Genomic DNA, 115,343 nt, shown 5'->3' with positions numbered 1-115,343 from the left:
CCTGCGGCGGGTCGGTGAAGCACGGCTGCGGCTGCTGCACACCGAGCAGTACGGCGCCGGGCGGAGCTATGGCCTGGCCGCCCGTACGCTGCACCGGGTGGTGAGCGAGGAGCCGACGGTGACGCTGTTCCTGGAGACCGCACCGCAGCGATCGGTGACCGATGTCTATGTCAGGAGCCGCAGCCGCGTCAGGGACTGCGGCTCCGACAGGGGCGACCGCGGCTCCGTCAGAGACAGCGGCGGTGACGCGGGCCCGACCGGCGGCACCGGCCGGAGCGGCGGCACCGGCCGGACCGGCGAGGTCAGGTACGCAGGCGAGGCCAGGTCCACCGATGAGGTCAGGTCCGGCGGCGCCGAACGCGCGGATCCACCGCCCAAGACTCCGCTGCCGCCGGCCGTCTACCTTGCTGAACTCGGCGCCCTGGCAGCGTCTTTGGGCTATTGAAAGGGGGCAGGCCAGGATGCCCGAAGCGGGCCGTCATGGCGCGGAGCCCGGCGGCGTCCAGCCGGCCGCCGAGCGCCTGGCGGATCACCGTGAGGTTGTATGCGTCCACCCCGGCCTCGGCCAGCTCGGCAGGCCGGACCCAGCGGTGGGCCTGGTCCGGGCTGGGCAGGACGACATCCAGCGTCAGCGGGCGGACGACGAAGTTCTCCTGATGGTTGTGGACGCGGCGGCCCTGGTAGTCGCTGAGGAAGCTGGTCGATCCGGTGTGCGCGACGATGGTGCCGAGCAGCCCGGTCTCTTCCTTCAACTCCCGCAGGGCACCGCTCTCGGCGGTCTCCCCGCGATCGAGCTTCCCGCACGGCACCCCCCAGGCGCCGGGCAGAAATCGCTCGCGGTAACTACGGCGCACGATCAGCACACGGGCGTGGTGCACCACCACCGCCGCGGCCAGATACGTGTCGGCTGCAATCTGGTTCATCGGACTTCTCGCAATCCGAAGAGACGGGCCTCAGGCCCGTGGCGGACGTCCACCGTACCGGCGATGAATCACCGACGGACCGGTTCCGGAGCACCTGACACCCGGGCTTTCCGGCGGAGCGTCGGGGTCCGCCTCCACGGCCGTCCGGCGAAGAAATCCACGCGTACGGAGCGTGCGCACCCGCTCATGATCAACGGGAAGCCGGCCGCCGGCAGCGGGTGTCCGCCCGCCCTTAGAGTGACCTGGTGGACAGCCCAAAGAAACCAAGCTCGCCGCCCGGAAACGAGACCGCCGCCGCCGGGCCCGTCCCGACCAATGTGGTGGGCCTGACCGCGCTGTTCACCGACCCGCTGTGGCGGATACCCGTCCGCCTGAGCCCCGTGGAAGCCGCCCTCCTGCGGACCGAACCGCTACGGCGCCTGCACTTCGTCGCACACGGCGGAGCCTCGACGGTCAGCACCTTGCAGTCGTACTCCAGACTTGAGCACACCCTCGGCGTACTCGCTCTGGTCGCACACTTCCGTCCGGAGGACGAACTACTGCGGGTCGTGGCGCTGTTGCATGACATAGGCCATCTGCCCCTGAGCCACACCTTCGAAGGCGTGGCCGGCCTCGATCATCACGCCATCGGTGTGCAGCTGGTGCAGGCCGACCCGATCCGTCCCGTGCTGGAAGAGCACGGGATCAGCCCCGAGGCCGTCGCCACCGCACTCGGCGGGTCGGCCCGCTCGCCACTCACCAACCGCTCGGGCCTCCTGAATCTCGACCATCTCGACTCCTACGTGCGCAGCGGGCGGGCCGCCGGGCGTCTCGATACCGATCCAGCCGCCCTCCTGGGCCGGCTCGGCCTCGAAGACACCGCGGTGTCGGCCGACCCCGAGACGGCCGCCTCGCTTGTCGACCTCATCTGCGCGGAAGCACGGCTGCACACCTCGTGGGACAACGTGGGTCCGGCCTCGGTGGTCCGCCGCCTGGCCCGCCAACTGCTCGACAGCACACCCCTCGCCCCGGCCCGGCTCGCCCGGATGACAGATCCGCAGCTGTGGACCGCGTTCGACTCCTGCGCCGTCACGCAAGCGGAGAGCACCATGGTCCGCTACGAGCTGCACCAATTGAAGGTCGAGGCCGGATCCGCTCCCCCGGACCGCTCCGGCTGGACCTTCTCGCTACGCAAGATCTACAGCTCCGCGCCGCTGGTGGAGGGGCAACGGATCGAGGTGGCCGCACCCGAGCTGGCGGCTGAGTTGAATGCGCTGCTGGCGTTGCCCACCACCTTCCGCGTCCGGTGGAGCTGACCGCCGGGTCCGGCACGGCAGCATCGGAATGGTCTTCTCGCTCATCAGCGGGAAGGCTAGTCAAAGTTGAGTAGCGTGTGTGGGGTGAGTTTACTGGTGGTAGGGACACCAGGTTCAGCACGCACTGTCGGTCATCGCGCCCTGCCCGCAGGCTGGTTGTCATGACGCGACGTACCACTTTGATCACCGGCGCCACTCAGGGCATGGGCCGCGGCCTGGCACTCGATCTCGCCGCCCGCGGGGGCACCGTTCTGCTGCACGGCCGCGACCCTGATCGTCTCGGGAAGGTGGCGGCCGAGGTACGCGCCGCCGCCCCCGGCACCACCGTCCGTACCTACCTCGCGGATCTGGCCGACCTCGACCAGGTGTACGCGATGGCCGACCGGATCCGGGCGGCGGAGCCCCGGCTCGACGGTGTGATCAACAACGCCGTCGCAGGCGGCGGCACCGAGCCGCTCCGGCGCGAGGTGAGCCGACAGGGCCATGAGCTGCGGTTCGCCGTGAATCACCTCGCCCCGTACGCCCTCACCCGTGCGCTGCTGCCGCTGCTGATCGCCTCGACGCCGGCCCGCGTGGTCAATGTCGCCTCGATCGGACAGGAGGCCATCGACTTCGACAACCTCATGCTGGAGCGGGACTACGAGGGGCTGCACGCCTACTGCCGGAGCAAGCTCGCGCTGATCATGGCGACCTTCCATCTGGCCGCCGAGCTGGCGGGGACCGGTGTCACGGTCAACACGCTGCACCCGGCCCATCTGATGGACACCGACGGAGTGCGCGCGTACGGCCTGACTCCGCTCATCGGCATCGAGGAGGGGGTGCGCCCGACCGTCCGGCTGCTGCTCGATCCGGATCTCGCCACCACCACGGGCCGCTACTTCGACCAGTTCACCGACACCCGGGCCCACGCCCAGGCCTACGACATCGCCGCCAGGGAGCGCCTGATGCAGCTGACGCACACCCTCATTGACGGTGAGACAGACGTGCGGCAGCCCGAAGCCCGCCGCTCCGGAGGAGGTTTCGGTGAGCAGCCGCCGTCTGGTCCGCCGGGTCGGCGGTGAAGGCATAACGGGACCGCCGCATCTCACCGCTCCAAATCGGCGGCCTTGATCGCGCGGCGGGCGAAGACGTCCTCACGGCGGTCCTCCATCTGCCGAAAGGCGTCTTTACGGTCCCTCTTGGAGAGCCGGTCAAGGTAGGTGTGGCCGATGAGGTGATCCGTTTCGTGCTGGAGACACCGGGCGAAGTAGCCCGTCCCCTCGATGACGAGTGGGTGGCCGTCCTTGTCGAATCCGCGGACGACAGCACGGTCGGTGCGGGGAACCGCCATGGCGGCGCCGGGCACGGACAGACAGCCCTCGACGTCGTCGAGGAGTCGACGGCTCCCCGGATCGGGCAGGTCCAGCACCGGGTTGATGAGGTGGCCGACATGCCGGATTCCGTCGTCGTCCGGGCAGTCGTACACGAACAGCCGCAGATCGACGCCGACTTGGTTGGCCGCCAGGCCCGCGCCGTCGGCCACATACATGGTGCGGAACATATCGTCGATCAACGCCGACAGCTCCGGGGTTCCGAACGCGGTCACCTCCCGGCACCGACGGCTCAGCACCTCCTCCCCCACCACCGTGACCCGGCGTACCGATCCCCGTTCCGCCTCCGCCGGCAGAGCCGGATACGAGTCGACGGGCCGGCCCTGCACCCGCACCCGCCGGTCGACGGGACGGGACCGCTCGTGACGAACAGGCATGGCTGTCTCCCCTTTTGCGTACGCCACAGATGCCGCGGAGGTCACCGCGGCTGATACCGGCAGCAAGGACTGCCGCTTGCCAACTGCTTTGCAAAGTAGCAGAGTTTGCAAAGTGACCGAAGATGACCTCAACACCCCGGACGAGCGGAGCGCCGGTACCGACGGCGCATTGCGCGAGCACGAAGTCCGCACCGCCCTGTTGGATCTGCTCGCCGAAGTCGGCACCGTCACGGCGACCGAAGCCGCCGCCCGGCTGGGCTACAGCTCCGGGCTCTGCTCGTTTCACCTGCGGCAGCTCGCACGGCACGGGTACCTCGAAGAGGCCCCTCACAGTGGGGGCCGCGCACGCCCCTGGCGTCTGCGGCAGCACCCCTCCGCTGCCGACGGGCCCATGGAGGAGCAGTTCGGCGATCTGGCCCGGGGGCTGGAGGACGAGAGCTGGCAGCGATGGCTGACCCAGCGGGAGGAGGCGCCGCCGGCATGGCGCCATGACGAAGCCTTCAGCGCCGTCGCCTACCTGACACCCGAAGAGATGAGCCGGGTCGCGGACGTGATCCGGCGGGCGCTCGCGCCCTACCAGGACCGCGAACAGCGCCCCCTGGCCCGGCCCGACGGCGCTCTCCCGGTGGCCCTCATCACGCGACTGTTCCCGCTGCTTCCCCACACGGGAGACGGCGCGGACCGGGACTGAGGAGTCGCCGGCCGTCCCGCTGGGGCGATCGGCACCGTTCGTACGGTGCCCCGAAGTGGAGCGTGGCGACCGGACAGAGCCAGCGGGAAGCCGGAGGCGACACGGCTTCCCGCCGACGAATGAGTGCGGCGGCCACCCCGACCAATGAACTGGCCGCCGCGCCTTCGACCTTACCCGTCGGTCACTTACGGGGTCATCACTTGCTCGGCGACCGGGGTGAGGTGTGCGTCACGCCGCACCAGCGCCGCATAGCGCCCGTCGGCGGCGAGCAGCTCGTCGTGGGTGCCGCGCTCGGCGATCCGGCCGGCGTCCAGGACGACGATCTGGTCGGCGTCGCGGACCGTGGACAGGCGGTGCGCGATGGTGAGGGTGGTGCGGCCCGCGGACAGCTCGTCGATGGCCTGCTGTACGGCGTGTTCGGTGCGGGTGTCCAGGGCGCTGGTCGCCTCGTCCAGGACGAGGACGGGCGGGTCGCGCAGGATGGTGCGGGCGATCGCGAGGCGCTGCTTCTCGCCCCCGGAGAAGCGGTAGCCGCGCTCGCCGACGAAGGTGTCGTAGCCGTCGGGGAGGGCCGTGATGTGGTCGTGTATCTGGGCGGCCCTGGCGGCGCGTTCGATCTCCTCGTCGGTGGCGTCCGGTTTGGCGAAGCGGAGGTTGTCGGCGACCGAGGCGTGGAAGAGGTAGGTCTCCTGGGAGACCACGCCGACCGAGCGCGCGAGGGTGTCGAAGTCGAGGTCGCGGACGTCCGCGCCGTCGAGGGTGACCCGGCCGCCGGTCACGTCGTAGAGCCGCGGCACGAGATAGCTCAGGGTGCTCTTGCCGCTGCCGGTCGGGCCGACGATGGCGAGGCTGCCGCCGGCCGGAACGGCCAGATCGATGCCGTCGAGGGTGGCGGCGGCCTCGGGGTCGTAGCGGAACGTCACGTTCTCGAAGCGGACTTCGCCCCGCGGGGCCGGGATCCGGACCGGTTCGGCGGGCTCGGTGATGGCGACCGGCAGATCGAGGTACTCGAAGATGCGCTGGAAGAGCGCGAGTGAGGTCTGTATTTGTACGCCGGTGGACAGCAGGGAGACGGTCGGACGCAACAGGCCCTGCTGGAGCGAGACGAAGGCGACCAGGGTGCCGAGGGAGAAGACCGGGCCGCCGAACTGGAGGACCAGACCGGCCGCCCAGTAGATCAGCGCGGGCATGGCGGCCATCACGATCCCGATGGTGGCCATCCGCCAGCGGCCGGCCATGTTGGCGCGGACCTCCAGGTCGACCAGGCGCTCGGATTCGCCGGCGAAGGTGCGGGTGAGGGAGTCGGCGCGGCCCATCGTGCGGCCGAGCAGGATGCCGCTGACCGAGAGGGACTCGGTGACCATCGCGGACATGGCGGCCATCTGCTTCTGCCGCTGGGTGGTGATCTTCTTGCGTTCGTTGCCGACCCGGCGGCTGATCCAGACGAACAGCGGAAGCAGCAGCAGCGAGACGACGGTGAGCCGCCAGTCGAGGGCGAGCATGGCGCAGACGGTGGCGAGGACGGAAGTCAGGTTGGAGACCAGGGAGGTGGCGGTGGAGGTGACCGTCGCCTGCATGCCGCCGATGTCGTTGGCGATCCGGGACTGGACCTCGCCGGTCCGGGTGCGGGTGAAGAAGGCCAGCGGCATCCGCTGGAGCTTGGCGTAGACCGCGGTGCGCAGATCGTGCATGACCCGCTGGCCGACGGTGGTGGACAGCAGTGTCTGCAGCACACCGAACACGCTGGTGGTGACCGCGGTGACGATCATGCCGAGGGCGAGCAGGGTGAGCAGTCCGGTGCGCCGGCCGGGGATCGCCACGTCCAGGATCTCGCGGAGGAGGAACGGGGAGGCGACCGAGACCAGCGAGGAGGCGCCGACGAGCAGCCCGACGAGGACGAGCCGGGCGCGGTAGGGGCGGAAGAGCGCGAGGATCCGCCGCAACGGGACCGGCTGCTCCGGGTCCTTGGGCGGTGGGGTCCACTGGGGTTCGTCGCTGCGCATGGGCTCCTTCGAGGGGGTGCGGAAGTCAGGTGGGTGCGGACAGCATCGTGGAGCTTAGCTCATTGTTACCTAAGCTCACAATGAACAAGGTCCGGCTTTCCGCTATCCTCGCGGTATGCCCTCCCCCGAGCCGACGGTCAGCACCACCAACCTCGCCGAGCAGCTGGTACGGCTGACCCGCCGGATGCACCGCGCCCAGAAGCACCATCTGGATCACCTGGACCTCTCCTTCACCCCCGCGCAGTCCCGGCTGCTGCGGATCGTCGGCCACTACGGCGACACCCCGCCACGGATGGCCGACGTCGCCGAGCGGCTGGAGGTCGTCCCGCGCGCGGTGACGACGCTGGTGGACGCGCTGGAGGACCGTGGCGCGGTGCGCCGGGTGCCCGATCCGGCCAACCGGCGGGTGATCCGGATCGAGTTGACCGACACCGGCAGATCCACACTGCGGGCGTTGCGCAGTGCCCGCCGGGCCGCCGCGGAGGAGATCCTGGCACCGCTCACCGGCGAGCAGCGCGAGGTGCTCGGCGGACTGCTGTCCACCCTGGTCGACGGACCGGGGACCGCACAGTGAGCCAGGGCCGGTCCGGTGGGCCGGTGGTGCACGCCGTCCCACCGGACCGGCCCTCACCCTGCTGCGCCACGATCTGGCACTCCAAGGGGTACCTGCGCGGCACGGAGGTGATGGCCGACCGCATCGTCGAGGCGGCCTGGGGGTGGACGGCCGGCGGACGGCTGCCGCTGGTGGTGGACGCCTCCTCGTGCACGCTGGGCCTCGCCCAGGAGGTCGTGCCGTATCTGACGCCGGGCCATCGCGCGCTGCACGAGGAGCTGACCGTCGTCGACTCGGTCGTCTGGGCCGCCGAGGAGCTGCTGCCCCGTCTGGAGACGGTGCGCGCGGTCGGCTCGGCGGTGCTCCATCCGACCTGCGCGATGCAGCACTTGGGCGACGAGCCACAGCTGCGCCGGGTCGCCGAGGCATGTGCGCGGGAGGTCGTGGTGCCGGACGACGTGGGCTGCTGTGCGTTCGCCGGGGACCGCGGGATGCTGCACCGGGAGCTGACCGAGTCGGCCACCGCGAAGGAGGCGGCCGAGGTGACCGCCCGGCACTTCGACGCGCATCTGTCGGCGAACCGGATGTGCGAGGTCGGGATGGACCATGCGACGGCGGGCCGGGGCTATCACTCGGTCCTTCAGGCGCTGGAGCTGGCCACCCGGCCCGCTTGAGCGTGGCCGGGCGGCGGGAGGCCCGCGTCCACCGGGACGTAGGAGGCCCGCATCCGCCGGGAGCGGCAGGTCCGCCCGGCGGATGCGGGAGTGCGGGTCAGCGCGTGAGGTGCAGCGCCACCGCGCCCTTGGCGGGGACCGTGAGCTGTGCCTTGCCGCCGTCGCCCACGGTGACCGTGTGGCCGTCGCAGGCGGACGGGGCGGCCGCCACGACATTGCAGTAGGTACCGGCGGGCAGCGAGGTCGCGAAGGTCTGCTTCAGCTCCCCGTCACCGTTGTTGAGGGCGACGAAGCCCTTGCCGCCCCGGCCGAAGGCGATCGCGCTGCCACCGTTGTCCCACCAGTGGGTCAGCTCCGCCGAGCCCACCGCGTTGCGGAAACCGACCATCCCGGTGACCGCCTGCTTGGCGTGCTGACGGGTCCAGCCGTCGCTGCCGCTGGGCGGTCCGGCGTCCTTGTCGGACCACTCGTAGCCGGAGTAGACGTTCGGCGACCCGTAGGGCGAGGCGAGCAGGAAGACGTTGGCGAGCGTGTAGGCCGCGCCGTCCTTGTAGGTGAGCGTCGAACCGTTGCGCTCGGTGTCCCAGTTGTCGACGAAGGTGCGGGCCCGGTCGCTGCCGAGCTTGCCATCCGCGATGGACCGGAGCTGCGCGAGGTTGCCGCCCTGGAAGGCGCTCTTGAGATGGGTGCCGTAACGGAACTCGTCGACGTCGCCGTTGCCGGTGTACTCCTCGGGCTGCACCGCCTCACCGGCGCCGTGGATGACCTCCTGCACCCAGTAGCCGGGGTCGCGCATCTTGCCCTTGATGGCGGCGAGGTCGGAGGCGGAGATGTGCTTGGCGGCGTCCACCCGGAAGCCGTCCACGCCCAGTGACCGCAGGTCGTCGAGGTACTTCGCGATGGTGGCACGGACCTGGTCGCGGCCGGTGTCCAGGTCGGCGAGGCCCACCAGTTCGCAGGTCTGGACGTCATTGCGGTCGCCGTAGTCGGAGATGCTCTTGCGGCAGCCGTGGAAGTCCTGGTCCCGGTAGGTGCCGGGGTAGTCGTACTTGGTGTACCGGGTGCCGCCGGTGCCCGTACCGGATCCGGCCGCCATGTGGTTGATGACGGCATCGGCGACGACCTTGACGCCCGCGCCGTGGCAGGCGCTGACCATCGAGGCGAACGCGGCCCGGTCGCCCAGCCGTCCGGCAATCTTGTAGCTGACGGGCTGATAGGAGGTCCACCACTGGTCGCCCTTGATGTGCTCGGAGGCGGGTGAGACCTCGACATAGCCGTAGCCGGCCGGGCCGAGCTCGTCGGTGCAGGCCTTGGCGACGTCCGCGTACTTCCACTCGAACAGCGTGGCGGTGACGGTCTTTTCGCCGGGCGGGGCGGCCTGGGAGGACCACGGTGCGAAGGTGGCGAGGCCGGCTGCGGCCAGCACGCCGGCCAGCGCCCCGCCCACCAGACGGGAACGTTGCTGCATCTTGCGGCTCCTTGGTCATGGGGCGCGGCAGCGCGCACCGCGCCCACGAGAGCAGCCACGCGCCGGCCGCCATGGGGGGGGGATGTCCGTACCGGAGCCTGCCGTTTGCCTTGTGGACACGTCAAGGCTTTCTGCAAGGCTTTTCAGCACCTTGCGAAAGGAGCTGGCGGAAGCGCGTCCGGCCTCGCCGTGATGGATCCGCTCTTGCGGCAAAGAGTCCAAGTGTGCCGTAACAAGAGTCCAATCGGCCCTCTTGTGCCTCAGGCCGACGGCCGACAGGGTCCTGACCGAGGTTCACGTATGCCCCGGCACCCCACCGCTCCTGGAGGACCGATGAACGAGGCACCATCGCAGAACCCTGACCCCAACGAGGCCGGTCCGAGCCGCCGTTCGGTCCTGTGGACCGCCGGTGCCGCGGGCGCCGGACTGGGGCTCGGCGGCCTCTCGGCCGGACCGGCCGCGGCGGCCGCACCCGGCGCGGCGGCCCCCGGCGCCGCCGCCGCTGCCCCCCGCGCCACCGGCAGGACGATGATCGGAGTGCCTTTCGAGCGGCGCGGCACCGTACGCGTCGGCATCATCGGCCTCGGCAACCGGGGCGGCAGCATGATCGACCTCTTTCTCGCGGTGCCGGGCGTCCGCGTCGTCGCCCTCTGCGACCCGGTGAAGGAGAAGACCGCCAAGGCCGCCAAGAAGGTCACCGACGCGGGGCAGCCGGCGCCTGCCGTCTACACCAAGGGCGACCATGACTTCGAGAACCTCTGCAAGCGGGGCGACATCGACTTCGTCTACGCGGCCACGCCCTGGGACTGGCACTTCGACATGGCGAAGACCGCGATGCTCAACGGCAAACACGTAGGCGTGGAATGCCCCCTGGCGCTGCGGCTGGACCAGCTGTGGGAGCTGGTCGATCTCTCCGAGCGCACCCGCAGACACTGTATGCAGCTGGAGAACTGCTGTTACGGCAAGAACGAGATGCGGGTGCTGCGGATGGCCCATGCGGGCCTGTTCGGTGATCTGCTGCACGGCGCCGGCGCGTACAACCACGATCTGCGCGGCCTGATGTTCGATCCCAAGTACTACGAGGGGCCCTGGCGCCGGCTGTGGCACACCCGGCTGCGCGGTGACCTCTACCCCAACCACGGGTTCGGCCCGGTCGCCAACTACATGGACATCAACCGCGGCGACCGCGCCGTACGGATCTCCAGCTTCGGCACCCCCGCGCTCGGCCTCGCCGCCTACCGCAAGGCGCACATGCCGGCGAACGACCCCAGCTGGAAGGAGTCGTACATCGAGAGCGACCGGACGATCAGCCTCGTCCAGACCGCCAAGGGGCGGGTGATCCGGCTGGAGCACGATGTCTCCACCCCGCACCCCTACAGCCGGATCAACAGCCTCGGCGGCACCAAGGGCGTCTTCGAGGACTATCCGGAGCGGATCTATATCGAGCCGGACCAGAGCAACGACGAGTGGGGCGACTTCAGCAAGTACGCGGAGTGGGACCACTGGCTGTGGAAGGAGCACGCCAACCCGCCCGGCGGGCACGGCGGCATGGACTACATGCTGGTCTTCCGGCTGATGCAGTGCATGCGGCTGGGCCTCGTACCGGACTTCGACGTCTATGACGCGGCGACCTGGACCGCGCCGGTGCCGCTGAGCGATCTGTCCATCAAGGCGAAGGGCGCGCCGCAGGAGATTCCCGACTTCACCCGCGGGCTGTGGAAGAAGGCGCGGACGGGGATGGATTCGAAGAAGCCGGAGGAGTAGGAGCGAGCACTCCGGGGCCCGGCGGGCGGTGGTGACGCGCCGGGCCCCGGAGCTCAGGTGTCGCGGGGCCTGCCCGGCGCCTCAGCCGGCGGGGCGGGGCCCGGCGCCTCAGATGTCGCGGGGTGGGGCGGAGGCGGCGCCCGGTTCGGCCACGGCCTGCTTCGGCGGGTCCGGCAGGTGCTGCGCCATGGACAGCATGTCGTCGTGTGCCGTAGTGACCGGTAAGCGCTGGTCAGCGGGTGGCCGAGCTTGGACTGACCAGATCCTCCGGCACGGGCAGGCACTCGGAGAGCAGGTCGACGACGTCGCGCCAGGCTCGCTGCGCGTGCCGTGGGTGGTAGCCGACGCCGGGCCGCACGGTGTGGTCGACCGGCGGGTGGTGGAAGGCGTGCAAGGCGCCGCCGTAGACCACGAGTCGCCAGTCGACGCCCGCGGCCTGCATCTCTTCGGTGAACGCGACCCGTTGCGCGGGCGGCATGATCGGGTCTTCCGACCCGACCCCGGCCCACACCGGGCAGCGAATGCGCGCCGCCTCGCCCGGTCGGCCCGTGGTCAGCGCGTTGACTGTCCCGATCGCGCGCAGGTTGACGCCGTCGCGCCCGAGTTCCAGCCCGACGGCGCCACCGGTGCCGTAGCCGACGGCGGCGATCCGGTCGGGATCGGTCCGCGGTTCGGCGCGCAACACGTCGAGCGCCGCATGACCGATGCCCCGCATCCGGTCGGGGTCGGCGAGCAGCGGCATGCAACGGGCCAGCATCTCCTCGGGGTCACCCAAATAGCGCCCGCCGTGAAGGTCGAAGGCCAGCACTACGTATCCCAGCTCGGCGAGAGCATCGGCCCGGCGGCGCTCGACGTCGCTGAGCCCCGTGCCCTCCGGCCCGAGCAGCACCGCGGGCCGGCGGTCGACACCGGCCGGGAGTGCGAGGTGCCCGATCATCGTCAGACCGTCGGCCGGGTACTCGACCGTGCGCGTGGTAATCGTCGTCATGAGACCGGACTTTAGTGATCGTCGAGCCCGGTCGGGCCGGGGTTCACCGCTGGCAGAACAGCGCCGATGTCCCTCTGAAATGCGGCGATGGCTCACAAGAACCGTCAAACCCCCGTCCTGGCCGAGGCTTTCGTCCGCTGCGCGGCCGCCGCTTCGTACGCCTGGTGCGTCCCGTGCGCCCGTTACGCCGCTCAGGCCGCCAGGTGCGCCTTGTCCCCCATGACGATGACGGGGTGCCGCGCCGGATCGAGGGCGCGCAGCAAGGCCCGCATCCCGGACTTCGGGACGCTGACACAGGCGGAGGTGCCGCTGCCATGGTCCAGATGCAGCCAGACCCCGCCGCCCTTGGACTGCCCCTCCGGCCGGGTCGGGTCCAGCGGGGAGGCGCCCTTGACGCGGTTGTAGTTGATCGCGACGACGTAGTCGAAGTCGTGGCGGGTGTTCTTGGACCAGTACGACGGCGGGGTGAACGCCGAGGAGTGGGTGTAGGGCAGCTTGGCGCCAGGGTCCGGGAGCACTCCGCCCGCATCGGTCAGCGGGAACACCCCCACGGGGCTGCGCTTGTCCCCCTCGTGATGATTCACAGTCCAGCCGCGCCGGCCGTTGTGCGCATCCCAACTCGCCTTGCGGTCCCAGCCGTTGGCGCCCTTGTCATAGAGGACGACGGTGGCGTCGGCGGAGTTCACGCCCGCGCCGTAGACCGCAACGACCTGCCGGGTGGCGGACGGGATCCGGGACCGCAGGGCCGTGCCGACCTCGGGGATGTTCTTGAGGTGTGTGGTGGACGACCCGCCGCGGGCCGGGCCACCGGGGCGCTCCCCCTTCGCCGCACCGTCGTCCTTGCCGCCGCCCCGGCCGCCACCCGTACCGCCGCAGCCCGCCAGAAGAACCAGTCCCGCCGCGGCCACCGCCGCCATCCGTATCGCACTGCCCGCTGTCCGCATGGCCCCCATGGTCGCACCCCGCGTCCGACGGCCGTTCAGCACTCGCCCGCCGCGCACCGGCGACCACCGTCCACACCGCCACCACCGCCACCGCCACCGCCACCGCCACCGCCACCGCCACACGATTGTCCGAATCACGTGGCCACAGCGGAAAAACCGTTTGAAATCCGCCCAGTCCGCAGGCCAATCTTCCAGGACCTCCACCGACGACGCGATATGCGCGGAGGGGCATTCGCCTGCCGGGACGGCCTGCTGCCGCCCCCTCACCACGACTCCGGCTGGGACACCATGCACCTTCGTGACCTTCCGCACCCCGACCCGGGCGTCCCGGACGTCCGTACGGGCGGCGCCTTCCTCCGGTGGCTCTGCCGCCGACAGCTCGGCGGCCAGCTCAAGGCCCTGGCCTGGGGGCTGGTGAACATCGGCGCCATCGCCGCCTCCCCCCTGCCGGTGGGCCTCGCCGTGCAGGCCGTGGTGGACCGCGACGGCGGGCGGCTCCTCCTGGCCGGCGGCCTGATCCTGGCCCTGGGCGCGCTGATCGCGGCCGGCGACACCATGCTGCACCGCGCGGCCGTCACCAACTGGATCACCGCCGTGGCCCGGATGCAGCAACTGCTCGCCCGCAAGACCACGGAGCTGGGCTCGGTCATGACCCGGCGGGTGGCGGCCGGCGAGATCGTCACCGTCAGCACCGGCGACCTGGAGAAGATCGGCTGGTTCGTCGAGGCCCTCTCCCGGTTCGCCGCGGCGGCCCTGGTCACCATCGGCGTCTCCGTCGCCCTGGCCTTCTACCAGCCGGAACTGGGCATCCTGGTAGCCGTCGCGGTCCCCGTACTCGCACTGGCCGTCCTGCCGCTGCTGCCGCCCGCCACCCGGCGCGCCGACGCCCAGCGCGAGAAGGCCGGCCAGGCCACCGAGCTGGCCTCCGACACCGTCGCCGGGCTGCGGGTGCTGCGTGGCATCGGCGGCGAGGAACTCTTCCTCGGCCGCTACCGCAGCGCCTCCCAAGAGGTACGCAAGGCCGCCGTCCGCAGCGCCCGGATGTGGGCCCTGATCTCGGCCCTCCAAGTACTGCTGCCGGGCCTGCTGCTCATCGCTGTGGTCTCGTACGGCGCCCGGCTCGCCCTCGACGGCACCATCGCGGTCGGCGATCTCGTCACCCTCTACAGCGCGGTCACCTTCCTGCTCTTCCCACTGCGCCGCTTCGAAGAGATCGCCCAGGCCTACTCCTTCGCCAAACCCTCCGCGAAGCGAACGGCCCGCGTCCTGGCCCAGCACCGGCCGGCCGGCGGACGGACCGAGGACCAGGCGACAACGCCCACCGGCGCGCTGCACGACCCGGTCAGCGGTCTGACCGCCCCGGCCGGCCGGCTGACCGCGGTGGTCTGCGGCGACCCCGACGCCGCGGGCCGGCTCGCCGAACGCCTCGGCGGACACCCGCCGCAGGCCGGCGAGGACGCCGGGGACGGAGCCGGTCTGTCCGTCGTCCTCGGCGGCGCCCCGCTCGACGATCTGCCACGGGACACCGCCCGCAGGGCCGTACTCGTCCAGGACAAGGACCCGATGCTGCTCTCCGGCACCCTCGGCGAGCTGCTCGACGTCCCGGCCTCCGGGCGGGTGGGCGCGACGGACGCGCTGGCCGCGGCCCAGTGCGGCGATGTGCTGACCGCGCTGGCACAGGCCTCGGTCGACGACTCCGGCGACCCGATGCACACCTACATCACCGAGCGCGGACGGTCGTTGTCCGGCGGGCAGCGACAGCGGCTGGCACTGGCCCGATCGCTGGTCACCGACCCGGAGGTGCTGGTCCTCGACGAGCCGACCAGTGCCGTCGACGCCCACACCGAGGCCCGGATCGCCGACGGTCTGCGGACGATCAGGAGCGGCCGGACAACGGTCGTCTTCACCTCCAGTCCGCTCCTCCTGGACCGGGCCGAACAGGTGGTGTTCCTCCAGGAGGGCAAGGCCGTCGCCACGGCCGGCCACCGCGAACTGCTGTGCAGCCACCCCGCCTACCGCGCGGTCGTCACCCGCGAGACGGACCCCGAGCCGGCACTGTCGACCGGCCAGATCGAGGAGACCGCATGATCGGCCTGGCGCCCCCGGACTACGATCCGAACGCCCCGCAGACCCTCACGACACTCCCCGTCGGCTCACCGGCCACCGTCCGCAGCTACGTCCGCGGCCTGATCCGCCGTCACCGCCGGGCGTTCACGGTGCTGATCGCCGTCAACACGGCCGCGGTGATCGCCTCCATGGCCGGCCCGTATCTGCTCGGCGGCATCGTCGAGGACCTCTCCGCGGGCGCCCGCGATCTCCCGCTGGGTCGCACGGTCGCGGTGTTCGCCGTCGCGCTGGCCGCCCAGACGGTGTTCGTCCGTATGGTCCGGCTGCGCGGGGCGATGCTCGGCGAGCGGATGCTGGCGGATCTGCGGGAGGACTTCCTCGTACGGTCGGTGGCGCTGCCGCCGGGCGTACTGGAGCGGGCCGGCACCGGCGACCTGCTGTCGCGGATCACCACGGACATCGACCGGCTCTCCAGCGCGATGCGCGAGGCCGTACCGCAGCTGGCCATCGGCGTGGTGTGGGTGGCGCTGCTGATCGGCGGGCTGGCCGTGACCGCGCCGCCGCTGGCCCTGGCCGTGCTGATCGCGCTGCCGCTGCTGATCGTCGGCTGCCGCTGGTACTACAAGCGGGCGCCGGGCGCCTACCGTTCGGAGGCCGCCGGGTACGCCGCGGTGTCCGCCGTGCTCACCGAGTCCGTGGACGCGGGTCGTACCGTCGAAGCCCACCGGCTGGGCGCCCGCCGGATCGCACTGTCGGAGCGCCGCATCCATCAATGGACCCAGTGGGAGCGCTACACCCTCTACCTGCGCTCCGTGCTCTTCCCCGTCATCGATATGGCGCATGTGCTGCTCCTGGCCTCGGTGTTGCTGCTCGGCGGCGCGTTCGTCCTGGAGGGCTGGATCAGTCCCGGGCAGCTGACGACGGGGGCGCTGCTGGCGCAGATGATGATCGATCCGGTCGGCATCATCCTGCGCTGGTACGACGAGCTCCAGGAGGCCCAGGTGTCCATCGCGCGACTCGTCGGCGTCCGGGAGGTCGCCCCGGAGGCCACCGACGCGGACCGGCACCCGGACGGCCGGGACGTCCACGCCGACCAGGTGAGCTTCGGCTACCGCGCCGACGTCGACGTGCTGCGCGAGGTCTCGCTGCGGATCCGCCCGGGGAGCCGGCTGGCGCTGGTCGGTCCGTCCGGCGCCGGCAAATCGACGCTGGGCCGACTGCTGGCCGGTATCTACGGGCCCCGCGTCGGCAGCGTCACCCTGGGCGGCGCCGAGCTCTCCAGGATGCCGGCCGAGCGGCTCCGCGAGCAGGTGGCGCTGGTCAACCAGGAACACCATGTCTTCGTCGGCTCGCTCCGCGACAACCTCTTGCTCGCGCGCACCGGAGCGGCCGATGCCGAGCTGTGGGCAGCACTCGGCGCGGTGGACGCCGACGACTGGGCGCGGGCCCTGGACCAGGGGCTGGACACCGAGGTCGGCTCGGGCGGCCACGCCCTGACTCCGGCCCAGGCCCAACAGATCGCGCTGGCCCGGCTGGTACTGGCCGATCCGCACACCCTCGTGCTGGACGAGGCGACCTCCCTGCTCGACCCACGGGCGGCCCGCCACCTGGAGCGCTCACTGGGCAGAGTGCTGGACGGCCGCACCGTGGTGGCCATCGCGCACCGGCTGCACACCGCACACGACGCCGACGTCATCGCGGTCGTCGAGGAGGGCCGGATCAGCGAACTGGGCAGCCACGACGAACTGGTGGCCGCCGACGGTGCGTACGCGGCACTCTGGCGGTCCTGGCACGGCTGATGTGGGCCGCCGTGCCGTTGATGCCGCCGTACGGCGACCGGGCGAACGGCACGGACGCGAGGCCGGCGCGGGCGCACGGAACGGCGGCGCAGACCTCATGAAGTCGGCGCCGCCGTTCCGATGTGCGGGAGGCCAGATCAGCCGGCGGAGCCGCCCTGCATCGCCTTGCGCAGGTCGCTCGTCTGCTGCGCCAGCGTCTTCAGGTCGATCTTCTTGAGGGAACGCGAGGTCGCCCCGTCCAGACCGGTCACGTCCCCGACCGAGGTGCTGTCGGCCCAGACACACAGGGGGATGTAGTCGCCGCCGCCGTCGGCGACCCCGCAGCGCAGAACGGCTCCCTTAGCGTCGGGGTCCTGGAGATCGAAGTCCTTCGGCGCGACGGCCATCTTGTTCGGGCCGAAGGCCGCCTTCACCCGCTGCGCGGGGTCGGACACCACACCCGCACCGGTGTGGACGCCCAGGGTGACCGAGGGCTGGTTCTGCGCAAGGTAGACCGAGTCGGTCTGGGTCAGGCCCTTCAGCTCCGGGTACAGCGCGGGCTTCCGCTTTTCCGGCGGGTACATCTGCGCGGTGGCCTTCGCGTCATAACGAAGTGCCGCCGGGCCCGACTTCACCACCTTGGGGGTGGCCAGCCCCTTGGAGTTGTTCTCCGCCTTCCCCTCGCCCTGGCCCTGGCTCTGCCCCTGTCCCTGGTTCTGTTCCCCGCCCTGGCTCTGTCCCTGTCCCTGCCGCGCCTCGGTGTCGTCCCCACCACCGAGCTGCGACCACGCCAGGTAGCCACCCCCGGCGAGCAGCACGACGGCGACCAGGACGACGGTCAGGATCAGTCCGGTGCGGCGCCGGGGAGGCGGCGGAGGCGGCGGCGTGAAGCCCGGGCCCCCACCCTGGCCCGGAAGTCCGGTCGGCGGCGTCGGGCCGTTCTGCGGCGCAACCGGTGCACCGGGGTAGGATGGCAGCGGGGCGCCATATCCGGATGGTGGTGTCTGCGGCGGCTGGTGGGTCACAGTTGTCGGTTCCCTCGTCATCGGTTGCAGGAGCCCGGACATCCTTCCGCATCGCTCGAAGTCGCCGACGTCAGGGGGCGGGTGCGGGACGACCGGACGGCCACCCACTCGACCGACGGCGGACGTCCGGCCGACGGCGGACGCTCGGCCGGCCGCCACATCAGGTGCTCGTGAGGGTCAGGCGCTCGTGGGGAGTAGGCACTCGTGAGGATCAGGTGCTCGTAAGGATCACGAGTCGCTGGGTCGCCCGGGTCATCGCGACATAGCGGTCGACCGATCCTTCGATGCCCTGGCCGAACTCCTCCGGGTCGATGAGGACGACCAGGTCGAACTCCAGGCCCTTCGACAGCTCCGGGGTCAGCGACCGGACGCGGGACGTCGCCCGGAAAGTGGGGTCGCCGATGACGCAGGCGATCCCGTCGCTCTGCGCGGCGAGCCAGGTGTCGAGGATCGAGTCCAGATCCGAGGTGGAGCCGTGGACGACGGGAATGCCGCTGCTGCGGATGGAGCTCGGCACGTTCGCATCCGGGAGCACGGCCCGGATGACCGGCTCCGCTTCCGTCATGACTTCTTCCGGCGTGCGGTAATTGATGCTCAGCGAGGCCAGGTTGACCCGGTCGAGACCGACCCGCGCCAGCCGTTCCTGCCACGACTCGGTGAACCCGTGCCTGGCCTGAGCACGGTCCCCGACGATGGTGAAGCTCCGGGACGGGCAGCGGAGCAGCAGCATCTGCCATTCCGCGTCGGTCAGTTCCTGCGCCTCGTCCACGACGATATGCGCGAACGGGCCCGCGAGCAGGTCCGGTTCGACGCCGGGCAGGGCGGACTCATCCACCAGGGTGTCCCGCAGGTCCTGCCCGCGCAGCATCGTCACCGCGCCCTCACCGTCGTCGTCGGCCGCCAGCACATTGTCGATGACGTCGGCCATACGCTCGCGTTCGGCGGCGACCGCGGCCTTGTGGCGGCGCTGTCGCCGCGCCGCCTCCGGGTCGCCGAGCCGCTGCCGTGCCGCGTCCAGGAGCGGCAGGTCGGACACCGTCCAGGCTTGGGGAGCGTCCTTGCGCTGCAACGTCCGTACCTCGTCGGGGCTGAGCCACGGAGCACACATCCGCAGATAGGCGGGCACCGACCACAGGTCTCCGACAAGATCGGCCGCTTCCAGCAGCGGCCACGCGCGGTGGAGGGTCGTCACCAGCTCTTCGTCGCGCAGCAGCGACCTGCGGAAGACGTCGGGCGAGACATCACCGTCGTACTTGTCCCGCAGAATCGTGAGCAGCTCCTCCCAGATCTGCTCACGCGCCTCGTTGTGCGGCGTACCTGGTTCCGGTGCGTCGAATGCCTCGGCCCAGTCGTCGGCGCTCAGCCAGAGGTCGGCCCAGTCGGTCGTGACCGTCATCCCCTCGGCGGGCGGCTCTTCGTAGAGCCTGACGGCCGCCTCGATCGCCTGCACCAGCTGCGCGGACGACTTCAGGCGCGCCACCTCCGGGTCGGCCTCGATCGCTGCGGTGGCTCCCTCGGCGACCAGGTCCCGCAGGATGCAGGTCTGTACGCCCTCCTCTCCGAGGCTGGGCAGGACGTCGGCGACATAGGCCAGGTAGGGCCGGTGCGGACCGACGAACAGCACACCGCCCCGACGATGACCGAGACGGGGATCGGAGTAGAGAAGGTAGGCGGAACGGTGCAGCGCGACGACGGTCTTCCCCGTACCCGGACCGCCGTCGACGACCAGAGCGCCACGGGATCCCGCACGGATGATGGCGTCCTGGTCGGCCTGGAGGGTGCCGAGCACATCGCGCATCCGCGCCGACCTGTTGCCGCCCAGGCTCGCGATGAAAGCGGACTGATCGTCGAGCGCGGCGTGCCCGGCGAACCCGTCCGAGGTGAACACCTCGTCCCAGTAATCGCTGATCCGGCCGCGGGTCCACCGATACCTGCGGCGGCTGGTCAGCCCCATCGGATTGGCGTGGGTGGCTCCGAAGAACGGCTCGGCCGCGGGAGAACGCCAGTCGAGCAGCAGCCGGCGCCCCGCGCTGTCCGTAAGGCCAAGCCGTCCGACGTACACCGGCTCGGGGCTGTCCGCGCTCACCATGTGCCCCAGGCACAGATCCAGTCCGAAGCGCCGCAGTGCACGCAGGCGCGCGGTCAGCCGGTGGATCTCCGCGTCCCGGTCCATCGCCTGCCGCCCCACGCCACCGGGCGCCCTGCGCTCGGCATCGAGACGTTCGGACAGTTCGGCGATCGACTGCTCCAGGCACTCCGCGAGAGCCTCGAAGTGCCGCTCATCGCCGCCGATCAGCGTCGGTTCGGCCTTGGGGGAACGGCGGTCAGGAAGGTCAAACACGCTGGTGGTCAGCGGGTGCACGGTGTGGGCTCCGATCTGAGGTGTGCGCGGGGTTGTGGCGCGGGGCGAGGCGTTTGGAACGAGGGGAGGAAACTGGTGGGCGTGACGGGCTACGCTCCGGCGGGCATGGGCCGGAGGGGCGTTTTTGGGTCAGGCCGTGGTGTTGTTGGCTCAGCCCGTGGTCGCTGTTGGCTCAGCCCGTGGCGTTGTTGATCCGGCCCGCTGTGGTTGTCGATTCAGGTCGCCAGGGTCGGCGGTTTGGGGTGTGCTTCCGGGTCCCGGCTGGGCAAACTCGCGCAGTTCACGCGGACATCGGCGGCTTCTCCTGGGTGACGGCGTCACGCAGCAGCTTCGCGGCCACCGCCGCCCCGTCGGTGCGGATCGTGCCGGCCACGGCCCTCGCTCGTACGCGGGTCTCGGGGGTCAGGGACGTCCTGAGCGCGGCCGACAGGGAGTTGACGGTCGGGGTCGAGCCGTCGTGTGCCGCGCCGATGCCCAGCTCGGCCACCCTGCGGGCCCAGTACGGCTGATCCGCCGCCTGCGGAACCACCACCTGAGGCGCGCCGGCCCGGGCGGCCGCCGTCGTGGTGCCCGCGCCGCCGTGGTGCACGACGGCGGCCACCCGGCCGAACAGCGCCTGCTGGTTGACCTCGCCGACGACGAAGCAGTCGTCCCGGTCGTCGATCAGGTCCAGGTCGGCCCAGCCACGCCTGACGAGAGCACGACGGCCCTGCGCGCGAACCGCCTCGATGACCACCCGGGCGATGTCCTTCGAGGCGTGCAGGGGCATGCTGCCGAAGCCCACGTACACCGGTGGTTCACCGGCGCCCAGGAACGCTTCCAGGCCGTCCGAGAGTGGGCGTGCGTCGGGCCGGATCCACGCGCCGGTCTGCACGACGCCGAGGTCCGCCGGCTCCTGCCACGGGTCCAGGACCGGGTCCGTCGCCAACCACGGCCGGTCGCCGACGACGTAGCCGCGGACATCGTCCACCGGGGGCAGACCGATCGCCGCCCGGTTGGTGTTGAGCGCCGCACCGAACAGCGCATTGATGCTCTCCGCGTCCAGGGCCCACAGCACCCGGTTGTCGGTCACCCCGGGCGGGAACGGCCGGCCCGGATACGCGATCGGCGGATGGTGCGGCGACGGCAGACCGAGCTGCTGGAAGGTCACGGAAAGGGAGCGGATACCCAGCTTCTCGGCCACCGACAGCGCCCCGGCCGCGGCCGGCAGCATGCCGGTCGCCACCAGCACATCACATCCCTCAGCCGCCCCCATGACAGCGTCGAGCTGGCCGGCGATCAACTCGGCCGCGTAACGGGGAAAGGATGATGGCGGCGGCGCCGCAGCCGTCAGCTCCCGCGCCGACGGCCCGACGGGCACCACCGGCACGCCGACCCCGTCCAGCAGGTCCCCGAACTCCTCGTCCGGCGGCGCACACACCCGCACCTCCGCACCGAGCGCCCGCAGCTGCACCGCGAGCCCCACCAGCGGTTCCACGTCCCCGCGCGACCCATACGTGCACAGCACCACGCGCATTTCGCATCCCCCATTTTCCTGCATTCCGGCTCAGGCCGGTGATTCTGCGGTACAACGGGGGCCTTGCCGCAAGCCCCCCAGTGCGCTATATCTTGAGAATGGAAAGGAGCGGGGATCTCCTTTCCTTTTCTTTTTCCTCCTCCGCGCGCTCCTTCTCGCTGTCCCTTGCCGCCCGCTGCCGATGTCGCCCGCTGCGGATCTCGCCCGCTGTGGATGGACTTTCGCACCTCGGGAGCAGCCGCCCCGACGCGCGCCCTATGGCCGACCCCCACCACACAGGAAGCAAGCAAGCACCGCGAAGCCCCCTTGAAGCCCGACTAACGAGACTTGTGGAGGGTCGGCGAGCGCGCGATCAGAACCAGTGCAGGCGGTGCGGGGAGCGCTCGGCGCGGAAGAGGGCGCCGGCGAGGGCGGGCGCGCCCGGGCGGTGGGCCCGGGGTGGGCCGGGATGCGTCCAGCGCGTACGAGCGTGCTCGGGGCGGTGCCACCGAGGTGGACCGAGCCCAGGTCGCGCACGTCCAGGGACAGGTCGGGCTTCCGGTCCGTCGGGACCCAGTCGGCCTTGCTGTCCCGGACGGTCAGCAGGTAGCGGCCGTGCTCGCCGAAGAACGGGTCGTCGACGTCGACGACGATCTCGCCGTCCATGAACCAGCCGCGCGCGGTCAGCGCACGCGGGACATCCAGCAGCCGCACCCGGAGCCAGTCCGTGTCGTCGCTCACCTGGACGGCGCGGAAGTCCGCCAGCTGCCGGCGCAGCGGATGATCGAGCACGAGGTGCTTGAACACGACCTGAGTGACCAGGTCGTGGCCGAGCACGAACCGGGCCAGGGCCGTGCAGACGGCGTCGTCGGTGGCGATGATCTCGGTCGCCGGGGCGCCGGCCGTTCCGCGCGCCCGGGGCGGGCGAAGGCGGTCTGGTGGCGCGGCACCGTCAGCGACGATCCCCGCGCCTGAGCGAAGGCGCCAGGCAAAGACTTGCGGTGGTCAACTGCCGCCCGCCGGCACCGTCCTGGAAGTGGTGACGATCAGGGCCGGTCCAGTTTCATCACGCCAGCTGTCATAAGCCGACACCACCGCCTCGGTGACCTGCCGCTGCCCTGCGTACATCGGAGAAGGCGTCAGCTCGGGGGCATCTGCCGCTGAGCAGATGGGCACGCAGCGGGCCGGGCGCGACCGGTCAGATATAGCCGAGCGCGCCCAGACCACCGAGGCCGCCGAGCACCATGAACAGCGGCATCAGCACCTTCAACTCCACCCAGCTGCCGGCCTTGAAGCGCATGCCCTTGGGCGGACCGAGGGGGTACCAGCGCTTACGGCCTATCGGGATGGGCCACAGAACGGGGCAGCCCGAGACGGTCAAGGCATCGCCGATGTCATGGACCAGCGCGCCGAGGACGACCGGCAGACCCAGCCAGAGGTACTGCTGCCCCGGCTCGGTGAACAGCCAGCTCGCACCATTGCCCGGCTGATCGAGAACGCCGGCCAGGATCCACGCCGAGGCCGCACCCAGCAGCCACACCAGCACGTCGCTGGAGACCCGTGCCGCCCGCCACAGCAACCCTTCGATGGCGAGCACCATATGGACGAAGAGGATGCCGAGTACCGCCCAGCGCCCGCCCTGCATCGCCAGCAGCGACATCCCGCCGCCGACCAGCACGGCCCACACCCAGGTGTGAGTGAGCGTGCGGTGGCCGCCATTGCGGTTCGAGTCACCGCGCATCTTTGTCGCCTTGTAGACCGCGTGCGAGATGGCGTCGACCACCTCGCACAGCATCCGCGACAGCGGCCCGAAAGCCCGGGATATGGTCGCGGACTTGTGGTCGAGGTCCGGGGCCAGCGCCGCTCCGGCACAGATCAGAGCCCCGCAGACGAGCACCGGCCAAGGCATCGGATGTCCGGCGGCATCCGCCGCCGCACCCACCCCCAGCCAGGCCGCGGCCCCGGACAGCGAGTGCGCCGGTCCCATCATGGTTACTCCCACCCCTTGTTCTCTTACGCATCCACCTGCGCGGCGCGTGGCTCCCGCACTGCTGAGCCGCGCCGCTGACGCCCGGTCGGCGACTCAGCGTAGCGCCAGATGATCTCCCCCCGAGGAGCGGGTAAGCCAACTCCTTCCCACCTGGCCGGGCCAGCCCACCGCTGCCGGCGGAGGCATGGGGTGTCTGGGGAGCTGCTTGCCGAAGAGAGAAACAGCTGATGTTGCGTCAATTGCGGGGTGCAGCAGGTAGCTGTGAGTCTGAGACGGATAGACGTCATGGGTCGAGGAGTCGGCATTCCTGAACGCGACGGCCTCTCGATTGCCCTACCCGTCACTGCTTGTGATCAACAGGTGGTGAGTAAGTGATGTGCCGCGCTCGGCCGGCGGTCAACGGTCGGCAGGCAGCGGTCACCCACGGAGATGAAGACATGACACACATCCACGCTCCCTTTGGCAGGTGGGCCCCCGCTCCTCTGAGCGAGCTAGCCGCGATGTTCTCCAGCTTGGATTGCCACTGGTGGGTGGCTGGGGGCTTCGCGATCGAACTCGCCGTGGGCCACCCGTTCCGGAGCCACGGCGACATCGACGTCCTGCTGTTACGACGTGACCAGCTCGCGGCCCAAGAAGCTCTGACAGGCTGGCAATGGTGGGCTGCGGATCCGCCAGGGAGCTTGCGCCCGTGGGCCTCGGGTGAGGCCCTTCCACGCGGGGTTCACGACATCTGGTGCCGACCGGGCCCTGATGATCCCTGGCGCGTCCAGCTCATGCTTGACGAGTCCCACGGTCAGGACTGGGTGTCACGCCGCGACCCCCAAGTACGCAGGCCGATCAGCACTCTGGGAACGGCTTCGGCTGCGGGTGTTCCCTTTCTGGCTCCGGACGTGCAGCTTTACTACAAAGCCAAGGCACCGCGGCCCAAGGATGAAAAGGACTTCGACACGGTTCTGCCGTTGCTCACGAAGCGGCAGCGTCGGTGGCTCGTTGGCGCCATCACCAAGACGTACGGGCCGCACCCTTGGATCAAGCGCTTGAAGGCATGAGTCCAGGCTGGTGCAATCGCCGCTCCGCCGGGAAAACCTCGCCAGAGGACACCCCGGATACGCGGGAGCAGCACAAAGACGCATGGTTGAGCCACATCGGCCCGCCATGTCACCGTCGAGCGGGTCCCTGGGGCCTCCCCCTCCCTCCCCCTCCCCACCCACCGCCCCCGCCCCAGCTCGCTCTCGCAATCAGGCGACGCTCGACAGCGCGACGCCATGCCCCCTGGCCCCTCTTCCCCGCCCCCAGGTCCGTGGCCCGTGGCCCGTGGCCCGATCGCCCCCCTGTCCACCAACCCCGCGCCCCCGCGACCTCCCGGTTCGACGGAGGGCATCCTCCTCACCCCGCAGCGGTCGCCCACCTCAGGTGATCTGCGCCACGCACCGAGCGCACTGCCGCGCCAGGAGACCTCGACCACGACAGTGCGTTCGCAGTCGTGTACGGGTTGTAAAGACCTTGCATGGAAGCCTCCCTCGATGCTGGGCGGATCAGAGCACCAAAGCGCCGCCACGGTCTCGCCTCCCTCGGCGCCCCAGGTCCGCTCACCCCAGCGAGGAATGACCGCCCCCGGGCCCGGCGGCCCACGTTTCCGCAGGTCAGAGCAGCTATCGCGATAGCTCCCAGGGCTATACCTGCGGCCTCCACGGGAAGGGCCGGGCCACAGGGCAACCCGTACGCAGCACTGTCGATCTTCGGATGGGCTGCCCTTTGGCCGCCGGTTCCCTGATCTGGGTCGAAGACAGGCAGTATGGGGGGCGTGACCCTCATCGATCATCTGCCGAACGACGCCGACCCCGATGCCCTCTTCGAAGCCTTTTCGGGCTGGGCCGAGCAGCAGGGCATCTCGCTCTACCCTGCCCAGGAGGAGGCGCTGATCGAGGTGGTCTCCGGAGCGAACCTCATTTTGTCCACCCCCACCGGCTCCGGTAAGAGTCTAGTGGCGGCCGGTGCGCACTTCACCGCTCTCGCCAATGATCAGGTCACCTTCTACACCGCCCCCATCAAGGCGCTGGTCTCGGAGAAGTTCTTCGATCTGTGCAAGCTGTTCGGCACCGAGAACGTCGGCATGCTCACCGGTGACGCATCGGTCAACGCCGACGCGCCGGTCATCTGCTGCACCGCCGAGGTGCTCGCCTCGATAGCGCTGCGGGACGGCAAGGACGCCGACATCGGCCAGGTCGTGATGGACGAGTTCCACTTCTATGCCGAGCCGGACCGCGGCTGGGCCTGGCAGATTCCGCTGCTCGAACTGCCGCAGGCGCAGTTCATTCTGATGTCGGCGACGCTCGGCGACATGTCGCGCTTTGAGGAGGACCTGACCCGGCGCACGGGGAAGCCGACGTCGGTGGTGCGGTCGGCCACGCGGCCGGTGCCGCTGTCGTACGAGTACCGCACGACGGCGCTGACGGAGACACTCACCGAACTGCTGGAGACCCGCCAGTCTCCCGTCTACATCGTGCACTTCACTCAGGCCGCCGCCGTGGAGCGGGCGCAGGCCCTGATGAGCATCAATATGTGTACGCGTGCCGAGAAGGACGAGATCGCTCAGCTCATCGGGAACTTCCGGTTCACCACGAAGTTCGGCCGGAACCTGTCGCGGTATGTCCGCCATGGCATCGGCGTGCATCACGCCGGCATGCTGCCGAAGTACCGGCGGCTCGTCGAGAAGCTGGCACAGGCGGGTTTGCTGAAGGTCATCTGCGGTACGGACACACTCGGCGTGGGCGTCAATGTGCCGATCCGTACGGTGTTGTTCACCGCGCTGACCAAGTACGACGGTACGCGGGTGCGGACGCTGCGGGCGCGAGAGTTCCATCAGATCGCCGGCCGCGCCGGGCGGGCGGGCTTCGACACCGCGGGATTTGTGGTCGGGCAGGCTCCCGAGCATGTCGTGGAGAACGAGAAGGCGCTGGCGAAGGCGGGCGACGACCCCAAGAAGCGCCGCAAGGTGGTGCGCAAGAAGGCGCCGGAGGGCTTCGTCAACTGGGGTGAGAACACCTTCGAGAAGCTGATCGCTTCCGACCCCGAGCCGCTGAACTCCCGTTTCCGGGTGACGCACACGATGCTGCTGTCGGTGATCGCCCGGCCGGGGAATGCCTTCGAGGCGATGCGCAAGCTCCTCGAAGACAACCATGAGTCGCGCAAGAACCAGCTCCGGCATATCCGGCGGGCCATCGCGATCTACCGCTCGCTGGTGGACGGCGGGATCGTGGAACGGCTGGCGGAGCCGGACGCGGAGGGCCGGATCGTCCGGCTGACCGTGGATCTTCAGCAGGACTTCGCTCTCAACCAGCCGCTGTCGACGTTCGCCCTGGCCGCGTTCGACCTGCTCGACCCCGAGTCGCCGTCGTACGCGCTGGACATGGTCTCGGTGGTGGAGTCCACGCTGGACGATCCGCGGCAGATCCTGGCCGCGCAGCAGAACAAGGCCCGGGGCGAGGCGGTCGCCCAGATGAAGGCCGACGGCGTCGAGTACGAAGAGCGCATGGAACGGCTCATGGACGTCGAGTACCCCAAGCCGCTGGAAGAGCTGCTCTTCCACGCCTACGGCCTCTACCGCAAGAGTCACCCGTGGGTCGGCGACCACCCGCTGTCGCCGAAGTCGGTCATCCGCGATATGTACGAACGCGCCATGACCTTCACGGAGTTCACGTCCTTCTACGAGCTGGCGCGCACCGAGGGGATCGTGCTGCGCTACCTGGCGAGTGCGTTCAAGGCGCTGGATCACACCGTGCCGGACGACCTGAAGTCCGAGGACTTCGAGGACATCATCGCCTGGCTGGGCGAGATGGTGCGGCAGGTCGACTCCAGTCTGCTGGACGAGTGGGAGCAGCTCGCCAATCCGGAGGTGGAGACGGCGGAGCAGGCCGCGGAGCGGGCGGATCAGGTCCGTCCGGTCACGGCCAACGCGCGGGCGTTCCGCGTGCTGGTGCGTAATGCGATGTTCCGGCGGGTGGAACTGGCGGCGCTGGACAAGGTCGAGGAGCTCGGCGAGATGGATGCCGAGTCCGGCTGGGACGTGGATGCCTGGGGCGACGCGATGGACGCCTACTGGGACGAATACGACGAGCTGGGCACCGGCCCGGATGCGCGCGGCCCGAAGCTGCTTCAGATTGAGGAGGATGCCGCGCACGGGCTGTGGAAGGTGCGGCAGACTTTCGCCGACCCGAACGGTGATCACGACTGGGGCATCTCCGCGGAGGTGGATCTGGCCGCGTCCGACGAGGAGGGGCGCGCGGTCGTGCGGGTCACGGACGTGGGTCAGTTGTAAGGCGGTGGCTTCGGCCGAAGCCACCGGAGGATGTGACGGAGGGCCGCCGGTCATGACCAATCCTGCCGAGAAGCTGGTCGATCTGCTGGATCTCGAGCAGATCGAGGTGAACATCTTCCGGGGCCGCAGTCCCCAGGAATCGCTACAGCGGGTCTTCGGCGGGCAGGTCGCGGGCCAGGCATTGGTGGCGGCCGGGCGGACCACGGAAGGGGACCGCCCGGTCCACTCGCTCCATGCGTACTTTCTGCGGCCCGGCCGGCCAGGTGTGCCGATCGTGTACCAGGTCGAGCGGGTCCGGGATGGGCGGTCCTTCACCACCCGGCGGGTCGTTGCCGTCCAGCAGGGACGCACGATCTTCAATCTGACCGCCTCCTTTCACAAGCCGGAGCCCGGCTTCGATCATCAGTTGCCGATGCGTCGGGCGGTGCCCGACCCGGAGGAGCTGCCGACGGTCGCGGAGGAGGTCCGCGAGCGCCTGCGCGATCTGCCCGAGGGTCTGGAGCGGATGGCGCGCCGGATGCCGTTCGAGATCCGGTATGTCGACCGGCTGCGCTGGACGCCGGACGAGATCGAGGGTGCGGAAGCGCGCAGCGCGGTGTGGATGCGCGCGGTCGGGCCGCTGGGCGACGATCCGCTCGTCCACACCTGCGCGCTGACCTACGCCAGCGATATGACGCTGCTGGACGCGGTCCGCATCCCCGTCGAACCACTCTGGGGGCCGCGCGGGTTCGATATGGCCTCGCTCGACCACGCGATGTGGTTTCACCGGCCGTTCCGTGCGGACGAGTGGTTCCTCTACGACCAGGAGTCGCCGATCGCCACCGGCGGCCGGGGCCTGGCCCGCGGGCGGATCTACGACCGGGAGGGCAGGCTGTTGGTTTCGGTCGTCCAAGAGGGGTTGTTCAGGAAGCTCGGCGGCTGACCGGGGCGGGCGGTGGAGGGCGCGGCGGCGGGTGTCCGCAGGCGGCCCGGGGCTTCCCTGCGGGCCGTTTCCAACTCTCGGGAGAGGTTGACGCGGTACCACATCACCTCGTCGAAGTCGTCCGCCGTCAGCACGCGCTCGTAGGATTCCCGGGCGGCCGGGGTCACCGTGATCACGGATGCCAGTACGGGCCTGAGCCGGCGCAGCAGGGCCCGCTCCCGCGGGTCCTCGGCCACCGAGGCGAGTTCCTCCGGGGGGAGCACGGCGGCGATCACCGCGGCCGCTTCCCAGGGGTCGTCGGTCTGGCCCATGAGCTGGGCGACCCGTCGGCTGCGCCACTGGCGGGCCCGCCAGTCCTGTCCGCTGTCGAGCATCACCCGCATCGCCGCGGGGGTGTTGCCCCGCATCAGGTCGGGTTCGCGGTCGGCGAAGTCGGAGACCTCGGCCGCGAGATAGAGCCAGACCACCGCGCCGAAGCGGTTCACATAGAACCTGACGGGGCCGAAGCAGCCGGCCCGGGTCAGGCGCAGGACCCGTCCGGGGCCGATGCCCATGAGCGCGGCTGCCTCGTTCGTGCTGACCGTACGGATCCGTTCGCGGAGCGCGTCCGGGAAGCCGGGCTCGGCCTGGAGGCGGGTGATCTCCTCCGCCGGGACCCGGCGGCGGCCGGGCGATCCGGCGGTGCCCGGCCGGCCGTCGGTCCCGGCCGGGACCGTCCGCACCTTTCCGAGCTGGGTGGCGAGCTCGAACTCGCCGTTCCTCAGCTCCAGTTCACGGGCTGCTCGTCCCATCGTGAGCGTCTGCTGCCCGTCGCACATCACTGTCATGTCGTTTCCCCCGCAACTCGGTCGATCACTGACAGTGACGACTGTAGCCGCAGGCGATGACAGTGGGTCAAGCCCCGCCTCAGACCTGTGGATAACTTTCCGGCTGGCGGACCGCGACGCCCAGATGCTCGCCGACACGATTGACCAGCAGCGTCATTTCGTAGGCGACCTGCCCCAAGTCCGCGTCGGCCCCGGCCAGCACGCACAGGCAACTGCCGTCGCCCGCCGCCGTCACGAACAACAGCCCGTCGTCGAACTCGACCATGGTCTGGCGCACCCGCCCGATGCCGAAGTGGAGCGCCGACCCCTTCGCGAGGCTGTGCAGTCCCGAGGCGACCGCCGCGAGATGCTCGGCGTCGTCGCGCTGGAGTCCTTCGCTCGACCCGGTCACCAGACCGTCGTTGGAGAGCACCAGCACATGCCGTACTTTCTCCACCCGCTTGGTCAGGTCGTCCAGCAGCCAGTCGAGTCCGCTGCTCAATGCCATTGCTGCTTCCTCCCCGTGTCTGTGCCCGCACGTGTGGCCGGACCGCGGCCCGTGGTCCGTTCGAAGGCCGTCGTGCCAGCCTGTCCCACCTCGGCCGTCTCGGCAAGCGGCCCCCCGGTCCGGCGTGCCACGGGACACCGGTTCGTGCCGCATGGCCGAGGATGTCGGCATGGCACACAAGATGACGAAGGACGAGTGGCAGAGGTTCCTTTCCGCGGGGACCCGGACCGGAAAGCTGGCGACCGTACGGGACGATGGCGGCCCGCACATCGCGCCGGTGTGGTTCCTCATGGACGGTGACGAGCTGGTGTTCAACACCGGGGAGGAGACGGTCAAGGGCCGCAACCTCGCCCGCGACGGCAGGATGGCACTGTGCGTCGACGACGACCGGCCACCGTTTTCCTTCGTGGTGGTGCACGGGACGGCGGAGATCAGCAGCGATCTGACGGAGGTCCGTCACTGGGCGGCCCGGATCGCGGCCCGCTACATGGGCGAGGAGCGGGCGGAGGAGTACGGCGCCCGCAATGGCGTGCCGGGCGAGCTGGTGGTGCGGGTCAGGATCGACAAGGTCATCGCCCTGGCGGCCGTGGCGGACTGAGGGCGCATGTGGCGCGGCGCGGACGGGCCGCGCCACGTGCCGCCGCGATCATCCCACCGAATCGAGCACCCTGCCGGAGTGCCGCCGCCCCGCGTGCTCGACGAGCCGCACCAGCACCTCCTTGCCGGAGTCGCGGTCCCTGGCGTCGCAGAGCACGACGGGGGTGCCACGGTCCAGGTCCAGCGCACGGGCCACCTCGTCGGCACCGTAGGACCGGGACTCCGCAAAGCAGTTGACGGCCACCAGGAACGGGATCGCGCGGCGCTCGAAGTAGTCGACCGCCGGGAAGCTGTCCTGGAGCCGCCGGGTGTCGGCCAGGACGACGGCGCCCAGTGCGCCCTCCGACAGGTCGTCCCACAGGAACCAGAAGCGGTCCTGCCCCGGGGTGCCGAAGAGGTAGAGCGACAGGCCCTGCCGGATGGTGATGCGGCCGAAGTCCATCGCCACGGTGGTGGTGCCCTTGAGGTCCACTCCCCCGGTGTCATCGACCGTCTCACCCGCCTCGCTGAGCCGTTCCTCCGTACGCAGCGGGTGGATCTCACTGACCGAGCCCACCAGTGTTGTCTTGCCCACGCCGAAGCCGCCCGCGACTAAGATCTTCAGGGTCAACTCGGCGTCGAGGCCCGGGGCTGCGCCCTCCGGGGCCCCTTGTGCGGCGTTCATCGGCCGTCTCCTCCAGGATGCAGGGTCCTGCGTGTCACGGGGTGTGCGGATCCACGGCTCGACGGGGGGAGCCCTCGGCGGCAGAGGGCCGCACGAAATCCATGGCGAGGACCGTACCGCCCGCTGACAGGGATTTTCTCGGAATTGCCAAAGCCGTCACGTCTTCCGATCAAGAAGCCCATCAACCTCCGAATTCGTGATAGTTGAGCCGAGGAGAGGCATCCGTCGCCGGAGACCGGTCCGTCCCCGGCGGCGTTCGCCCGGTGACCGGCCGAGCTGTGCGAGATCATGAGCTCATGAGGCGGAAGCAGGCACCGGAGCGGCGCGGATCACCGCCCGTGACGCGCCTCTCGCCTTGTGCCGTCGAGTCCCACGGCATTGCCGTCCTGGCCGCCCTCGCCGCCCGTCGCCCTCCCGGAGGAGCCCGATGACCGACCACCACGCCGACCGCCCGCAGGAGGTCCGTGCGTTCTTCGCATCCCGCGCCGCCACCTGGGACACGAAGTTCCCCGACGACGGCCCCGCCTATGCGGCCGGCGTCGCCGAACTGGGCCTCCAGGAAGGCGAACGGGTCCTGGACGCCGGCTGCGGCACCGGACGCGCGCTGCCCGCCCTCCGGTCGGCCGTGGGACCGCTCGGAACGGTGCTGGGCGCCGATCTCACGCCCGAGATGCTGGAGGCCGCCGTACGGGCCGGACGCGACCGTGACGCGGCGCTGCTGCTCGCGGACGTGAGCCGGTTGCCGCTGCCCGACGCCGCGCTGGACGCCGTCTTTGCCGCGGGGCTGCTGTCGCATCTGCCGGACTCGGCGGGCGGCCTGACCGAGCTCGCCAGGACCGTGCGCCCCGGTGGCCGGCTGGCCCTCTTCCACCCCATCGGGCGGGCCGCCCTCGCCGCGCGCAAGGGCCGCCCGATCACGCCCGATGATCTGCGGGCCGAGCCGAATCTGCGGCCCGTCCTCGCGAGCTGCGGCTGGGACCTCATCCGGTACGAGGATGAGGACTCCCGCTATCTGGCGCTGGCGGTCCGCCGGGGATGATGCCCGCGCGGACGGCACCGGTGCCTCAGGCCGCCGGGCCCTCCCCGTGCGGAACCGGGCAGGTGCCGGTGCGGCGGGAGGCGGGGAAAGTGCCGAGCTCGGACACCCGGAAGCCGTTCGGATAGCCCTTGATCTCGGGGTTCTGGCGGGCGTAGTGCGGGGCGCGGCGGGGCGGCAGCAGCCGTACGGCCTTGGCACGCAGCTTCAGGGCGGTGCGTACCGCCTTCTGGACCGCCGGCTTGGGCCGCTCGTACCGGAAGGCGTCCAGCAGCGAGTCGTCCAGGAGGGCCATGCTGGCACCGCGCACCACCGGGGCGAGCGGGCCGTACCACCCCGCCATCAGGTCCAAGGTCGCGTCCGAGACCCGTCGCGCACCCTCGTCCCAGCCGAAGTGCGCCTCCTCGTACGCGTCGAGGCACTGCTCGAAGTCCCGGTAGGTCTGCGGGAGTTCGGTGATGCCCATGTGGCGGCCGAGGGTGCGGTAGTAGGCGGCCACGGCATGCTGCTCGTGTGCGGTCAGCCGCCGCCAGCCGTACTCGTCCAGCCAGCGCTTGGGCACCACCACGAAGGTGCACAGCACATAGCGCATGTCCTCGTTGCTGATGTCATAGCTGCGGTGCATCTGGTTGATGCGCCGGATCGCCGTCCGGCCGTCCTCGCCGTCGAAGCCGTGCTCGACGACGGCGTCCAGGAGGAGGGCGGTGTCGTCATAGCGCTTTTGGGTACGGCCCGTCAGCTCCGCCGTCTCCGCGAGCAGTCGGCCGATGCTCGGCACGGCATAGGTGCGGTAGAGCGCCAGCTCCAGGGCCCGGGTGACGTCCCAGGGGAATTCATGGGTCGCGATGATGCGGTAGATCCGCAGGCAGTCGCGCTCCGGGTCGAGCCGCCGGATCTCCCTCAACCAGTCGTAGCGCCGCACCTGACAACCGTCCCTTCGTTCGCCGAAGCGCCAATTTTACGGGCGCGGGCGGCACTTGAACGGTGCGACGGGGGCCAGATCGCGCCCCACGGTGGCCGGAATCAGCCGCGCCGGGCGGTCTCCTGTGAGCGCTTGGGCACACCGGCCCGCCGCCGGGGGCTGCGGGTGCCGCGTCCCTGGGTCCGGGCGTCGGCACCGTAGCGGTCGGTGCAGGTGGCATCCACTACGGCCAGCGCCGCCCTGACCGGCATACCGGTGCGGCCGGCGAGCGCCAGCCGCTCCTGGACCTCGCGTGGTGTGCGGGGGCGATAGCCCGGTCCCGTACCGCAGCACCCGCCATGGAAGGTCAGCCCCGCGCGCAGCACGGCCTCCAGCGCACGCCACCCGGCCGCGTCACGCCGCTTGGGCACCGCCAGGTCCGCGCCCGCGTTGATCAGCTCACCACGGCACTGCGGGCAGCAGCCCGGTCCCCGCGAGGCCGGCGTCTTCTTCCACGCGGCCCGGCAGACCAGGCACACGAAGTGCATCCGGCGGCTGTAAAAACACATCCGCGCAGCGTACGGCTGGTGACAAGCCCGTACCAAGCGAATTAGGGTGCGCCGACGTACTCCGCAATGGACCCGATGGGGAGGCCCGCGTGCCCACGACCGAGAGCGCCGACAACGATCAGTTGTTCGTGCTGACGGCGGTGCTGCTGACGCCCGCGCAGTTCCCGAGCGTGCTCGGTGACGACTACCCCGAGGTGTGCGCGGGCCTCGGGCTCGAACCGTACGCGGAGGGCTACGGGCTGGTCCTCGGTCAGGACGGTGACGGCGGGCGCTGGACCGTGGTGACGGAGGATGTGTCACTCGTCGCCTGCGCCATCGCGGCCTGGGACTGCGGCATGGAGTATGACCTCTCGCCCGGCGAGAGCAGCATCGTCGGGGCGCTGCCCGGTTGGCCGCTCGCGCTCGCCGTGGCGGCACCCGGTGTGCCGCAGCCGCACGATCCCGAGCCGCAGGAGGGCGACCCGGCGCCGCTCACCCCTCCCGACGCGGAGGAGTGGGGGCCGGCGCAGCGGCGGCTCGGGGCGGACGAGATCGCCATGCAATGGGCGGCGTGGCGCGAGCAGGTGGAGGGCGACGTCAGCTTTGCGGAGCCGGGGGATGAGGCGCACGAGGGGGTGCGGCGGGTGCTGAAGGAGGCGCGCGGCTATGTGAACGAGCCACCGCCGCCCGGGCGGGTGCGGTCGTCGTTCGCGGTGGGGGAGGCGCGGACGCTGCGGGTGGATGGGCCTGGGTGGAGCATGGTCGCCCGTACCGATGACATCGCGTTCGTGCTGCTGGACGACGAACCGGGGGAGGTGCATCCGGTGGGGAGGGGGCCTGAACTGCCGGGGCTGTTGGCGTCGCTTGAGGAGTTGGCGGAGCGGCCTGTCTGAAAAGTCGGTGCCCTCCGCTTGGGGCGATGTTCGGCTGCGGGTGCGTTGTGGCTGGGCGCGCAGTTCCCCGCGCCCCTTCGGTGGCGCGGCCGATCCGTTATGTGCCTTCGGTGCGGCTGCGTTGTGGCTGGCGCCGTTGCGGGTTACGTGGTTGCCGCGGGGGCCGGAGGGGACGCACCGGGACCCGTCCTCGGCGCGGGCGACGCGGCTACGTGGGATCGATTGCCCCGGTGTTTGCTCCGGTCCTGCGGGCGGGCCCCGGTACATCCCCTCCGACCGTCCCCCGTTGCCGACTGCCGGACGGTGGCACCGTCCGTCACAGACCCCACAGCGGCCCGCGCCCAAGCTGCGGGACCAGATGCCTGCCAAGGGGCGCCGTGCACGGCCTCAGGGACCGGCTGCCTGCCAAGAGGTCCCGCTGACATAGCCGTAACCGGTCATCGGTACGGCGGGTCAGCCGCCTACGGACGGTGGTCGGAGGGGATGTCCGGTGCCCCGCCCGCAGGACCGGAGCGAACGCCGGGGTGACTTACCTCTGGGACCAGGGCCGCCCGCGCCGAGGACGGGGTACCGGGCGTCCCCTCCGACCCGCCACCCACCCGCCGTACGCGAACCGGCGGCCAGCCACCGGCAACCCGTCAGCGGCCGATTTGTTTGCGGCTGACGCGGCGTAGGCGGCGGCGTTGGGAGGAGTCGAGTGTCAGATACGCGACTGCCGGGATTCCGACCATGACCAGGAGGGCCGCCCAGAAGGGCAGCAGCCACAGCAGGATCACTCCCACCGCTACGCCGCCGACCGCGACCTTCGCTTGAGTGGACATCTTCACGCCCCTTCCGCGGCGCATGCCGCGCTCTGTGTACTCCATTGAACGCCGATTTCGCGTCGCAGGTTCCTTCCGGGGACACGTCATCCTGTACTCTCGGGCGCTCCAGGCGCGACTAGTCAAACTTGAGGAGCTCGGAACCCCGTGACATCCCTCCCCGCGGTCACTCCCGCTCAGCTCTCCGCACTCGCGCAGTGCGCAGCGGTTTTTCTGCCGTCGGATCCGCCGCGGGCCGGGCGGATCGCGTTCTGGCGGCCTGATGGTGAAGCCGTGGGGGACGCGTCGCTGGGCGTTGTGCTGCCGGAGGACGACGGCGGGGTTTCCTTGTGCGAGGTCCCGGCGCTGGTGCTGACGGTGGCCGAGGCGGTGCCGGTGCTCACCCGTGCGCGGGCCGGCGGGGACGCCCATCCGGCTGCCGCCTTCTGGGGAGCCGCGTCCGTATTGGCGCTCCAGCTCGCGGCCCGTGGGCGGATACTGCCGGGGGTCAGCCCGGCCGGGTACGACGCCTGGCGGCTGGGGCCGCTCGATCCGGCGGACCTGGCGCGGCTGCGTGATCTCGCCGCCGCGATGCCGCCGTACGCGCACGCGAGCCCGCTCCCGGACACCGACCCGTTGGAGCTGCCGGATCCCGAACGGCATGTGCGGGCCTTCCTCGACGCGGTGGCGGACGGGCTGCCGCGCTCCCCCGGCGCCGCGCTGGCCACCGGGGCGCCGGCCTTCGCGGTGACCGCGCCGCAGCACATCCCCGAACAGCGCGCCTGGGCGGCGGAGGTCGCCGCGGGGCATGACGCGGGCGTACGGGTCTCCCTGCGTGTGGAGGTGCGGGGCGGGGAGCAGGTCGGCGAGGTGGGTGTGTGCCCGGAAAGGCTGCGCGGCGGTGTGGCCGGGGAGGGGGAGGGGGACCGCATTCCCGACGGTGCGCCGTTCACGTTTGCCGCCGTGGTTCAGTTGCACAGTCTCAGCGATCCGGCGCTGGTCGCGGATGCCGCGGAGGTGTGGGCGGGGGCCTCGGCGGCCGGGCAGGCGTTCGGGGCGGGGGCGCGGATGGACACGCTGCTGACGTTGCGGCGGGCGGCGGCCGCCTGGGCGCCGCTCACGCCGTTGCTGTCCGCGGCGGTGCCCGATGCCCTGGAGCTCGCCGATGAGGAGATCGCGGAGCTGCTCGGGCCGGCCGCCGGCGCGCTGGCCGCCGCGGGGGTGGCGGTGCACTGGCCGAAGGAGCTGGCGCGCACGCTGACCGCCCGTGCCGTGGTGGGGCCGCCCGGCGGGGGCGGCGGTGACGGGGACGAGGGACGGGGCTCGGGGCTTCCTTCGTTGTTGTCGGCGGATGCTCTGTTGTCGTTCAGCTGGCGGTTCGCTGTGGGGGACCAGGAGGTCGACAAGGCGGAGCTGGACCGGCTTGCCGAGGCGGGGCGGCCGCTGGTGCGGCTGCACGGTCAGTGGGTGCTGATCGATCCGGCGGCGGTGCGGGCCGCCCGGGACCGGCAGGAGCGGAAGGTCACCCCGCTCGATGCGCTCGGCGCCGCGCTCACCGGCAGTGCCGAGGACGGCGACGGCGGCCGGGTGGCGGTGGCGGCTTCCGGATGGCTGGCCCAACTGCGTGACCGGATCGCCGAACCGGAGGGCGGCGCCGAGCCCGTCCGGCAGCCGGCGGCGCTCACCGCGACGCTGCGCGACTACCAGTTGCGCGGGCTCGGCTGGCTGCACCGGATGACGTCACTGGGGCTGGGCGCCTGTCTCGCCGACGATATGGGGCTGGGCAAGACGGTCACGCTCATCTCCCTGCATCTGCACCGGCAGACCGCTCCCGAGTCGGCCGGCCCCACCCTCGTCGTCTGTCCCACTTCCCTCATGGGCAACTGGCAGCGGGAGATCGAGAAGTTCGCACCGGGCACACCGGTACGCCGTTTCCATGCCGGGCGGCGCAGTCTGGCGGACCTGGCGGACGGTGAGTTCGTGCTGACCACGTACGGGACGATGCGGCTCGATGCCGTGAAGCTGGCGGAGGTGGGCTGGGGGCTGGTCGTCACCGATGAGGCCCAGCACATCAAGAACCCGTTCTCCGCGACCGCCAAGGCGCTGCGGACCGTGCCCGCCAAGGCCCGGGTGGCACTGACCGGTACCCCGGTGGAGAACAATCTGTCGGAGCTGTGGGCGATCCTGGACTGGACGACTCCGGGACTGCTGGGACCGCTGGGCCGGTTCCGAACGCACTATGCGCGGGCCATCGAGGGCGGTGCGGCGGCGTCCCCGGAGGCGGGGGCGGCGGCCGAGCGGCTGGCCCGGCTGGTGCGGCCGTTCCTGCTGCGCCGCCGTAAGTCCGACCCGGGGATCGCGCCGGAGCTGCCGCCCAAGACGGAGACCGACCGTGCGGTGACGCTGACCAAGGAGCAGGCCGGGCTGTACGAGGCCGTGGTGCGCGAGGGGCTCGACGAGATCGCCGGGACGGACGGGTTCGCCCGCCGCGGGCTGGTGGTCAAGCTGCTCACCTCGCTCAAGCAGATCTGCAACCACCCCGCGCAGTACTTGAAGGAGAGCGGGCCGGCGGCGGATGGCCGTACGGCGGAAGCGGTGCGAATCGCGGGGCGTTCGGGAAAGGTCGAGCTGCTGGACGAGTTGCTGGACAGCATCCTCGCCGAGGGCGCGAGCGTGCTGGTGTTCACCCAGTACGTGCAGATGGCGCGGCTGCTGGAGGGGCATCTGGCGGCGCGCGGGGTGCCCACGCAGTTGTTGCACGGCGGGTCGCCGGTGGCCCGCCGGGAGGAGATGGTGCGGCGCTTCCAGGAGGGGGCGGCGCCGGTGTTCCTGCTGTCGTTGAAGGCGGCGGGTACCGGTCTCAACCTCACCAGGGCGGCGCATGTCGTGCACTTCGACCGCTGGTGGAATCCGGCCGTCGAGGCGCAGGCCACCGACCGCGCCTACCGCATCGGGCAGACCCAGCCGGTGCAGGTCCACCGGATCATCACGGAGGGCACGATCGAGGACCGGATCGCCGACATGCTCGCCCGTAAGCAGCAGTTGGCCGATGCGGTGCTGGGGTCCGGCGAGGCCGCGCTGACCGAACTCACCGACGCCGAGCTGGCGGATCTGGTCGCCCTGCGGGGGAACGAGCGATGAACATGCCGGGAGATGAGGGACGGATGTATCTGGACGAGGGGGCTTCCGCTGGCGTTGAGCGGACGTTCGAGGCGTTGCCCGCGGCGCCTGGGCAGGCCTTTGCCCGGAGCTGGTGGGGGCAGGCGTGGCTCAAGGCGCTGGAGGACACCGCGCTGGACGGCGCGCAGGTGAAGCTGGGGCGGCGGCATGCGCGGGCCGGTGCGGTCGGTGCGGTGTCGGTGCGTCCCGGCCGGATCACCGCGGTGGTGCAGGACCGGGACCACACGCGGCACCGGTCCGACGTCCTGCTCCAGCAGTTGAGCGCGGCGGACTGGGACCGCTTCCTGGACCTGGTCGCGGACCGGGCCGGGCACATCGCGGCGCTGCTGGACCGGGACATGCCGCCGGTGCTCGTCGAGGACGCCGCCGCGGCCGGTATCGAACTCCTGCCGGGCATCGGCGACCTGGAGTCGGAGTGCAGCTGTGGGGCATGGGACCACTGCGCGCATTCGACCGCGCTGTGCTACCAGTTGGCGCGGCTGCTGGACCAGGACCCGTTCGTGCTGCTGCTGATGCGCGGCCGGGGTGAGCAGGAGCTGCTGGACGAGTTGCAGGCGCGCAGCGCGTCGCGGGCGGAGGGCCCGGCAGGCGCGGGCGCGGCGGAGCCTTCCGGTGCCGGGGTGCCGGCGGTCGAGGCGTACGCGGCGCGCGACATTCTGCCGCCGCTGCCCGCGCCCCCGGCGCCGGTCGCCACACCAGGCATCCCGCCGGTGCTCGGCGGCGGCACCCCGCCCGCGCCCGGGGTGGACGTGGCCGCGCTGGAGTTCCTGATCGGGGACGCGGCGGCGCGCGCCCAGCTGATGCTGGCGGATGCGCTGTCCCCGCGGCATCCGGACGGTCCGCCGCCGCCCGTCCTGACGCCCGCCCAGGATGCGGTGCGGCTGGCGGCTTCCCTGCCCGGGGCGCCCATATCGGCGCGGCTGGCGGCCGGTTCGGGGCGTGATGCGCGGGGTCTGGCGTCAGCCGTACGGGCCTGGGAGCTGGGCGGCGCGGCGGGGCTGGCGGTCCTGGAGGAGGACTGGACACCGGAGCCCGAGGCGCTGGCGCGGGCCACCAGCCGGCTGGCGGCCGCGTGGGAGGACGAGGAGACCCGGCCGCGGCTGCGGGTCACCCGTAACCGCTGGACGGTGGTGGGCGGGGCGGCCCAGTTGCGCTACGGGCGGGACGGCCGCTGGTGGCCGTACCGCCGGGAGGGCGGGCAGTGGGTGCCCGCGGGTCCGGCCACGGACGATCCGGCGGGCGCGCTGGCGGGGTTGTCGGCGGAGGGGTGAGGAGGCGGTGAGGAAGCCGCCCCACCCCAATCCCCCCATCCGCCTGCGCCGGGCCGCCGCGCGTGCTTCGCTGAACCGATCCCCCACCTCCCGGCACCTCGCCCGCAGCAGGAGGACCAGTGACCGGCACTTCGCCGCACGCGCCGCACCCCCCATCGTCCGCATCGCCCGCGCGGACCCCCGACGAGCCGGCCGGCGCACCGTCCCGGCCCGGCCGCCCGCCGTACTACGAGGACCGCTCGCCGGGAAGCGGGGCCCTGCCGCCCCGCGCCTGGTACGCGCGCTCGGATGCCGCCCGGATCTCGCTGCACGGCGCCTGGCGGTTCCGGCTCTCGGCACGTGCCGACGCCGAGGACGACTCGTTCGCCCGGCCGGACTTCGATGACGCGCAGTGGCAGGAGCTGCGGGTGCCCGGCCACTGGCCGCTTCAGGGGCGCTTCGCCGACGAGGGCTCGTACGGGGGCGGCGAGCGGCCGCAGCTCGGCGGGGCGCCCGTGTACACCAACACCGCCTACCCTTTCCCGGTCGATCCGCCGCGGGTGCCGGACGAGAACCCGACGGGCGATCACCGGCGCCGCTTCGATCTGCCCGAGGGGTGGGGGGACGGGCCGGCGGTGCTGCACTTCGGCGGGGTGGAGTCCTGCGCCCGGGTCTGGCTCAACGGGGCGGAGCTGGGGCACTTCAAGGGCAGCCGGCTGCCGCACGAGTTCGAGGTCGGGCAGTTGCTGCGGCCGCGCGGCAATGTGCTGGTGGTGCGGGTCCACCAGTGGTCGTCGGGCAGTTATCTGGAGGACCAGGACCAGTGGTGGCTCCCCGGCATCTTCCGGAACGTCTCGCTCCATCGCCGTCCCGAGGGCTCGGTCGCCGACCACTTCGTGCACGCCGGATTCGATCACGTCACGGGGCGCGGCACCCTGCGGGTGGAGTGCGAACCGGCCGGCCGGGTGACCGTTCCCGCGCTCGGTCTCGATCTGGCGACCGGGGAGAGCGCCACGGTGCCGGTGCGTCCCTGGACGGCCGAGGAACCGCACCTCTACGACGGGGAGCTGGTCACCCCGGGCGAGCGGATCCCGCTGCGGATCGGCTTCCGTACGGTCCGCGTCGAGGGCGGGCTGCTGACGGTCAACGGCCGCCGGATCCTGCTGCGCGGCGTCAACCGGCATGAGTTCCATCCGCGTTCGGGACGGACGCTCAGCCCGGAGACGATGCGCCGTGACCTGCTCCTGATGAAACAGCACAACATCAACGCGGTGCGCACCAGCCACTATCCGCCGCACCCCGCCTTCCTGGATCTGTGCGACGAGTTGGGTCTGTGGGTGGTCGACGAGTGCGATCTGGAGACGCACGGTTTCGCCCAGCAGGGCCGGCGGGACAATCCGGTCGATGACGCGCGCTGGGAGCCGGCGCTGCTCGACCGGGCCCGGCGGATGGTCGAGCGGGACAAGAACCACCCCAGCATCGTGCTGTGGTCGCTGGGTAATGAGTGCGGCACGGGGCGCGGGCTGTCCGCGATGGCCGCCTGGATGCGCGAGCGCGACCCGTCCCGCCCGCTGCACTACGAGGGCGACCCCAGCTGCGCCGACACCGATGTCTACTCCCGGATGTACGCCGACCACGCCGAGGTGGAGCGCATCGGGCGGCGCGCGGAGGCACCGCTGCCCGACCCGGAGCTGGACGCCCGGCGGCGGGCGCTCCCGTTCCTGTTGTGTGAGTACGCGCATGCCATGGGCAACGGGCCCGGCGGACTGAGCGAGTACCAGCGGCTGTTCGAGCGCCATGAGCGCTGCCAGGGCGGTTTCGTCTGGGAGTGGATCGACCACGGGCTGCGGCAGCACACGGCCGACGGTGAGGTCTTTTACGCCTACGGCGGTGACTTCGGCGAGGAGCTGCACGACGGGAACTTCGTCTGCGACGGGCTGGTCCTGCCCAATCGGGTGCCCTCCCCCGGCCTGCTGGAGTTCAAGAAGGTCATCGAGCCGGTGCGGATCGAGGCCGCGAGCGACGACGGCGCGGCGGGCGCGGTCCGGATCACCAATCGGTATGACTTCGCGGGCCTCGACTCTCTCTTGTTCCGCTATGTCCACGAGGTGGGCGGCGAGCTGCGCGGGCACGGCCGGCTGGCGGTGCCGCCGTTGGCGCCCGGTGCGTCGGCCGTGGTGGATCTGCCTCCGGCGCCGTGCGAACCGGGCGACGAGGGAGAGGCGATCTGGACGGTCCAGGCCGTATTGGAGCAGGACACCGCATGGGCGCCCTCGGGGCACGAGGTCGCCTGGGGCCAGCTCCCGGCCGCGCCGCGCCCCACCGCCACTCCCCCGGCGGCCACCGCCACCCCGCGCCGCGGCGAGGGCAATGTGATCGTCCTCGGACCGGGGACCTTCGACGCCACCACGGGAACCCTCGACTATCTGGGCGGCGTACGGCTCGGCGGGCCCCGGCTGGACGTGTGGCGGGCACCGACCGACAACGACGAGGCCGCGCCCTGGCAGCCGGAGCCACGGCCGGCCACCGAGTGGCGGCGGCTCGGGCTGCACCGGATGCGGCACCGCGTCGATGCCGTCGAGACCGGTTCGGACTCCTTGACGGTGCGCACCCGGGTCGCCCCGGCCGGCACGCCGCTGGCGCTCCGAACGGTCTACCACTGGACGGCACAACCCGGTCTGCTGCGGCTGGAGTTGAGCGTCGACCCGGAGGGCGACTGGCCGGTGCCGCTGCCGCGGCTGGGGGTGCGGATGCGGGTGTGCGGCAGCCTGGGGCTCGCCACGTGGTTCGGCGGCGGGCCCGGCGAGGGCTATCCGGACACCCGGGCCGCCGCCCGGGTCGGCCGCTGGTCGATGCCGGTGGACGCGCTCCAGACGCCGTATGTCCGACCGCAGGAGAACGGGGCGCGGCCCGGGGTGCGCTGGGCGGAGCTGACGCGTACGGACGGCTCGGGGCTGCGGATCGCGGGTGACCCGGACTTCTTCTTCGCCGCCCGCCGGTGGCCGGCCGAGGAGCTGACCGCCGCCCGCCACACCACGGATCTGCGGCCGGGCGAGGATCTGTGGGTCCATCTCGACCATGCGCAGCACGGCATCGGCAGCCAGTCCTGCGGGCCGGGGGTGCTGCCGCAGCACCGGCTGGAGGTGGCTCCGGCGCGCTTCTCGTTCGTGTTCTCGTCGCTGGGCTGAGCCGCGGGCCGGGGGCGCTTGCGCGAAGGCGCCGCCCGGGGCCGTGCGCACCGCCCGGCACTACGATCTTGAGTGAGGCGTGGGTACCCGCGTCTCCCGCAGCACGGAGAGGCTCCGCACCATGGTCAGCACATTTCCGCCGCTCGCCGACGCCCTCGCCGCGGGGCCGGTCGTCCTCGACGGCGGGCTGTCCAATCAGCTGGAGGCCGCCGGGCACGACCTCAGCGACGCCCTGTGGTCGGCGCGGCTGCTGGCCGAGGAGCCGGCGGCGGTCGTGCGGGCGCATCTGGCGTACTACGAGGCCGGGGCGCAGGTCGCGATCACCTCCAGCTATCAGGCGACGTTCGAGGGGTTCGCGCGGCGCGGCATCGGTGCGGAGCAGGCGGCGGAGCTGCTGGCCCGGAGCGTGGAACTGGCCCGTGAGGCGGCCGGACAGGCCACGGCCGCCGGGGTCACCGGGCCGCTGTATGTGGCCGCCTCGGCGGGCCCGTACGGCGCGATGCTGGCCGACGGCTCCGAATACCGCGGCCGCTACGGGCTGCCGGTGGCGGAGCTGGAGCGGTTCCACCGGCCGCGGCTGGAGGTGCTGGCGGCGGCCCGGCCCGATGTGCTGGCGCTGGAGACGGTGCCGGACGCCGAGGAGGCCCGGGCGCTGCTGCGGGCGGTGCGCGGGCTGGGTGTCCCGGCCTATCTGTCGTACAGCGTCGCCGGGGACCGGACCCGGGCCGGGCAGCCGCTGGCGGAGGCGTTCGCGGTGGCGGCGGAGGCCGATGAGGTGATCGCGGTGGGGGTGAACTGCTGCGCGCCGGACGATGCGGACCGGGCGGTGCGGCTGGCGGCGCAGGTCACCGGCAAGCCGGTGGTGGTCTATCCCAACAGCGGGGAGCGCTGGGACGCGGCGGCGCGGGCGTGGTGCGGCAGCCCGGAGTTCAGCGCTGACCGGGTCGCGGCCTGGGCCGCGGACGGTGCCCGGCTCATCGGGGGCTGCTGCCGGGTGGGACCGGGGGCGATCGCGGAGCTGGCGGCCGGGCTCGGCCGCTGACAGGCACCCCGGGAGCGGGATCGGCGGCGCGCGCGGCCCCGGACGCGGGCCGAAGGCGTTACACAGACGCAACCGACGGGGCAGGGACAGAGCCCCGGGCCGGTGGCAGGATGCAGCCACATCGCAGCATGCACAGCTTGGATGATCTGTATCCGCTCTGGAGGACCAGTGTCCGCTCGCTCCGCGTTGCCTGTCATAGCCGTTGCCACGGCCGTCGTCGTCCTGGCGGGGTGCAGCAGCACCAAGTCCGACGGGAAGAAGGGGTCCGGCGGCCTGGAACTGGTCTCCTCCGGGACCCTGAAGACCTGCACCCACCTGCCGTACGCACCGTTCCAGGTGAAGAAGGACGGCAAGGTCGTCGGGTTCGATGTGGACCTGGTGGATCTGGTCGCCAAGGATCTCGGCGTCAAGCAGGAGATCGTCAACACGCCCTTCGAAGGCATTGAGACCGGCCAGGACTTCACCATCCGCAAATGCGATCTGGCCGCCGCCGGCATGACGATCACGGCCGCGCGCGACAAGGTCATGGATTTCTCCGACCCCTATTTCAATGCCACCCAGGCCCTGCTGACGAAGAAGGGCAAGCCCGTCAAGAAGGTCGAGGACCTCAAGGGCAAGAAGCTCGGCTATCAGAAGGCCACCACCGGCGGGATCTACGCCAAGGACCACGGCAAGGGCGTCGAACTGGTGGAGTTCGAGGATCTGGGGCTGTTGCTGACCGCGGTGAAGTCCGGCCAGGTCGATGCCGGCATCAATGACAACGGCGTGCTCTTCGACTATGTGAAGCAGAACCCGGACACCAAGGTCACCGCGGAATTCAACACGGGTGAGCACTACGGCATCGGCGTCCGCACCGGCAATGACGCACTGCGCAAGAAGATCAACGCGGTGCTGAAGAAGGCGAAATCCGACGGGAGTTACGACCGGATCTACAAGAAGTGGTTCGGCACCACCCCGCAGAGCTGAGGCCGCCTGTCATGCCTGTTTCCAAAAGACAGCGCGCGCGGATCACCCGCGGCGTGCAGTACGGCGTGCTGGTCGCCGCCGTGGTGGTCTTCGCGCTGATCGCCGACTGGCACCAGCTGCGGATGGCGTTCTTCGATGTCGAGGTCGCCAAGGCGCTCTTCCCGGAGATCATCACCACGGCGCTGGTGAACACCGTCCTCTACACCCTGCTCGGATTCGGTTTCGGTCTGGCGCTGGGGCTGGTGCTGGCGCTGATGCGGCTCTCGTCGGTGCCGCCCTACCGCTGGATCGCGGTCACCTATATCGAGTTCTTCCGCGGTATCCCCTGTCTGCTGGTTTTCATCGCGCTCGGCTTCGGTGTGCCGCTGGCCTTCGAGGTCGCGCTCGATATGAACGTGACCGTGATGCTGTCGCTCGGGCTGGTGGGCGCGGCCTATATGGCGGAGACCATCCGGGCCGGTATTCAGGCCGTCCCCAAGGGGCAGACGGAGGCGGCGCGTTCGCTGGGAATGTCGCAGGGGCGGGCGATGGCCTCGATCGTGATTCCGCAGGCGTTCCGTATCGTGCTGCCGCCGCTGACCAATGAGCTGATCCTGCTGACGAAGGACTCGTCGCTGGTGTATCTGCTGGGTCTGTCCCTCACCCAGTTCGAGCTGGCCAACTTCGGCCGGGACGCGCTCAATGAGCACAAGAGCCTGACCCCGATCCTGATCGCCGGGCTGCTCTATCTCGTGATCACCCTCCCCCTCGGCCAGCTGGTCCGTCGGCTGGAGGCCCGTACGGCGAAGGCCAGGTGAGCGGCGTGACGACCGAGCAGGCGGCACCGGAGACGGTGGACGCGCAGGCCATCGACGTACAGGGTCTGCGCAAGGCCTTCGGGGAGCTGGAGGTGCTGCGCGGGATCGACTTCTCGGTGGCGCGCGGTGAGGTGGTGTGTGTCATCGGGCCCTCGGGCTCCGGGAAATCGACCCTGCTGCGCTGTGTGAATCTGCTGGAGGAGCCGAGCGCGGGCCGGGTGGTGGTGGCCGGCACCGAGGTCACCGACCCGGATGTGGACATCGACCGGGTCCGCCGGCGGATCGGGATGGTGTTCCAGTCCTTCAACCTCTTTCCGCATCTGACGGTGCTGGAGAATCTCACGATCTCCCAGCGGCGGGTGCTGCGCCGCGACCGCACGGAGGCGGAGCGGGTCGCCCGTGCCAACCTCGAACGGGTCGGGCTGAGCGACAAGGCGGCCGCCTATCCGGCGCAGCTCTCGGGCGGGCAGCAGCAGCGGGTGGCCATCGCCCGTGCGCTGTCGATGGACCCGGAGCTGATGCTCTTCGACGAGCCGACCTCGGCGCTGGACCCGGAGCTGGTCGGTGATGTGCTGGCGGTGATGCGGGGGCTGGCGCAGGAGGGGATGACGATGCTCGTCGTCACCCATGAGATGAGCTTCGCCCGGGAGGTCGCCGACCGGGTGGTGTTCATGGACGGCGGCGTGATCGTCGAGCAGGGCACCCCGGAGCAGGTGGTGGGGGCCCCGCAGCACGAGCGGACCAGGACGTTTCTGGCGCGGGTGCTGGATCCGGCGGCCGCCGAGGTCGGCGAGGTCGCGGACACGGGAGCGGCCGGCAAGCGGGTGGATCGCTGAGTACGGGCTGAGCCACCGGGCACCGGGCTGCCGCGGTGCGCGCGGCGACGGGGCGGGGGCGGAACGCCGGATTGTCCGGGTTCCGCCCCCGCCCCGTAGTGGTCCGCCTGCGCCCCGCGGTGGTCCGCCGGCCTCCGCGACGGGTCAGGACAGCGGCTTGGTGAGCTTCTTGGTGAGGGAGCGGTTCCCCGTCAGGGCGCAGCTGATGGTCTTGATGCCGAGCCGGTAGCCGCTGAGGTTGGGGTACTGGACGTAGGTGCCCTCGGCGGTCCCGGCGGGCTGCTGGGCCGCCTTGCGCTCCAGTTCGTTGCGGCACAGCGAGGCCGCCTTGTCCTGGATGCCCGATTCGGTGGTGAGCCCGGACCCCAGACGGTGCGTGGCGACGACCTCGGCGTCGTGCGGGCCGTTGCAGGAGGCTTCGTCGTTGTTGCCGCCGCCGTCCGCGGGACGGTCGTAGCAGTCGCCGACCTTCAGCAGATAGAAGGGGATCTTGCCGTTGGAGGGCGTCGGCAGGGTCTTCTCGAAGTCGCTGCCGGTGGCCGTCGCAGTGGGCGTGGGGGGCTCATAGGGCGTCGGGGACGCGCTCTCGGACGGGGTGGCGCTGGTGCTCGAACTGGACGGCTGGGCACGGTGGTTGCCGTTGTCGTCACTGTTGGCCACCACGAAGATGGTGATGACGGCGGCCAGCACGATCACACCACCGCCGATGATCGCGGCGATGGTCTTCCCGTTGCCGCCACCGCCGGGCGGGCCGGGCGGCTGCTGCCAGCCACCGGGGCCGCCCGGTCCGGGCGGGCCATAGCCGCCCGGGCCGTAGCCGCCGGGGGCCTGGTTGCCGCCCGGGGGCGTGCCGTAGCCACCCGGGCCGTATCCGCCCTGACCCTGACCGCTCGGCCCGTAGGGCCCGGCCGGCGGACCGAAGCCGCCCGGAGGGGCGTTGGGCGGCTGGTTCGGCTGATTCGGCGGGGGCGGAGGAAAGCTCATGGCGGAAATGATCGCTTCTTTCCTCGGTTTTACGGTACTCGGTGACCAACCTGGAATAATTCGCGTCTGAAATGTCCGGACCCTGGGCACCGTTGGCGACAGACAGCAAGCCAGCCTACGGCTCGGAGGTTTTCCGTGTTCACCGACCTTCCCCTGGACGCGCTGCACACCTACTGTCCGCCGCGTCCGGAGCCGGCCGGCTTCGACGCGTTCTGGCGGCGCACCCTCGTCGAGGCCCGCACACATGCCCTCGACGCGCGCTTCACCGAGGTCGATGCGGGGCTCGCGCTGCTGCGCACCCATGACGTGACGTTCGCAGGCTTCGGCGGGCATCCCATCCGCGGCTGGTTCCTGCTCCCGCGCGCGGCCGCCGGTCCGCTGCCGTGCGTCGTGCAGTACCTCGGATACGGGGGCGGGCGGCTGCTGCCGCACGACTGGCTGCTGTGGCCGTCCGCGGGCTACGCCACGCTGGTCATGGACACCCGCGGGCAGAGCGGCCCCAACCGGCCCGGTGACACCCCCGATCCGGTCGGCTCCGGCAATCCGGGGGTACCCGGCAAGCTGACCCAGGGGCTGCTCGATCCGCACGGCTACTACTACCGGCGGCTGTTCACCGACGCGGTACGGGCCGTGGAGGCGGCGCGCGGCCATGACGCGGTGGACGCCGACCGGGTGGTGGTCGCCGGCCACAGCCAGGGCGGCGCCGCGGCGCTGGCGGCGACCGGCCTGGTCCCCGGTCTGGCGGGGGCCTTGATCGATGCACCGTTCCTGACGCACATCCGCCGCGCGGTGGAGGTCACGGACATGGGCCCGTACGGCGAGCTCACCCGCTACTTCGCGGGGGCCCGCGACCGGATCGACACCGCGCTGCACACCCTGGACCACTTCGACGGCCTGAACTTCGCCGCCCGCGCCACCGCCCCGGCGCTCTTCGGCACCGCGCTGCGCGACGAGGTGACCCCGCCGTCCACCGGTTTCGCCGCCTTCCATCACTACGCGGGCGAGAAGGAACTGAAGGTGTGGCGGTTCAACGCCCATGAGAGCGGCGGCGGTGAGCAGCGTGCCGCCGAAATAGCCTTTCTGCGCGGCCTGCTCGGGTGAGCGGGCCGGGCCCGGACGCGATGCCGGGACCGGACGCGACGCCGGGACCGGAGGCGGCCCGTCAGACCGCCCCGAGCAGATGCTCCAACGCCAGCTGGTCCAGATGCTCGAAGGCCATCCCGCGGGCGGCCGCCGCCTCGATGTCGAAGGTCTCGTAGGCGGTGGCGTCGGCGAGCAGTCCGGCCAGGCCGTCCTCGGCGGTGGGGTGGTCCAGCTGGTCCAGGCGCGCGGCCCGCAGCGCGTCCTGGACGGCCGGGTCGGACCTGAAGGCCGCCGCGCGCTCCTTGAGGAGCAGATAGTTGCGCATACAGCCGGCCGCCGAGGTCCAGACGCCGTCCAGGTCCTCGGTGCGCGGCGGTTTGAAGTCGAAATGCCGCGGCCCGTCGTAGCCGGCCGTTTCCAGCAGGTCGACGAGCCAGAAGGCGGCGCGCAGATCGCCCGCGCCGAAGCGGAGGTCCTGGTCGTACTTGATCCCGCTCTGGCCGTTGAGGTCGATGTGGAAGAGCTTGTCCGCCCACAGCGCCTGGGCGATGCCGTGCGGGAAATTCAGCCCGGCCATCTGCTCGTGGCCGACCTCGGGGTTGACGCCGAAGCGCTCGGGGTGCTCCAGCCGCTCGATGAAGGCGAGGGCGTGGCCGACGGTGGGGAGGAGGATGTCGCCGCGCGGCTCGTTGGGCTTGGGTTCGAGGGCGAACTTCAGGTCGTAGCCCTGCTCGATGACGTACTGGCCGAGGAGGTCGAAGGCCTCCTTCAGCCGGTCCAGAGCGGTCCGTACGTCCTTGGCCGCGCCGGATTCCGCGCCTTCCCGTCCGCCCCACGCGACATAGGTGCGGGCACCGAGCTCGGCGGCGAGGTCGATGTTGCGGAGGGTCTTGCGCAGGGCGTAGCGGCGGATGTCGCGGTCGTTGGCGGTGAAGGCGCCGTCCTTGAAGACGGGGTGGGTGAAGAGGTTGGTGGTGGCCATCGGGACGATCAGGCCGGTGGCGTCCAGTGCCTGCCGGAAGCGCTTGACGGCCGCCTCGCGCTCGATGCCGCCGGCGCCGAACGGGATCAGGTCGTCGTCGTGGAAGGTGACGCCGTACGCGCCGAGGTCGGCGAGGCGGTGCACCGATTCCACCGGGTCCAGGGCGCGGCGGGTGGCGTCCCCGAAGGGGTCCCGGCCCTGCCAGCCGACGGTCCACAGGCCGAAGCTGAACTTGTCCGCGGGCGTGGGCTGACGGCTCATCGCGACTCCCTCGATCATTTCGTCAAGGCACTTTACAAATTCTGCCGCGGCCAAACTAATATGCGACAGCACACCGGGGAACCCCCTGGACCGAGACCATGGATGACGGGCCGCCGAGGGAGAGTGCACGATGGCCGCACAGGCAGCGGGACCGCTGGTCGTCGGGGTGGACAGCTCCACCCAGTCCACCAAGGCGCTGGTCGTGGACGCGGTGACCGGTGCGGTCCTCGCCCGCGGCCAGGCGTCCCACACGATCGGCGGCGGCGCCGGCAAGGAGAGCGACCCGCGGCAGTGGTGGCAGGCGCTGGGTGAGGCGCTGGACCAGTGCGGCGACGCGGTGCGGCAGGCCTCGGCGGTGTCCGTCGGCGGGCAGCAGCACGGGCTGGTCACGCTGGACGCGGCCGGCGAGCCGGTGCGGCCGGCCCTGCTGTGGAACGACGTCCGTCCGGCGCCGCAGAGCGAGCGGCTGATCGCGGAGCTGGGCGGCGCGAAGGCCTGGGCGGACCGGGTCGGGAGCGTGCCCCGCCCGGCGTTGACGGTGGCCAAGTGGGCCTGGCTGCGCGAGCACGAGCCGGATGCGGCCGCCGCCACCGCCGCGGTTCGGCTGCCGCACGACTACCTCACCGAGCGGCTGACGGGCGAGGCCGTCACCGATCGCGGCGACGCCTCCGGGACCGGCTGGTGGGCGTCGTCCACCGGGGCCTACGACACGGAGATCCTGGCGCATGTCGGACTGGACCCCGCGCTGCTCCCGCGGGTGGCGCTGCCGGGCGAGGCCGCCGGGACCGTACACGCCGGTCATCTGCCGCTGCCCAAGGGCGCGTTGGTGGCCGCCGGCACCGGCGACAACATGGCGGCCGCACTCGGCCTGGGCCTGCGCCCCGGCCTGCCGGTGCTGAGCCTGGGCACCTCGGGGACGGTCTACGCGGTCTCCACCCACCGGCCCGCCGATCCATCCGGCACCGTGGCGGGCTTCGCCGATGCCCGCGGTGACTGGCTGCCGCTGGCCTGCACCCTGAACTGCACGCTCGCCGTGGACCGGGTGGCGGCGCTGCTGGCCCGCGACCGGGAGGCCGTGGAGGCGGGCGGCGGGGTGGTGATGCTGCCGTACCTCGACGGTGAGCGCACCCCGAATCTGCCCAATGCCTCGGGCCTGGTGCACGGGCTGCGGCATGACACCACGGCCGGCCAGGTGCTTCAGGCCGCCTACGACGGCGCGGTGTTCACCCTGCTGGAGGCGCTGGACCGGGTGCTGGACGCGGACGCCGCGCCCGATGCGCCGCTGCTGCTGATCGGCGGCGGCGCCCGGGGCCGGGCCTGGCGGGAGACCGTACGCCGGCTGTCCGGGCGCCCGGTGGTGGTGCCCGAGGCGCAGGAGCTGGTGGCGCTCGGGGCGGCGGCACAGGCGGCCGGGCTGCTGCTGGAGGAGGATCCGGCGGCGGTGGCGCGCCGCTGGGGGACGGCGCGCGGCGCGGAGTACGAGGCGCGGCCGCGGGACGACGCCGCCTGGGAGCGGCTGACGGCGACGCTCGCCGACGGCGCGCCCCTGCTGCGGCCGTGACCGCTCCCCCGCAGCCGTCGACCGGCTCCCGTCCGCACCCTTTGGAGACCCCGTGACCCCGCCCGGCGGCGACACCCAGCACGGCATCCGGCGGCGCAATCTGGCCCGGGTGCTGCGGACGGTGGCCGCGCAGGGCCCGGTCTCCCGGCCGGCGGTCGCGGCTCGGATCGGGCTGACCCGGGCGGGGGTGGCGCCGCTCGTCGACGAGTTGCTGCGGGCCGGGCTGCTGGTCGAGACGGGACGGGCGGCGACCGGCGGCCGGGGCCGGCCGGGCAGTGAACTCGCGGTCAGCGACCGTGGCCCGGCCGGGATAGGGGCCGAGATAGGCGTCGACCACCTGGCGGTGTGCGCGGTCGATCTGCGCGGACGGGTCCGGGCCCGGGTGGCGGCCGATGCGGCGAACCGGCACCGCGCTCCCGGGCCGGTGCTGCGGCAGCTGTCCGGTCTGCTCGCCGAGGTGACCGCGGAGATAGCCGCCGAGGGACTGCGTCCGGCGGGACTGACGGTCGCGGTGCCCGGCCTGGTGGCCCGCGATGCGACCACGGTGGTGCACGCCCCCAACCTCGGCTGGCGGGCGGCCGATCTCGCACCGGGGCTGGCCGGGGTGACGGCCCCGGAGGGCGGCTCGTCCGCCGTCCCGCTCACCGTCGAGAACGAGGCCAACCTCGGTGCGCTGGCCGAGCTCCGGCTGGGCGGTGAGGCTGGGCGGCCCGCCCCGCCACCGGACTTCGTGCATGTGTCGGCGGAGGCCGGGATCGGTGCCGCGGTCGTCGTGGACGGTCAACTCCTGCGGGGTGCCCGGGGGTTCGCGGGCGAGCTGGGGCATATGCCGGTGTATCCGGACGGCCCGCCGTGCGACTGCGGCGGCCGTGGCTGTCTGGAGCAGTACGCGGGGGAACCGGCCGTGCTGCGGGCGGGCGGGCTCACCCCCGAGCAGGCGGCGGCACATCCGGGGCCGGGCGCCCGTATCGCTCTGCTGGCGCGCCGGGCCGCCGACGGGGACACCACCGTCGTCCGTGCCCTGCACGAGGCGGGGACGGCGCTGGGCATCGCGCTCGCCGGGGCGGTGAATCTGCTCGATCCGCAGGCGGTGGTCCTCGGGGGTGCGCTGGCCGGGCTGGCGCCCTGGGTACTGCCGTCCCTGGAGCGGGAGTTGACGCTGCGGACGGCCGTCACGGCGGAGAGCGGGCGGACCGGCGGGCCCGCGGTGACGGTGTCCCGGCTGGGCGCCGACGGACCGCTGCTCGGAGCGGCGCACGCGGCGCTCCAAGGCGTCCTGGACGACCCCCTCCACTGCTGCACCCCGGCACACTCTCCCCGGAATTGAGCCCGCTAAACCTTTCCAGGGAGCGGGAATTCCATGCCACCCCATCGAGCGATTGTGCTGATAAAAACAGCACCACTACGGTCGGTTCGGCGGGCTGCCGCGGAACTGCCGTGAAACGGGGTTTCGGGGCAGGCCGCATCGCACCGTTCGAGGAGACAGGTGGCACTGTGACCATTGCCGATGAATCGCTGCACGGCACCGCGGAAGAGGCCCGCAATTCCAGCCTGAGTACCACTGCGGCGCGGAATTTGGCGACCACCACCAAAACCGCACCACAGATGCAGGGCATCACTTCCCGATGGCTGCTGCGGCTGCTGCCCTGGGTGCAGGTTTCCGGTGGCACCTACCGCGTGAACCGCCGGCTGACCTACACCCTCGGCGACGGGCGCATCGATTTCGACACCAGTGGCAGCGATGTGGCCATCATCCCCGAGGAGCTGCGCGAGCTGCCGGCCCTGCGGGAGTTCACCGATACCGAGGTGCTGGCGGCGCTCGGCGACCGCTTCACCCAGCAGGAATACGCACCCGGTGAACTCATCGGCGAGGCCGGCGGGCCGGGTGACCGGCTGGTGTTGCTGGTGCACGGCCGGGTGGACCGGATCGGCACCGGCAAATACGGCGAGGACACGGTGCTCGAAGCGCTGGCCGGCGGGGATCACCTCGGCGACGCGCCACTCACCGACCCCGAGGGGACCTGGCAGTTCAGCTATCGGGCGGTGACCCGGGTGACCGTCATGACGCTGTCCCGGCAGGCCGCCCAGGAGATCATCGACCGCTCCCCCGGGCTGCGCGAGCATCTGGCCGCGGCCGGTCAGGGCACCGCGCAGCCGACGAACACGAGCGGGGAATCGGCCGTCTCCGTCGCCTCGGGGCATCAGGGCGAGCCGTCCCTGCCCGGCACCTTCGTCGACTACGACGTCACGCCCCGGGAGTACGAACTCAGCGTCGCGCAGACCGTGCTGCGCACCCACAGCCGGGTCGGCGACCTCTACAGCGATCCGATGAACCAGGTCGAGGAGCAGCTCAAGCTGACCATCCAGGCGCTGCGGGAGCGCCAGGAGCACGAGATGATCAACAACCCCGAGTTCGGGCTGCTGCACAACGCCGACCTCAAGCAGCGCATCCACACCCGCACCGGCCCGCCCACCCCCGACGACCTCGACGATCTGCTCGCGACGGTCTGGAAGGACCCGGGCTTCCTGCTCGCCCACCCCCTGACGATCGCCTCCATCGGGCGGGAGTGCAGCGCCCGCGGGCTCTATCCGACCGCGGTCGATTTCATGGGGCATTCGCTGCCCTCCTGGCGCGGGGTGCCGATTTTCCCGTGCAACAAGATTCCGGTGACGAAGGAGCGGACGAGTTCGGTGCTGCTGCTGCGCACCGGCGAGGAGCAGCAGGGCGTCGTCGGCTTGCATCAGACCGGAATTCCCGATGAATACGAGCCGGGCCTCTCGGTGCGTTATATGGGCCTGGACGACCGGGCGGTCATCAAATATCTGGTCAGCGCCTATTATTCGGCGGCCGTTCTGGTGCCCGATGCGCTGGGTGTTCTCGACGACGTACAGATCGGCCACTGAACGACCTCCGGCGGAAAAGCAGCCGCGCCCCGGCAGCGGCAGTTTCCGCCGTCCTGGCGCGCGGGCCTTTCCGCGCACCGCACCGATCTACGCACCGCACAGACAAGAACAGGTGAGCCTTCCTCATGACCACATCGGTGGACCCGACGTCCGGTCCGCAGGCGTCCGCGCCCGAGCAGACCCGCTCCAGCCTGGACACCGCGGCAGCGCGCAAGCTGGCGACCACGACCAAGACCGTGCCGCAGATGCAGGGGATCTCCTCGCGCTGGCTGCTGCGCATTCTCCCCTGGACGCAGGTCTCCGGCGGTGCGTACCGCGTCAACCGCCGCCTTACCCACACCCTCGGTGACGGGCGGGTGGAATTCGTCTCGACCGGGTCCGAAGTCCGGGTGATTCCGGCGGAGTTGCGCGAGCTGGCGCCGCTGCGCGGCTTCGCCGACTCCGCGGCGCTGGAGGCGCTGGCGGACCGCTTCGTCCAGCGGGAGTTCGCGCCCGGCGATGTGCTGGCCCGGGCGGGCGGGCCGACCGACCGGATCGTGCTGATCGCCCACGGCAAGCTCGACCGTATCGGCACCGGCAAGTACGGCGACGAGACCGTGCTGGGGGTGCTGGCCGACGGTGACGCGATCGGTGCGGCGGCGCTGCTGACCGCGGACGCGGAGTGGGAGCACTCCGTACGGGCGGTGACCCGGGTGACCGCACTGACCCTGTACCGCAGTGATCTGGAGGAGGTGCTGGGCCGGTCGGAGTCACTGCGCACGCATCTCGCGGACGTCGGTGCGGCGCTGGTGCCGGCGCAGAACAAGCACGGTGAGGCGGCCATCGAACTGGCCGCGGGCCATGTCGGCGAGCCGATGCTGCCGGGCACCTTCGCGGACTACGAGCTGGCCCCGCGGGAGTACGAACTCAGCGTGGCCCAGACGGTGTTGAAGGTGCATTCGCGGGTCGCCGATCTCTACAACGACCCGATGAACCAGCTGGACCAGCAGCTGCGGCTGACCGTGGAGGCGCTGCGGGAGCGCCAGGAGCACGAGATGGTCAACAGTCCCGAGTTCGGGCTGCTGCACAACGCCGACCTCAAGCAGCGCATTCACACCCGCAGCGGCCCGCCCACCCCCGACGATCTGGACGAGCTGATCTCCCGGCGTCGTAAGACGCAGTTCCTGCTGGCGCATCCGCGGACGATCGCGGCGATCGGGCGGGAGTGGAACGCCCGGGGCATTTACCCCACCACCGCGGAGGTCGAGGGCACCACGGTCCGCGCCTGGCGGGGCATTCCGCTGCTGCCCTGCAACAAGATCCCGGTCACCCCGGACCAGACCAGCTCGATTCTGGCGCTGCGGGTCGGCGAGGAGAACCAGGGCGTGGTCGGACTGCATCAGACCGGCATCCCGGACGAGTACCGGCCCGGCCTGTCGGTGCGCTTCATGGGCATCAATGACCAGGCGGTCATCAATTACCTGGTCAGTGCCTACTATTCGGCGGCGGTGCTGGTGCCGGACGCCCTGGGCATTCTGGAGGACGTCGAGATCGGCCACTGACCGGCGGGGTCCACGCACCCGGGTGCCGCGTCCGCGAACGGCCGCCGGCACCGTCGGCGTGGCACCCGGGTGACGTCCGATCAGGTATCCCGTACCCCTCCTGACCTGCGCCGTTCTGCCTTTGGTCGAGCCATTGGCAGAACGGCCATTCCCTTGGCAGGGCGTGCCCTGTTGCGCATCATGAACGCACCGCATGTGCGTGACATGTACGCGACCACCCCTCGGTCCTTGTCAGGAGTTCACATGGAGCCCGCCCCTCGCCGCCCGGCCCGCCGGCGCCTGCTGACCGGTGCGGCCGCGCTCGCCGCGTCCACCGCACTCACCCCCCTCACGGCGGGCACCACCGCCGCCGCCACCCACCGGCGGACGCCGTCCGGCGGCGCCTACCCCCCGGTCCACTGGGTTCCGGCCAGCCCGGGCAACTTCACCGCCGCGGACCGCCCGGCGCAGTATCCGGTCGAGCGGGTCGTGGTGCATGTGACCCAGGAGACCTACCGGGACACCCTCAAGCTGTTCCAGGACCCGAAGCACAAGGCGGCCGCGCACTATGTCGTACGGTCCGCCGACGGCTACCTCGCCCAGTGCGTACGCGAACGGGACGTCGCCTGGCACGCCGGGAACTGGGACTACAACACCCGCAGCATCGGCATCGAGCACGAGGGCTGGATCGACGACCCGACATGGTTCACCGACCCGCTCTACGAGCAGTCCGCCCTGCTCACCGCCGCCATCTGTGACCGCTACCGGATCCCCAAGGACCGGGAGCACATCATCGGCCATGTCGAGGTCCCCGGCACCGACCACACCGACCCCGGTGAGTTCTGGGACTGGGCGCGCTATCTCCAGCTGGTCAACGAGGTCTCCTGGCACACACCGGGTGACCCGCTCCGGCGACACGACGGCCGTTCCGCGGGTCTACGGATTCCTGACACCTCCGGGTCATAGTGAGCGTCTCCGGCGCCTGGGACAGTTGACGTGAGGTCAGGGGGGATCGTGAAGCAGCGATTCGGTCGGGTTCGCGCGATGCTGACGGTGCTGGTGGCGTGGGGTGTGCTGGCCGGCGGAGGAGTGGCGGGAGGGGCGCCGGCCGCGGCCGCGGGGACGGATCTCCGCCGCTCCGGTGCCGCGCCGCTGGCACCCGGTGTGGCCTACGGCGAGTTCCGGATGACGCTGCCGCGCGGCACCGTGCACGGGCATCTGCTGACCGTCGATCTGGCCGATCCGCGGGTCACGGTGGATCTGCTGTACCCGGGGGCGGTCGGCGCACGGTCCCCGGTCTCCCAACTGGCCGCGGACCGCCGGGCGGTGGGGGCCGTCAACGGTGACTTCTTCAACATCACCGAGACCCAGCACCCGGGCGTGCAGCCGACCGGCGCGTCGGTCGGCCCGGCGGTGGCCTCGGGGCGGCAGCTGAAGGGCGCGGTGCCGGACGGGCAGCGGTTCGGTCCGGCGATGCCGCCCGGTGCGACCACCGAGGACGTGATCGGCGTCGGCTATGACCGCCGCGCCCGCCTGGACCGGCTCGCGCTGCGCGGTGCGGTGCTGACCGGCCAGGGGGCGCTGCCGCTGCGCGGACTGAACCAGTACGCGCTGCCGGTCGGCGGGATCGGCGCGTACACCCCGCAGTGGGGTCCGGCGTCCCGGGTGCGTGCCACCTGCGGTACGGACACCGACCGGGCCGCGCCGTGCAGTACGGAGACCGCGGAGGTGACGGTCCGGCACGGCCGGGTGACCGCCATCGGGGAGGTGCCGGGCGCCGGCGGGGTGGCCGAGGGCACTGTGGTGCTGGTGGGCCGGGAGGACGGGGCGCGGCAGCTGCGCGGGCTGCGCCTCGGTGAGCCGGTGCACGTCAGCTCGTACCTCGTCGGTCAGGGGCACGGCCGGCTGCGCTGTGCGGTGGGCGGCTTCCCGATCGTGCGGGACGGCGCGCCGCTGGCCGGTCTGGACACCGCCGCCGTGGCGGTGCGGACGTCCGCGGGGATCGGGGCCGGCGGGCGGGTGCTGTATCTCATGGCGCTGGACGGGGCACCGGGCCAGACCGGCCTGACGGTGCGCGAACTGGCGGAGCTGATGGCGCAGTTGGGCGCGCGGGACGCGATGGACCTGGACGGCGGCGGATCCTCGACCCTGGTCACCGGCGACGCATACGGGGCCACGGTCCGCAACCATCCGTCGGGGGGCGCGGAGCGGCCGGTGCCCAATGCGCTCGGGGTGTTCTCCGCCGGGTGAGCGGACGGGGGCGGCGTCGCGACCCCGGCGCCGCGTCCCCGGCGGGCCGGCCTCGTTACGGACGCAGGCTGCTCACCACGTCGGCGGCGCCGGACAGCCCCTGGTGGATGTCCGGGGCGAGGCTGCTGCTCGCCAGATAGAAGCCGAGCAGCGCGCACACCAGGGCGTGCGAGAACTTGAGCTTGCCGCTGCGCAGGAAGATCACCGTCAGGACCACCAGCAGCAGGACGACCGAGATGGAAATCGCCACGGGACGCACACCTCCTCAACCGCCGCCCGAACGGACGGCAAGGGGTGGCCAGTTTGGCGTATTTCAGGCTATGTCCGGTTCTTGTCCGGGTGCTCCGATCGGGTGATCACTACGGGTCACAGAGCGGCGGGATGCCGGGAGAGGGCCCACGCCGCGGCCGGGCGACGCACCACCACCGTGGCGTGGATCACCTCACTCCCTGCAACGAAGTGTGGCGATCGGTCGTCTTAGCGGCCGACAGCGCCGCCCTCCCCCCTGCCGACGGAAAGCCCCGAAATGAGCCAGCCCCCTTCCTTCCGCCCCCGGACGTTCCGGCGGCGGTGCCCCGCACTCGCCCTGGTCACGGCCGTCGGCGCGGGCACGCTCAGCGCGTGCGCGGGCGTCGCGGCGCCGGCACCGGTGGCCGACCCGGTGAAGGTGGCGCTGGGGGCGGCCGGCGGCACCAGGACCGTGCAGGCCGGCGACAAGCTGAAGGTGACCGCCGAGGGCGGTGTGCTGACCGCGGTGACGGTGACCGACCCCAGGGGCCGGCGGCTGCCCGGCGGGTTCGGGGCCGATGGCACCTTCTGGACCTCCAGCGCCGAGATCGCCCCGGCCACCAAGTACTCCGTCGTCGCCAGGACCAAGAGCGACCGGGGCGGCGTCGGTGCGGCCAAGGAGTCGCTCACCACCGCGCAGCCGGCCCGGCTCAACACGCTGGTACTCGATCCCGGCACCCAGGACGCCGTGGTCGCCGTCGACCGGCTGCTCACCCTCACCTTCGACCACCCGGTGACCGACCGGGCCGAGGTCGAGCGGCAGCTGCGCGTCACCACCGTCGACCGGACGACCGGCTCCTGGGACTGGACGAAGGACCGCAACGGCAAGGACCAGGTGACCTGGCGGCCCGCACAGCGCTGGAAACCGGGCACCGAGGTCCGGCTGCGGGCGGAGCTCGACGGGGTGGATTCCGGGGGCGGGCGCTACTTTTCCGGCGACTATGACCTGAACTTCACCATCAGCCGGAGTTGCACCGACTCGGACCTGGGGCGGGTTTGTGGCAAGGTCCACGTGGGTGACCCCACCGGGATCACCCAGTCCTCCGTACGAGGGAAAGACGAACACACCACCGGGATCGGAGACTGGCATGACCGGCGATCCCCGTGGCGGCGAAACAGCGCCCTCGCGTAGAGCAGCTGACCCCTTTCAGAGCCTAGTGTGACGGAATGAGCACCGTGCAGGACCAGGATCAACTCACGGGGTGGCGGCGCTTCCGGCGCCGGGTCCCCAATGGCTTCGCCATCATCTTCAGCGTATTGGGGCTCTTTTGTGCCCTGACGGCGCTGATCGGGCCGCTCCGGCGCGGACTCCAGCCGGTGATCTACTGGCTGGACACCCTCACCATCCCGGTGGCGCCGAACTTCGCCTATGCGGCCTTCCTCTTCCTTCTGGGAGCGGCGATGACCGCCCGGAAACGGGTGGCGCTGTGGTTCGTGGTGGCCTACATGGTGCTGGTCATCCTGGCCGACGCACTGTTCCTGGTGTACCGGCTCTGGGAGTTCTCGTTCTCCCTGGTGCTGTGTACCGGAGCGCTGGTGCTGCTGCTCGTCTCGCACCGCGAGTTCTACGCGATCACCCGGCGCGGTGCGTTCCTGCGCGCCATCCTGGTGCTCGTCGGCGGGCTCGTGGCGGCGGTGCTGATCGGCTGGGGACTGGTGTCGCTGGCCCCGGGCACCCTGGAGGCCGGTGGCGCCAACCGGCTGCTGTGGACGGCCAACCGGGTCTGCGGCGGGCTGGTCGGTGGCCATATCGTCGAGGGTCATCCACCGCACTGGATCAGTGCCGTCCTCGGTCTGCTCGGAGCGCTGGCGCTGCTGAACGCGGCGGCCACGCTGTTCCGCTCGCAGCGGATGGAAGCCGCGCTGCACGGTGACGAAGAAGACCGTATCCGGGCGCTGCTGGACCGCTACGGCAGCCAGGACTCGCTCGGCTACTTCGCCACCCGCCGCGACAAGGCCGTGGTGTTCTCCCCCAGCGGCAAGGCCGCCGTCACCTACCGCGTCGAGGCCGGGGTCTGCCTGGCCAGCGGCGACCCGGTCGGTGACCGTGAGGCCTGGACCCAGGCCATCGAGGCATGGCTGGAGGTCGCCGTACGGTACGGCTGGCAGCCGGCCGTCATGGGTGCGAGCGAGGACGGCGCCAAGGCGTTCGCCCGCAGCGGTCTGAACGCGCTCCAGCTCGGCGACGAGGCGATCCTGCACGTCAAGGACTTCGACCTGGCCGGCCGGGAGATGCGGGTGACCCGCCAGGCCGTCAACCGCGTCGAGCGGACCGGTGCGACCTTCCGCGTACGGCGGCACTCCGCGCTGACCGACGAGGAGATGCAGGAGGTCATCCACCGGGCGGACGCCTGGCGGGACACCGAGACCGAGCGCGGCTTCTCGATGGCGCTGGACCGGCTGGGCGACCCCGCGGACGGGGAGTGCCTGCTGGCCGAGGCGTTCGACGGCCGAGGCAACATGATCGCGCTGCTGTCGTTCGTCCCCTGGGGCACGGACGGCATCTCGCTGGACGTGATGCGGCGCGACCGCAGCGCGCCAAACGGCGTCATGGAGTTCATGGTGGCCCAGCTGTGCGCCCAGGCCGGGGCGATGGGCGTGCGCCGGATCTCGCTGAACTTCGCGGTGTTCCGTTCCGCCTTCGAGGAGGGCGCCCGGATCGGGGCCGGCCCGGTGCTGAAGGTCTGGCGCCGGCTGCTGCTGTTCTTCTCCAAGTGGTGGCAGCTGGAGGCGCTCTACCGCTCCAACGCGAAGTACGACCCGGAGTGGTATCCGCGGTTCCTGTGCTACGCGGACGCCGGTGCGCTGGCGCGGATCGCGCTGGGCTCGGGTATCGCCGAGGGCTTCGTCGACGTACCGAGCCTGGGCGCGCTGTGGGGCAAGGGCCACAAGAAGCGGGTGCTGGCCCCGGCGAGCACCGCCGGTCTGCCCTCGCTGGACGAGCTCGGGCTGGTCAAGGCGGCGCCGGCCACCGAAGAGGAGCAGCACGCGCAGGAGCTGGCCGCGCTGCCCGAGCAGGTGCGGGTGCGCCACCTCAAGCTGGAGCGGCTGCGGGAGGCCGGCACCGACCCGTACCCGGTGGGCGTGCAGCGTACGCACACCCTGGGCGAGGTCCGCGACGCGTACCCGGACCTCACGCCCGGTACGCGCAGCGGCAAGTCCGTCAGCGTCGCCGGGCGGGTGCTGCTCACCCGTGACCACGGCGGGGTGCTCTTCGCGGTGCTGCGCGACTGGTCGGGCGATCTCCAGATCGCGCTGACCCGGGACGGCAGCGGCAAGGAGCTGCTGGACCGCTTCGGCTCGGACATCGACCTCGGTGACCATGTCGAGGCGGAGGGTGAGGTCGGCACCAGTGACCGCGGTGAGCTGACCGTGTTCGTCACCGGGTGGCGGCTGACGGCCAAGTGCCTGCGGCCGCTGCCCGACAAGCGGCGCGGGCTGTCCGACCCGGAGGCCAAGGTCCGCCAGCGCTATGTGGACCTGGTGGTCTCGACGGACGCGCGGGACAACCTGCGGGCGCGCAGCACGGCCGTGCAGGCGCTGCGCCAGGGGCTGATCGAGCGCGGCTATCTCGAGGTCGAGACGCCGATGCTCCAGCAGATCCACGGCGGCGCCAACGCCCGCCCGTTCCACACCCATATCAACGCCTACGACCTCGATCTGTATCTGCGGATCGCGCCGGAGCTGTATCTCAAGCGGCTGTGTGTGGGCGGTATGGAGAAGGTCTTCGAGATGGGGCGGACGTTCCGTAACGAGGGCATCTCCTACAAGCACAACCCCGAGTTCACGATGCTGGAGGCGTACCAGGCGTTCGCCGACTACGACGTGATGCTGGACCTGACCCGGGAGCTGATCCAGAGTGCGGCGATCGCCGCGTTCGGCAGCGCCACCGCCCGCAAGGCGGATGAGAGCGGCAAGCTCGTCGAGCACGACATCTCGGGGATCTGGCCGGTCAAGACCGTCTACGGCGCGATCTCGGAGGCGCTCGGTGAGGCGGTCGACGCGGACACCGCGCCGGACCGGCTGCGCCGCCTGTGCCATGCCGCGGCGGTGCCGGTGAAGCCGGAGATGGGCCGCGGCGACATCGTGCTGGAGATGTATGAGCGCCTGGTGGAGGAGAAGACCCAGCTCCCCACGTTCTACAAGGACTTCCCGACCGATGTGTCGCCGCTGACCCGGCAGCACCGCAAGGACCCGCGGCTCGCCGAGCGCTGGGACCTGGTCGCGTTCGGCACCGAGCTGGGTACCGCCTACTCGGAGCTGACCGACCCCGTCGAGCAGCGCCGGCGGCTCACCGCGCAGTCGCTGCTGGCGGCCGGCGGTGACCCGGAGGCGATGGAGCTGGACGAGGACTTCCTCCAGGCTCTGGAGTACGCGATGCCGCCGACCGGTGGTCTCGGGATCGGCGTGGACCGGCTGATCATGTTCCTGACCGGTCTGTCGATCCGCGAGACGCTGCCGTTCCCGCTGGTGCGGCGCCGCTGACGGCATCCGGGCCCGGCCACGACGGGCACGGGACGACTGAGGCCACCCCCATGTCACGGGGGTGGCCTCGGTCGTTCACGGGCGCCGGTCAGGGGCGGTGCCCGGGGTCATCCGGGCGGGTCCTGCCGTTTCTCCCCGCCCGCGGGTCAGCCCGTCCCGCTGCCGGAGCAGCCGGCCGGCGTAGATGCCGCCGCCTGCGAGTACTTCCACTCCGGGTCGAGCAGTTCGGTCTTGAGCTGCTTGGCCGCGGCCGGGCTCTCGACGATGTAGCCGAAGTCCTGGAGCCAGGCCGGGTAGAGGTTCTTGGAGCCGATGTAGAACGCCGAGTCGTCCACCGACACCAGCTTGTGGTGCAGCGCGTAGGGCTTGCCGTCGGCCCAGGTGGCCCGGTCCGAGCTGCGGAACGAGGCGAGCTGGAGGTTTCCGCACATCGCCCGGGATGCCTTCTCGTTGTCGCCGGTGAGCGCGACGAGCCGCTTGCGCAGGGTGTCGCTGATCTCGTCCAGGGACTTGATCTGCGAGTAGCCCCCGCTGCCGACGGCTCCGCGGTTGGCGGGGTCGCTGACGACGATGCGGACCTTCACCCCGGCGGCCAGCTTGCCCGCGAGGGTGTCGTAGGTCCGGATGTCGTAGCGCGGCAGCGGCGGGCAGGTGCCGTTGAGGTCCTGCTGGGAGATCTCGATGTGCTTCCGGGCGCTGCCGATGAGCGAACGCAGCGCGTTCTCCTCGGGGTTGACCGTGTCGTAGTCGCGGTCGTGGTTGGTGTGGTCGGGCAGTCCGACGGTGCACTTGGTGTCGGGGGCCGTGGGCAGGTCGGGGTGGTAGCCCGAGGAGGGGTCGGACTCCTTGATGCCCACGCCGAGACCGCCGACGGCGATGACGGGGACGTCACCGGCCGGTTCGGCGGGGGCGGCGGCGCGGTCCTTCTCCAGGGACGGCATGCAGGAGGCATCGTTCGAGGTGGCGAGCCAGACCTTGGCGGGGTCGGTGGCGTTGCGGCAGGTCCAGTCCCACAGCGTGTCGAGGTACTTCCCGGCCGAGCGGGCGGCCGGCCCGCTGAGCGCCATGTCCACGTCCGACACCGGGTGGTCGGTGTCGAGGTAGTCGTCCTTCCAGCCGTTGATCCCGCCCGTGATGGCCGTCTTCCCGTCGACCACAAGGAGCTTGGAGTGATTCCAGGAGAGCGACGTCTTGGACGTGGTCATCGAGGCGACATTGAACGTGACCTTGCCGGCCGCCGGCCCGAGCTTGTCGATCAGGTCGTCGCGGTAGCGGGACGGCACTACATTGAGGTGGTAGACCGGGGCGGCGCCGACCAGGATGCGCACCCGCGGGGAGTGCCCCGCCGCGACGGACTTCTTGAGGCCGGCGACGACGGTGTCCTCGAAGCCTCCGTTGGGGAACGGGGCCAGTGAGGAGATGTCCACGGTGTCCCGCGCAGCGGCGATGTTGCGGGTCATCTTGTCGAGCAGCTGCCGGGTGCCCGCGCGGTCCTTGCAGTGGGCGTCGCCCCAGCAGCCGGGCGTCTGGAGCAGCCAGCCGGCCGGGTCGCCGTCCGGGGCGTCCAGCCGGTTGCCGTCGGTGCGCTCCCACACGGAGCCTTCGAGGCCGGGGGAGGTGTCGCGGAGCGATCTTTCGATGGCGTCCAGATGCGGGGTGGGCGGGGTGTCCGCGGCGTATGCCGTCGTGGCCGGCAGGGCCGCGCACACGGTCGTCAGAGCGAGGGACGCCGGTATGAGGCGGTGGAGGCGGTGAGGAGCCAAGAACTTGCCTTCTTATGGTGACGATGACGAGCCGGGCGGGCGATCGCACAGCGGCGATCGTCCGCCCGGCTCCGGTTTGCCACCAGAACGTACCGGCTCCTTCCGCTTCTCTCCGCGCAGGAGTCGATCTTCGCTGCACCCTCTGTTCCCGGCGCGGCGTCCGCCGTGTCCGGCCGGTGGTTTCGTGGCGGTTCGGAGCCAGTAGGCGTGCCGTCAGAACCAGTTGACGGTGAGCGGGAAGGCGGCGGTGGCGGTGGCGCCCCTGGCGTCGGTGGCGGTGACGGTGACCGGGAGGGTGCCGGTCTGCCAGGGTCTGCCGGTGATACGGCCGCCGGCGGCGTCGAGGGTCAGGCCCAGGGGCAGGCCGGTGGCGCGGTAGGTGAGCGGGGGTGTGCCGCCGGTGGCGGTCAGCTGGACGGTGCAGGATTGGGCGAAGCGGCAGGTCTGCGGGCCGGGGGTGGTGAGCGTGAGGTCGTCGCCGGGCGGTTCGGTGCCGCCGGTGTCGAACACCCCGGTGACGGGGGTGGCGGTGGCGGCATTGCCCGCGTGGCCGGTGCCGTACATGTCCTCGAAGGTCCGCAGCAGGCTGAAGTGGTGGTAGTCGCCGCTCACCGCACCGCGCTTGACATGGGCGCCGTGGAAGACGGTCGCGATCCGGTTGGAGCCGAGGTAGTTGTCCTCGTCCCAGGTCACCATCAGCAGGCTGTTGTGGTCCTTGGCCCACCGGGCGTAGGAGTCGAGGTTGTTCCTGAGCCAGGTGTCGCCGCTGCCGACCGCGCAGTCGTGCATGTCGTTGCACATGTCCGGGATGACGAAGGACAGCGTCGGCAGCTTGGTGAAGTCGTCCTTGGGGAACTGGGCGAAGGTCTTGCCGGTGGTCACCGGGACGTTCTTAAAGGCGAACCAGGGGTTGTGCTTCTGCGCGTAGCGGCCGCTGGAGCAGGTGGTGGAGCCCTCGTTCGGCAGTCCCTCGTTGTAGCTGGCGAAGGTCTTGCCGGCCGCGATCAGCTCCTGGCCGAGGTTGGGGGCGGACATCGACTGCGCGGTGTAGCAGCCGTCGCCGGTGACGCCCTGGGTGGCGCCGGAGAAGAGGTTGAAGTAGTTCGGCTGGCTGGGGTGGGTCAGCGCCTTCATGCCGGTCAGCTCGGCGCCGTCCTGGGCGAGTTGGTTGAGGTAGGGCGCCTGGGCGTTGCCGATGATCTCGCCGTACTGCTTGTTCTCGAAGACCACGATCACGACATGGTCGTAGGACGGCAGCGCGGACCGGGCGGTCCGGGCGTCCGCCGCGGAGGCGACGGCGAGCAGGCCGAGCGTGCCGAGTGTCGCCACGACCGCCCTGCGCAGGCGGATCGCTGTGCGTCTCATCAGGTTCTCAGCTCCTTGTCCGGGGGGTGAGGGACGGGTGGGGGGTGGTCAGTCCTCGCGCCGGGCCGCGTCCGCGACGGCGATCCGCAGAAAGCGCGGTACGGGCAGACCGCCGCGGCGGCAAACCTCGGCCACCGCGGCCCGGACCGCCGCACGCCGGTCGGGCGGCATCAGCAGCAGCACACTGCGGCCCGGCCGCTGTCCGGGCCACGAGGCGGACCAGGCGCCGGCGCGCAGGGCGTCGTGGACCGCGGTGGCGAGCGCGGTGGCGGTGGCCGTGGCGCCGCCGGTGGAGCGGCGGGCCGTCACCAGCAGCAGGCTCGGCTGCGGGCCGCCGTCCGGGGCGCGCAGCGGCCGGCAGCTGCCGTCGGGCGCGAGCAGCCGGCCGGGCCGGGCGAAGAGCACGGCCCGGCGCAGCGCGTCGTCGCCGGGCACTCCGGCGGCCAGCAGCCGCGCCAGCTGTGCGCGGGCCGGCGGGCAGCCGCCCCGGTCGGCGTGCACGGACGCGACCGCCAGGGCGGCCGCGCACTCCAGCGGCTCGGCGCCGGACAGCCCCACGGCGTCCGGCAGGGTGGCGTTCAGGTAGAGGTCGGCGCCGCCGCGGCCGAGGCCGGCGGCGGCGAGGGTGCGCAGCGCGGCGTACGGGCGGGCCGCCCAGCCGGGGGCGTGGCCGGCCGGTCCGGTGAGCGGGAGTTCGGCGGTCTCGGCCGGGTGGTGGAGCGAGCCGCAGCGCAGCATGCCGTCATCGCGCGGGGCGACGGCCGCGGCGACATGCCAGTTGGCCGCCGCGACCCAGCCGGTGCGGGGCGCCGTACCGGTGCCGGGCGGAGCGGCGGGCGGGGTGAGCCGGAAGGCGTACGGCGCCCGCCACACCGCTTCGGGCGGGCGGTGGTACTCCGTCGCGAATCCGTGGGCGAGCAGCCGCACCAGGGGGTCCGCGGTCGCGCGGCGGGCCAGGTCCACCGTGTTCATCCCAGCTCTTTGCGGGCGAGCAGCCGGTAGGCGTTGCCGCCGTCGGTGGCCCGTGCGACCGCGGTGCGCAGGTTGTCGACGGCGAGGGCGGCGGCGTAGCAGGGAACGGCCATGGCCTGTATGGCACTTCGGGCGGCGCGGCGGGCCCGGGTGGGGCGGACGGTGGCCCAGGGGGCGAGCGGGTCGGGGACGACCCCGTTGGCGGCGAGGGCGACGGCGCCGAGGAAGTCCGCGTTGTTCTGGTGGGCGGGGCCGTGCTGCTCGGCGAGGACGGTGAAGCCCCGGGCCCCCAGGGCCTGTTTGAGGTTGCCGGCCGGCATCAGGTGCTGGTGCTGGGGCTGGAACCAGGGCAGCCAGTAGCGGCCGAGCAGGCGGGCGATCCGGGACTCGGGGTCGGGGAGTTCGATCAGCAGATGGCCGCCGGGGGCCAGGACCTTGACGGCCGCGTCGAGTTCGGCGAACGGGTCCCGGGTGTGTTCGAGGTAGTGGTGCATGCTCACGGTGTCGTAGCGGCCGGCGAGCCGGTCGGCGAGCTCGGGGAACTGGCCCTGGTAGCCGGTGTCGATCCAGCCCCGCCGTTCGGCCTCGTGGACCCCTTCGCCCATGTCCAGCCCGTCGAAGCGGGTGTCGGGCCAGACGCCGCGGGCGACGTTGCAGAAGTGCCCGCCGGCGGTGCCGACGTCGAGCCAGGCCCTGGGGGTGGTGAAGGGCCGCAGCAGTTCGGCGCGGTCGCGGTAGGTGGCGGTCATCCGGCCGAGGACCAGGGCGGCGCCCTCGCCGCCGAGGCCTTCGTAGAAGTCGCGGTAGTAGAAGTCGAGTCCGTCCGGGGTGAGCCGGGGGTTCTGGAAGACATGGCCGCAGTGGCGGCACTCCTCCAGGGTGAAGCGGCCGGGCTTGCCCTGGAGCAGGTCGGGCATCCGGACCCGTACGACCGGGTCGGGAGCCGAGCACCAGGGGCAGTCGGCGCGGCGGGGTTCGAAGAACCGGTCGGTGCCGGCGGCGAGGTCGGCGGTGTACGCGGCGTGGCGCGCGGGGGCGGCGGGCCGGGGCTGTTCGGCGGGCGGGGTGGCCAGGGTGCGCAGCGCGGCGGACAGGGAGCGCAGCGGACGGGACGCGGTGGCGCGGGCCAGGCCGGCCGGGCGCAGGCCGCGGGCCGGGCTCAGCACGGCGGCGGGCTGAAGCCAGTACAGGGCGGCCGCCGCCGCACCCCAACGCGGCTCCGCGAGCGCGCACTTCACCAGCAGCGCCAGACCTGCCAGCTGGGCGGCGGACAGCAGGGCCGGCGGCAGACCCCGGGCGCGCAGCTCCTCGGCGCGCCGGGCCGGGTCCGGGTGCGGCGACCGCAGGCCGGGGGCGATGGCCCAGCCGGTGGCGTCCGGGGCGTACTCCTTGAGGGTGCGCAGGAGGCGGATCAGGCCGGCCACCGAGTGCGGCGGCGGCTCGGTGTCGAGCCCGGCCCGCCGGTGGATGTCGTCGGCCACCAGCAGGGCGTGGCCCGCGCCGTGGCCCGGCGCGCACCGGTCCGTGCGGTGGGCGGCCGGGTCGAGCAGCCGGAGCAGACCGAGGACACTCTCGGCGTCGAGGTGGGCCGGGATCAGGTCCACGACGCGCAGTCCTTCGCGGGTGGCGTGCGCGACCGCGGCGCGCAGGGTCGCCTCGTCGGCCACGACACCGGGCGCGGTGATCAGCTGCCAGCCGGTCAGCGGGGGCCGCGCGGTGTCGTGCGGCCCGGCGGGGTCGAGCACGGGCAGCGCGGCGAGCCTGCGGCGGGCGCGTACGGTACCCGCCCCCAGGGCCGTCACGGCGACGGCCGCCGCCCATCGCGTGCGGTGTCCCGAACGGTGCGCTCGCGTCATGTGGCTCACGGTCCCTTCTCGTTGTCGGTCGGGGCGGTGGCGGGTGCGGACGGGCCGGGGCGCGGTCCGGGCCGCAGTTTCTCCAGGCGGTCGGCCGCGGTGGCGGCGCCGCCCGCCGCGGCGAAGGACGCCTGGATACGGCGGGCCGCACGGCGGTGGGCCGGGTCGTCCAGCACGGCGGACAGGGCCTGGTGCAGTTCGTCCGCCCGCGCGCGGCCGAAGCGCACCCGCACCCCCGCCCCGGCCTCGGCCACCTGGCGGGCGACGATCGGCTGGTCGTCGCGTACGGGTGCCACCACCAGCGGCAGCCCGTACGCGAGCGCCTCGCACACGGTGTTGTGGCCGCCGTGGCACAGCACCGCGTCGAGGTGCGGCAGCAGCTGGAGCTGGGGGACGTACTCCTGGTGCAGCATGTGCGGCGGAATGTCGCCGGCGAGGTCGCCCGGGGCGGCCAGGATCAGCTGCGCACGGTCCGCGAGGGCGTCCGCGGCGCGCAGGACCGCGGGGTAGAAGCGGGCACCCGCCGCGCGGTTGAGGGTGCCCAGCGAGACGAGTACCCGGGCGCGGCCGGGGTCGAGCCGGCGCCACGGGAAGTCGCCGCCGGGCGGACGGGCGCCGAAGGCCGGGCCGACGAAGACGTAGTGCGGCGGGTACCGCCCGGCGACGCCGCCGGGTCCGCCGTTCAAGGTGTGCGCCGCGGATCGCTCCGGGCCGTCGTCACCGATGAGTGCGGGGGTGGAGAAGACCAGAACGAGGTGCGGGGAGAAGCGCGGGTCCCAGCCACCGGGGGCGCCGCACTCGGCGAGCAGTGCCGCGATGCGCCGGTTCACCCACTCCCCCACTTTCGGGAAGTCGTCGAACGGCCGGACGATCTCCGCCGAGGTGGTCGCCGAGGTCGCCCAGGGCAGGCCGTGCCGGCGCGCCACCACGGGCCCGGCGAGGGCCTGTTGGTCGGTCACCAGGATGTCGGGCCGGAAGGCTTCGACGGCGGCGTGCACGCCGGGCAGCATCGCGCGGGCGAGCGGGATGAGGGCCTCCGCCCAGAGGAAGCGCAGGGCGGCGATGCCCCGCAGATCGCGCCATCGCGCACCGCCCAGCTCCTGACCGCCGGCCGCGCCCCGGTCCCCCGCCGGGTACAGCAGCGAGCCTGTGGGGAGCAGCGGGGTCAGTGCCGCGGCGGGGCCGGTCCAGGCGACCTGGTGGCCGCGGGCGGTGAGTTCGGCGGCGACGGCGACGGTGGGGTTGACATGCCCGGCCAGCGGCGGAACGACGAACAGCACTCTCATCGGGCCACCGCCCCGGCCGGTGCGCCGAGCCGGCCCAGCAGCGCGTCACACAGCCCCTCGGTGGCCTCGTTGAGCACGGTGTGCCCCACCCCGGGCAGCACACAGAGTTCGCAGTCCGGTGCGCTCAGCGCCAACTCCCGTGCACCGGGCAGGAGTTCGGAATGCTGTCCGTAGACGGCGAGGACCGGGCACCGCAGCCGGGCGAAGTCGCGGGAGGTGAAAGGCACATCGGCCGCGATGTCCTCGATGACGGTGGTGTGGTTGAGCAGGGCATCGGCGGCGGCGGTCAGCCGGGCCTCCTTGCGTCGCCCGAGGGCCGCCAACTGCCCTGCCAGCGCCCGGTGTTCGAGACCGAGAGCCGCGACGGAGAGAGTGTCGGTCATGTCCTCGATCCAGTCGCCGGTCAGATGGGCGTCGATCAGGACGACGGAGGCGACGAGATCGGGCCGGACGAGGGCGGTGTGCAGCGCCAGCGCGCCGCCGTAGCTGTTGCCGACGAGATGGACCGGGCTGTGGTCGAGGTCCAGGGAGCCGAGCAGGGCGATGAGGTCGGCCACCGAGGTGGCCCGGTCGTAGCCGGTGGGCGGGCGGTCACTGCGGCCGTGCCCCCGCTGGTCGTACAGGAGCACGTCATGTCCGGCGCGGGAGACGGGGCCCGCGAGCGTGCAGTAGAAGCTCGACAGGTTGTCCATCACCAACCCGTGGAGGAAGACGACGGTGGAGCCGTCGGGCCGGGGGCCGCCGTGGCCCGGCAGCCGCTGGGTGTGCAGGCGCAGCCCGCCCGCGGGTGTGAGGGCCATGGCGCGGTCAGCTCGCGCAGGCCTGGTCGGCGACGGTGACCCGGTCGATATGGGCGGCGAGTTCGCCGACCGTCATGGCCAGGATCTGGTCGATGTCCTTCTCCGCGAGCAGGCCGAGGAAGTCCACCGAGGGGCCGTAGCGCTGCTGAAGAAGTTCGGCCAGCGCGACGAACTCGATGCTCTCCAGGGCCAGATCGTCGTTGAAGGTGGTGGCGCCGGTGATCTCGCCCACGACGAGGAGTTCGTCGCCGACGACGCTCACCAGCATGTCGGTGATCTCGGCCAGGATCGTCCGGGTGCGCTCGGGGAGCGGGTCAGCTGCCATGGGTGGCCTCCGTGGGAGTGAGGGTGTCGGTGCCCGTACGGTCCTCGGGCCGCGGCCCGGTCCAGGCGACGACATGGCGCCCGGACAGGTCGTCGACGGAGTCGAGGTGGACGAGGTGGGGCCGGCCGTCCGGGGAGACCACCCGGAGCGCGCCGCCCGGTGCGGGCGTCACGACCCACTCCAGGGGCCGCCGGCCCGGGCCGCTGCCGGCCGCCTTCGCGGCGGCCTGCTTGGCGCACCACAGTGCGGTGAGCCAGTAGGCGCGGCCGGTGTGCCCGGGCGCACGTGCGTGGAGGTCGTCCGCCAGGCGGCGTTCGGCCGGGGAGAGGGCGATCCGTTCGAGGGCCTGCGGATCGTCGGTGACCCGCTCGATGTCGATGCCGACCGGGCCCGACCGGTGGGCGAGGGCGACGGCGAGCCGGTCCTTGTGCGCGAGCGTGAGATGGAGGCCGTGGGCGAGCGGGCCCTCGGCGCGGGGGCGGCCGTGCCCGTCGGTGCCGATCCGGATCTCGGCCGGGAAGACGGGCCCGGCTCCCGACTCCCACAACAGTTCCCGCACCGCGTCCTTGGCCGCGATCCGGCCCAGCAGCCACGGCGCGCGGGCGCGGGGCGCGCACCCTTCGTAGCGGTCCCGCTCGGCCGCGCCCAGATAGCGGCGCATGACCAGCTCCTGCGAGGCCGGGTCCGACCAGCGGCGCCGGGCCAGGCACCAGCCGCCCGGCCGGGGTTCCCCGATACCGCACACCTCCGGAGTGAACTTCATCGGCCACACCCGCTCATCGGCACCGAAGCGCCTGTACGTCCAGCCCTCCAGCCGCGCCCACACCCGGCCGTCGGCACCGCACAGCTCCACCTCGCCGCGCACCGAACCGGCCCTGACCTCGCGGATCCGGGCGGTGGCCGCCAGCAGTGCGCCCGCACGGGGCGGCGGGCCGTAGAGCCGTACGCGGTCCAGCGACGCGGGGAAGACCAGCCGGTCACCGCTCAGTTTCAGCTGCATCCAGTGGCCGAGGAGCTGCCCCGCGGCATCCAGCAGGGCACCCGGCGCGGGCAGGGCCCGCAGCGTGCCGCGGATGCCGTCGGCGGCGAGCGTGCGGACCTCATGGACCCCGGCGAACGCGGGCCCGTGGAACATCCACCGGTCCCGGTAGAGCGCCTCCGCACTGACCGGCGCCGGCTGCCCCGCCGTCAGGCCCGCGGGGTCGGGGGGCGGCGGCGCCGGGTACTGCGCCCCCAGGTGGACGGTGACGGCGGCGTAGTCCCCCAGACTCACCCGCACCCGGCCGTCCCCGCCGGGCGTGGCGCTGACGGCCAGGTCCACGGGCGGCGCAACGGCCAGCCAGCGCAGGGCCCGTACGCCGGAGTAGCCGGTGACGACGCCCCCGGGGCACACCTCCCGAGCCGCCTCGGCGGCAAGCTCCAGCAACGTGGTCATGGGAACGACGGGGAAGCGGTCGGCTGGCTCGGGCCAGCCGTCGGGCTGGAGGTAGACGCAGTGGTCGCGGACGTAGGGGAGGGTTTTCAGGGAGAGGTGGTGGAGGGTGTGGTGGGGGGTGGGGGGTGCAGCAGCGGCGGCGCTGGGGACGGTAGCGAGGGTGCGGGGTGCGGAGACGTCGCGGGGTGCGGCAGTGGCGGTGCTGCGGGCGTCTGCGGCGGCGAGCGCGGCGGCGACGGTGCGGGTGGCGGCCCGGGTTTCGGCGAGGATCGCGTCGAGGGCCTGCCGGACGGGCTCCACAACGGACGGCCGGGGGCAGGGCAGCGCTCCCCCGCCCCCTCCCCCTCCTCCCCCTTCGGGGGAGGGGGCGGGGGTGGGGGTGGGGGGTGGGGGTGGATCGGCAGGCGCGAGAACCGGCACACCGCGCGTCCCCCCACCGAGGCGGACCAGCGGCGAGTCGAGGTCGAGCCGTATCGTCGCGCCGGCTCCCTCCGGGACCGCGACGCGGCCCATCGCACGGTCCTTGGCCCGGGCCACCGTGCGGCCCGTAGCGCGATCCGGGGCCCGGTCCTCCGGAGCCCGGTCCACAGCACCGACCGTCACCACGCCGGAGCCGCGCGGTGGGACCGTCAGCCGGTCCCACCGTGGCTTCAGTCCCTCGGTCCACGACGCCGCCGCCAGTCTGCGGAGTTGGGCGGGGCCGCCGCGGCGGGGGTCGGCTGCCGTGACGGCGAGATGGTCCTGGCCGTGGAGGGTGTCGGAGACGAAGCCGGTGAGGCTGCCGGCGCCTACCTGGACGAAGGCGCGGACGCCCGTCTCGTAGAGCCGTCTGGTCAGCTCCTGGAAGCGGACGGGTTCCAGGAGGTGCCGCAGTACGAGCCGGCGGATCGCCGAGGGGCCGTCCGGGAAGGGGGCGGTGGTCGTCGCCGACCATACGGGGAGCCGGTGGTCCCGAAGCGGCAGGGCGTCGAAGGCGGTGCCGGTCTGATGGAGGTAGGGCGCCCACATCGGGGTGTGGAAGCCGGAGCGGAAGGGCATCTCCTGGGCCCGTACGCCCTGGCCGGCGAGTCTGCGTACAGCCTCGGCCAGTGGCTCCGGGGCTCCGCAGATCACCGACTGGTGCGGGCAGTTGTCGTGGCTGACCGCGATCCCTTCCAGGCCCGCGAGCGCGGCGGCCGCCTGCGGGGCGCCGCAGCCCAGGGCCGCGTAGACCAGGTCGGGTACGGCGAGCGAGCCGGGCCGCAGTGAGTCGAGGAAGGCGTCCACGGCCTGGGGCGGATACATGCCGGCGACCACCATGGCGGTCCATTCGCCGAGGCTGTGACCGGTCAACAGGTCGGGGGCGAGGCCCAGTTCGTCCAGCGCGCGGGCGAGCAGGCGACCGACGGCGAGGGTGTCCACGGCGCGTTCGACCAGACCGGTGCCGCCGGAGACCGCGGGCCGGGGCAGGGCCAGCAGGTCGGCGGTGTCGTCCACACGGGGCGGCGGCTCCGCCTCCAGCCCCGGGAAGAGGAAGGCGAGCCGCGCCCCTTCCTGCCGGGCGTACGGGCCGAAGAACGGGGTCGGGGTGAACCACACCTCGCCCCGGCCCCGCCAGGGCAGGCCACGGGCAAGGATCTTGGCGGCGAGCGCACGGCGCTGCGGGGTGGGGTCGAGGAGGGCGAGCCGGCAGGGGCCGTCGTCGGGCACGGGGGCGTCGAGGCCCGCCGACTCACCATCGCTCTCCTCCATATCCCTTAAGGAATAGGCCAGTTGGACGGGAGTGTCCGCGGCGAGCAGGACGACGCGCTCCGGCTCGGCCACGCGGAGCCGAGCCGTCTGCCGGGCCGCCTGCTGGGCCGTCTGCTGCGCCGCCTGCCGGTCCGCCTGCTGGTCCGTCCCCTCGACCGTGCGGAGCTGAGCCGACCGCAGGGCCGTTCGCTGCACCATCCGCTCGGCCGCCCGCAGCGGGGGCGGCCGGTGCGGGGGCGGCGCTGCCGGGGTCCGTCGGCCCGGGGCCTCCTCCAGAACGGCGTGGGCGTTGATGCCGCCGAAGCCGAAGGCGTTGACGCCCGCGCGCAGCGGTGCCCGTCCGGCGTCCCAGGGCTCGGCCTCGGTGACCGGACGCATCCGGGTCCGCGCCAGGCCCTCGTGCGGTTCGTCCAGATGCAGGGTCGGCGGCAGCGTGCGGTGGTGGATGGCGAGTGCCGCCTTGATCAGTCCGGCGATCCCGGCGGCCTGCATGGTGTGGCCGAGCATCGACTTCACGGAGCCCAGGCCGACCGGCGGGATGCCGGCGCCGGGCGGGCCGAACACCCGGGCCAGGGTGTCGAGTTCGACACCGTCGCCGACCGGGGTCCCGGTGCCGTGGGCCTCCAGCAGGCCGAGCGCGGCGGGGTGTGCGGGGTCCAGCCCGGCACCGGCCCAGGCCTGCTCCAGCGCGCTGATCTGGCCTTCCGGCCGCGGGCTCATCAGACCGGCGGCGCGCCCGTCCCCCGCCACTCCCGTCCCGCGGATGACCGCGTACACCCGGTCGCCGTCGCGCTCGGCGTCGGCCAGGCGTTTGAGGAGGACGACACCGGTGCCTTCGGACAGCAGGGTGCCGTCGGCCCGGCGGTCGAAGGGACGGATGTGCTGGGTGGGGCTGAGCGCCCGCAGCTGGGTGAAGACGCTCCACAGCGTGGCGATATGGCAGTGGTGCACGGCTCCGGCGACCATGAGGTCGCAGCGGCCGGCGGCCAGCAGATCGGCGGCCTGTGCCACGGCCAGCAGGGAGGAGGCGCAGGCCGCGTCGAGGGTGTAGGCGGGGCCGCGGAGGTCCAGCCGGTTGGCGGTGCGGGCGGCGGTGAAGCTGGGGACCAGGCCGATGGAGGCCTCGGGCTGTTCGGGGCCGAGGCTCGCCTGGAAGGCCTCCCGTACGGCGACGATTCTCGACTCACCTAATTCCGGGGCGAGTTCGCGCAGGGTGACGGCGAGCTGATGGGCCGTACGGACCCGCTGGTCGAGCCGGGCGGTGGCGACGCCCATGAAGCCGCCGCGGCCGAGGATGACGCCGATACGGGAGCGGTCGGCGGGCAGCCGCTCTTCACCGCCCGCGTCGGCGATGGCGTCGGTGATGGTGCGCAGGGCGAGCAGCTGATCGGGCTCGGCGCCCCGGACGGCGGCGGGCATGATGCCGAAGCGGGTGGGGTCGAAGGCGGCCGGTTCGGCCAGGAAGCCGCCCCGGCGGCAGTAGAAGCGGTCGCTGCGGGCGGGGCCCTGGGCGGCGTGCGGGTCATAGTAGATCTCCGGGTCCCAGCGGCCGGGCGGCACGTCGGTGATGCAGTCCGTACCGGCCACCAGGTTGCGCCAGTACGCGGCGAGGTCCTCGGCTCCGGGGAACAGCGCCCCCATGCCGACGATCGCGGCGTCCGTGGGCCGGGGGCCGGCCTGCCGGGCGGGTCTTTCACTCATCGCCCGCCCCCTCCCCGCCGGCCTCCGCCGCCAGCACGACCTGGGCCGCCGTGCCGTGGGCCAGTTCGTCCAGGAGGGCGGCGGCCGCGGCGTCGGGGTCCAGGAGCGGGATGCCCCGGCGGGCGTAGGCGCGCGCCAGTTCGGGGGTGACCATGCCGCCGCCCTCGGCCGCCCACGGGCCCCAGTCCACCGCCAGGACACGCCGGGACGTGCGGGCCGACCAGGCCGTGGCAAGGGAGTCCAGGGCGTCGTTGGCGGCGGCGTAGTCGGCCTGGCCGCGGTTGCCGAAGACCCCGGAGACGCTGCCGAACAGGACGAGGAATCCGGTGTCGTCATCGGCGGCGGACAGCAGATGGCGGGCGCCGTCGACCTTGGTGGAGAAGACCCGGGCGAACGAGGCCGGGTCCTTGTCGCGCAGCAGCTTGTCCGCCAGGGCGCCGGCGCCGTGCACGATCCCGTCGAGGCGGCCGTGCCGGGCCCGGATGTCCCGCACCACGGCGTGTACGGCGGCCTCGTCGGTGACATCGGCCGCGTGGTAGCGCACCGAGGCGGCGAACGGGGCCAGGGCGGCGAGGGTGGCGGTGATCTCGCGGCGGGCCAGGACCGCACCGGCGGCCGCCTCGATCTCGGCGGGCCGGCGCAGCCCTTGGGCGAGCAGCGCGGCGCGCAGCGCGATGCGGTCATGGGCGTGGGCGAGGGCCGGGTCCTCGGGGGTCTCCCTCAGGGGCGTCCGGCCGAGGAGTTCGATATGGCACCCGTACGCGCGGGCCAGGGCGAGAGCCGTACGGGCGGTGATGCCGCGCGCCCCGCCGGTCAGCAGCACCACGGAACCGGCACCGAGCGACGGCCGGCCGAGATCGGTCCGGTCGTCCGGCAGGGGTACGGGGACGGTGCTCAGGGTGGTGCGGGTGCCGTTGGTGCGGCCGACGACGACCGGTTCGCCGGGGGCGCAGAGTTCGGCGAGGAGGTGGGCCGCGAGGCGTTCGGGGCGGTCCTTGGGGTTGAGGTCCACCGCGCGGATCAGGACGTCGGGGTATTCGAGGGCGGCCGTACGGGCGAAGCCGCGCAGTCCGGCACCGGGCAGTGGGTCGGGAGCGTCCGCGGTGGCGTCCTGGCCGAAGGTGCCGCCGGCCGCGGTGGCCAGCAGCAGACGGCGGGCCCCGCCGGTCAGGGCGGTGCGCCAGGCCTCGAACTGTCCGGGCAGTACGGCACCGCGGCCCGCCCGCAGGGCGCTGAGGTCCACCACTCCGCCGGTCCCGTCGGCGGCGCACCGGACCAACCGCTCGGCGGGGACGGTACGTACCCGTGCGCCATGGCTCTCCAGCAGGGCGGTGAGAGCCAGCGCCACGCCCTGGCCGTCCTCCACCACGACGAAGTCACTGCCCGCCACCACTTCGGCGGGCGGCCGGGCCACGGGCGGACCGAGCGGGGTGACCCGGACCAGGGAGCGGGTGGGACGCAGCGGCACCGGGCCGCGGTCGGATTCCTCCTCCGGGGCGAGCGGGTCTCCGGTGAGGGGCGCCGTAGCGGGTGCTGCGGGCGGCACCGACGCGGTCGGGGCAGCGACCGTGGCGCCCGGCGCGGTCGGCACAGGCACGGATTCAGCGGGCGCCGACGGGGGCTCCGGGCGGGCGGCGGCGATCCAGTCGACGATGCCGCTGATGGTCTTGACGCGGGCGAGCTGTTCCACGGCCGACTCCATGGCCCCGTCCGGATCCTGCGGCAGTCCGATCCGGTCGGCAAGCGCGCCGACGATCTCCACGCGCTTGATGGAGTCCACCGAAAGGTCCGCCTCCAGGTCGAGCCCGGCATCGAGCATCTCGTGGGGGTATCCGGTCCGCTGGTGGATGATCTCCCTTACGGCTTCGAGGAGTTCGGCGGGACTCAGGGGATGTGGGCCGGTGGCGGGCGGCTGCGTGATGGTGGCGTCGGCAGCGGTCGCGGGCCCGACGGCGGCTCCGGCCCCGGCTCCGACCCCGGCCCCGGTCCCGGCCCCGGTCCCGGCAACTTCGGTATACGGCGAGACAGCCCACTCCTGGACCGAAGCGGAGTCGACCACCTGGGCGGGCGGCACGGCCGATTCCCCCAAGTACCGCAACACCACATCCCGTTGGGACGCCACCAGCTCCCGCGTGGTGCGCAGATACTCCAGCACGACGTCATGCCGGGCGGCGGCGCCGGGAGCCACGCCAACGCCGTGAGCCGCGCCACCGCCGGGAGTCACGCGGCCCCCGTCGAGCGCCGCCGCACGCTGGCCGCCCTCCCTCCGCACCACGTCCTCCCCGCTCCCCCGGCTGTCCACCCGCCGGGCAGGGCGCAGTCCGCCGGGCAGGCAGGCGCCGTCGGCGGTGCGCACCGTGTGACCGTTCACCAGCCACCCCGGGCGGCGTGGCGGCGTGTCGGGCAGGGGTTGCGCACGGCCGCGGAACAGTGCCTCCGGGTCGACCGGGACCCCGGCCGCGGCGAGCCGCGCGAGGACGTGCGGCAGCCGGGCCAGTCCGGACTCGCCCGGTACGTCCAGCGCGAGGGCGGTGTGCGGACGTTCGCCGAGGATCTGCCCGACGAGGCCGGTGAGGGCCCGGCCGGGCCCGGCCTCCACGAAGGTGCGCACCCCGGCGGCGTACATGTCCTCGATCTGGTCCACGAAGCGCACCGGCGCGGCGACCTGGTCCGCCAGGGTGTCCCGCACCGCGGATGCCCCGCGGGCGTAGGGGCGCGCGGTGGCGCCGGACCAGACCGGGAGGGCGGGCGCGGTCACCTCGGTCGCGGCCAGTTCCGCGGCGAGTGCGTCGCGGGCGGCGGCGAGTTGCGGGCTGTGGAACGCGCAGGCGACCGGCAGGCGGCGCGCCTCGGCGCCGGCCGTGCGCAGCGCGGCCACGGCCGCTTCCACGGCGTCCGTGGGGCCGGAAATCACGCTCTGTTCGGGTGCGTTGTGATTGGCGACGACGACACCGGTGTCACGGGTCAGCTCCCGGACCCGGCCGGGCGCGGCCACGACGGCGGCCATCGCGCCGGGGTCGTCGCCGGCGGCGGAGAGGATCGCCTCGCCGCGTCGCGCACTGAGCCGGAGCAGCGCCTCGGTGTCGTAGGCGCCCGCCGCCCACAGGGCGGTCAGCTCGCCGTACGAGTGCCCAGCCGTGCAGTCGGGGCGTACTCCGAGGGCGGTGAGCAGCCGGTGGGCGGCGGCGGAGGCGAGGCCGAGCGCCGGCTGGGCGACCCGGGTGTCGGTGAGGGCGGCCTGCTGGGCGGCCCGGTGTTCGGGGGTGAAGGCGGCGGGCGGGAACATGGCCGCGACGCAGTCGGGATCGGCGTCGTCCAGGAGGCCGCGCAGGGCCGGGAAGGCGAGGAACAACTCGCCGAGCATGCCGGTGCGCTGGCTGCCCTGGCCGGGGAAGAGGAAGGCGAGCCGCCCGGGGTCGGTGTCGTGAGCGCGCGGGTAGACGCCGTCGGCGGCGGTGAACTGGCGGGCGGGGAGCAGCTTGGCGGCGAGATCGTCGAGGTCCGCGGCGACCAGGCAGACCTGGAGCGGCCCGTCCGCCGCGGCGGTCTCGGCGGCCAGGTCACGCAGCTGCCAGGGGCGTCCGGCCTGGTCGTTCTCCGCCAGCCGGGCGGTGAGACGGTCCATGGCGCGTACCGCGGCGGACCGGTCGGCGCCGCGGAAGCAGAAGAGCTCGGCAGGCCAGTCCGTCAGGGCGTGGGCGGGTTCGGGGGCACCGTCGTAACCGGCGAGCACCGCGTGGTAGTTGGTGCCGCCGAAGCCGAAGGCGCTCACTCCCGCGATACGGCGTGCCACGGGGACCGGCCAGGGCCGGGCATGGCCGGTGTCGAAGCGGAACGGGCCGGTGTCCGCCTCGGCCGGCCGGGTCAGATGCAGGGTCGGCGGCCGCACCCCCGCGTGCACGGCACGGGCGGCCTTGATCAGTCCGGCCAGGCCGGCGGCGCATTTGGTGTGCCCGATCTGCGATTTGACCGAGCCGAGCGTGCAGCTGCCCGGGTTCGCGCCCGCGGCTTCGAACAGCTCGGTGAGGACGGCGAGTTCGGTGGTGTCACCGACGACGGTTCCGGTGCCGTGGGCTTCGAGGAGGCCGACCTGGGCGGGGCTGATCCCGGCGCGGTGGTAGGCGCGTTCCAGGGCCCGCCGCTGGCCCTCGGGCCGTGGTGCGGTCAGTCCGAGGGACCGCCCGTCGCTGGAGGTGCCGACCGCTTTGACGACGGCGTAGATCCGGTCGCCGTCCCGTTCGGCGTCCGTGAGGCGCTTGAGGACCAGACAGCCGACGCCCTCGCCGAGCGCGATCCCGTCGGCCGCCGCGTCGAACGGGCGGCAGCGGCCGGTCGGGGACAGGGCCTGTACGGAGGCGAACATCAGGTAGTCGTTGATGCCGTTGTGCACATCGGCGCCGCCGCACAGCGCCATATCGGCGTCGTGGTCGCGCAGTTGGCGGCAGGCCAGGTCGAGTGCGGCGAGCGAGGAGGCGCAGGCGGCGTCCACGGTGCAGTTGGCGCCGCCCAGGTCGAGGCGGCTCGCGATGCGTCCGGCGATGACATTGGCGAGCACGCCGGGGAAGGAGTCCTCGGTCAGCCGGGGCAGTTCGGCGTCGAGAGCGGGGGGCAGGTCGCCGAGGTAGGCCGGGTGCAGGGCGCGCAGCCCGTAGGCACCGGCCAGTTCGGTGCCCGCCTCGGCGCCGAACACGACGCTGGTACGGGCGCGGTCGAAGTCGCGGCCGGCGTATCCGGCGTCCGCGAGGGCTTTGGCGGCGGCGTCGAGGGCGAGCAGCTGCACCGGTTCGATGCCGGTGAGGGAGGCCGGGGGGATGCCGTGGGCGAGGGCGTCGAAGGGGAGGGCGGGCAGGAAGCCGCCCCAGCGCGAGGGGGTGCGCTCGCCCGCCCGCGCGGGGTCCGGGTCGTGGTAGGTGGCGGCGTCCCAGCGGTCGGCGGGCACCTCGGTGACGGAGTCGACGCCGGTGACGACATTGGACCAGTAACGGGCCGCGTCGGGCGCGCCGGGATAGCAGCAGGCCATGCCGACGATGGCGATGTCCAGCGGCGCCGTGTCCCGGTGGTCCGGCTGCGCGGCCGGGGGCCGGAACTCCGCCGCACGCAAGGTCAGTTGGGCGGTGGCTCCGTCGGTCACGGCCGTGTGCAGCGCGGCGACGGTGGTGGTGGCGTGGCGGACGGTGGCGGCCTGGCCCAGCATGTACAGGCCCTCCCGGCGCTGGTCGCGCTCCCCCACGGGGGCGGGCGGCCCGGCGTCGGTGTGCCGCAGGCCCTTGCTCGCGATCCGCAGCCGTCCGAGGTTGCGCCGCTCCAGCTCCTCCCAGCGGTCCCGGGGGTCGGTGCCATGGGCGGCGAGGCGCCGGTCGGCCGCGGCGAAGTCCTCGGTGTAGGCGGTGTCGGCGCAGCGCGTGGCATGGCCCGGGGCGGTCCGCAGCAGTACGGTCCGGTCGCAGGCCAGGGCGGTGTCCTGGAAGCCGGGGAGGACGGCGCCGGTGGCCACGGCCTCGTCCGTGAAGAGGTAGGCGGTGCCCATCAGGACGCCGATGCGGGCGCCGAGTTCGGCGAGCGGCGCGGCGGCGGCCGCGGCCATGGCGGCCGAGCGGGCGTCGTGGATACCGCCCGCGAAGAGCACGTCCAGCTCCTCGGCCGTCCCGCCGTGTGAACGGGCATGCACGATCAGCCGCTCGATCTGCTCGTCCCACAGCGGGAAGCTGGCCCGGGGGCCGATGTGCCCCCCGCACTCCTGCCCTTCGAAGACGAACCGCCGGGCGCCTTCGGCGAGGTAGCGCTCCAGCAGGCCGGGCGCCGGGACATGGAGATAGGTCCGGGTCCCGGCGGCTTCGAGGGGCGCGGCCTGGGCGGGCCGTCCGCCGGCGATCAGGGCGTACTCGGGGGCGAACTCGGCCACCGCGGCCAGCTGTTCGCGGCGGAGTTCGGGTGGGGCGAAGCCGAGCAGGCCGACGCCCCAGGGTCGTTCGCCCAGCCGCTCGGCGGTCTCGGCCAGCAGCCGGCGTACCTGTGCGCCGTCCATGACGGCGAGCGCGAGAAAGGGCAGCCCGCCGTCGTCGGCCACGGCGGCGGCGAATGCGGCCTCATCGCTGACCCGGGTCATCGGCCCCTGAGCCACGGGAAGATGGCGGGCGCCGGGGCGGCGGGCGAGCGGACGCAGGCGTGCCGCGGCGTCGAGATGGCCGGTGAGGGCGGCCCGTACGGCCTGCACGATGCCGCCGGTGGTGCGGTGGCGCGCGGCGAGCCGGGCGGCGAACGCACCGTCCTGGCCGATCGGCAGCAGCTGGGTCCGCAGATCCCGGGCTCCTAGGCGGGCGGCGATCCGGTCGGGGTCGGGGTCACGGCCGGGGTCGTGGCCGGCGGTCCCGTCCTCCGCTCCCCCGCCACCCACTCCCCCGTCCTGCGCCTCCCCGGCTTCGTCGCCCACCGCCGGCAGGCGCAGGTCCGGGCGGGTGAGGACCCGGTGGCCCGCGACGAGGGTGGTCTCGCTGCCGTCCATGGCGCGGATCGCGGCGGCGACCGCCCGGGGCAGCCGCTCCTCGCCCTCGGTGGTGAGCGCGAGCTGGGAGTCGAGCAGCACGCCGGCCGCCCCGCCGGCCACGGCCGCGGCGGCCGTGTGCGGGCCGATGCCCCCGGCGGCGAGGACGGGGACGGTCACGGACGGGTCGGCCAGCAGGCGCTGGAGCAGGACACAGGTGGTGAGTTCACCCACCCGGCCGCCCGACTCATGGCCGCGGGCGACGAGCGCGGTGACCCCGGCGGCACACGCCGCCGCGGCCTCCTCGGGGCTGGTGACCTCGGCCCAGACACGGCGCCGCCCGGCGTCGGCCCAGTCCGCCGGCCGACCGGTGGCCGGGCCGTGGGCGGGGGCGACGTCCGGCCCAGGGGCGACGTCCGGCTCGGGGTTCGCCCAGGCCCGGGGGGCGGGCTCCGGCTCGGGGTTCGCCCAGGCCCGCGGGTCGGCGAGCAGCACGGTGTCGACCGCCACGGGCAGATCGGCGGGTGTCAGCGGGCACCCCACCGGTATCCGCACGCCGTAGGACAGCGTCCCGAGCCGGGCGAGCGCGGCGCGCGCCGGGCCGGGGTCCCGGCCGAGGTCCAACAGACCCAGCGCGCCCGCGCGGGCGGCCGCGAGGACGATCCGCTCGCCCGGTTCCTCGAACGGCGAGAGCGCCACGACGAGATCGCGGGTGGCGGCCTCGCGCCCGGCGGGGGCGGGCCCGGGGTGTGCCGACCCGGCGGTCCGGGCGGCAGCGGCGGGCCCGGGGCCGTAAGGCGCGTCGGACCCTGGGCCGGCGGGCGGAGCGTCCGGGCCGGTAGATCTGGAAAGGGGGGTGCCGGGGAACGGGGGCCGGGGGACCACGGGCGCTCCTTCTGCCGGGGGCGAACACGCTGACCACTGCCACCTGCGGTAACCAGCGGTAGCCGCTGATGCCGCGTTGCATCGTGAGGCCACCCCCGTGCACTGTCAACGCAACTGCAACAGGCAGTGGTTGAATGCGCCAAGGTCACGACGGCGGCCCCCGGACCACCCCGTGCCCCCGCCGCCCCCGCGCCGACCTGCGCTTTGCTGCCCCGCGCCGCCCGCGTACCGGCCCCGCCGGGCCGCTCCGCCGCCGCGGCGGCGACCGAAACCCGACCCCCGGGTCACCCGGGAGCTGTCACCCGACGGTGCCCTCCGCTGAACCCCCGGCCGGTGTTCCCGTATGGCCCCGCCCCCTCAGACCGCCGGGCTCGCCGCCCAGCTGGCCAGGAGGGTCAGGCGGTCCGCCGTACGGGAACCCGGTTCCGGCGTGTAGACCACCAGCATCTGATCCGGCTCCCCGGTCACCGTCAACGTCTCGTACGGCATGGTGAGTTCACCCACCACGGGGTGCCGCATCCGCTTCGCCCCGTACGTCTTCTCCTTGACCTGGTGGTCCGCCCACAGCCGGCGGAAGTCCTCGCTGCCCAGCGAGAGTTCGCCCACCAGCGTCGCCAGTCGTTTGTCCCGTGGGTGGTTCCCCGCGTCCAGGCGCAGATAGGCGACCGTCTCGGCGGCCACCGCGGGCCAGTCCGGATAGAGCTCATGTGCCTGCGGGTTGAGGAACACCTGGCGCGGCATATTGCGCTCCTCGGCCGGCATCTGTGAGAAGCCGGCGACGGCGTCGCCCAGGGCGTTCCACGCGAGCACATCCATCCGGCGGCCGAGTACGAACGCGGGCGCCTTCTCCATGGTGTCCAGGAGGAGGCGCAGTCCGGGGCGGACTCGCTGGGGCGCGGGCCCGGCGGCGGCCGTGCGGCGGGCGGCGGGCCTGGCCACCGTGCGCAGATACTGCTGCTCGGTGTCGTCGAGGCGCAGGACGCGCCCGATGGCGTCGAGTACGGCGTCCGAGACGGAGGGGCCGCGGCCCTGTTCGAGGCGGATGTAGTAGTCGACGCTGACGCCCGCGAGCTGGGCGACCTCCTCGCGGCGCAGGCCCGGAACCCGCCGCCGTCCGTGCCCCGGCAGCCCGACTTCCTCGGGCCGGATGCGGGCGCGCCGGGAACGCAGGAAGTCGCCGAGTTCCCCCGTCAGGGATATATCCATGCGCTGATCCTAGGCGCCCGGGACGCTCCCATCCTGGTACTGGCGGACCCAGGAAAACGGCAGCCCTGGGTAAGTGCGGTGGCACGGCGCAGTGTGGTGATTGCCCCGGGAGACGCCCGGCGGCTCTCACCACCAGCCCAGGAGTTCTCCATGTCGTACGACACCCTCGCCGGCCGCACCGCTGTCGTCACCGGAGCCGCCAGCGGTATGGGCGAGGCCACTGCCCGGCTGCTCGCCTCGCACGGTGTGCGGGTGGCGCTGCTCGCCCGCCGGGCCGAGCGGCTGGCGGAGCTGGCCGCCACGATCGAGAAGGCCGGCGGGCAGGCCCTGGCGGTCGCCGCCGATGTCACCGACGCCGCCTCCGTGGATGCGGCGGCCGAGCGGGTGCACACCGCGTACGGTCAGGTCGATCTGGTGGTCAACGCGGCGGGCGTGATGCTGCCGAATCCGGTCACCGACGGCCGCGCCGACGAGTGGCAGCGCATGCTGGACACCAATGTGGCCGGCGCGCTGCGGGTCATCCGGGCGTTCACTCCGGACCTGATCGCGGTGGCGGAGGCGGGCCGGACGGCGGACCTGGTGAACATCTCCTCGATCGGCGCGCATATCGCGTTCCCCCACTACGCGGTGTACGGCGCGACGAAGGCCGCGCTGACCTACCTCTCGCAGTCGCTGCGCACGGAACTGGGCCCGCGTGATGTCCGCGTCACCAATATCGAGCCGGGTCTCACGGACACCGAACTGGCCGACCACATCGACAACGCGGAACTGGCCGGCCAGCTGGGCGGCATGTTCGACGCACTGACCGGATTGGCGGCGGACGACATCGCGGACCTGATCGCCTACACGACGAGCCGCGCCCGCCATGTGAACCTGCGCCAGGCGATCGTGCTGCCGACGCGGCAGGCGTGAGGCGCCGCCCGACCCGGCCCGGTCCGCGGCGATGTCGCGGACCGGGCCGGGCGGGAAGGCAACGGGCTTCGGTGGATCAGCTGTTGAGGCTGGTGTGGTTGAACCAGGCCTGGCGGCCGACGGTGAAGTCGACCACCGGGCCGGACCCGTCGATCTTGCCCTGGTACTGCTGCCCCTTCTTCAGCGGGCTCTCGATCAGCTTGTCGTGAGCATCCCTGATCGAGTCGATGACGAGGGTCGGGACCTTCTTCAGCAGCGCCGGGTCGATGGGCTGCGCGGGGGCGATGGTGAGGGCCTCGTCCCAGTTGGGGCGCTCCGCGAGCTGGTGGGCGAGGTGGATCTCGTCGCCCTCGCCGAATACCAGGTAGGTGAGGTATTCGGGGTAGGGCAGATTGCCGAGCTTGCGGAAGGAGAGCACGTCCTCCCGCTTGCAGTCCACCATGGTCTCGGCGGTGGTCATCTGCTGGAAGTCGCGGCTGCCGTCCGGCTTCACGACGACCCGCTCCAGGTGGACGCCGAACTCCTTGCCCTGCTGGAGCTCGGGGAGTTCGAAGTGGTGCGGGCAGCGCAGGGAGTAGAAGACCCGCTCGTTCTCGTGCTGCGCCAGGTCCTTCAGGTACATGTTCCGCAGTTCGCCGTTGTCCTTGATGGAGAAGCTGAAGACCGCCTGGTAGTTGTGGCCGGACTGGGGGTTGTACAGCGCCAGGTGGTAGAAGAACAGCTTCTTCTTGCCCAGCAGCAGGAAGCGGTGGATGTGCTCGTGTGCGTCCGTGGAGCCGGATGCGGGGGTGGGGGTCATGGTGTGGTCTCGCCTTTCATGGGTGGGGGGTTGTGGTGGAAGCGCCGCTGCCGCCGGGTCCAGAAGGGCCGGTCGGGCCAGCGGGTTTCCTGCGCGTGCACGGCGCGGTGGCCGTGCTGGTAGGCGGTACGGGCCGTGCTGACCCTGGCCGCGTAGTCGGCCAGGGCCGCCCGGTCGCCGTGCAGCCGGGCGTCGACGGCCTGGCCCGCGCTCAGCCCGGTGTAGAGGGCGGTGAGGATGCCCTGGGAGCTGAGCGGGTCGAAGGCGGCCGCCGCGTCCCCGGCGGCCGTCCAGCCGTCGCCGTGCACCCGGTCCAGATGTGCGCTGCGGGCGGCGGCCCGGCGGGGCGGTCGCAGGGTGGTGAGCCCGTGCGGGCGGGCCCGGCGGGAGATGTGCCGGGTGGCCAGCAGCCGTTGGCGGAACCGCTCGGCTCCGCGCGCGGCGGCGACGGGCAGATCGGGGTCGGTGAAGTAGGCGACCAGACGCTGCCGGGAGGGCAGCAGCGCGGTGTACCACCAGCCATCCTGGTCGGACTCGACCAGCGAACGGCCGTCGAGGGGGGTCTGCGGGGCCGGGTCGAGGGTGAGGTGGAGGGCGGTCAGCTGGTCTCCGGTGCGCCGCCGGGCGCCGGCGCGGACCGCGATCGCGGCGCCCCGCCCGGTGGCGTCCACCACCCAGCGGCAGCGCACCGTACGGTCCCCGGCCCCGCCGGCCCGGTCGCGCAGGGCGAGCCGCCAGGTGCCGTCCGACTGCCGGGAGGGGCTCCGTACGGCGGTGTGCTCGGCGACCTCGGCGCCCGCCGCGCGGGCGGCGGCGCGCAGCCGGCGGTCGAAGAGCGGACGGTCCAGGTGCCAGCCGTGCCCGTAGGGGTCCTGGAGGAAGTCCACGGCGTGCAGTTCCGGCGAGCCCCAGGCGGACAGGTTGCCGTGGCAGGGCAAGTGGCCGCTGCCCAGGACCGGTTCGGCGACGCCGAGGTCGGCGAGCAGCAGCCGGCCCATGGACACCAGCGCCTCACCGGCCTTGGGCGGACCGGTACCGGCGTCGGCCAGCAGGACCGTCCGGCCGGCGTGGACGAGGGTGAGCGCGGCGGCACAGCCGGCCGGGCCACCGCCCGCGACCACGACGTCGTAGGCGGGGGCGGGGCTCACTGGGCGCCGTGGAAGGGGTCGAGCTTCTCCAGGTATCCGGCGGCGATCTCCGTCTCGTCCCGGCCGGTCGCTTCCATGACTTCCTGGATGGCCTGTTGGACGAGCATCGCCTCGACGGTCTCGGCCGGGACCTCGCCGGTCCAGGCATCGGCCACACCCGCCAGTTGGGGCGCGCCCGCCTCGGGCACCTGGATGTTGACGAGGTTGGCGTGGTCGGGGGCCGGCGGATAGCCCGGCTCGGACTCCACCTGGATGTGCTGCGGGAACTTGCCGTCGCCCACGGTGTATTCGCGCGTCTCGACGATGCCGAACTTGTACCAGTCGTCGATCATCTGCCGGCGCTGCTTGTTGAAGTCGGTGTCCTTCAGGCCGCGCAGCCAGACCGCCCGGTTCTCGAAGGCCTTCTCCCTGACGCTGTCGTCGGAGCCGCTCGGCGGGGTGTTGACGGTCGCGAAGTCGGACTGCTTGAGCACATGGTTGGGCACCTGGGCGGGCCAGAAGGTCGGCAGGTAGGGGCTGTAGCGGGGGCCGAGCCCGGACCGAACCTGGTAGCCGGAGCGGCAGCTCGCGGCGTCGCACTGCCAGGGGGCGGCCATCCAGCGGGTGAGGTCACCCGGCCCCTGTGCGTGCAGCGGACCGGTCTTGCTCAGGGCTTCCTGGACGGTGAGCGCGTCTCCGTAGTCGGGTTCCGGGTTCTCCGGTGTGCGGTGCAGGATGCGGAACGGCTCGGAGTACATGGTCTTGTGCCGCATCGGCCAGGTGACCTCGCAGCCCGGGTGGAAGGCGTCGGCGGCGCAGTTCTCCAGCGCGCCCCGGTCCAGCAGACCCGGCTGCGCGGCGACCGGCGCCGTATCGACGTCCGGGTGGCCCGTACGGGGCGGGCCGGTGGTGAAGTGGCCGTCGGCCCATTGGGCCAGCATCCGGTCCTGCTCACCGGAGATCTTGATGTGCTGCCGGACGGAGGTGGGCTTGCCGCTGGACATGGCGTCGCCGTAGAGCCAGGGCCAGGGCAGGGGGGAGGTCCCGTCCCGGCAGTAGTCACGCATCTGGACATAGATCTGCCGGCGGAGTTCCCGGCTGGCCTCGCCCGGGTCGGCGAGCCGCTTGCGCAGCGCCGGGTCGCGGAAGTCGTACGGGCCGGACCGGCCGAACTGGGTGGCGAAGCCGTGGTTGACCCACTGGAGCTGGCAGAACCGGTCCAGTATCGGTTCGATGTGGTCCGGGTAGGAGATCTGCTGCACGGCGGGCAGGGTGTGCTCGGTGACGAACACGTCGTACAACACGTCGTAAAGGGTGCGGACGGTCTTCACACCGGGCGCGAAGTGCGGCGGGGCGACCACGGCCCAGGCCGGGCCGGCGCTCTTGGTGACGCCCCCGATGGTGACCTCCGCCGTGACCGGGCCGTCGGACACGTCGTCGTACCAGGTGTCGTTGTTGGCGACACCGGAGATCGGCTTCTCCGGAGTGGCGTAGGAGGCCGACTTGCCGACGCCGCCGACGACCAGCAGCCGGCCGTCGGTCTGGGTGGTGATCGATCCCAGGGGGACCGCCCGGTTCATGATCTTCCCGGCGAGGGCGGCGTTCTCGTGCAGGGAGGCGCGGATCTCCTTGCGGCCGGCGTCGATGACGAGCTTCTTCCGGTCGGCTCCCCGGACGTCGAAGTTCCGGCGGCGCAGCTGGGTCTCCTGAAGGCCGCCGGCCTCATCGATGTCGAGCGCGAGATGGAACTGGTACCAGGCGGCTTTCTTGTTGGCCAGGTGCACCGACCACTTGATCTCGGTGACCCCCGCCTCGCCCAGTTTGAGTTCCCGGACGGCTTCCCCGGCCTGGTTGTAGCCGTAGACCCGGAACCGGGCGGCCTGCCGGATGACCTTCCCGGCGCTGTCCTTGTACGAGCCGGCCGGCAGCGGCGGCTGGTCCGGGGATTCCGGGCCGATGAAGGGCGGTTTGTCGCTGTTGCCGACCCGGGCTATGCCGATGGCGGGATGGATTTTGACCTGGACTATCTGCGTGTCCATCGAGGAGCCTTTCGCTGGGCGGGTTGTGGTGCCCCCCGACGGCTCAAACGTGGATCAGCCCGGTGCCCGCCGTGACCTCCAGGCATCGCAATGGATGAACGGGTTCACCCTTTCGTGTCGGCGGCCCCGCCCGCTGCCGTCGTACGGCGCGGGCGCGGCGCCGCCGACCACGCTCCTCAGGCGTCGGCGAGACCCAGCAGCGCGGGCTGGTCGGCCAGGTCGCGGAAGGCCGCCCGCGGGTCCTGGAGCAGCTTGCGCTCGGTGAGGTCGAGGAGCCCGCAGACGGCGCTCACCTCGGCGGCCACCGTCCCGTCCGTCGTGCGGACGGTCTGCTCGATCCGGAAGGTCTTGCCCTCGCCCCACACGAACGCGCAGCTGACCTCGACCTCGTCACCGGCCCGCAGCTCCCGCCGATAGCGGATGGTGGTCTCGACGGTCACCGGGCCGACGCGGCGGTCCACCATGGTGCTCTGGCGGATGCCGCTCGCCTGGAGCAGCGACCAGCGGGCGTGCTCGGCGTACTGGAGATAGACGCTCTGGTTGAGATGGCCCTGGGTGTCCGTCTCGTAGCCGCGCACCGTGATCCCGACGGCGAACGGCTCCGCCGCGTCCGTACCGGCTGCCCGTTCCGCTGCTTCTGCCATGCGCGCTCTCCCACTCCCCCATAGGCGCCGGTCCGCCACGTCGACCCCCGGCGCCTCATTGGCCACTTGCTTCACATCGTAGGCACGGAGATCAAGGGGCCGGGGGCCTTTCCCGGGACCGCTCCCCGGCCCGTGTGCGGCGGCCGGGCCGGCGGTGGCGGCAGGGGGCCGCGTCAGGGGCTGCCCGTCTTCAGCCGCAGGTTCCACCTGTCCAGGATCTCGCCCACCGGCTGGAAGATGGTGAGGGTGGCACCGCCGAAGTTGCCGCACCCGGCGGCGCCGCCGCCCGAGTGCACGCCCAGGGCCTTCGGGGCGCTGGGCTGGGTGACATACGAGCCGCCCGAATCGCCGGGCGCCGAGCAGGCGTTGGTGAACGACAGGCCCTCGATGACGGTGTTGCCGTAGTCCACGGTCTGATCGACCCGGGTGATCTCCCCGCAGTGCCAGCCGCTGCTCTGCCCGGAGTGGCACATCGACATCCCGACCAGGCCCTCCTGCGCACCGGTGACGGTGACCGGCGTACCGCCCTGCCCGGCCACGTCCGCGCTGACCGTCCAGTCCGGCCGGTCGACCTCGACCAGCCCGAAGTCCCCCTCGCGGTCATTGACGCTGTGTTCGCCGCCCTGGTTGGAGGTGCCCATGCGGCTGCCGTCCTTGCCGAACGCGGCCTGATCGGGGGTGAGCGTGCAGTGACCGGCCGTCAGAAAGCCCTGGAAGCTGCCCGGCCCGGTCACCGAGAAGCCGATGGAACAGATGCCCTCGCTGCCGGGCATCCACCGCTCACCGCCCACCACCGTGCCGCCCTGCTGACGCGGTGTCTGGTCGCTGCGCTCGACCGTGACGGGGATCTTCGACCGGGCCCCCAGCGCGCGGACGGACTGCTCGAAGACGGCGGTCCGGGCGGTGCGCCGGGTGCGGTCCATGCGGACCACCACACCGTTGGCCCGCTCGTCGACACCCCAGCCGGTGACGCCGGGCACCCCGTCGCCGGCCCGCTCGGTGATCTGCCGCATAAGGGCGGTGAGCGCGGCGCGGCCGTGCGGCACCGTCTTGGGGACCGCGCCGGCGGCCCGCACCCGCTGGGCGTCGGCGGCGCCGGTGACCGCGACGACGAGTTTGCCGGTGGTCCGGTCGAACCACATCCCGGCGGGCGGGCTGCTCAGCGTCCGGCGCACGGCCGCCGCGGCACGGTGCGCATCGGTCTCCTGCGCGAGCCGGGTCCGCACCTGCACCGCGTTCAGCCCGAGGTCCCGGCGCATCGCGTCGAGCATGCCGCGCGGCGAGGGCTTGGGCGAGGGATCGGGCCGGGGCACGCCGTGCGCCGGGCTGAACGGGCCGACCGCCGCCACGACGGTGGCGGCGGCCGCGCCCCAGAGGGCTGCCTTGCGAAAGCGGCGTTCCATCGGGGATCTCCTCGCGGTGTCGAGTGCACATCGGATCCGATGTGGTGAGCGTGCTCGACACCGCGGCGTGCGGCATGAGGGCGGTCCCCGGCATCATGTCCGGGTGTTCCGCGAACCCGGCCGTCAAGTCCCCACCGTCCACGGCACGGTGGCGTTCCGGCAGCTTCCCGAGGCGCTGCGCAATGTGACCTACTCGGGTGCCCGCCATCCGGGAGCGACGACACCTGAATGCCCGTCATACGTGGCGGGCGGGGCGGCCGGTGTCCCCGGTCAGGGCCCCGTACCGGGCCCCTTCGACGACCTGGCCGGGGGCGCGAACTGCCAGCGCTACGCCTACGCCGTGCTGCGCCACTTCGGCCTGCTGATACCGCCGTTGCGCTCGGCGGAACTCTGGGCCGACGAACGGGCGACCCACCGGGTGGAGCGTCCGCGGCCGCTGGATCTGGTGCTGTTCGACAGCGGTCCGGCGGACGGCCGGCCACCTGGCTACGGCGCGCACGTGGGCGTCCACCTGGGCCCCGACCAGGTCCTGCATCTGTGCCGGGAGGCCGGGCGGCCCGCCGTATGGCGCTATGCGGACTTCGCGGCGCGGCCGCGCTACGGGCGCTTCCTCGGTGTCAAGCGGGCGGGGCGGGCCGAGGAGGGCTGAGCGCTCCGGGGCCGCCGAGGGGGCGCTGAGCACGCCGGACGGGCCGAGGGGCGCCGGCCGCTCCGGGCGGTCCAGGAGCCCTCAGCGCTCAGAAACCGCCGCCGCCGTCGAAGCCGCCTCCACCGAAGCCGCCACCGTCTCCGAAGCCACCGCCGTCACCGAAACCGCCGCCGAAGTCGTCGCTGTTGAAGTCGGATCCGGAGTAGTCCCCGCCGTCGGCGCCCGCACCGCCGAAGTCGGCGCCGTAGGCGGCGGACGACATCATCATGTTGCCCAGCAGGGTGCCCACCAGGAGGCCGGGCAGCAGGCCGCCGCCGAAGTAGCCGCCGGCCCAGGGGCCGTAGGCCGGGCCCGCGTCCCAGTAGGGGCGGTCGCCGTTCGCGGTCCTGACCGTACGGGCCAGCGGCTCCCGCCCGTCGTCCATCCGGCTCTTGTCCGCGGCGCAGACCGGCACGGTGCGCTCGGCACCGCCCGCCGGGGCCCACCGGACATCCACGACGGACGGACCGTGCCGTGGATCGAAGAAGCACGGCAGCCGGCGCTCGGGCAGCGGCCGTCCTTCGCGTCGTGCGGCGAGGGCGGCCAGCGAGAACCGGCCGTCCTCCAGCGCCTGGGTCACCGCCTGGACGTCGCCGGGGTGCTGGGCCGACGCCATCGCGGACTTGGCGTTCTCGTAGGAGTCCAGCGCATGGGTGTAGTCCGTGCGCATCGCGTCGTCGGCGCCGGGCTCGCCGGGGTTGAAGTCGAGCCGGTCCAGCTCCTCGCCGAAGGCGGTGATGTCCTCGTCGACGACGACCCGCAGATCCTCCAGCGCGGCCCGCTCCTCCTCGATCCGCCTTCTGCGGTTGCGGCGGGCGATCGCGTAGGCGCCGCCGCCTCCGACGGCCACCAGCACCCCGAGCCCGATCGCCGTGCCGGTGTCGAAGCCGCTGCCGCCGGAGCCGCCCCAGGAGGCGGGGGCCTGGCCGTGGGCGGACCGTGCGGCCGTGTCGACGAAGCTGTTCAGGCGCTCGTTGACCGTGGGGTAGTCGGAGCTCTTGACCGATCCGACGAGGTTCTGCACCGAGTTGCGCGTCATCACGCGTGGGTCGGCGCCGGCGTTGAAGCCGTTGCCGAGCTCGACGGCGTAGACGCCGCTGATGCCGACCTTGGTGCGCAGGTTCTGGAGCAGGGTGCCGGGCTGGTACTCGGCGGCCCGCGGCAGCACGGCGACAAAGATCGGCTTGTCCGCGTCCTTGATTTTCTTGGCCAGCGCGTCCGCCTGGGCACGGGAGAACTGGTCCGCGGCACGGGGATCGACGTAGACCGGGCCCTTTTCGAGGGCCGCCGCGGCCTCGTCCAGCCCCCCGGCGGCGCGGGCACCCGGTGCCATCGCGGCGGCCACCGCCAGCAGCGCGGCCACCAGCAGGAGGACTGGTCCGATCAGCGCACGACGCGTTGCGGTCTTCATGTGTTCGACGCTACCCGAACCGCACTTTCAGGACATCACCGGAGCGTGGATCAATTCCGTCCCGAGCGGTGGATTCTCCCTCCCGTCCAAGGGGCTGTCGCGCCGGGACTGTCCATCCAGGTGATCGCTCAGCGCGTCGTTTTTGATGCCCGAGGTGCCGGGGATGTTCGGCTCGCACCTCCCCCGAGGAAACGAGGAGACGATGTCTAGGGCCACCTCGATGGCCACCAATCTGGCCGTCGCCGTCGCCACCACCGCCGTCGGCTGCATGCTGGTGATCTCGCTGGCGCCGTCGCAGCCGGACACCGGGAAGAGTGGTCCCGCGGCCGGCCGGCCGGTGGCCGCCACGGCCGGCCATGCGGGCTCGGCGGCGCGGGCCGCCACCTCGGCCCTCGGTGCCCCCGCCGCCAGTGCCGACCCCGAGGAGTTCGCCTCGCCCCCGACGGGGCGGATCGAGGTGACCGCCCCGGAGCCCGGCGTCGACTACAAGGCGAACGGCAGTTTCGTGGTGACCTGGAACAACAGCACGGGCGAGGAGGTGGACGTCTGGCTGCGGACGGCGACCGGCGGGGGCGAGTCGGAGCGGGTGGCGCTGGTCGCGACCAAGGCCGGTGCCGGGCGGGCCGGCGAGGCGCTGGTGACGCTGCCCCGGGTGCCGCCGGGCAAGCGCTACTTCCTGGAGGTGGCGACCGCCGGTGACGGCGCGGTCCGCGCCTTCAGCCGGACCTTCGCCATCACCAACTGACCGGCGGCCACCCGGCCCACAGCCTTTACGGCGCGGCGATCCCGACCAGTCCCGCCAGGGCCTCCCGGTGCCGCCCCGGCGACCCGAGGGCGAGCTCATCGCTCTTGGCCCGCTTGAGATACAGATGCGCCGGGTGCTCCCAGGTCATGCCGATGCCGCCGTGCAGCTGGACGCACTCCTCGGCGACACGCACCGCCACCGGCGCGCAGTACGACTGGGCGACGGCCACCGCCACCGGGGCGTCGGGGCTCTCGGTGGCGAGGGCGTCGGCAGCGTTCCGGGCGGCGGCGCGGGCCGAGGCCACGTCCAGCCAGAGGGCGGCCATCCGGTGCTTGAGCGCCTGGAACGAGCCGACGGGGCGGCCGAACTGGGTGCGCTCGGCGGTGTGCCGCACGGTTTCGGCCAGACACCATTCGGCGACGCCCAGCTGCTCCGAGGCGAGCAGTCCGGCACCGGTGAGCAGGGCGCGGTCGACGGTGGCGCCGGCGCGGTCCCCGGTGGCCAGGAGGCGGCCGGGGGCGCCGTCGAAGGTGAGGTGGCCCAGGGGGCGGGTGAGGTCGAGCGGGGTGACGGTGTCGGTGCGCACCCCGCCCGCCGACGGGTCCACCGCGTAGAGCGCCGGTCCGTCGGGCCCCTGGGCCGGGACGAGCAGGAGCTCGGCGGCCGCGGCATCGGCGACCGAGGTCACCCGGCCGGTCAGGGCGCCGCCGGCATCGGCCCGTACGGACGCCGGACCGGACAGCCCGCCGGGGGCGGTGGGCAGCGGGACGGCGAGCACACCGACGGTGCGGCCCTCGGCGAGCGCGGCGAGCGACGCGGCGACATCCGCACGGTCGTGCTCGCAGCCGAGCAGGGCGGTCACCGCGAGGACCGCGCTGGTCAGATAGGGGACGGGGGCGACGGCACGGCCGATCTCCTCCAGCACCACGGCGGCCTCGCGGGCGGTGGCGCCCGCGCCGCCGAGCTTTTCGGGCACCAGCAGGCCCGCGGTGCCGATCTCCGTGGCGAGGGAGTGCCACAGGCCGGTGTCGTAGGCGACGTCCGACTGCAGGCCGGCGAGCACGGTGGCCGGATCGCTGCGGGCGGCGAGCAGCGACCGTACGGCGGCGCGCAGCGCGTCCTCGTCCTCGGAGTAGAGGAGGTCGGGGTCGGGCGCCATGGCGGCGGGCAGGGTGGTCCCGTCGTTCATCGGGGGAGGTCCTTCCACGCGACGTCCTTGTCGGTGCGCGGCTCGGGCGGCAGCCCCAGCACACGTTCGGCGACGATGTTGAGCAGCACTTCCGAGGTGCCCCCTTCGATGGAGTTCCCCTTGGCGCGCAGATAGCGGTAGCCGGCCTCGCGGCCGGTGAAGTCGACGCCGTCGGGCCGGCGCATCGTCCAGTCGTCGTAGGTCAGCCCGTCCTCGGCGAGGAACTCCACCTCCCAGCCGCTGATTTCCTGGGCGAGCCGGGCGAAGGCCAGCTTCATCCCGCTGCCCTCGGGGCCGGGTTGCCCCTTGGTCATTTGCTGGCGCAGCCGCTCACCGGTCAGCCGGGCGACCTCGGCCTCCACCCACAGCTTCAGCAGCCGCTGGTGCAGGTCGTGGGTGCGCAGTTCGGGGCGGGCGCGCCAGTCGGCGGCGGCGACGCCGATCATGCCGCCCTCGCGGGGCATGCGGGCGCCGCCGATGGCGACCCGCTCGTTCATCAGCGTGGTCTGGGCGACCTTCCAGCCCTCGCCGACCGCACCGAGGCGGTGGGCGTCGGGGATCCGGACACCGGTGAGGAAGACCTCGTTGAACTCGGCCTCGCCGGTGATCTGCCGCAGCGGACGCACCTCGACGCCGGGGTCGGTCATATCGCACACGAAGTAGCTGATGCCGCGGTGCTTGGGGACGCCGGGGTCGGTGCGGGCGATCAGGATCGCCCAGCGGGCCAGATGCGCGCTGGACGTCCAGACCTTCTGGCCGTCGACGATCCAGTCACCCCCGCTTCCGGCTTCTCCCCCGTCCTCCCGGACCGCGCGGGTCGCCAGCGCCGCCAGGTCGGAGCCGGCCCCGGGCTCGCTGAACAGCTGGCACCACACCTCCTCGCCGGTCCACAGAGGGCGCAGGAACCGCTGCTTCTGCTCGTCGGCGCCGAAGCGCAGGATCGTGGGCGCGGCCATGCCGAGGCCGATACCGATGCGGCCGGGGTCGTTGCCGGGGGCCCCGGCGGCCTCCAGTTCCGCGTCGACGACGGCTTGCAGGGAGCGCGGCGCGTCCAGTCCGCCGAGGCCCCGGGGGAAGTGCACCCAGGCGAGCCCGGCGTCGAAGCGGGCGCGCAGGAACTCCAGCCGCCCGGTGATGGCGGGAGGGTGTGCGGCGAGCAGCTCGGCGGTGCGCCGGCGCAGGTCATCGGCGTCCGTCATCGGGCCTCCTCCGCTCCGGGAACCACCACGAGCCGGCCGACGGAGGTGCCGTCGGCGACCCGCTGGACGGCGTCGGCGGCCCCTTCCAGTGGAACGCGTCCGCCGATCAGCGGCTTGATGACGCCCTGCGCGGCGAGCTTGGTGAGCTCCTCGTGGCAGGCGTCGATGGCGGCCGGGTCCTTGGTGTTGTACAGGCCCCAGTGGAGGCCCAGGATCGCGTAGTTCTTCACCAGCGCGTGGTTGAGCGCCGGGGTGGGGATGGCGCCGCCCGCGAAGCCGACGACGACGATCCGGCCCTCGAACGCGATGCACTTGACGGACTTGGCGTACGCCTCGCCGCCCACCGGGTCGTAGACGACGTCCGCGCCGCGGCCGCCGGTGGCCTCCTTCACGGCGGCGACGAGGTCGTCGGAACGCCGGTCGAGTACGACATCACAGCCCAGTTCACGGGCGGTCCGGGCCTTGTCGGCGCCGCCCACCACGCCGATGACGGTCGCGCCCGCGGCCTTGCCGAGCTGGACGGCGGCGCTGCCGACACCGCCCGCCGCGGCGTGCACGAGCAGGGTCTCGCCCGCCTGGAGCCGGGCCCGGCGGTGCAGTCCGAACCAGCCGGTCTGGTAGCCGATGTGCAGCGCGGCGGCCTCGGCATCGTCCAGGGCCTCGGGGGCCGGGCGTACCGTCGCCGCGTCGACGACGGCGAGTTCGGCGAAGCCGCCGTCCGGCAGCGGCGGCTGGGCCAGCACCCGCGCACCGGTCTCACCGGTCGCGTCCTCCCCCACGGCGAGCACCTCGCCGCAGATCTCCACGCCCGGGGTGAACGGCAGCGGCGGCCGCACCTGGTACTGGCCGCGGCACAGCAGGGCGTCCGGGAAGTTGACGTTGGCGGCCCGCACCCGCAGCAGCAGCTGCCCCGGCCCCGGCTGCGGGTCCGGCACCTCCTCCAGCCGCATCACCGCACGCGGCTCGCCGTTCGCGTGTACGCGCCATGCCTTCACCTGGTGCCTCCACAGACCTTGGATACGCGGTGGGGCGGAGGGCACACCGGCCCCCTCGCCAGCGACATACTAAGCGGTCGGTATCCCGTAGGGAACAGTCTTCGCCACTCCATCGCATCCCTCGCGGGGCCCCGGCGCACCGTGGCGCGGGGCCCGCCGTCCGCGGCCGCGCCGCGGCTACCCGTCGCGGAGCGCGGACCAGAAGTCCGGGTCCTCGAACCCGAGTGCCCACAGGCCGGTGCCGCGCACCCCGTACTTCCTCAGCAGCGGCAGCTGCGCGCGGACCCCGCGGCCGTCCTGGTACCAGACCTCGTGCTCCGCACCGTCCTTGCGGTAGGTGAAGTGCGGGGTGCCGGACACCTCGTCGAAGTGGTAGTCCGCGTCCTCCCGCTCGCGCAGCGCCTCGGCCTCTTTCCAGGTCACATGGGCCGCATGGCCGGTGACCCCGCGGATCCAGTCCCAGCCGTAGCCCGGGAAGGCCACCTCGATCTTGTGCCGGGGGACGGTGTCGGTGGCGTAGCGCAGGAACTCGTCGTACCAGTCCCTGGCCGAGAGCGGGCCCGCGTCGCCGCCGGACCAGTGCAGGTCGTAGCCCATGATGCGGAACCGGTCGGCGTACCGGCCGAGCCGCTCGTAGTCGAAGGCCTGGCCACTGCCGCGGACCCGGGCCAGCACCGTGACCACACACTGCTTGTCCCTCTCGTGCAGCCGTGCGCACAGCTCCTTGACGAGCGCGTTGTAGCCGGTCCGCACTCGGTCGCGGTCCTCCCGGTCACCGCTGAGGGCCATCGCCTCGTAGTCCAGGTCGAGCCCGTCGTAGGAGCGGCTCTCGACCAGGTCCAGGAGCGTGTCGATATGGTCCCGCCGCCGCTCCGGGTCGTGCATCAGCGCGGCCATCTTCGCGGCGCCGAGGGTCTCGGTCACGGTGGGCACGACATCGATCCCGGCGTCGTGCAGCCCGTCGATGATGTCGCGCCGGCCCGCGCCCGTGTGCCCCTTGACGGCGGTGTCGGAGGAGGTTTCGTACCAGAAGGGGCTGACGGTGTGCAGCTGGGCGGCGTGCCGCAGCGCGTCGCGGTAGGCGGCGTCGATATCGCCCCAGTAGGGCAGCCAGGCCGAGCCGGTCCGCCCGCCGCTCCTCGGGTCGTGGGCCGCCGCGGCCGCCGGGGTCCAGAGCCCGGTGAGCAACGCCGCGGTCAGCAGTAGCGCAAGCCCGGTGCGCGACCGGGTTCCTGATGCTTGATCCATTTCGCGAGCGCTACCCGATGCAATTACTGACGTACCGTCAGTTCGGCCGAACGGACGCGCCCGGGGGGCGGAGCCCTTAAGTGCGCCCGGCTCGCTGCTGGGCGTCCCGCAGGGTCTCGGACGGGGTGGCCCAGCGGGCCCGGATCACCCGGAAACCGGCCTCCTCGCAGGCGTCGCAGACGAGTTCGTCGTCGTCGACGACATGGCGGATCTCCCGGTCGCGGGCGATCCGGCGCAGGATCTCCAGCTTGGTGTGCCGCGCCGGGCGCCGGTCATGGTTCGGGCGCATCCACAACCTGCCCTCGGGCAGGCCGTGTTGGGCGAGCCAGGCCACGGTGTCCCGGCGGCAGCGCTCCGGACGGCCGGTCAGATAGACGACCTCGCAGTCCTCGGTGCTGCGCAGTGCCAGGGCCACCCCCTCGACGAGGGGAGGGTCCTCGGTGGCCGCCGCGAAGAAGGCCCGCCAGTCACGCGGAGTCTGCCGCAGCAGATGCTGGCGGTGGCCGGTGTCCGCGAGCGTGCCGTCCAGGTCGAAGACCGCCAGGGGGCGCGTCGTCATGCCGTTGTCGTCCTCTTCCGTCGCTGCCGTGCACCGGATCCCTCGGGCAAGGTGACCGCGATCCGGCCGGATTCGATTCCCCGTGCGAGGGAGAGGCGATCGTACGCGATATCGGCACAGGTCGCGGTGTCCATCCGCAGCCGGATGTCGGGGTGCTCGGCCGGGCCGTCCGCGTAGCCGGGCCCGCCCTCAGGGTGGCCGGATTCCGGCCCGTCGCCGCCGAGGACGACATGGAACTCGCCCTCGTCGAGGGCGATGTCGATGACGTCGGTGCCGTCCGTGAAGTGCCGGGCCAGCCGCGCCATGAGGGGGACCGCGAACCAGTGGGCCCGTAGCGCGTCGGTGGGGCGTCGCTCGTCGAGGGCGGGGGCGCCCCAGTCGGCGAGGGCGGTGAGCGCGGGCAGCAGTGCGTGCCCGCGGGTGGTGAGCTCGTAGACGAAGGCGGCGCCGGGCGGGGCGAGCCGGCGGCGGGTGGTCAGACCGTCCCGTTCCATGTCCTTGAGCCGGGAGGCGAGCATGTCGGTGCTGACACCCGGCAGGTCGGCGTGCAGATCGGTGTAGCGCCGGGGGCCGCCCAGCAGTTCCCGGACGATCAGGAGCGTCCAGCGGTCGCCGACGGCGTCCAGGGCCCGGGCGACGGCGCAGTACTGGTCATAGCTTCGGCGCGGCATGACACCAGCATAGACAGAGGTTGGACTTTCCAAGTGCCGGCTTGGTAAAACCAAGTACGTTGTGACGAATGCTGCCGCGCCGCGCGGTGAGCGAGCGACCGGGAGGCCACCGCATGCAGTTCAAGCAGTCCAGCAAGATGGCCGACGTCTGCTACGAGATCCGCGGGCCGGTGATCGAGCACGCGGACGCGCTGGAGGAGGCGGGCCACAGCGTGCTGCGGCTGAACACCGGCAATCCGGCGCTGTTCGGCTTCGAGTGCCCCGAAGAGATCCTTCAGGACGTGATGCGCAATCTGTCCCGCGCACACGGCTACACGGAGTCCCGCGGCATCCTCTCGGCCCGCCGCGCGGTCGCCCAGCACTACCAGCAGAGCGGACTGCCCGACGTCGGCGTCGATGACATCTACCTCGGCAACGGCGTCTCCGAACTCGTCTCGATGGCGGTGCAGGCCCTCCTCGACGACGGTGACGAGGTCCTCATCCCGGCCCCCGATTTCCCGCTCTGGACGGCGGTGACCTCCCTCGCGGGCGGCAAGCCCGTGCACTATCTCTGCGACGAGTCCGCTGACTGGCTGCCGGACCTCGACGACCTCGCCTCGAAGATCACCGACCGGACCCGGGCGATGGTCATCATCAACCCCAACAACCCGACCGGCGCGGTCTATCCGCGTGAGCTGCTCGACGGCATGCTCGATCTCGCCCGGCGCCACGGGCTGATGGTCTTCGCCGACGAGATCTACGACCGGATCCTGTACGACGGCGCGGTCCACCACCATGCCGCGGTCCTCGCTCCCGACCTGGTCTGTCTGACGTTCAGCGGACTGTCCAAGTCCTCCCTGGTGGCCGGATTCCGCTCCGGCTGGCTGGTGGTCTCCGGCCCCAAGCAGCACGCGGCCGACTATCTGGAGGGCCTGGGCACCCTCGCCTCCATGCGGCTGTGCCCGAACGCCCCCGCCCAGTACGCCATCCAGGCCGCGCTCGGCGGCCGGCAGAGCATCCAGGACCTGGTGCTGCCGGGCGGCCGGCTGCACGAGCAGCGCGACCGGGCCTGGGAGCGGCTGAACGAGATCCCGGGCGTCTCCTGCGTCAAGCCCAAGGGCGCGCTCTACGCCTTCCCCCGCCTCGATCCGGCCGTGCACAAGATCCACGACGACGAGAAGTTCGTCCTCGATCTGCTGCTCCGGGAGAAGATCCAGGTCGTCCAGGGCACCGGCTTCAACTGGCCGCGTCCGGACCACTTCCGCATCCTCACCCTCCCGCACGCCGATGACCTGGACGCGGCGATCAGCCGGATCGGACGCTTCCTGGCGGGCTACCGCCAGTAATGCCGGGCGCCCGGCCACACCGGGCCGCCGGCCGGCCAAGGCGGCAAACCGCACCCCGCCCCGCACTCACTCGAACGGCCGTACCCCTTCCCTGGCCCCGTCCGCCGCCCGCCCATACGGTCCCGGGGCCGGGCGGCGGGCAGGAAGGCCGCCCTGGCGCCGAGGAGGCCCCGCGGCACCTCCGGTGGTCTCCGGGCCCCGGCCCTCCCTCTCGCCCGGTGGGCGCCCGTTCCGCCGTCCACCGGCCGAACGCGCTCTTGAGCGCATCGCCCGCAGGAGATTAGGTGGAGGGCGGCAATCCTGCCGTCACCCCACAAGGGAGAGGGATTCGATGCCCGTACGACCTGCGGTATCGGAAGCGGAACTGGAAGCTCACCTGCACGGAATATGCTTCAAGACGGGCCCGCCGCGCCGAATCGGCGTGGAGATCGAATGGCTGGTCCATGATGCGCGCAACCCCCGATGTCCGGTCGAACCGGACCGGTTGAAGAGCGCGGCCACCGCCCTGCGCGCACTCCCCCTCACCTCTCTGCTGACCTTCGAACCCGGCGGCCAGCTGGAGCTCAGCTCGCTGCCCGCCACCTCCCTCACCGACTGCATCGAGGCCGTCACCGCCGATCTCGCGCAGGTCCGGCCCGCCATGCTGGCCATGGGCCTGGGCCTGGCCGGCCACGGCCACAATCCGTGGCACTCTCCGCGGCGGGTACTGACCGATCCCCGCTACAACGCCATGGAGGCGTACTTCGACCGCTGGGGCTCCGCCGGGCGGTCCATGATGTGCGCCACCGCGTCCGTGCAGGTGTGTGTGGACGCCGGCCACGAGGAGCCGGGACCGCTCGGATACAGCCGGCGCTGGCTGCTGGCCCATCTGCTGGGCGCCGTATTGGCCGCGGCGTTCGCCAACTCACCGATCAGCGAGTCCTGCCCTACGGGCTACCGCACCACCCGCCAGGTCATCTGGTCGCAGCTCGACCCGGCCCGTACGCTCGCCCCGCCCCCGGGGCCGGATCCGCGCACCGCCTGGGCGCGCTACGTCCTCGACGCACCGGTCATGTGCATCCGCTCCGAGGACGGCCACTGGGACGCTCCGGAGGGGCTCACCTTCCGCGAGTGGATCCGTACCGGCGTCCCCAGACCGCCCACCCAGGAGGATCTGGACTACCACGTCACGACGCTCTTCCCGCCGGTACGGCCGCGCGGCCATCTGGAACTGCGCATGATCGACGCGCAGTCGGGTGATGCCGGGTGGATCGTGCCGCTGGCCGTCACGGCCGCGCTGTTCGACGACCCGGAGGCCACCGAGCGGGCGTACCGCATCGTCAAACCCCTGGCGGAGACGGCCGGTTCCCGCCCCGCGCCGCGCAACCCGCTGTGGCGGCATGCCGCCCGCGCCGCGCTGACCGACCCGGAGCTGCACACCGCCGCGGTGGCCTGTTTCGCCGCCGCGCAGGAGGCCCTGCCGCGCCTCGGGGCCTCCCCCGAGGTGCGCGCGGCGGTCGCGGAGTTCACCGAACGCTATGTGGCACGCGGCCGCTGCCCCGCGGACGACCATCTCGACGCCCTGTACGCCGCGGAGGGCGACCTCATCGTTGGGAAGGACAGCCAGTGACCCTCGACCCCGAGCTCCTTCGTGAGCGGGCTGCCTCGGCGCTGCTGGCCGCCCGCGACCGCACCCGCCTGCTGACCACCTGCGTCGAGCATCCCGACCTCGTCGCCCAGCACTCCCCGCTGATGTCCCCGCTCGTCTGGGACCTGGCACACATAGGCAACCAGGAGGAGCAGTGGCTGCTGCGCACCGTCGGCGGCCGTGACGCGCTGCGCCCCGACATCGACTCCGTCTACGACGCCTTCGAGCACCCCCGGTCCGAACGCCCCTCGCTGCCGCTGCTGGCACCCGACGAGGCACACGGCTATGTCGCCGAGGTCCGCGGCCGGGTGCTGGACATCCTGGAGAGCGCCCCGCTGCACGGCGGTCCGCTGCTCGACTCCGGTTTCGCCTTCGGCATGATCGCGCAGCATGAGCAGCAGCACGACGAGACCATGCTCATCACGCACCAATTGCGCACCGGCCCGGCCGTGCTCACCGCGCCCGAGCCGCCGCCCGCCCCCGACGACCTCCTCCCGGCCGAAGTGCTGGTCCCCGGCGGCCCGTTCGCCATGGGCACCTCCACCGAGCCCTGGGCGCTGGACAACGAACGGCCCGCCCACCGCCGGCTGGTGCCCGCCTTCCTGATCGACACCACACCGGTCAGCAACGGCGCCTACCAGCGGTTCATCGAGGCCGGCGGCTACGAGGAGCGACGCTGGTGGGCCGAGGCCGGCTGGGCGATGGTGCAGGAGCACAAGCTGCGCGCCCCGCTCTTCTGGAAGCGCGACGGCGGCCAGTGGCTGCGGCGGAGGTTCGGGGTGACCGAGCCGGTGCCGCCGGACGAGCCGGTGCTGCATGTGAGCTGGTACGAGGCGGACGCCTACGCACGCTGGGCCGGCCGGCGGCTGCCGACCGAGGCCGAGTGGGAGAAGGCCGCCCGCCATGACCCGGCGACCGGGCGGTCCCGGCGCTACCCCTGGGGCGACGAGGACCCCACCCCGGCGCATGCCAACCTCGGCCAGCGGCATCTGCGGCCCGCCCCCGTCGGCAGCTATCCGGACGGCCAGTCACCGCTCGGCATCCGGCAGTTGATCGGCGATGTGTGGGAGTGGACGGCGAGCGACTTCCTGCCGTATCCGGGCTTCGCCGCCTTCCCCTACCGGGAGTACTCCGAGGTGTTCTTCGGCGACGGCCACAAGGTGCTGCGCGGCGGTTCGTTCGGGGTCGACCCGGTCGCCTGCCGGGGCACCTTCCGCAACTGGGACCTGCCGGTCCGCCGGCAGATCTTCGCCGGGTTCCGGACCGCCCGGGACGCCGACCCGGCGGCGGTGGACGCATGAGGGCCGCGGCCCCGACCCGTGGGGAGGCCGGTGCCTGATGTGCCGTCACCTTGCCTACCTGGGACCGGAGCGGCCCTTCGGTCAGCTCCTGCTCGCCCCGCCGCACGGCCTCTACCGGCAGTCATGGGCGCCCCGCCGCCAGCGCCACGGCACGGTCAACGCCGACGGGTTCGGCGTCGGCTGGTACGCGCCCGGCGACCCGGTGCCCGCGCGCTACCGGCGGGCCGGGCCGATCTGGGGCGATGATCTGCTGCCCGACCTGGCGCGGGTGGTGCGCACCGGCGCGCTGCTGGCCGCCGTGCGGGACGCCACCGTGGCCGGGGCGGACGCCGAGGCCGCGGCCGCGCCGTATGCCACCGGCCGCTATCTGTTCAGCCACAACGGCGCGGTGGCCGGCTGGCCGGACGCGCTCGCCCCGCTGGCCGCCGAGCTGCCGCCGGAGGAACTGCTGCGGCTGCCGGCCCGCTGCGACGCGGCGTTCCTGTGGGCGCTGGTCCTGCACCGGCTGGCGCGCGGCGACGAGCTCGGCGACGCGCTGGCCGGTACCGTCGCGGCGGTCGCCGGGGCCGCACCCGGGTCCCGGCTCAATCTGCTGCTCACCGATGGCACCACCATCGCCGCCACCACCTGGGGCGACACGCTGTGCCATCTGGCCCTTCCCGAAGGCGGCACGGTCGTCGCCTCCGAGCCGTACGACGATTCCCCCCACTGGACCGAGGTCCCCGACCGCACGCTGCTGCGCGCCACCGGGACCGAAGTCCACCTCACCCCGCTCAAGGAGCCCGCGACGTGAGCCCGCTCAGCATCACCCGCACCCTCCCTGCCGACGCCACCGCGGCCGCACTGCGCGCCGATGTCGCCCAGGGGCTGTCCCGAACCCCCAAGCAGCTGCCGCCGAAGTGGTTCTACGACGCCCGCGGCAGCGAGCTGTTCGAGGACATCACCAAGCTGCCCGACTACTACCCGACCCGGGCCGAGCGGGAGATCCTGCTCACCCGCGCCGATCACATCGCCACGGCCACCCAGGCCCGCACGCTGATCGAGCTGGGGTCCGGCTCCTCCGACAAGACCCGCCATCTCCTCGGCGCGCTGACCGGACTGCACACCTATCTGCCCATCGACGTCAGTGAATCCGCGCTGGCCGCGGCGGGCGAGGCGCTGCTCACCGAACACCCCGGGCTGACCGTGCACGCGCTGGTCGCCGACTTCCAGCAGGGCATGGAACTCCCCCGGACGCCCGGCCCGCGGCTGCTCGCCTTCCTCGGCGGCACCATCGGCAATCTGCTCCCCGAGGAGCGGTCGGCGTTCCTGCACTCCGTGCACGCCATGCTGTCCCCGGGCGATGCCCTGCTGCTCGGCACCGACCTGGTCAAGGACGAGGCCACCCTCGTCACCGCCTACGACGATCCGCAGGGGGTCACGGCCGCGTTCAACAAGAACGTCCTGGAGGTCATCAACCGCGAGCTGGGCGGCGACTTCGACCCGGCGGACTTCGACCATGTCGCTCTGTGGAACGCCGGGCAGGAGTGGGTCGAGATGCGGCTGCGGGCCCGTAAGGACCTGACCGTCAAGATCCCGGGAGTGGACCTGGCGGTGACCTTCGCGGCGGGCGAGGAGGTGCGCACCGAGGTCTCGGCCAAGTTCCGCCAGGAGGGCGTGCGCACCGAACTGGCCGCCGCGGGGCTGGAGTTGAAGAACTGGTGGACGGACAGTGCGGACCGTTTCGCGCTGTCCCTGTCCTTCCGGGTCTGACAGTTGCCGCTTCCCGGCCGGCGTGTCCTTCGGGGCCGCCGGCCGGGTGCCGTGTTCGCGCGCGATGTGGTTCGATGCCCCGACCGCGTGTGCGCACCGGACGGCCGGTGCGCACGCACGCCGACTCGACGGGCAGGGGAAGCGGCATGGGACCGGTGCTGGATCGACGGGGATTCCTCAGGGGCGCGGCCGGACTGTCGGCCGCCGGGGTGCTGGCCGGCGTCGGCAGCGGGCAGTTCACGGCCGGGGCCGCGGAACGCCGGGCGTCCGCGGTGTCCGTGGCGGACTGGATGGCGGCGCTCGGCGACGGCACCCCGGTCCAGCGGCTGACGATCCCCGGCACCCATGACTCCGGTGCCCGGCTGGGCGGCCCCTGGGTGGCCTGCCAGAACACCTCCGTCGATGCCCAACTCGCCTCCGGCATCCGCTTCCTGGACGTCCGCTGCCGGGCCATCGACAACGTCTTCGCCATCCATCACGGCGCCTTCTACCAGGAGCTGATGTTCGGCGATGTGCTCAACGCCTGCCGGGCGTTCCTCCGGGCGCACCCCTCCGAGACGGTGCTGATGCGGGTCAAGCAGGAGTACTCGGAGGTCTCCGCCGAGGAGTTCCGCCGGATCTTCGGCAGCTATCTGGACGACAAGGGCTACCGGTCGCTGTTCCGGCTCGATGCCGGTCTGCCGACGCTGGGTGAGGCGCGCGGCAAGGTGGTGCTGCTGGCGGACTCCGACGGCCTGGGCGGCGTCCGCTACGCCGATCCGCAGCTGTTCGACATCCAGGACGACTACATGGCGGAGCCGTTCGGGAAGTACCCGAAGATCGAGGCCCAGTTCCGCAAGGCCGTCACCCAGCCGGGCAAGCTCTTCGTCAACTACGTCAGCACCTCCGCCTGGCTCCCGCCCCGCTCCAACGCCGACCGCCTCAACCCGCAGGTCAAGAAGCTGCTGACGGGCCCGGAGGGGAGCGGCTGGACCGGGCTGGGCATCGTGCCGATGGACTTCCCGAACGAGGCCGGCCTGGCCGGGACGCTGATCGCGCACAACCTCGCGGGGCGGCGGCTGCGGCGCGCGGCCTGACGGCGGCCGGCGGGCTCGGCGGCGCCCCTCGGTTCACCCGACCGGCCCAGGGAACGGCGGCCTCACCACACTCGGTGCGAGCGGTCCGCCGGACCCGCGATTCCGGGTCCGCCGGGTGCCCCGGTGCGGGTTTCTCCGGTGCTCTTCGCCGCTCGTACGGAATGAGGCGGCCGGGTGACCCAACCACAGCGGCCACCCCTGCATCAGACTGGGTGAAATGTCTGGATCCGGTGTCGCCCCTGCGTCCAAGGGGGTGCCTCCGGCTGATGCGGGGAGGCGGCGGCTGGTGGAGACGAGCGAGCGCGGGACCGTGCCGGCGGACAGCGCCGGCGGGGCGGCCGAGGTCGCCGGGGTGCCGGCGGCCGGGGTCTGCCCGGGTCCCGGCGGGCCGGCCTGCACCGGTCGCGGCCGGGACGGCGTTCCGCTGCGGGTGACCCTGGTGCTCGGGGTGCTGACCGTGGTCGTGGGCAGCACGGTCCTGGCACTGAGCTCCCCGTCCCGCGATCCGTTCCTGGCCCCCGGGGACACCGCCACCGGCTCCTACTCGGCGAACCGGGCCGACGGCGACCAGGCCGCCGCCGCGGTGCTCGCCGGCCCTTACCAGGAGCGGCCCGGCCCGCAGGTGGCCGCCGCACGGCACGACAGCGTCATGGCGTCCTCGCTGTCCCGGTCCCGGCCGCTGCTGGCCGCCCCGGCGGCCCCCTCGCCGGCGATCGGCGCGCTCTTCTCCCCCGACGACGAGGGCAAGCCGGTCCACCACTGCACGGCCAGCGTGGTGCAGTCCCCGGCGGGCGACCTGATCGCCACCGCGGCGCACTGTGTGCACGACGACGGCTTCCGGACCCGGCTGGTGTTCGCGCCCGGTCTGCACGACGGCATAGCGCCGTACGGCCTGTGGGTGCCCACCCGGATCCATGTCGACCCGCGCTGGATCCGGGACCGGGACCCGGACCACGATGTGGCGTTCCTGCGGGTGCGCCGGGCGGGCCGGACCGGCGACCGGATAGCGGACGTCACCGGCGCCGAACGCATCCGCTTCGACACACCGGCCGGGCGCCCGGCGCAGCTGACCGGCTATCCCGAGGACCGGGACATACCGGTCAGCTGCCGGCACACGGCGGACGCCCAGGGGCCGGCCCAACTCCGTTTCAGCTGCCCGGGGTTCCCGAACGGGACCAGCGGCGGGCCGATGCTCACCGACCTCGATCCGGCCACCGGGACCGGTGCGCTGATCGGTGTGATCGGCGGTCTCGACGAGGGCGGTGACGACCTCGTCTCGTACAGCAGCCGGTTCGGCCCGGACGTGGCCGCGCTCTACCGGCGGGCGACCGCGCAGCCGGGACCGCGGCCCCCGCAGGCCGGCACCCGGGCCGTGGCGTCGGGCGTCAGGCCCCGCGCGGCACCACGGTCTTGAGGACCGACGGCAGCGGATACCAGTCCGCGGTGGCGAAGCTCGCGTGGGCGGCGGCGAGTTGCCTGACCCGGGCCAGCGCCTGGGCCTCGGTGGGGCGGGTGCCGTCGATGGCCGGCGGCACGTTCTGCGCGTCAGTCATGATCAGCAGGTAGTGCCGGGTGTCGTACCAGGCGGTGTCGATGCTGCCGTTCAGATAGGTCGCGGCGTCACCGTCGAAGACCACGAACCACGGGCGCAGCGCGGGGTCCGCATAGCGCTCGCGGGGGTCGCCGGGGGCGGCGCCGTGCACCGCGGGGAAGGCCGTCGACCGGTCCAGTTTCCCTTGTGCCGCGAGGTTCTTGAGGTGGCCGGCGTACTCCACGTCCGTCCACAGCTTGTCGAACGGGTTCTTCTCCTCGACGGTGCCGGGTATCAGCTCGATCAGGAACTTGCCGGCCAGGTCGGCGCGGGAGGGCCAGCCGCCGGCCCGCACCGCCTCGTCGGGTGTGGCGTGCCCGGCGGTGAGATCGCCGGGGCCGTAGACGGCATCGCCCAGCTTCTCGCGCACCAGCGCGTCGAACTCGGCGGGCCCGCGGCCGCCCTTGGCGTTGAAGCCGTCCTTCATCTCTATCTTGAACAGGATCGGACGGTGGCCGGGGTGCGCGTCGTGCCAGGCCCGCACATCGGCGAGGCACCCGGCGAAGTCCTGGTTGCGGTCCTTGGTGCGCAGCTCCGAGGGGTTCGCGGCGCCCTCGCAGTTGCTGTTGTTGCCCAGTGGGTTGCTGTGCGAGACCCGGAAGGACCGGCCCAGCCCGTTGGTCCAGAGGTCGAGTTCGAGCAGCGCGGCGCCGGAGTCCAGGGCATCCGCGAAGTACGGGTACTTCTCCTTCTCATAGGCGTTGTGGACGCCCACGGACGTGCTGGTGCCGTATGTCGTGCCGGCCGGCTCGGCGCCCGCCGGCACGGTCGCCGCGAGCACCGCCGCCGCCGCGACGGCGACCGTTCCCACACACCGCTTCCCGTTCATGTGCCCCGCTTCCCCTAGGTATTCGGCCGTCCGGGCACTCGCCCAACGGCTGATCGACCGGTCGGTCACCCGGTCGATCGGGGAGCAGCGTACGGGAGTTGAGGGCCATGGGGCGCACGGGGTGGTGGGCGGATAAGCAAAGATCAGACGACACCATCGACTCGGGGAGGACCCATGTCCGACAAAAGCTCCACCAACCGGATACCGCACACCGGACTGCCGCTCGCGGCCGCCACCCTCACGGGCATCGTGGCGCTCTATATCGCCCTCGTGGCCTTCGGAAATATCACGGACTTCGGCACCAATCAGGAGTTCGTCCGGCATGTCCTGGCCATGGACACCACCTTCAAGGATCCGGACCTGATGGGCCGGGCCATCACCTCACAGACCTGGCAGGACGCCGCGTATCTGGGCATCATCGCCTGGGAGACGCTCGCCGCCCTGGTCCTGATCGCGGCCACCGCCCTGTGGGCCCAGGGCCTGCGCCGCCGGGACCGTCTCGCCCGGGCGCGGCTGGTCAGCACCGTCGGCCTGCTGATGCTCCTTCTCCTCTTCGGTGCGGGCTTCCTCGCCATCGGCGGCGAGTGGTTCTCCATGTGGCAGTCCAAGACCTGGAACGGCCTGGAGGCGGCCACGCGCAATGTCACCCTCGCCGGAATCGCCCTGCTGGTCGTCCACCTCCCGGGGGCGACCGGGCGGGGTAGCGCGGAGGGCGCGGTTGGCGCGGAGGGCGGGGAAGCCTCCTAGGGCCTCTGCCATCGGCGAAGGGCGCGACGGCCCGCCGGCCCCCTGCGCCGCCCACGGTCTCGGCGCCGACCAGCCGCTTCCCGCGCCGTACGGCGATCCCGCGGCACGCTGCCCCGGTGTGCGGCACCTGACGGGCCGAAGAGCCGGCCTCACCTCCCCCCACCCCCGAACCCACCCCCGCCCCCTCCCCCGAAGGGGGAGGAGGGGGAGGGGGCGGGGGCGAGCCTTGCGGGGGCCTGAGCGGTCCTCAGCCCGCCGCGTACACGTCCTCGATGTAGCGGCCGGAGGCGGTCAGTTCACGTAGCCAGGCCTCGGATTCCTGCGGGGAGGCGCCGGTGTGGGCTCCGTGCAGCTCGCGGAAGGCGGCCCGTACACCGGGGGCCATCCGGCTGCCGTCCCCGCAGACGTACACCCGCGCGCCGGCCTTCAGCAGCTCCCACACCTCGGCGGCCTCGGCGGCGATCCGGTGCTGGACGAAGCGGTGGCCGTTTTCGGGGCGCTCACTGAAGACGGGGCGTACGGAGATGGCGCCGGCGGCTTCGGCCTTGCTGAACTCCGCGGCGTGCAGGAAGTCGGCGGTGGGGTCGTCACAGCCGAAGTAGAGCCGGGCAGGGGACTGCTGGCCCGCGGCGACGCGGTCGGCGACGGCGCCGCGGAAGGGTGCGAGGCCGGTGCCCGCCGCGACCAGGATGACGGGGGTGTCATCGGCCGCGTCGAGGCGGAAGGCCTCGCGGCAGGGCTGGACGCGGGCCAGTACGGTGTCGCCGGGCCGCACACCGTGCAGATAGGTCGAGCCGGTGCCGCCGCGCAGCAGCGAGACCATCAGATCGGCGTGCCGGGCGTCGGTGGCGGGCGAGGACGACAGCGAGTAGTGCCGGGGGCGCAGGGGCGGCAGCAGCTCCAGGACCGTCGGCCACGGCAGCGCGCCGCGCAGCGCCGGGTGGGCCTCGATCAGGTCGATCAGGGTGCGCGGATCGTCCTCGGCGAGGGTCTCCAGGGCGTGCCGCTCGGGCGGGCAGGGGTTGTGGGCGGCGAGCACGGCGACCTGGTCGGGTGTCGGCCGCAGGCCCAGTTCCAGGTGGTGGGTGAGCAGCTGCCGCACCGTCAGGGGCCGGTCGACCGGCAGGGTGTCGCGTCCGGCGCGGCGGCCGGAGTGCAGCGCGAGGACGGTGTCCAGGTCGGCGCCGAGGGCCCGGGCGGCCCGCTCGACGGCGGCGGGGCCGTTGGCGGGCAGCACGGCGAGGTGGTCGGCCGTGCGGTAGGTGACGCCGTCCGGCAGGGCGATCCGCAGGAAGCGCTTGGGCCGCGGCCAGCCGTCGGCGGTGAGGTCGTAGGCCTCGGTGACGGTCATCGGGACGAGGTCATGGCGGGCGGCGAGGGCGTCCAGCGGGCCGCCGGTGATCTCGGTGACGGTGTAGCCGGTGTCCTCCGGGGCGGCCTCGCCGGCGCCGACGGTCGCCGGGTCGCCGTACCGCGTCAGCAGCTCGGTGCGCAGCGCCGCGGTGAACTCCTTGACGGTGCCGCCGAGGTCGCCGGAGGCATCGGCCTCGGCGCGCGGCAGCAGCCGGTGGGCGCCGAGGGCGGTGAGCCGGTCATCGATCAGGGTGGGTATGTGCTGGTAGGTGGCGGCCCAGTTGCGGTCGCCGACGCCGAGCACGGCGAACGGCAGGTCCGCGGCGGCGCCGTCCTGCGCGGTGTTCAGCCACTGGACGAAGGCGGCCGCGTCGTCGGTGGGCCGGCCGTTGTAGGAGGCGGCGACGATGACGACCGGGCGGTCGGCGGGCAGCGCACCGGCGTAGGCGTCCAGCGGCGCCACATCGGCGGCGAAGCCGAGTCCGGTGGCCCCGTCGGCGAGCCGCTCGGCGAACTCACGGCAGGTGCCGTAGTTGCTGCCGTGCAACAGCAGCAGTCCGGTGCCCTGGGGGACGCGGGCCGGCAGCCCCTCGTCGGTGGCCGCGTCGTTCCCGGTGCCCTCGGCGCCGCCGGGCAGCACGGCCAGCGCGGCACGGACCGCGGCCCGGTCGGCGGGCGTCCGGGCGGCCAGGGTGAGGGTGAACCCGTCGGGCTTGAGGGTCAGCGTCTCCTTGATGCGCAGCCGGTAGTCGCCGTGGTCGATCAGGCGGTAGCGGTGGGCGAGGAGGGCGAGCAGCATGGTCGCCTCGTGGAGCGCGAACTGCCGCCCGATGCAGGCGCGTTCACCGGTCCCGAAGGGCTTGTACGCATGCGGTGAGCGGGCCGCCTCGGTCTCCGGGCTGAAGCGGGAGGGGTCGAACAGCTCTGGGTTGTCGCCCCAGGCGGGGTCGCGGTGCAGCATCGGGGTGAGCACGGTGACCAGTTCCCCGGCCTTCACCGGGTAGCGGCCGCCGAGCAGGGTGTCCTCATGGGCCTGCCGGGTGAAGGCGGCGGCGGTGGGCCACAGCCGCAGCGCCTCGTTGAGGACCTGCCGGGTGAACGGCAGCCGTCCGATGTCCTCGAACGAGGGGTCGGGGTCGGCCTGGTCGCCCCACAGCTCATCGGCCTCGCGCTGGACCATGCGCAGCGCGAGCGGGTCCTTGAGCAGGTGGTAGAGGGCGAAGGAGAGCGCGCCCGAGGTGGTTTCGTGGCCGGCGATCAGGAAGGTGATGACCTGGTTGCGGATGTTGGCGAGGTCCAGGGTGGGGCCGTCGGCCGCGGCGCCGTCGTCCTGCCCACGGGCGCCGAGCATCAGGCCGAGCAGATCGTCGTCGCCGCTCTCGCCGCTCGCCGTGCGGGCGGCGATGACCTCGTCGACGACGGACGCGAGATAGTCGGCGTCGACCTGGAAGGCCGCGTCCGCCGCCGAGTGGTCGGCGTCGGGGTCGCGGGAGAATTTGGTCATGCTCCATTCGAGACAGCGCACCATGGCCTCGACGAACGGGTGCGAGCTGTCGCCGCGGGAGAACGACTCGAAGTCGAAGCCGAAGCCGGCCAGTCCGATGGTGTCCAGCGTCATCCGGGTCATGTCCTCGGCGACCTGGACGGGCGTGCCGTCGGCGACCCGCCGGTCCCAGGCGGCCATGACCCGGCGGGCGACCTTGAGCATCGCCGGGTGGTAGGTGCGCATCGAGCCGAGCGCGAAGGCCGGCATCAGGACCGCGTGCGCCTTGGCCCAGTTCGGCTCGTCGTTGTAGGCGGTGAACAGACCGTCACCGGCGAACTCTCTGACGTTCTCCAGGACGACCGACACACCCTTGCTGAAGCGGGATTCGTCGGCGACCTCGGTGACCAGATCGAGCGAGGAGAGGAACAGCGTCTCCCGCTCGCCGAACTTGCGCTTGAAGACCGGGCCGTGAATCCGGGCGAGGTCCATGGACTGCTGGATGGGCGTGTGGGTGAGCCCGGCGTCCGTCAGGTCGGCCACCGGAATGCCGTCGTCGGCGGCGCGTTCGTCGCTGTGGAGCGCGATGGTGTCGGTCATGTCTCCAGCGTGCGGGCCCCCACGCGCAGGTCACGCCCGGACAACTGCATGATTGTGCAGTGGTTTTTCGCTGCTCGCTCTTGCGCGCGGACCGGAGAAGAGGCAATGGACAACGGGACTGCCGGCGGTACACCGGGCACCGACGCCGACTGCGCGGGCAAGCCGTCCTGTGACAGCGCGGAAATCGACCCGGCCGGGCCGTACGCGGACGGCCCCTGGCGCAACTACTTCCTGATCCTGCTGGACCGTATCCCCACGCCGATCGCGGTGTGCCGGGCCCATGGCGAGGTGCTGATCGCGAACCCGGCGATGGCCGCCCAGTGGGGCGCGGCACCGGGGCAGCTGCGCGGCCGCAATCTGCTGGACCTCTTCGAGCCCCGGGCCAAGGCACAGCTCGACCGGCTGATCGAGGCGCTGCGCATGGGGCGCCGGTCGCGCTATCCGGTGGAGGTGCGCTGGCGGGACGGGTCCGACGGCAGGGAGCGGGAAGGGGAGCTGACGGTCGATCCGGTGGGCGATCCGTCGGTGCACCCGCCCGCCCTGCTGGCGCTGCTGCGGGTCGCCGACCCCGCTCCGGCGCCGGCGCCGCGCGCCCCGGCGAGCCCGGTGGAGGCCCGCATCCTGGCGCTGGCCGCGGGCGGCGCGACCACGGCGTCGATCGGTACGGCGCTCGGCCTGACGGTCGACGGGGTGAACTACCACCTGACCCGGCTGGCCCGCCGCTGGCGGGTGCAGGGCCGTACGGCGCTGGTGGCCAGGGCGTATGTGCTGGGTGTGCTGGCGGCGGACAGCTGGCCGCCGGCGCCCGCCTGACCGGCCCGGGCGGGCACCGGCGGGTGGCGGCGCGGCCCGGGGGCCCGACAGCACGCGTGTGCGGATAACCTCCG

General features: G+C 72.5%; 85 protein-coding genes and 2 pseudogenes (1 of these 87 cut by a window edge). 43 read left to right on the top strand and 44 right to left on the bottom strand.

Going from position 1 to position 115,343, the window contains the following annotated elements:
• Positions 1-445: the 3' portion of a hypothetical protein gene (locus CP981_RS33335; protein WP_085924937.1), read on the top strand. 425 nt of this gene lie to the left of the window's left edge; the window shows 445 of its 870 coding nt (coding positions 426-870); the start codon falls outside the window, past its left edge; its stop codon occupies positions 443-445.
• Here the strand turns inward: CP981_RS33335 and CP981_RS33330 are convergent.
• Positions 339-923, bottom strand: a complete 585-nt coding sequence (locus tag CP981_RS33330) for an NUDIX hydrolase (protein WP_085924938.1) — start codon at positions 921-923, stop codon at positions 339-341. The two genes, CP981_RS33335 and CP981_RS33330, sit on opposite strands and share 107 nt — an antisense overlap.
• Positions 924-1,168: 245 nt before the next feature.
• Between CP981_RS33330 and CP981_RS33325 the strand changes: the two genes are divergently transcribed.
• Positions 1,169-2,218, top strand: a complete 1,050-nt coding sequence (locus CP981_RS33325; RefSeq protein WP_244329898.1) for an HD domain-containing protein — start codon at positions 1,169-1,171, stop codon at positions 2,216-2,218.
• A gap of 161 nt (positions 2,219-2,379) precedes the next feature.
• Positions 2,380-3,279, top strand: coding sequence for an SDR family NAD(P)-dependent oxidoreductase (locus CP981_RS33320; RefSeq protein ID WP_244329897.1), 900 nt, complete (start codon positions 2,380-2,382; stop codon positions 3,277-3,279).
• 23 nt (positions 3,280-3,302) lie between these two features.
• Here the strand turns inward: CP981_RS33320 and def are convergent, their stop codons facing one another.
• The gene (def, locus tag CP981_RS33315) at positions 3,303-3,965 is read right to left on the bottom strand and encodes a peptide deformylase (RefSeq protein WP_085924939.1); all 663 of its coding nucleotides are present in this window, start codon (positions 3,963-3,965) and stop codon (positions 3,303-3,305) included.
• Between the two features lie 112 nt (positions 3,966-4,077).
• Between def and CP981_RS33310 the strand changes: the two genes are divergently transcribed.
• Positions 4,078-4,656 (top strand): winged helix-turn-helix domain-containing protein, encoded by a 579-nt coding sequence (locus CP981_RS33310; RefSeq protein WP_085924940.1) that lies wholly within the window; start codon positions 4,078-4,080, stop codon positions 4,654-4,656.
• 185 nt (positions 4,657-4,841) lie between these two features.
• Here the strand turns inward: CP981_RS33310 and CP981_RS33305 are convergent, their stop codons facing one another.
• Positions 4,842-6,659, bottom strand: coding sequence for an ABC transporter ATP-binding protein (locus CP981_RS33305; RefSeq protein ID WP_085924941.1), 1,818 nt, complete (start codon positions 6,657-6,659; stop codon positions 4,842-4,844).
• A gap of 115 nt (positions 6,660-6,774) precedes the next feature.
• Between CP981_RS33305 and CP981_RS33300 the strand changes: the two genes are divergently transcribed.
• Together CP981_RS33300 and CP981_RS33295 are read left to right on the top strand one after the other, a co-directional pair.
• Positions 6,775-7,233, top strand: coding sequence for a MarR family winged helix-turn-helix transcriptional regulator (locus tag CP981_RS33300; RefSeq protein ID WP_085924942.1), 459 nt, complete (start codon positions 6,775-6,777; stop codon positions 7,231-7,233).
• A gap of 5 nt (positions 7,234-7,238) precedes the next feature.
• Positions 7,239-7,886, top strand: a pseudogene (locus CP981_RS33295) (heterodisulfide reductase-related iron-sulfur binding cluster); the annotation flags it as partial.
• Positions 7,887-7,983: 97 nt separating this feature from the next.
• Here the strand turns inward: CP981_RS33295 and CP981_RS33290 are convergent.
• The gene (locus tag CP981_RS33290; protein ID WP_085924943.1) at positions 7,984-9,354 is read right to left on the bottom strand and encodes an alpha-amylase; all 1,371 of its coding nucleotides are present in this window, start codon (positions 9,352-9,354) and stop codon (positions 7,984-7,986) included.
• Positions 9,355-9,687: 333 nt separating this feature from the next.
• On the opposite strand from CP981_RS33290, the gene CP981_RS33285 reads away from it, so the two are divergent.
• The gene (locus CP981_RS33285; protein WP_085924944.1) at positions 9,688-11,118 is read left to right on the top strand and encodes a Gfo/Idh/MocA family protein; all 1,431 of its coding nucleotides are present in this window, start codon (positions 9,688-9,690) and stop codon (positions 11,116-11,118) included.
• Positions 11,119-11,350: 232 nt separating this feature from the next.
• Here CP981_RS33285 and CP981_RS33280 read toward each other — a convergent pair whose 3' ends face one another.
• A complete protein-coding gene (locus CP981_RS33280; protein WP_085924945.1) occupies positions 11,351-12,106 on the bottom strand; it encodes a dienelactone hydrolase family protein in 756 nt (251 codons plus the stop codon).
• Positions 12,107-12,297: 191 nt separating this feature from the next.
• Positions 12,298-13,050 carry a hypothetical protein gene (locus CP981_RS33275; protein WP_244329896.1) on the bottom strand — a complete coding sequence of 251 codons (753 nt, stop codon included), beginning with the start codon at positions 13,048-13,050 and terminating at the stop codon, positions 12,298-12,300.
• 288 nt (positions 13,051-13,338) lie between these two features.
• On the opposite strand from CP981_RS33275, the gene CP981_RS33265 reads away from it, so the two are divergent.
• Complete coding sequence (locus CP981_RS33265) at positions 13,339-15,138, top strand: ABC transporter transmembrane domain-containing protein (RefSeq protein ID WP_085925019.1); 1,800 nt, start codon at positions 13,339-13,341, stop codon at positions 15,136-15,138.
• Positions 15,135-16,916: an ABC transporter ATP-binding protein gene (locus CP981_RS33260; RefSeq protein WP_085924947.1), complete on the top strand. Its 1,782-nt coding sequence runs from the start codon at positions 15,135-15,137 to the stop codon at positions 16,914-16,916. Before CP981_RS33265 ends, CP981_RS33260 begins: the two co-directional genes overlap by 4 nt.
• A 137-nt stretch (positions 16,917-17,053) precedes the next feature.
• Here CP981_RS33260 and CP981_RS33255 read toward each other — a convergent pair whose 3' ends face one another.
• The 5 genes and pseudogenes from CP981_RS33255 to CP981_RS33235 all read right to left on the bottom strand — a co-directional run bounded on the left by CP981_RS33255 (position 17,054) and on the right by CP981_RS33235 (position 23,767).
• Positions 17,054-17,920, bottom strand: a complete 867-nt coding sequence (locus CP981_RS33255) for a hypothetical protein (RefSeq protein ID WP_143658876.1) — start codon at positions 17,918-17,920, stop codon at positions 17,054-17,056.
• A 211-nt stretch (positions 17,921-18,131) separates the two neighbouring features.
• Entirely contained in the window at positions 18,132-20,282 is a 2,151-nt protein-coding gene (gene helR, locus CP981_RS33250) for an RNA polymerase recycling motor ATPase HelR (RefSeq protein WP_085924949.1), read from the bottom strand.
• Between the two features lie 280 nt (positions 20,283-20,562).
• Positions 20,563-21,798, bottom strand: coding sequence for a glycosyltransferase (locus tag CP981_RS33245; protein ID WP_085924950.1), 1,236 nt, complete (start codon positions 21,796-21,798; stop codon positions 20,563-20,565).
• Positions 21,799-22,150: 352 nt separating this feature from the next.
• Positions 22,151-22,662, bottom strand: a pseudogene (locus tag CP981_RS33240) (sterol carrier protein domain-containing protein); the annotation flags it as partial.
• Positions 22,663-22,975: 313 nt separating this feature from the next.
• A complete protein-coding gene (locus tag CP981_RS33235) occupies positions 22,976-23,767 on the bottom strand; it encodes a metal-dependent hydrolase (protein WP_085924951.1) in 792 nt (263 codons plus the stop codon).
• Positions 23,768-24,204: 437 nt separating this feature from the next.
• Between CP981_RS33235 and CP981_RS33230 the strand changes: the two genes are divergently transcribed.
• The 3 genes from CP981_RS33230 to CP981_RS33220 all read left to right on the top strand — a co-directional run bounded on the left by CP981_RS33230 (position 24,205) and on the right by CP981_RS33220 (position 29,007).
• Positions 24,205-24,816 (top strand): nucleotidyltransferase domain-containing protein, encoded by a 612-nt coding sequence (locus CP981_RS33230; RefSeq protein WP_085924952.1) that lies wholly within the window; start codon positions 24,205-24,207, stop codon positions 24,814-24,816.
• Between the two features lie 755 nt (positions 24,817-25,571).
• The gene (locus tag CP981_RS33225) at positions 25,572-28,085 is read left to right on the top strand and encodes a DEAD/DEAH box helicase (protein ID WP_085924953.1); all 2,514 of its coding nucleotides are present in this window, start codon (positions 25,572-25,574) and stop codon (positions 28,083-28,085) included.
• 52 nt (positions 28,086-28,137) lie between these two features.
• Positions 28,138-29,007 carry an acyl-CoA thioesterase gene (locus CP981_RS33220; protein ID WP_085924954.1) on the top strand — a complete coding sequence of 290 codons (870 nt, stop codon included), beginning with the start codon at positions 28,138-28,140 and terminating at the stop codon, positions 29,005-29,007.
• Here CP981_RS33220 and CP981_RS33215 read toward each other — a convergent pair.
• Positions 28,938-29,834, bottom strand: coding sequence for a DUF6397 family protein (locus CP981_RS33215; protein WP_244329895.1), 897 nt, complete (start codon positions 29,832-29,834; stop codon positions 28,938-28,940). The genes CP981_RS33220 and CP981_RS33215 overlap by 70 nt on opposite strands.
• A 79-nt stretch (positions 29,835-29,913) precedes the next feature.
• The gene (locus CP981_RS33210; protein ID WP_085924956.1) at positions 29,914-30,321 is read right to left on the bottom strand and encodes a roadblock/LC7 domain-containing protein; all 408 of its coding nucleotides are present in this window, start codon (positions 30,319-30,321) and stop codon (positions 29,914-29,916) included.
• Positions 30,322-30,490: 169 nt separating this feature from the next.
• Between CP981_RS33210 and CP981_RS33205 the strand changes: the two genes are divergently transcribed.
• Positions 30,491-30,919: a PPOX class F420-dependent oxidoreductase gene (locus tag CP981_RS33205; protein WP_085925020.1), complete on the top strand. Its 429-nt coding sequence runs from the start codon at positions 30,491-30,493 to the stop codon at positions 30,917-30,919.
• A gap of 48 nt (positions 30,920-30,967) precedes the next feature.
• On the opposite strand, the gene CP981_RS33200 is transcribed toward CP981_RS33205, so the two are convergent.
• Positions 30,968-31,582, bottom strand: coding sequence for a GTP-binding protein (locus CP981_RS33200; protein WP_085924957.1), 615 nt, complete (start codon positions 31,580-31,582; stop codon positions 30,968-30,970).
• Positions 31,583-32,009: 427 nt separating this feature from the next.
• Here CP981_RS33200 and CP981_RS33195 point away from each other — a divergent pair, with 427 nt between their 5' ends.
• Positions 32,010-32,621: a class I SAM-dependent methyltransferase gene (locus tag CP981_RS33195; RefSeq protein ID WP_085924958.1), complete on the top strand. Its 612-nt coding sequence runs from the start codon at positions 32,010-32,012 to the stop codon at positions 32,619-32,621.
• Between the two features lie 25 nt (positions 32,622-32,646).
• Here CP981_RS33195 and CP981_RS33190 read toward each other — a convergent pair whose 3' ends face one another.
• Together CP981_RS33190 and CP981_RS33185 are read right to left on the bottom strand one after the other, a co-directional pair.
• Entirely contained in the window at positions 32,647-33,540 is an 894-nt protein-coding gene (locus tag CP981_RS33190) for an oxygenase MpaB family protein (protein WP_085924959.1), read from the bottom strand.
• A gap of 101 nt (positions 33,541-33,641) precedes the next feature.
• Positions 33,642-34,088: a hypothetical protein gene (locus tag CP981_RS33185; RefSeq protein ID WP_244329894.1), complete on the bottom strand. Its 447-nt coding sequence runs from the start codon at positions 34,086-34,088 to the stop codon at positions 33,642-33,644.
• An 89-nt stretch (positions 34,089-34,177) separates the two neighbouring features.
• On the opposite strand from CP981_RS33185, the gene CP981_RS33180 reads away from it, so the two are divergent.
• Complete coding sequence (locus tag CP981_RS33180) at positions 34,178-34,960, top strand: hypothetical protein (RefSeq protein ID WP_085924961.1); 783 nt, start codon at positions 34,178-34,180, stop codon at positions 34,958-34,960.
• A gap of 638 nt (positions 34,961-35,598) precedes the next feature.
• Here the strand turns inward: CP981_RS33180 and CP981_RS33175 are convergent.
• The gene (locus CP981_RS33175; protein ID WP_085925021.1) at positions 35,599-35,781 is read right to left on the bottom strand and encodes a hypothetical protein; all 183 of its coding nucleotides are present in this window, start codon (positions 35,779-35,781) and stop codon (positions 35,599-35,601) included.
• A gap of 147 nt (positions 35,782-35,928) precedes the next feature.
• Here CP981_RS33175 and CP981_RS33170 point away from each other — a divergent pair, with 147 nt between their 5' ends.
• The 7 genes from CP981_RS33170 to CP981_RS33140 all read left to right on the top strand — a co-directional run bounded on the left by CP981_RS33170 (position 35,929) and on the right by CP981_RS33140 (position 47,019).
• Positions 35,929-38,901: a DEAD/DEAH box helicase gene (locus tag CP981_RS33170; RefSeq protein WP_085924962.1), complete on the top strand. Its 2,973-nt coding sequence runs from the start codon at positions 35,929-35,931 to the stop codon at positions 38,899-38,901.
• The gene (locus CP981_RS33165; protein WP_244329893.1) at positions 38,898-40,211 is read left to right on the top strand and encodes an SWIM zinc finger family protein; all 1,314 of its coding nucleotides are present in this window, start codon (positions 38,898-38,900) and stop codon (positions 40,209-40,211) included. The genes CP981_RS33170 and CP981_RS33165 overlap by 4 nt, the downstream gene beginning before the upstream one ends.
• 119 nt (positions 40,212-40,330) lie before the next feature.
• On the top strand, positions 40,331-43,378 hold the full coding sequence (locus tag CP981_RS33160; RefSeq protein WP_085924964.1) for a glycoside hydrolase family 2 TIM barrel-domain containing protein: 3,048 nt from the start codon (positions 40,331-40,333) through the stop codon (positions 43,376-43,378).
• 121 nt (positions 43,379-43,499) lie between these two features.
• Positions 43,500-44,420: a homocysteine S-methyltransferase gene (gene mmuM, locus CP981_RS33155; protein ID WP_085925022.1), complete on the top strand. Its 921-nt coding sequence runs from the start codon at positions 43,500-43,502 to the stop codon at positions 44,418-44,420.
• 168 nt (positions 44,421-44,588) lie between these two features.
• Entirely contained in the window at positions 44,589-45,386 is a 798-nt protein-coding gene (locus tag CP981_RS33150) for a basic amino acid ABC transporter substrate-binding protein (protein ID WP_190837929.1), read from the top strand.
• An 11-nt stretch (positions 45,387-45,397) separates the two neighbouring features.
• Positions 45,398-46,183 carry an amino acid ABC transporter permease gene (locus tag CP981_RS33145; protein WP_085924966.1) on the top strand — a complete coding sequence of 262 codons (786 nt, stop codon included), beginning with the start codon at positions 45,398-45,400 and terminating at the stop codon, positions 46,181-46,183.
• A gap of 5 nt (positions 46,184-46,188) precedes the next feature.
• Complete coding sequence (locus CP981_RS33140) at positions 46,189-47,019, top strand: amino acid ABC transporter ATP-binding protein (RefSeq protein WP_085925023.1); 831 nt, start codon at positions 46,189-46,191, stop codon at positions 47,017-47,019.
• 144 nt (positions 47,020-47,163) lie between these two features.
• Here the strand turns inward: CP981_RS33140 and CP981_RS33135 are convergent, their stop codons facing one another.
• The gene (locus CP981_RS33135) at positions 47,164-48,003 is read right to left on the bottom strand and encodes a hypothetical protein (RefSeq protein WP_085924967.1); all 840 of its coding nucleotides are present in this window, start codon (positions 48,001-48,003) and stop codon (positions 47,164-47,166) included.
• 135 nt (positions 48,004-48,138) lie between these two features.
• On the opposite strand from CP981_RS33135, the gene CP981_RS33130 reads away from it, so the two are divergent.
• Positions 48,139-49,104, top strand: a complete 966-nt coding sequence (locus CP981_RS33130) for an acetylxylan esterase (protein WP_085924968.1) — start codon at positions 48,139-48,141, stop codon at positions 49,102-49,104.
• Positions 49,105-49,165: 61 nt separating this feature from the next.
• On the opposite strand, the gene xylA is transcribed toward CP981_RS33130, so the two are convergent.
• Positions 49,166-50,329: a xylose isomerase gene (gene xylA / locus CP981_RS33125; protein ID WP_085924969.1), complete on the bottom strand. Its 1,164-nt coding sequence runs from the start codon at positions 50,327-50,329 to the stop codon at positions 49,166-49,168.
• Between the two features lie 130 nt (positions 50,330-50,459).
• Between xylA and xylB the strand changes: the two genes are divergently transcribed.
• From xylB to CP981_RS33095, 6 genes are all read left to right on the top strand, one after another.
• On the top strand, positions 50,460-51,890 hold the full coding sequence (gene xylB / locus CP981_RS33120) for a xylulokinase (RefSeq protein ID WP_085924970.1): 1,431 nt from the start codon (positions 50,460-50,462) through the stop codon (positions 51,888-51,890).
• 52 nt (positions 51,891-51,942) lie between these two features.
• Complete coding sequence (locus tag CP981_RS33115) at positions 51,943-53,217, top strand: ROK family transcriptional regulator (RefSeq protein WP_085924971.1); 1,275 nt, start codon at positions 51,943-51,945, stop codon at positions 53,215-53,217.
• A gap of 167 nt (positions 53,218-53,384) precedes the next feature.
• The gene (locus CP981_RS33110; RefSeq protein ID WP_085924972.1) at positions 53,385-54,794 is read left to right on the top strand and encodes a family 2B encapsulin nanocompartment shell protein; all 1,410 of its coding nucleotides are present in this window, start codon (positions 53,385-53,387) and stop codon (positions 54,792-54,794) included.
• A 125-nt stretch (positions 54,795-54,919) separates the two neighbouring features.
• The gene (locus CP981_RS33105; RefSeq protein ID WP_085924973.1) at positions 54,920-56,335 is read left to right on the top strand and encodes a family 2B encapsulin nanocompartment shell protein; all 1,416 of its coding nucleotides are present in this window, start codon (positions 54,920-54,922) and stop codon (positions 56,333-56,335) included.
• A 243-nt stretch (positions 56,336-56,578) separates the two neighbouring features.
• Complete coding sequence (locus tag CP981_RS33100) at positions 56,579-57,280, top strand: N-acetylmuramoyl-L-alanine amidase (protein WP_085924974.1); 702 nt, start codon at positions 56,579-56,581, stop codon at positions 57,278-57,280.
• Positions 57,281-57,358: 78 nt separating this feature from the next.
• Positions 57,359-58,564, top strand: coding sequence for a phosphodiester glycosidase family protein (locus CP981_RS33095; RefSeq protein ID WP_085924975.1), 1,206 nt, complete (start codon positions 57,359-57,361; stop codon positions 58,562-58,564).
• A gap of 55 nt (positions 58,565-58,619) precedes the next feature.
• Here the strand turns inward: CP981_RS33095 and CP981_RS33090 are convergent, their stop codons facing one another.
• Positions 58,620-58,814 carry a hypothetical protein gene (locus tag CP981_RS33090; RefSeq protein ID WP_018088533.1) on the bottom strand — a complete coding sequence of 65 codons (195 nt, stop codon included), beginning with the start codon at positions 58,812-58,814 and terminating at the stop codon, positions 58,620-58,622.
• Between the two features lie 276 nt (positions 58,815-59,090).
• On the opposite strand from CP981_RS33090, the gene CP981_RS33085 reads away from it, so the two are divergent.
• Entirely contained in the window at positions 59,091-59,984 is an 894-nt protein-coding gene (locus CP981_RS33085) for an Ig-like domain-containing protein (RefSeq protein WP_085924976.1), read from the top strand.
• A gap of 35 nt (positions 59,985-60,019) precedes the next feature.
• On the top strand, positions 60,020-63,337 hold the full coding sequence (lysX, locus tag CP981_RS33080; RefSeq protein ID WP_085924977.1) for a bifunctional lysylphosphatidylglycerol synthetase/lysine--tRNA ligase LysX: 3,318 nt from the start codon (positions 60,020-60,022) through the stop codon (positions 63,335-63,337).
• Between the two features lie 146 nt (positions 63,338-63,483).
• On the opposite strand, the gene CP981_RS33075 is transcribed toward lysX, so the two are convergent.
• The 10 genes from CP981_RS33075 to CP981_RS33030 form a co-directional block, all read right to left on the bottom strand.
• Positions 63,484-65,100 carry a phospholipase D-like domain-containing protein gene (locus CP981_RS33075; protein ID WP_244329892.1) on the bottom strand — a complete coding sequence of 539 codons (1,617 nt, stop codon included), beginning with the start codon at positions 65,098-65,100 and terminating at the stop codon, positions 63,484-63,486.
• Positions 65,101-65,313: 213 nt separating this feature from the next.
• Positions 65,314-66,465 carry an alkaline phosphatase family protein gene (locus CP981_RS33070; RefSeq protein ID WP_085924979.1) on the bottom strand — a complete coding sequence of 384 codons (1,152 nt, stop codon included), beginning with the start codon at positions 66,463-66,465 and terminating at the stop codon, positions 65,314-65,316.
• A gap of 48 nt (positions 66,466-66,513) precedes the next feature.
• On the bottom strand, positions 66,514-67,437 hold the full coding sequence (locus CP981_RS33065; RefSeq protein WP_085924980.1) for a galactokinase: 924 nt from the start codon (positions 67,435-67,437) through the stop codon (positions 66,514-66,516).
• Positions 67,434-69,293 (bottom strand): class I SAM-dependent methyltransferase, encoded by a 1,860-nt coding sequence (locus CP981_RS39295; RefSeq protein ID WP_280117051.1) that lies wholly within the window; start codon positions 69,291-69,293, stop codon positions 67,434-67,436. The genes CP981_RS33065 and CP981_RS39295 overlap by 4 nt, the downstream gene beginning before the upstream one ends.
• Before the next feature lie 5 nt (positions 69,294-69,298).
• On the bottom strand, positions 69,299-70,573 hold the full coding sequence (locus tag CP981_RS33055) for a glycosyltransferase (protein WP_085924982.1): 1,275 nt from the start codon (positions 70,571-70,573) through the stop codon (positions 69,299-69,301).
• Positions 70,574-70,575: 2 nt separating this feature from the next.
• Positions 70,576-71,379, bottom strand: a complete 804-nt coding sequence (locus tag CP981_RS33050; RefSeq protein WP_085924983.1) for an alpha/beta fold hydrolase — start codon at positions 71,377-71,379, stop codon at positions 70,576-70,578.
• Between the two features lie 7 nt (positions 71,380-71,386).
• Positions 71,387-71,704, bottom strand: a complete 318-nt coding sequence (locus CP981_RS33045; RefSeq protein ID WP_085924984.1) for a hypothetical protein — start codon at positions 71,702-71,704, stop codon at positions 71,387-71,389.
• On the bottom strand, positions 71,694-76,571 hold the full coding sequence (locus CP981_RS33040; protein WP_085924985.1) for a type I polyketide synthase: 4,878 nt from the start codon (positions 76,569-76,571) through the stop codon (positions 71,694-71,696). Before CP981_RS33040 ends, CP981_RS33045 begins: the two co-directional genes overlap by 11 nt.
• A complete protein-coding gene (locus tag CP981_RS33035; protein WP_085924986.1) occupies positions 76,564-83,751 on the bottom strand; it encodes a type I polyketide synthase in 7,188 nt (2,395 codons plus the stop codon). Before CP981_RS33035 ends, CP981_RS33040 begins: the two co-directional genes overlap by 8 nt.
• Positions 83,752-84,294: 543 nt before the next feature.
• Positions 84,295-85,143: a helix-turn-helix transcriptional regulator gene (locus CP981_RS33030; RefSeq protein WP_244329891.1), complete on the bottom strand. Its 849-nt coding sequence runs from the start codon at positions 85,141-85,143 to the stop codon at positions 84,295-84,297.
• 150 nt (positions 85,144-85,293) lie between these two features.
• On the opposite strand from CP981_RS33030, the gene CP981_RS33025 reads away from it, so the two are divergent.
• Positions 85,294-86,055 carry an SDR family oxidoreductase gene (locus tag CP981_RS33025; RefSeq protein WP_085924987.1) on the top strand — a complete coding sequence of 254 codons (762 nt, stop codon included), beginning with the start codon at positions 85,294-85,296 and terminating at the stop codon, positions 86,053-86,055.
• A 76-nt stretch (positions 86,056-86,131) separates the two neighbouring features.
• Here CP981_RS33025 and CP981_RS33020 read toward each other — a convergent pair whose 3' ends face one another.
• The 5 genes from CP981_RS33020 to CP981_RS33000 all read right to left on the bottom strand — a co-directional run bounded on the left by CP981_RS33020 (position 86,132) and on the right by CP981_RS33000 (position 92,067).
• Positions 86,132-86,854: a hypothetical protein gene (locus CP981_RS33020; protein ID WP_085924988.1), complete on the bottom strand. Its 723-nt coding sequence runs from the start codon at positions 86,852-86,854 to the stop codon at positions 86,132-86,134.
• Entirely contained in the window at positions 86,851-88,002 is a 1,152-nt protein-coding gene (locus CP981_RS33015; protein WP_085924989.1) for an FAD-dependent monooxygenase, read from the bottom strand. Before CP981_RS33015 ends, CP981_RS33020 begins: the two co-directional genes overlap by 4 nt.
• Positions 87,999-90,020 carry a LodA/GoxA family CTQ-dependent oxidase gene (locus CP981_RS33010; protein ID WP_085924990.1) on the bottom strand — a complete coding sequence of 674 codons (2,022 nt, stop codon included), beginning with the start codon at positions 90,018-90,020 and terminating at the stop codon, positions 87,999-88,001. Before CP981_RS33010 ends, CP981_RS33015 begins: the two co-directional genes overlap by 4 nt.
• 176 nt (positions 90,021-90,196) lie before the next feature.
• Positions 90,197-90,664 (bottom strand): acyl-CoA thioesterase, encoded by a 468-nt coding sequence (locus tag CP981_RS33005; protein WP_085924991.1) that lies wholly within the window; start codon positions 90,662-90,664, stop codon positions 90,197-90,199.
• A 173-nt stretch (positions 90,665-90,837) separates the two neighbouring features.
• Complete coding sequence (locus tag CP981_RS33000; RefSeq protein WP_085924992.1) at positions 90,838-92,067, bottom strand: S1 family peptidase; 1,230 nt, start codon at positions 92,065-92,067, stop codon at positions 90,838-90,840.
• 103 nt (positions 92,068-92,170) lie between these two features.
• Here CP981_RS33000 and CP981_RS32995 point away from each other — a divergent pair, with 103 nt between their 5' ends.
• Positions 92,171-92,716 carry a cell wall hydrolase gene (locus CP981_RS32995; RefSeq protein WP_085924993.1) on the top strand — a complete coding sequence of 182 codons (546 nt, stop codon included), beginning with the start codon at positions 92,171-92,173 and terminating at the stop codon, positions 92,714-92,716.
• Between the two features lie 88 nt (positions 92,717-92,804).
• Here the strand turns inward: CP981_RS32995 and CP981_RS37945 are convergent, their stop codons facing one another.
• Positions 92,805-94,166: a hypothetical protein gene (locus CP981_RS37945; RefSeq protein WP_085924994.1), complete on the bottom strand. Its 1,362-nt coding sequence runs from the start codon at positions 94,164-94,166 to the stop codon at positions 92,805-92,807.
• 202 nt (positions 94,167-94,368) lie between these two features.
• Between CP981_RS37945 and CP981_RS32985 the strand changes: the two genes are divergently transcribed.
• The gene (locus tag CP981_RS32985; protein ID WP_244329890.1) at positions 94,369-94,911 is read left to right on the top strand and encodes a GPI anchored serine-threonine rich family protein; all 543 of its coding nucleotides are present in this window, start codon (positions 94,369-94,371) and stop codon (positions 94,909-94,911) included.
• A 25-nt stretch (positions 94,912-94,936) separates the two neighbouring features.
• Here the strand turns inward: CP981_RS32985 and CP981_RS32980 are convergent, their stop codons facing one another.
• From CP981_RS32980 to CP981_RS32955, 6 genes are all read right to left on the bottom strand, one after another.
• Positions 94,937-96,100: an acyl-CoA dehydrogenase family protein gene (locus CP981_RS32980; protein ID WP_085924997.1), complete on the bottom strand. Its 1,164-nt coding sequence runs from the start codon at positions 96,098-96,100 to the stop codon at positions 94,937-94,939.
• Complete coding sequence (locus CP981_RS32975; protein ID WP_085924998.1) at positions 96,097-97,299, bottom strand: acyl-CoA dehydrogenase family protein; 1,203 nt, start codon at positions 97,297-97,299, stop codon at positions 96,097-96,099. Before CP981_RS32975 ends, CP981_RS32980 begins: the two co-directional genes overlap by 4 nt.
• Positions 97,296-98,294 carry an NADPH:quinone oxidoreductase family protein gene (locus tag CP981_RS32970; protein ID WP_085924999.1) on the bottom strand — a complete coding sequence of 333 codons (999 nt, stop codon included), beginning with the start codon at positions 98,292-98,294 and terminating at the stop codon, positions 97,296-97,298. The genes CP981_RS32975 and CP981_RS32970 overlap by 4 nt, the downstream gene beginning before the upstream one ends.
• A gap of 177 nt (positions 98,295-98,471) precedes the next feature.
• On the bottom strand, positions 98,472-99,542 hold the full coding sequence (locus tag CP981_RS32965) for a glycosyl hydrolase family 18 protein (RefSeq protein WP_085925000.1): 1,071 nt from the start codon (positions 99,540-99,542) through the stop codon (positions 98,472-98,474).
• Positions 99,543-99,618: 76 nt separating this feature from the next.
• Positions 99,619-100,101: a phosphatase domain-containing protein gene (locus CP981_RS32960; RefSeq protein WP_085925001.1), complete on the bottom strand. Its 483-nt coding sequence runs from the start codon at positions 100,099-100,101 to the stop codon at positions 99,619-99,621.
• Positions 100,098-100,772: a winged helix-turn-helix transcriptional regulator gene (locus CP981_RS32955; protein WP_085925002.1), complete on the bottom strand. Its 675-nt coding sequence runs from the start codon at positions 100,770-100,772 to the stop codon at positions 100,098-100,100. Before CP981_RS32955 ends, CP981_RS32960 begins: the two co-directional genes overlap by 4 nt.
• 113 nt (positions 100,773-100,885) lie before the next feature.
• Between CP981_RS32955 and CP981_RS32950 the strand changes: the two genes are divergently transcribed.
• The 7 genes from CP981_RS32950 to CP981_RS32920 all read left to right on the top strand — a co-directional run bounded on the left by CP981_RS32950 (position 100,886) and on the right by CP981_RS32920 (position 109,267).
• Positions 100,886-102,097: a pyridoxal phosphate-dependent aminotransferase gene (locus CP981_RS32950; protein ID WP_085925003.1), complete on the top strand. Its 1,212-nt coding sequence runs from the start codon at positions 100,886-100,888 to the stop codon at positions 102,095-102,097.
• A gap of 331 nt (positions 102,098-102,428) precedes the next feature.
• The gene (gene egtA, locus CP981_RS32945) at positions 102,429-103,706 is read left to right on the top strand and encodes an ergothioneine biosynthesis glutamate--cysteine ligase EgtA (RefSeq protein ID WP_085925004.1); all 1,278 of its coding nucleotides are present in this window, start codon (positions 102,429-102,431) and stop codon (positions 103,704-103,706) included.
• The gene (gene egtB / locus CP981_RS32940; protein ID WP_085925005.1) at positions 103,703-105,025 is read left to right on the top strand and encodes an ergothioneine biosynthesis protein EgtB; all 1,323 of its coding nucleotides are present in this window, start codon (positions 103,703-103,705) and stop codon (positions 105,023-105,025) included. The genes egtA and egtB overlap by 4 nt, the downstream gene beginning before the upstream one ends.
• Before the next feature lie 37 nt (positions 105,026-105,062).
• The gene (gene egtC, locus CP981_RS32935; RefSeq protein WP_085925006.1) at positions 105,063-105,818 is read left to right on the top strand and encodes an ergothioneine biosynthesis protein EgtC; all 756 of its coding nucleotides are present in this window, start codon (positions 105,063-105,065) and stop codon (positions 105,816-105,818) included.
• Positions 105,815-106,777 (top strand): L-histidine N(alpha)-methyltransferase, encoded by a 963-nt coding sequence (gene egtD, locus CP981_RS32930; protein WP_085925007.1) that lies wholly within the window; start codon positions 105,815-105,817, stop codon positions 106,775-106,777. The genes egtC and egtD overlap by 4 nt, the downstream gene beginning before the upstream one ends.
• A gap of 146 nt (positions 106,778-106,923) precedes the next feature.
• Positions 106,924-107,853: a phosphatidylinositol-specific phospholipase C gene (locus CP981_RS32925; RefSeq protein ID WP_085925008.1), complete on the top strand. Its 930-nt coding sequence runs from the start codon at positions 106,924-106,926 to the stop codon at positions 107,851-107,853.
• 286 nt (positions 107,854-108,139) lie between these two features.
• Positions 108,140-109,267 (top strand): trypsin-like serine peptidase, encoded by a 1,128-nt coding sequence (locus CP981_RS32920; protein ID WP_085925009.1) that lies wholly within the window; start codon positions 108,140-108,142, stop codon positions 109,265-109,267.
• On the opposite strand, the gene CP981_RS32915 is transcribed toward CP981_RS32920, so the two are convergent.
• A complete protein-coding gene (locus tag CP981_RS32915; RefSeq protein WP_085925010.1) occupies positions 109,239-110,273 on the bottom strand; it encodes a phosphatidylinositol-specific phospholipase C domain-containing protein in 1,035 nt (344 codons plus the stop codon). The two genes, CP981_RS32920 and CP981_RS32915, sit on opposite strands and share 29 nt — an antisense overlap.
• 174 nt (positions 110,274-110,447) lie before the next feature.
• On the opposite strand from CP981_RS32915, the gene CP981_RS32910 reads away from it, so the two are divergent.
• Positions 110,448-111,020: a DUF2165 domain-containing protein gene (locus CP981_RS32910; protein WP_085925011.1), complete on the top strand. Its 573-nt coding sequence runs from the start codon at positions 110,448-110,450 to the stop codon at positions 111,018-111,020.
• A 247-nt stretch (positions 111,021-111,267) separates the two neighbouring features.
• Here the strand turns inward: CP981_RS32910 and CP981_RS32900 are convergent, their stop codons facing one another.
• Positions 111,268-114,456, bottom strand: a complete 3,189-nt coding sequence (locus tag CP981_RS32900; protein ID WP_085922469.1) for a bifunctional cytochrome P450/NADPH--P450 reductase — start codon at positions 114,454-114,456, stop codon at positions 111,268-111,270.
• 105 nt (positions 114,457-114,561) lie between these two features.
• On the opposite strand from CP981_RS32900, the gene CP981_RS32895 reads away from it, so the two are divergent.
• Positions 114,562-115,269 carry a PAS domain-containing protein gene (locus CP981_RS32895; RefSeq protein WP_085922470.1) on the top strand — a complete coding sequence of 236 codons (708 nt, stop codon included), beginning with the start codon at positions 114,562-114,564 and terminating at the stop codon, positions 115,267-115,269.
• Positions 115,270-115,343 lie beyond the last annotated feature (74 nt).

Source organism: Streptomyces platensis, from assembly GCF_008704855.1.
GTDB classification, from domain to species: domain Bacteria; phylum Actinomycetota; class Actinomycetes; order Streptomycetales; family Streptomycetaceae; genus Streptomyces; species Streptomyces platensis.
Note: the sequence above shows the minus strand (reverse complement) of the source record. Positions and strands in the feature narration are given on the sequence as shown.

Excerpts from the sequence above, each read along its gene's own strand:
- CP981_RS33330 (WP_085924938.1), bottom strand. The coding sequence starts at position 923 with ATGAACCAGATTGCAGCCGACACGTATCTGGCCGCGGCGGTGGTGGTG.
- CP981_RS33320 (WP_244329897.1), top strand. The coding sequence starts at position 2,380 with ATGACGCGACGTACCACTTTGATCACCGGCGCCACTCAGGGCATGGGC.
- def (WP_085924939.1), bottom strand. The coding sequence starts at position 3,965 with ATGCCTGTTCGTCACGAGCGGTCCCGTCCCGTCGACCGGCGGGTGCGG.
- CP981_RS33305 (WP_085924941.1), bottom strand. The coding sequence starts at position 6,659 with ATGCGCAGCGACGAACCCCAGTGGACCCCACCGCCCAAGGACCCGGAG.
- CP981_RS33300 (WP_085924942.1), top strand. The coding sequence starts at position 6,775 with ATGCCCTCCCCCGAGCCGACGGTCAGCACCACCAACCTCGCCGAGCAG.
- CP981_RS33290 (WP_085924943.1), bottom strand. The coding sequence starts at position 9,354 with ATGCAGCAACGTTCCCGTCTGGTGGGCGGGGCGCTGGCCGGCGTGCTG.
- CP981_RS33285 (WP_085924944.1), top strand. The coding sequence starts at position 9,688 with ATGAACGAGGCACCATCGCAGAACCCTGACCCCAACGAGGCCGGTCCG.
- CP981_RS33280 (WP_085924945.1), bottom strand. The coding sequence starts at position 12,106 with ATGACGACGATTACCACGCGCACGGTCGAGTACCCGGCCGACGGTCTG.
- CP981_RS33275 (WP_244329896.1), bottom strand. The coding sequence starts at position 13,050 with ATGCGGACAGCGGGCAGTGCGATACGGATGGCGGCGGTGGCCGCGGCG.
- CP981_RS33265 (WP_085925019.1), top strand. The coding sequence starts at position 13,339 with ATGCACCTTCGTGACCTTCCGCACCCCGACCCGGGCGTCCCGGACGTC.
- CP981_RS33260 (WP_085924947.1), top strand. The coding sequence starts at position 15,135 with ATGATCGGCCTGGCGCCCCCGGACTACGATCCGAACGCCCCGCAGACC.
- CP981_RS33245 (WP_085924950.1), bottom strand. The coding sequence starts at position 21,798 with ATGCGCGTGGTGCTGTGCACGTATGGGTCGCGCGGGGACGTGGAACCG.
- CP981_RS33235 (WP_085924951.1), bottom strand. The coding sequence starts at position 23,767 with ATGATGGGACCGGCGCACTCGCTGTCCGGGGCCGCGGCCTGGCTGGGG.
- CP981_RS33230 (WP_085924952.1), top strand. The coding sequence starts at position 24,205 with ATGACACACATCCACGCTCCCTTTGGCAGGTGGGCCCCCGCTCCTCTG.
- CP981_RS33220 (WP_085924954.1), top strand. The coding sequence starts at position 28,138 with ATGACCAATCCTGCCGAGAAGCTGGTCGATCTGCTGGATCTCGAGCAG.
- CP981_RS33215 (WP_244329895.1), bottom strand. The coding sequence starts at position 29,834 with ATGACAGTGATGTGCGACGGGCAGCAGACGCTCACGATGGGACGAGCA.
- CP981_RS33210 (WP_085924956.1), bottom strand. The coding sequence starts at position 30,321 with ATGGCATTGAGCAGCGGACTCGACTGGCTGCTGGACGACCTGACCAAG.
- CP981_RS33205 (WP_085925020.1), top strand. The coding sequence starts at position 30,491 with ATGGCACACAAGATGACGAAGGACGAGTGGCAGAGGTTCCTTTCCGCG.
- CP981_RS33200 (WP_085924957.1), bottom strand. The coding sequence starts at position 31,582 with ATGAACGCCGCACAAGGGGCCCCGGAGGGCGCAGCCCCGGGCCTCGAC.
- CP981_RS33195 (WP_085924958.1), top strand. The coding sequence starts at position 32,010 with ATGACCGACCACCACGCCGACCGCCCGCAGGAGGTCCGTGCGTTCTTC.
- CP981_RS33185 (WP_244329894.1), bottom strand. The coding sequence starts at position 34,088 with ATGTGTTTTTACAGCCGCCGGATGCACTTCGTGTGCCTGGTCTGCCGG.
- CP981_RS33175 (WP_085925021.1), bottom strand. The coding sequence starts at position 35,781 with ATGTCCACTCAAGCGAAGGTCGCGGTCGGCGGCGTAGCGGTGGGAGTG.
- CP981_RS33165 (WP_244329893.1), top strand. The coding sequence starts at position 38,898 with ATGAACATGCCGGGAGATGAGGGACGGATGTATCTGGACGAGGGGGCT.
- mmuM (WP_085925022.1), top strand. The coding sequence starts at position 43,500 with ATGGTCAGCACATTTCCGCCGCTCGCCGACGCCCTCGCCGCGGGGCCG.
- CP981_RS33145 (WP_085924966.1), top strand. The coding sequence starts at position 45,398 with ATGCCTGTTTCCAAAAGACAGCGCGCGCGGATCACCCGCGGCGTGCAG.
- CP981_RS33135 (WP_085924967.1), bottom strand. The coding sequence starts at position 48,003 with ATGAGCTTTCCTCCGCCCCCGCCGAATCAGCCGAACCAGCCGCCCAAC.
- xylA (WP_085924969.1), bottom strand. The coding sequence starts at position 50,329 with ATGAGCCGTCAGCCCACGCCCGCGGACAAGTTCAGCTTCGGCCTGTGG.
- xylB (WP_085924970.1), top strand. The coding sequence starts at position 50,460 with ATGGCCGCACAGGCAGCGGGACCGCTGGTCGTCGGGGTGGACAGCTCC.
- CP981_RS33105 (WP_085924973.1), top strand. The coding sequence starts at position 54,920 with ATGACCACATCGGTGGACCCGACGTCCGGTCCGCAGGCGTCCGCGCCC.
- CP981_RS33100 (WP_085924974.1), top strand. The coding sequence starts at position 56,579 with ATGGAGCCCGCCCCTCGCCGCCCGGCCCGCCGGCGCCTGCTGACCGGT.
- CP981_RS33095 (WP_085924975.1), top strand. The coding sequence starts at position 57,359 with ATGCTGACGGTGCTGGTGGCGTGGGGTGTGCTGGCCGGCGGAGGAGTG.
- CP981_RS33085 (WP_085924976.1), top strand. The coding sequence starts at position 59,091 with ATGAGCCAGCCCCCTTCCTTCCGCCCCCGGACGTTCCGGCGGCGGTGC.
- lysX (WP_085924977.1), top strand. The coding sequence starts at position 60,020 with ATGAGCACCGTGCAGGACCAGGATCAACTCACGGGGTGGCGGCGCTTC.
- CP981_RS33070 (WP_085924979.1), bottom strand. The coding sequence starts at position 66,465 with ATGAGACGCACAGCGATCCGCCTGCGCAGGGCGGTCGTGGCGACACTC.
- CP981_RS33065 (WP_085924980.1), bottom strand. The coding sequence starts at position 67,437 with ATGAACACGGTGGACCTGGCCCGCCGCGCGACCGCGGACCCCCTGGTG.
- CP981_RS39295 (WP_280117051.1), bottom strand. The coding sequence starts at position 69,293 with ATGACGCGAGCGCACCGTTCGGGACACCGCACGCGATGGGCGGCGGCC.
- CP981_RS33050 (WP_085924983.1), bottom strand. The coding sequence starts at position 71,379 with ATGGCCCTCACACCCGCGGGCGGGCTGCGCCTGCACACCCAGCGGCTG.
- CP981_RS33045 (WP_085924984.1), bottom strand. The coding sequence starts at position 71,704 with ATGGCAGCTGACCCGCTCCCCGAGCGCACCCGGACGATCCTGGCCGAG.
- CP981_RS33040 (WP_085924985.1), bottom strand. The coding sequence starts at position 76,571 with ATGAGTGAAAGACCCGCCCGGCAGGCCGGCCCCCGGCCCACGGACGCC.
- CP981_RS33030 (WP_244329891.1), bottom strand. The coding sequence starts at position 85,143 with ATGGATATATCCCTGACGGGGGAACTCGGCGACTTCCTGCGTTCCCGG.
- CP981_RS33025 (WP_085924987.1), top strand. The coding sequence starts at position 85,294 with ATGTCGTACGACACCCTCGCCGGCCGCACCGCTGTCGTCACCGGAGCC.
- CP981_RS33020 (WP_085924988.1), bottom strand. The coding sequence starts at position 86,854 with ATGACCCCCACCCCCGCATCCGGCTCCACGGACGCACACGAGCACATC.
- CP981_RS33010 (WP_085924990.1), bottom strand. The coding sequence starts at position 90,020 with ATGGACACGCAGATAGTCCAGGTCAAAATCCATCCCGCCATCGGCATA.
- CP981_RS33005 (WP_085924991.1), bottom strand. The coding sequence starts at position 90,664 with ATGGCAGAAGCAGCGGAACGGGCAGCCGGTACGGACGCGGCGGAGCCG.
- CP981_RS33000 (WP_085924992.1), bottom strand. The coding sequence starts at position 92,067 with ATGGAACGCCGCTTTCGCAAGGCAGCCCTCTGGGGCGCGGCCGCCGCC.
- CP981_RS37945 (WP_085924994.1), bottom strand. The coding sequence starts at position 94,166 with ATGAAGACCGCAACGCGTCGTGCGCTGATCGGACCAGTCCTCCTGCTG.
- CP981_RS32985 (WP_244329890.1), top strand. The coding sequence starts at position 94,369 with ATGTCTAGGGCCACCTCGATGGCCACCAATCTGGCCGTCGCCGTCGCC.
- CP981_RS32980 (WP_085924997.1), bottom strand. The coding sequence starts at position 96,100 with ATGAACGACGGGACCACCCTGCCCGCCGCCATGGCGCCCGACCCCGAC.
- CP981_RS32975 (WP_085924998.1), bottom strand. The coding sequence starts at position 97,299 with ATGACGGACGCCGATGACCTGCGCCGGCGCACCGCCGAGCTGCTCGCC.
- CP981_RS32965 (WP_085925000.1), bottom strand. The coding sequence starts at position 99,542 with ATGGATCAAGCATCAGGAACCCGGTCGCGCACCGGGCTTGCGCTACTG.
- CP981_RS32960 (WP_085925001.1), bottom strand. The coding sequence starts at position 100,101 with ATGACGACGCGCCCCCTGGCGGTCTTCGACCTGGACGGCACGCTCGCG.
- CP981_RS32955 (WP_085925002.1), bottom strand. The coding sequence starts at position 100,772 with ATGCCGCGCCGAAGCTATGACCAGTACTGCGCCGTCGCCCGGGCCCTG.
- CP981_RS32950 (WP_085925003.1), top strand. The coding sequence starts at position 100,886 with ATGCAGTTCAAGCAGTCCAGCAAGATGGCCGACGTCTGCTACGAGATC.
- egtA (WP_085925004.1), top strand. The coding sequence starts at position 102,429 with ATGCCCGTACGACCTGCGGTATCGGAAGCGGAACTGGAAGCTCACCTG.
- egtC (WP_085925006.1), top strand. The coding sequence starts at position 105,063 with ATGTGCCGTCACCTTGCCTACCTGGGACCGGAGCGGCCCTTCGGTCAG.
- CP981_RS32925 (WP_085925008.1), top strand. The coding sequence starts at position 106,924 with ATGGGACCGGTGCTGGATCGACGGGGATTCCTCAGGGGCGCGGCCGGA.
- CP981_RS32915 (WP_085925010.1), bottom strand. The coding sequence starts at position 110,273 with ATGAACGGGAAGCGGTGTGTGGGAACGGTCGCCGTCGCGGCGGCGGCG.
- CP981_RS32910 (WP_085925011.1), top strand. The coding sequence starts at position 110,448 with ATGTCCGACAAAAGCTCCACCAACCGGATACCGCACACCGGACTGCCG.
- CP981_RS32900 (WP_085922469.1), bottom strand. The coding sequence starts at position 114,456 with ATGACCGACACCATCGCGCTCCACAGCGACGAACGCGCCGCCGACGAC.
- CP981_RS32895 (WP_085922470.1), top strand. The coding sequence starts at position 114,562 with ATGGACAACGGGACTGCCGGCGGTACACCGGGCACCGACGCCGACTGC.